At 70.1% G+C, this 115,343-nt stretch carries 95 protein-coding genes and 2 pseudogenes (2 of these 97 cut by a window edge); 46 read left to right on the top strand and 51 right to left on the bottom strand.

What is annotated here, in order from left to right; translation table 11 throughout:
- The 7 genes in view from ACIBO2_RS03715 to ACIBO2_RS03745 are tightly spaced (at most 28 nt apart) and all read left to right on the top strand, a layout consistent with a single transcriptional unit that may run on beyond the window.
- Positions 1–6,717 carry the 3' portion of an SDR family NAD(P)-dependent oxidoreductase gene (locus ACIBO2_RS03715; RefSeq protein ID WP_397295193.1) on the top strand. The gene continues 3,048 nt to the left of window position 1, outside the view, so the window shows 6,717 of its 9,765 coding nt (coding positions 3,049–9,765); the start codon falls outside the window, past its left edge; it ends in the stop codon at positions 6,715–6,717.
- A 28-nt stretch (positions 6,718–6,745) separates the two neighbouring features.
- Positions 6,746–7,591, top strand: coding sequence for a 3-hydroxyacyl-CoA dehydrogenase NAD-binding domain-containing protein (locus ACIBO2_RS03720; protein ID WP_358536529.1), 846 nt, complete (start codon positions 6,746–6,748; stop codon positions 7,589–7,591).
- A gap of 25 nt (positions 7,592–7,616) precedes the next feature.
- Positions 7,617–7,868 carry an acyl carrier protein gene (locus tag ACIBO2_RS03725; RefSeq protein ID WP_358536531.1) on the top strand — a complete coding sequence of 84 codons (252 nt, stop codon included), beginning with the start codon at positions 7,617–7,619 and terminating at the stop codon, positions 7,866–7,868.
- Complete coding sequence (locus ACIBO2_RS03730; RefSeq protein ID WP_358536533.1) at positions 7,865–9,022, top strand: acyl-CoA dehydrogenase family protein; 1,158 nt, start codon at positions 7,865–7,867, stop codon at positions 9,020–9,022. The genes ACIBO2_RS03725 and ACIBO2_RS03730 overlap by 4 nt, the downstream gene beginning before the upstream one ends.
- Entirely contained in the window at positions 9,019–10,077 is a 1,059-nt protein-coding gene (locus ACIBO2_RS03735; protein ID WP_358536535.1) for an HAD-IIIC family phosphatase, read from the top strand. The genes ACIBO2_RS03730 and ACIBO2_RS03735 overlap by 4 nt, the downstream gene beginning before the upstream one ends.
- A 6-nt stretch (positions 10,078–10,083) precedes the next feature.
- On the top strand, positions 10,084–10,869 hold the full coding sequence (locus ACIBO2_RS03740; protein ID WP_358536537.1) for a thioesterase domain-containing protein: 786 nt from the start codon (positions 10,084–10,086) through the stop codon (positions 10,867–10,869).
- Positions 10,866–11,513: a 4'-phosphopantetheinyl transferase superfamily protein gene (locus ACIBO2_RS03745; RefSeq protein ID WP_358536540.1), complete on the top strand. Its 648-nt coding sequence runs from the start codon at positions 10,866–10,868 to the stop codon at positions 11,511–11,513. Before ACIBO2_RS03740 ends, ACIBO2_RS03745 begins: the two co-directional genes overlap by 4 nt.
- Here the strand turns inward: ACIBO2_RS03745 and ACIBO2_RS03750 are convergent.
- The 5 genes from ACIBO2_RS03750 to ACIBO2_RS03770 form a co-directional block, all read right to left on the bottom strand.
- On the bottom strand, positions 11,508–12,668 hold the full coding sequence (locus ACIBO2_RS03750; protein ID WP_397295197.1) for an acyl-CoA dehydrogenase family protein: 1,161 nt from the start codon (positions 12,666–12,668) through the stop codon (positions 11,508–11,510). The two genes, ACIBO2_RS03745 and ACIBO2_RS03750, sit on opposite strands and share 6 nt — an antisense overlap.
- Positions 12,665–16,495 (bottom strand): SDR family NAD(P)-dependent oxidoreductase, encoded by a 3,831-nt coding sequence (locus tag ACIBO2_RS03755; protein ID WP_397295199.1) that lies wholly within the window; start codon positions 16,493–16,495, stop codon positions 12,665–12,667. Before ACIBO2_RS03755 ends, ACIBO2_RS03750 begins: the two co-directional genes overlap by 4 nt.
- The gene (locus ACIBO2_RS03760) at positions 16,492–21,204 is read right to left on the bottom strand and encodes an SDR family NAD(P)-dependent oxidoreductase (RefSeq protein ID WP_397295201.1); all 4,713 of its coding nucleotides are present in this window, start codon (positions 21,202–21,204) and stop codon (positions 16,492–16,494) included. Before ACIBO2_RS03760 ends, ACIBO2_RS03755 begins: the two co-directional genes overlap by 4 nt.
- Positions 21,205–21,288: 84 nt before the next feature.
- Entirely contained in the window at positions 21,289–22,110 is an 822-nt protein-coding gene (locus tag ACIBO2_RS03765) for an ABC transporter permease (protein WP_357942111.1), read from the bottom strand.
- Positions 22,100–22,936: an ABC transporter ATP-binding protein gene (locus tag ACIBO2_RS03770; protein ID WP_358536550.1), complete on the bottom strand. Its 837-nt coding sequence runs from the start codon at positions 22,934–22,936 to the stop codon at positions 22,100–22,102. The genes ACIBO2_RS03765 and ACIBO2_RS03770 overlap by 11 nt, the downstream gene beginning before the upstream one ends.
- Positions 22,937–23,231: 295 nt before the next feature.
- Here ACIBO2_RS03770 and ACIBO2_RS03775 point away from each other — a divergent pair, with 295 nt between their 5' ends.
- From ACIBO2_RS03775 to ACIBO2_RS03800, 6 genes are all read left to right on the top strand, one after another.
- On the top strand, positions 23,232–23,948 hold the full coding sequence (locus tag ACIBO2_RS03775; protein ID WP_358536552.1) for a phosphotransferase: 717 nt from the start codon (positions 23,232–23,234) through the stop codon (positions 23,946–23,948).
- The gene (locus tag ACIBO2_RS03780; protein WP_358536554.1) at positions 23,945–24,424 is read left to right on the top strand and encodes a DUF1707 domain-containing protein; all 480 of its coding nucleotides are present in this window, start codon (positions 23,945–23,947) and stop codon (positions 24,422–24,424) included. The genes ACIBO2_RS03775 and ACIBO2_RS03780 overlap by 4 nt, the downstream gene beginning before the upstream one ends.
- A 63-nt stretch (positions 24,425–24,487) precedes the next feature.
- The gene (locus ACIBO2_RS03785) at positions 24,488–25,984 is read left to right on the top strand and encodes a lanthionine synthetase LanC family protein (protein ID WP_397295205.1); all 1,497 of its coding nucleotides are present in this window, start codon (positions 24,488–24,490) and stop codon (positions 25,982–25,984) included.
- 280 nt (positions 25,985–26,264) lie between these two features.
- Positions 26,265–27,263: a winged helix-turn-helix domain-containing protein gene (locus ACIBO2_RS03790; protein ID WP_358536558.1), complete on the top strand. Its 999-nt coding sequence runs from the start codon at positions 26,265–26,267 to the stop codon at positions 27,261–27,263.
- A gap of 77 nt (positions 27,264–27,340) precedes the next feature.
- Entirely contained in the window at positions 27,341–27,631 is a 291-nt protein-coding gene (locus ACIBO2_RS03795) for a hypothetical protein (RefSeq protein ID WP_397295207.1), read from the top strand.
- Positions 27,628–28,737, top strand: a complete 1,110-nt coding sequence (locus ACIBO2_RS03800; protein ID WP_358536563.1) for a transglycosylase SLT domain-containing protein — start codon at positions 27,628–27,630, stop codon at positions 28,735–28,737. The genes ACIBO2_RS03795 and ACIBO2_RS03800 overlap by 4 nt, the downstream gene beginning before the upstream one ends.
- Here ACIBO2_RS03800 and eccB read toward each other — a convergent pair.
- Positions 28,731–30,128 (bottom strand): type VII secretion protein EccB, encoded by a 1,398-nt coding sequence (eccB, locus tag ACIBO2_RS03805; RefSeq protein WP_358536565.1) that lies wholly within the window; start codon positions 30,126–30,128, stop codon positions 28,731–28,733. The genes ACIBO2_RS03800 and eccB overlap by 7 nt on opposite strands.
- Before the next feature lie 646 nt (positions 30,129–30,774).
- Between eccB and ACIBO2_RS03810 the strand changes: the two genes are divergently transcribed.
- On the top strand, positions 30,775–32,760 hold the full coding sequence (locus ACIBO2_RS03810) for a leucine-rich repeat domain-containing protein (RefSeq protein WP_397295209.1): 1,986 nt from the start codon (positions 30,775–30,777) through the stop codon (positions 32,758–32,760).
- A 104-nt stretch (positions 32,761–32,864) separates the two neighbouring features.
- Here ACIBO2_RS03810 and ACIBO2_RS03815 read toward each other — a convergent pair whose 3' ends face one another.
- Positions 32,865–33,272 carry an ATP-binding protein gene (locus tag ACIBO2_RS03815; protein ID WP_397295211.1) on the bottom strand — a complete coding sequence of 136 codons (408 nt, stop codon included), beginning with the start codon at positions 33,270–33,272 and terminating at the stop codon, positions 32,865–32,867.
- A gap of 243 nt (positions 33,273–33,515) precedes the next feature.
- Between ACIBO2_RS03815 and ACIBO2_RS03820 the strand changes: the two genes are divergently transcribed.
- The 5 genes from ACIBO2_RS03820 to pta all read left to right on the top strand — a co-directional run bounded on the left by ACIBO2_RS03820 (position 33,516) and on the right by pta (position 38,387).
- Positions 33,516–34,355 carry a helix-turn-helix transcriptional regulator gene (locus ACIBO2_RS03820; protein WP_358536573.1) on the top strand — a complete coding sequence of 280 codons (840 nt, stop codon included), beginning with the start codon at positions 33,516–33,518 and terminating at the stop codon, positions 34,353–34,355.
- Positions 34,340–34,555 carry a DUF397 domain-containing protein gene (locus tag ACIBO2_RS03825; RefSeq protein ID WP_358536576.1) on the top strand — a complete coding sequence of 72 codons (216 nt, stop codon included), beginning with the start codon at positions 34,340–34,342 and terminating at the stop codon, positions 34,553–34,555. The genes ACIBO2_RS03820 and ACIBO2_RS03825 overlap by 16 nt, the downstream gene beginning before the upstream one ends.
- Positions 34,556–35,384: 829 nt before the next feature.
- Positions 35,385–35,984 carry a DUF2975 domain-containing protein gene (locus ACIBO2_RS03830; protein WP_358536579.1) on the top strand — a complete coding sequence of 200 codons (600 nt, stop codon included), beginning with the start codon at positions 35,385–35,387 and terminating at the stop codon, positions 35,982–35,984.
- Entirely contained in the window at positions 35,984–36,196 is a 213-nt protein-coding gene (locus ACIBO2_RS03835) for a helix-turn-helix transcriptional regulator (protein ID WP_358536582.1), read from the top strand. The genes ACIBO2_RS03830 and ACIBO2_RS03835 overlap by 1 nt, the downstream gene beginning before the upstream one ends.
- Before the next feature lie 88 nt (positions 36,197–36,284).
- On the top strand, positions 36,285–38,387 hold the full coding sequence (gene pta, locus ACIBO2_RS03840) for a phosphate acetyltransferase (RefSeq protein WP_397295214.1): 2,103 nt from the start codon (positions 36,285–36,287) through the stop codon (positions 38,385–38,387).
- On the opposite strand, the gene ACIBO2_RS03845 is transcribed toward pta, so the two are convergent.
- Entirely contained in the window at positions 38,349–40,178 is a 1,830-nt protein-coding gene (locus tag ACIBO2_RS03845; protein WP_358536588.1) for an ABC transporter ATP-binding protein, read from the bottom strand. The genes pta and ACIBO2_RS03845 overlap by 39 nt on opposite strands.
- Before the next feature lie 237 nt (positions 40,179–40,415).
- On the opposite strand from ACIBO2_RS03845, the gene ACIBO2_RS03850 reads away from it, so the two are divergent.
- Complete coding sequence (locus ACIBO2_RS03850) at positions 40,416–41,012, top strand: RNA ligase family protein (RefSeq protein ID WP_397295216.1); 597 nt, start codon at positions 40,416–40,418, stop codon at positions 41,010–41,012.
- Positions 41,013–41,103: 91 nt separating this feature from the next.
- Here ACIBO2_RS03850 and eccD read toward each other — a convergent pair whose 3' ends face one another.
- Positions 41,104–42,495, bottom strand: a complete 1,392-nt coding sequence (gene eccD / locus ACIBO2_RS03855) for a type VII secretion integral membrane protein EccD (RefSeq protein WP_358536593.1) — start codon at positions 42,493–42,495, stop codon at positions 41,104–41,106.
- 135 nt (positions 42,496–42,630) lie between these two features.
- Here eccD and eccCa point away from each other — a divergent pair, with 135 nt between their 5' ends.
- The 3 genes from eccCa (at position 42,631) to ACIBO2_RS03870 (ending at position 48,415) form a co-directional block, all read left to right on the top strand.
- Complete coding sequence (eccCa, locus tag ACIBO2_RS03860; protein WP_397295219.1) at positions 42,631–46,629, top strand: type VII secretion protein EccCa; 3,999 nt, start codon at positions 42,631–42,633, stop codon at positions 46,627–46,629.
- 95 nt (positions 46,630–46,724) lie between these two features.
- The gene (locus ACIBO2_RS03865) at positions 46,725–46,865 is read left to right on the top strand and encodes a hypothetical protein (protein ID WP_358536598.1); all 141 of its coding nucleotides are present in this window, start codon (positions 46,725–46,727) and stop codon (positions 46,863–46,865) included.
- A 107-nt stretch (positions 46,866–46,972) separates the two neighbouring features.
- Entirely contained in the window at positions 46,973–48,415 is a 1,443-nt protein-coding gene (locus tag ACIBO2_RS03870) for a serine hydrolase domain-containing protein (RefSeq protein WP_358536601.1), read from the top strand.
- A gap of 912 nt (positions 48,416–49,327) precedes the next feature.
- Here ACIBO2_RS03870 and ACIBO2_RS03875 read toward each other — a convergent pair.
- The 7 genes and pseudogenes from ACIBO2_RS03875 to ACIBO2_RS03905 all read right to left on the bottom strand — a co-directional run bounded on the left by ACIBO2_RS03875 (position 49,328) and on the right by ACIBO2_RS03905 (position 53,014).
- Positions 49,328–49,558, bottom strand: a complete 231-nt coding sequence (locus tag ACIBO2_RS03875; RefSeq protein WP_358536604.1) for a hypothetical protein — start codon at positions 49,556–49,558, stop codon at positions 49,328–49,330.
- Between the two features lie 32 nt (positions 49,559–49,590).
- Positions 49,591–50,049, bottom strand: a complete 459-nt coding sequence (locus ACIBO2_RS03880) for an SRPBCC domain-containing protein (RefSeq protein ID WP_358536607.1) — start codon at positions 50,047–50,049, stop codon at positions 49,591–49,593.
- Between the two features lie 166 nt (positions 50,050–50,215).
- The gene (locus tag ACIBO2_RS03885; protein WP_397295222.1) at positions 50,216–50,782 is read right to left on the bottom strand and encodes an SDR family NAD(P)-dependent oxidoreductase; all 567 of its coding nucleotides are present in this window, start codon (positions 50,780–50,782) and stop codon (positions 50,216–50,218) included.
- Positions 50,783–50,791: 9 nt separating this feature from the next.
- Positions 50,792–51,358, bottom strand: a complete 567-nt coding sequence (locus ACIBO2_RS03890) for a carboxymuconolactone decarboxylase family protein (protein ID WP_397295224.1) — start codon at positions 51,356–51,358, stop codon at positions 50,792–50,794.
- Positions 51,355–51,954: a helix-turn-helix domain-containing protein gene (locus ACIBO2_RS03895; RefSeq protein ID WP_358536616.1), complete on the bottom strand. Its 600-nt coding sequence runs from the start codon at positions 51,952–51,954 to the stop codon at positions 51,355–51,357. Before ACIBO2_RS03895 ends, ACIBO2_RS03890 begins: the two co-directional genes overlap by 4 nt.
- Positions 51,955–52,358: 404 nt before the next feature.
- Positions 52,359–52,526 (bottom strand): annotated as a pseudogene (locus tag ACIBO2_RS03900) (ArsR/SmtB family transcription factor); the annotation flags it as partial.
- Positions 52,527–52,531: 5 nt separating this feature from the next.
- On the bottom strand, positions 52,532–53,014 hold the full coding sequence (locus ACIBO2_RS03905; protein WP_397295226.1) for a hypothetical protein: 483 nt from the start codon (positions 53,012–53,014) through the stop codon (positions 52,532–52,534).
- A gap of 141 nt (positions 53,015–53,155) precedes the next feature.
- On the opposite strand from ACIBO2_RS03905, the gene ACIBO2_RS03910 reads away from it, so the two are divergent.
- Complete coding sequence (locus tag ACIBO2_RS03910) at positions 53,156–53,821, top strand: helix-turn-helix domain-containing protein (protein ID WP_358536625.1); 666 nt, start codon at positions 53,156–53,158, stop codon at positions 53,819–53,821.
- A 214-nt stretch (positions 53,822–54,035) separates the two neighbouring features.
- On the opposite strand, the gene ACIBO2_RS03915 is transcribed toward ACIBO2_RS03910, so the two are convergent.
- The 10 genes and pseudogenes from ACIBO2_RS03915 to mycP form a co-directional block, all read right to left on the bottom strand.
- Positions 54,036–54,233 (bottom strand): hypothetical protein, encoded by a 198-nt coding sequence (locus ACIBO2_RS03915; protein WP_358537566.1) that lies wholly within the window; start codon positions 54,231–54,233, stop codon positions 54,036–54,038.
- Positions 54,234–54,405: 172 nt separating this feature from the next.
- A pseudogene (locus ACIBO2_RS03920) lies at positions 54,406–54,824 on the bottom strand (sigma factor-like helix-turn-helix DNA-binding protein); the annotation flags it as partial.
- 74 nt (positions 54,825–54,898) lie between these two features.
- Positions 54,899–55,330, bottom strand: a complete 432-nt coding sequence (locus ACIBO2_RS03925; protein ID WP_358536627.1) for a hypothetical protein — start codon at positions 55,328–55,330, stop codon at positions 54,899–54,901.
- Positions 55,330–56,088, bottom strand: a complete 759-nt coding sequence (locus ACIBO2_RS03930; protein WP_358536629.1) for a hypothetical protein — start codon at positions 56,086–56,088, stop codon at positions 55,330–55,332. The genes ACIBO2_RS03925 and ACIBO2_RS03930 overlap by 1 nt, the downstream gene beginning before the upstream one ends.
- A gap of 94 nt (positions 56,089–56,182) precedes the next feature.
- Complete coding sequence (locus tag ACIBO2_RS03935; protein ID WP_225290145.1) at positions 56,183–56,509, bottom strand: hypothetical protein; 327 nt, start codon at positions 56,507–56,509, stop codon at positions 56,183–56,185.
- 3 nt (positions 56,510–56,512) lie between these two features.
- Positions 56,513–57,838 (bottom strand): hypothetical protein, encoded by a 1,326-nt coding sequence (locus ACIBO2_RS03940; protein WP_358536632.1) that lies wholly within the window; start codon positions 57,836–57,838, stop codon positions 56,513–56,515.
- Between the two features lie 8 nt (positions 57,839–57,846).
- The gene (locus tag ACIBO2_RS03945) at positions 57,847–58,227 is read right to left on the bottom strand and encodes a hypothetical protein (protein WP_358536634.1); all 381 of its coding nucleotides are present in this window, start codon (positions 58,225–58,227) and stop codon (positions 57,847–57,849) included.
- A gap of 8 nt (positions 58,228–58,235) precedes the next feature.
- Positions 58,236–58,535 (bottom strand): WXG100 family type VII secretion target, encoded by a 300-nt coding sequence (locus ACIBO2_RS03950; protein ID WP_357647093.1) that lies wholly within the window; start codon positions 58,533–58,535, stop codon positions 58,236–58,238.
- A 28-nt stretch (positions 58,536–58,563) separates the two neighbouring features.
- Complete coding sequence (locus ACIBO2_RS03955; RefSeq protein WP_357647091.1) at positions 58,564–58,890, bottom strand: WXG100 family type VII secretion target; 327 nt, start codon at positions 58,888–58,890, stop codon at positions 58,564–58,566.
- Between the two features lie 96 nt (positions 58,891–58,986).
- On the bottom strand, positions 58,987–60,123 hold the full coding sequence (mycP, locus tag ACIBO2_RS03960; protein ID WP_397295231.1) for a type VII secretion-associated serine protease mycosin: 1,137 nt from the start codon (positions 60,121–60,123) through the stop codon (positions 58,987–58,989).
- A 135-nt stretch (positions 60,124–60,258) separates the two neighbouring features.
- Here mycP and ACIBO2_RS03965 point away from each other — a divergent pair, with 135 nt between their 5' ends.
- The 3 genes from ACIBO2_RS03965 to ACIBO2_RS03975 all read left to right on the top strand — a co-directional run bounded on the left by ACIBO2_RS03965 (position 60,259) and on the right by ACIBO2_RS03975 (position 63,981).
- The gene (locus ACIBO2_RS03965; protein ID WP_358536642.1) at positions 60,259–60,909 is read left to right on the top strand and encodes a hypothetical protein; all 651 of its coding nucleotides are present in this window, start codon (positions 60,259–60,261) and stop codon (positions 60,907–60,909) included.
- Complete coding sequence (locus tag ACIBO2_RS03970; RefSeq protein WP_397295233.1) at positions 60,906–62,117, top strand: hypothetical protein; 1,212 nt, start codon at positions 60,906–60,908, stop codon at positions 62,115–62,117. Before ACIBO2_RS03965 ends, ACIBO2_RS03970 begins: the two co-directional genes overlap by 4 nt.
- Positions 62,118–62,223: 106 nt before the next feature.
- Entirely contained in the window at positions 62,224–63,981 is a 1,758-nt protein-coding gene (locus ACIBO2_RS03975; RefSeq protein WP_397295235.1) for a serine/threonine protein kinase, read from the top strand.
- A gap of 105 nt (positions 63,982–64,086) precedes the next feature.
- Here the strand turns inward: ACIBO2_RS03975 and ACIBO2_RS03980 are convergent, their stop codons facing one another.
- Positions 64,087–64,989, bottom strand: coding sequence for a hypothetical protein (locus tag ACIBO2_RS03980; RefSeq protein WP_397295237.1), 903 nt, complete (start codon positions 64,987–64,989; stop codon positions 64,087–64,089).
- A gap of 220 nt (positions 64,990–65,209) precedes the next feature.
- Between ACIBO2_RS03980 and ACIBO2_RS03985 the strand changes: the two genes are divergently transcribed.
- Positions 65,210–70,702 carry a VWD domain-containing protein gene (locus tag ACIBO2_RS03985; protein ID WP_397295239.1) on the top strand — a complete coding sequence of 1,831 codons (5,493 nt, stop codon included), beginning with the start codon at positions 65,210–65,212 and terminating at the stop codon, positions 70,700–70,702.
- Between the two features lie 193 nt (positions 70,703–70,895).
- Here ACIBO2_RS03985 and ACIBO2_RS03990 read toward each other — a convergent pair whose 3' ends face one another.
- The 3 genes from ACIBO2_RS03990 to ACIBO2_RS04000 form a co-directional block, all read right to left on the bottom strand.
- Entirely contained in the window at positions 70,896–71,837 is a 942-nt protein-coding gene (locus tag ACIBO2_RS03990; protein WP_397295241.1) for a DUF5996 family protein, read from the bottom strand.
- Between the two features lie 124 nt (positions 71,838–71,961).
- Entirely contained in the window at positions 71,962–73,215 is a 1,254-nt protein-coding gene (gene ilvA, locus ACIBO2_RS03995; RefSeq protein ID WP_358536659.1) for a threonine ammonia-lyase IlvA, read from the bottom strand.
- A gap of 259 nt (positions 73,216–73,474) precedes the next feature.
- On the bottom strand, positions 73,475–74,524 hold the full coding sequence (locus ACIBO2_RS04000) for an aldo/keto reductase (protein ID WP_397295243.1): 1,050 nt from the start codon (positions 74,522–74,524) through the stop codon (positions 73,475–73,477).
- Positions 74,525–74,625: 101 nt separating this feature from the next.
- Between ACIBO2_RS04000 and ACIBO2_RS04005 the strand changes: the two genes are divergently transcribed.
- Positions 74,626–75,210, top strand: coding sequence for a TetR/AcrR family transcriptional regulator (locus ACIBO2_RS04005; RefSeq protein ID WP_358536665.1), 585 nt, complete (start codon positions 74,626–74,628; stop codon positions 75,208–75,210).
- A gap of 317 nt (positions 75,211–75,527) precedes the next feature.
- Here ACIBO2_RS04005 and ACIBO2_RS04010 read toward each other — a convergent pair whose 3' ends face one another.
- Positions 75,528–77,084, bottom strand: a complete 1,557-nt coding sequence (locus ACIBO2_RS04010) for a carboxylesterase/lipase family protein (RefSeq protein WP_397295246.1) — start codon at positions 77,082–77,084, stop codon at positions 75,528–75,530.
- Between ACIBO2_RS04010 and ACIBO2_RS04015 the strand changes: the two genes are divergently transcribed.
- On the top strand, positions 77,083–77,796 hold the full coding sequence (locus tag ACIBO2_RS04015) for a TetR/AcrR family transcriptional regulator (protein WP_358536671.1): 714 nt from the start codon (positions 77,083–77,085) through the stop codon (positions 77,794–77,796). The two genes, ACIBO2_RS04010 and ACIBO2_RS04015, sit on opposite strands and share 2 nt — an antisense overlap.
- 128 nt (positions 77,797–77,924) lie before the next feature.
- Here the strand turns inward: ACIBO2_RS04015 and ACIBO2_RS04020 are convergent, their stop codons facing one another.
- Positions 77,925–79,028, bottom strand: coding sequence for a sensor histidine kinase (locus tag ACIBO2_RS04020; protein WP_397295248.1), 1,104 nt, complete (start codon positions 79,026–79,028; stop codon positions 77,925–77,927).
- A gap of 8 nt (positions 79,029–79,036) precedes the next feature.
- Positions 79,037–79,702, bottom strand: coding sequence for a response regulator transcription factor (locus tag ACIBO2_RS04025; protein WP_358536675.1), 666 nt, complete (start codon positions 79,700–79,702; stop codon positions 79,037–79,039).
- A gap of 232 nt (positions 79,703–79,934) precedes the next feature.
- On the opposite strand from ACIBO2_RS04025, the gene ACIBO2_RS04030 reads away from it, so the two are divergent.
- Positions 79,935–81,026, top strand: a complete 1,092-nt coding sequence (locus ACIBO2_RS04030) for a hypothetical protein (RefSeq protein ID WP_397295250.1) — start codon at positions 79,935–79,937, stop codon at positions 81,024–81,026.
- 316 nt (positions 81,027–81,342) lie between these two features.
- Here ACIBO2_RS04030 and ACIBO2_RS04035 read toward each other — a convergent pair whose 3' ends face one another.
- The 10 genes from ACIBO2_RS04035 to ACIBO2_RS04080 form a co-directional block, all read right to left on the bottom strand.
- Positions 81,343–83,772 (bottom strand): transglutaminaseTgpA domain-containing protein, encoded by a 2,430-nt coding sequence (locus tag ACIBO2_RS04035; RefSeq protein ID WP_397295252.1) that lies wholly within the window; start codon positions 83,770–83,772, stop codon positions 81,343–81,345.
- A gap of 68 nt (positions 83,773–83,840) precedes the next feature.
- The gene (locus ACIBO2_RS04040) at positions 83,841–84,962 is read right to left on the bottom strand and encodes a DUF58 domain-containing protein (RefSeq protein ID WP_397295254.1); all 1,122 of its coding nucleotides are present in this window, start codon (positions 84,960–84,962) and stop codon (positions 83,841–83,843) included.
- Complete coding sequence (locus tag ACIBO2_RS04045) at positions 84,959–87,088, bottom strand: hypothetical protein (protein WP_358536683.1); 2,130 nt, start codon at positions 87,086–87,088, stop codon at positions 84,959–84,961. The genes ACIBO2_RS04040 and ACIBO2_RS04045 overlap by 4 nt, the downstream gene beginning before the upstream one ends.
- Positions 87,089–87,225: 137 nt before the next feature.
- Complete coding sequence (locus ACIBO2_RS04050; protein WP_358536685.1) at positions 87,226–87,648, bottom strand: YbaB/EbfC family nucleoid-associated protein; 423 nt, start codon at positions 87,646–87,648, stop codon at positions 87,226–87,228.
- A gap of 120 nt (positions 87,649–87,768) precedes the next feature.
- Positions 87,769–88,575 (bottom strand): alpha/beta hydrolase, encoded by an 807-nt coding sequence (locus ACIBO2_RS04055; protein ID WP_358536687.1) that lies wholly within the window; start codon positions 88,573–88,575, stop codon positions 87,769–87,771.
- A 32-nt stretch (positions 88,576–88,607) separates the two neighbouring features.
- Positions 88,608–89,405, bottom strand: a complete 798-nt coding sequence (locus tag ACIBO2_RS04060) for an aminotransferase class IV (protein WP_358536689.1) — start codon at positions 89,403–89,405, stop codon at positions 88,608–88,610.
- A 13-nt stretch (positions 89,406–89,418) separates the two neighbouring features.
- Positions 89,419–89,862 (bottom strand): MarR family transcriptional regulator, encoded by a 444-nt coding sequence (locus ACIBO2_RS04065; protein ID WP_358177505.1) that lies wholly within the window; start codon positions 89,860–89,862, stop codon positions 89,419–89,421.
- 145 nt (positions 89,863–90,007) lie between these two features.
- Entirely contained in the window at positions 90,008–91,546 is a 1,539-nt protein-coding gene (locus ACIBO2_RS04070) for a hypothetical protein (protein ID WP_397295258.1), read from the bottom strand.
- Positions 91,547–91,580: 34 nt separating this feature from the next.
- A complete protein-coding gene (locus tag ACIBO2_RS04075; RefSeq protein ID WP_358536694.1) occupies positions 91,581–92,414 on the bottom strand; it encodes a carbohydrate ABC transporter permease in 834 nt (277 codons plus the stop codon).
- Positions 92,411–93,298: a sugar ABC transporter permease gene (locus ACIBO2_RS04080; RefSeq protein WP_358536696.1), complete on the bottom strand. Its 888-nt coding sequence runs from the start codon at positions 93,296–93,298 to the stop codon at positions 92,411–92,413. The genes ACIBO2_RS04075 and ACIBO2_RS04080 overlap by 4 nt, the downstream gene beginning before the upstream one ends.
- Positions 93,299–93,491: 193 nt before the next feature.
- On the opposite strand from ACIBO2_RS04080, the gene ACIBO2_RS04085 reads away from it, so the two are divergent.
- The 6 genes from ACIBO2_RS04085 to ACIBO2_RS04110 all read left to right on the top strand — a co-directional run bounded on the left by ACIBO2_RS04085 (position 93,492) and on the right by ACIBO2_RS04110 (position 100,336).
- On the top strand, positions 93,492–94,781 hold the full coding sequence (locus ACIBO2_RS04085; protein ID WP_358536698.1) for a sugar ABC transporter substrate-binding protein: 1,290 nt from the start codon (positions 93,492–93,494) through the stop codon (positions 94,779–94,781).
- Complete coding sequence (locus ACIBO2_RS04090) at positions 94,765–95,763, top strand: Gfo/Idh/MocA family protein (protein WP_397295261.1); 999 nt, start codon at positions 94,765–94,767, stop codon at positions 95,761–95,763. The genes ACIBO2_RS04085 and ACIBO2_RS04090 overlap by 17 nt, the downstream gene beginning before the upstream one ends.
- Positions 95,763–97,415 carry a heparinase II/III family protein gene (locus tag ACIBO2_RS04095; protein WP_397295263.1) on the top strand — a complete coding sequence of 551 codons (1,653 nt, stop codon included), beginning with the start codon at positions 95,763–95,765 and terminating at the stop codon, positions 97,413–97,415. The genes ACIBO2_RS04090 and ACIBO2_RS04095 overlap by 1 nt, the downstream gene beginning before the upstream one ends.
- On the top strand, positions 97,399–98,136 hold the full coding sequence (locus tag ACIBO2_RS04100) for an amidohydrolase family protein (protein ID WP_358536704.1): 738 nt from the start codon (positions 97,399–97,401) through the stop codon (positions 98,134–98,136). Before ACIBO2_RS04095 ends, ACIBO2_RS04100 begins: the two co-directional genes overlap by 17 nt.
- Positions 98,137–98,204: 68 nt before the next feature.
- Entirely contained in the window at positions 98,205–99,011 is an 807-nt protein-coding gene (locus ACIBO2_RS04105; protein WP_358536706.1) for an amidohydrolase family protein, read from the top strand.
- Entirely contained in the window at positions 98,990–100,336 is a 1,347-nt protein-coding gene (locus ACIBO2_RS04110; protein WP_358536708.1) for a transcriptional regulator, read from the top strand. Before ACIBO2_RS04105 ends, ACIBO2_RS04110 begins: the two co-directional genes overlap by 22 nt.
- A 47-nt stretch (positions 100,337–100,383) precedes the next feature.
- On the opposite strand, the gene ACIBO2_RS04115 is transcribed toward ACIBO2_RS04110, so the two are convergent.
- Genes ACIBO2_RS04115 through ACIBO2_RS04135 form a run of 5 tightly spaced genes read right to left on the bottom strand, consistent with a single transcriptional unit; the run spans position 100,384 to position 105,158 of the window.
- A complete protein-coding gene (locus tag ACIBO2_RS04115; protein WP_397295266.1) occupies positions 100,384–101,124 on the bottom strand; it encodes a sugar isomerase domain-containing protein in 741 nt (246 codons plus the stop codon).
- Positions 101,121–102,353: a hypothetical protein gene (locus tag ACIBO2_RS04120; protein WP_358536712.1), complete on the bottom strand. Its 1,233-nt coding sequence runs from the start codon at positions 102,351–102,353 to the stop codon at positions 101,121–101,123. The genes ACIBO2_RS04115 and ACIBO2_RS04120 overlap by 4 nt, the downstream gene beginning before the upstream one ends.
- Positions 102,350–103,249, bottom strand: coding sequence for a BadF/BadG/BcrA/BcrD ATPase family protein (locus tag ACIBO2_RS04125; protein ID WP_358536714.1), 900 nt, complete (start codon positions 103,247–103,249; stop codon positions 102,350–102,352). Before ACIBO2_RS04125 ends, ACIBO2_RS04120 begins: the two co-directional genes overlap by 4 nt.
- A 19-nt stretch (positions 103,250–103,268) precedes the next feature.
- Positions 103,269–104,345 carry a helix-turn-helix domain-containing protein gene (locus ACIBO2_RS04130; RefSeq protein WP_397295269.1) on the bottom strand — a complete coding sequence of 359 codons (1,077 nt, stop codon included), beginning with the start codon at positions 104,343–104,345 and terminating at the stop codon, positions 103,269–103,271.
- A gap of 9 nt (positions 104,346–104,354) precedes the next feature.
- On the bottom strand, positions 104,355–105,158 hold the full coding sequence (locus ACIBO2_RS04135) for a fumarylacetoacetate hydrolase family protein (protein WP_358536721.1): 804 nt from the start codon (positions 105,156–105,158) through the stop codon (positions 104,355–104,357).
- 163 nt (positions 105,159–105,321) lie between these two features.
- Between ACIBO2_RS04135 and ACIBO2_RS04140 the strand changes: the two genes are divergently transcribed.
- Positions 105,322–106,623 carry an aspartate aminotransferase family protein gene (locus tag ACIBO2_RS04140; RefSeq protein ID WP_397295271.1) on the top strand — a complete coding sequence of 434 codons (1,302 nt, stop codon included), beginning with the start codon at positions 105,322–105,324 and terminating at the stop codon, positions 106,621–106,623.
- 39 nt (positions 106,624–106,662) lie between these two features.
- Here the strand turns inward: ACIBO2_RS04140 and ACIBO2_RS04145 are convergent, their stop codons facing one another.
- Positions 106,663–107,787, bottom strand: coding sequence for a dienelactone hydrolase family protein (locus ACIBO2_RS04145; RefSeq protein ID WP_358536725.1), 1,125 nt, complete (start codon positions 107,785–107,787; stop codon positions 106,663–106,665).
- A gap of 133 nt (positions 107,788–107,920) precedes the next feature.
- Between ACIBO2_RS04145 and ACIBO2_RS04150 the strand changes: the two genes are divergently transcribed.
- The 6 genes from ACIBO2_RS04150 (at position 107,921) to ACIBO2_RS04175 (ending at position 113,291) form a co-directional block, all read left to right on the top strand.
- Complete coding sequence (locus ACIBO2_RS04150) at positions 107,921–109,099, top strand: sensor histidine kinase (protein WP_397295273.1); 1,179 nt, start codon at positions 107,921–107,923, stop codon at positions 109,097–109,099.
- Positions 109,096–109,740, top strand: coding sequence for a response regulator transcription factor (locus ACIBO2_RS04155; RefSeq protein WP_357942226.1), 645 nt, complete (start codon positions 109,096–109,098; stop codon positions 109,738–109,740). The genes ACIBO2_RS04150 and ACIBO2_RS04155 overlap by 4 nt, the downstream gene beginning before the upstream one ends.
- A gap of 126 nt (positions 109,741–109,866) precedes the next feature.
- A complete protein-coding gene (locus ACIBO2_RS04160; RefSeq protein WP_397295275.1) occupies positions 109,867–110,361 on the top strand; it encodes an SRPBCC domain-containing protein in 495 nt (164 codons plus the stop codon).
- A gap of 118 nt (positions 110,362–110,479) precedes the next feature.
- The gene (locus ACIBO2_RS04165; protein ID WP_397295277.1) at positions 110,480–111,514 is read left to right on the top strand and encodes a hypothetical protein; all 1,035 of its coding nucleotides are present in this window, start codon (positions 110,480–110,482) and stop codon (positions 111,512–111,514) included.
- The gene (locus tag ACIBO2_RS04170) at positions 111,511–112,689 is read left to right on the top strand and encodes a sensor histidine kinase (RefSeq protein ID WP_397295279.1); all 1,179 of its coding nucleotides are present in this window, start codon (positions 111,511–111,513) and stop codon (positions 112,687–112,689) included. The genes ACIBO2_RS04165 and ACIBO2_RS04170 overlap by 4 nt, the downstream gene beginning before the upstream one ends.
- The gene (locus ACIBO2_RS04175; protein ID WP_358536738.1) at positions 112,686–113,291 is read left to right on the top strand and encodes a response regulator transcription factor; all 606 of its coding nucleotides are present in this window, start codon (positions 112,686–112,688) and stop codon (positions 113,289–113,291) included. Before ACIBO2_RS04170 ends, ACIBO2_RS04175 begins: the two co-directional genes overlap by 4 nt.
- 8 nt (positions 113,292–113,299) lie before the next feature.
- On the opposite strand, the gene ACIBO2_RS04180 is transcribed toward ACIBO2_RS04175, so the two are convergent.
- The gene (locus tag ACIBO2_RS04180) at positions 113,300–113,860 is read right to left on the bottom strand and encodes a helix-turn-helix domain-containing protein (RefSeq protein ID WP_358536740.1); all 561 of its coding nucleotides are present in this window, start codon (positions 113,858–113,860) and stop codon (positions 113,300–113,302) included.
- A gap of 72 nt (positions 113,861–113,932) precedes the next feature.
- Here ACIBO2_RS04180 and ACIBO2_RS04185 point away from each other — a divergent pair, with 72 nt between their 5' ends.
- Positions 113,933–114,835, top strand: a complete 903-nt coding sequence (locus ACIBO2_RS04185) for an alpha/beta fold hydrolase (RefSeq protein WP_397295282.1) — start codon at positions 113,933–113,935, stop codon at positions 114,833–114,835.
- A gap of 70 nt (positions 114,836–114,905) precedes the next feature.
- Positions 114,906–115,271 (top strand): nucleotide pyrophosphohydrolase, encoded by a 366-nt coding sequence (locus ACIBO2_RS04190; protein ID WP_397295714.1) that lies wholly within the window; start codon positions 114,906–114,908, stop codon positions 115,269–115,271.
- A gap of 19 nt (positions 115,272–115,290) precedes the next feature.
- Here the strand turns inward: ACIBO2_RS04190 and ACIBO2_RS04195 are convergent, their stop codons facing one another.
- Positions 115,291–115,343, bottom strand: partial view of a TetR/AcrR family transcriptional regulator gene (locus tag ACIBO2_RS04195; protein ID WP_358536744.1) — the end only. Its footprint extends 565 nt past the window's final position; the window shows 53 of its 618 coding nt (coding positions 566–618); its start codon lies beyond the right edge, outside the window; its stop codon occupies positions 115,291–115,293.

Genomic DNA, 115,343 nt, shown 5'->3' on the forward strand with positions numbered 1-115,343 from the left:
GGCGGCTACACGATCGACCCCGAATCGGCGGCCGATCACGCCGCCCTGGCCAGGAGCCTGGCGAGCGAGACCCCGACGGTCCTGCTCGACCTGCGGCTGCTCGACCACGCCGACTCCGGTGGTGACGGGCGCCAGGTGGTGCTCCCGCTCTCCCGAATGCTGGACGCCTGGGGCAGTGAGGGTGGCGACAGCACCAGGATCATCGTGGCCACCCGAGGCGGCCAGGCGGTCCTCGACGGCGAGGGGCAGGACCCCGGCCACGCCGCCGCCGCCACGCTGCCGCTGGTCGCCAACCAGGAGTACCTCAACCTCGACTGCCGCTGCGTGGACGTCGAGGTGGGAACCGACGTCGCCGCGACGGCCCGGGACCTGATGGCCGAGCTCCGCGATCCGTCGACCGACGCTTTGGTGGCTATCCGCGACGGACGCCGCCACACCCGCGACTACATCCCCGCCGACCCGGACGGGACACAGACGGTCGGGCCGACCGCCGTTCCGGACGGAGCGCACACGGTCGGCTCGGAAGCGGCGCAGGCGCCGGGCTCGGTGGTCGGGTCGGGCGGAAACCTGACGGCCGGTCTGGGGGTGCGGCCCGGTGGGACGTACCTGATGACCGGTGGTCTCGGGGACGTCGGGCTGCTGGTGGCCGAGCACCTGGTGCGGGCCGGAGCCGCCCGGCTGATCCTCACCAGCCGCAGCGGCGTGCCCGCCACGGCCGGTGACCCGCGCCACGAGGGCGTCCAGCGGTTGCGAGCGCTCGGGGCCGAGGTGCTGACACCGCAGGCCGACGTGACAGACGCCGACGCGATGCGCGCCCTGCTGGCCGAGGTGCTCGGCGACGCGCCAGCCGAGACGTCAGCCGAGGTGCTCGGCGACACGCGAAGCGGGACGTCAGGTGAGGTGCTGCGGGAGGGCGGGCGGCTCGACGGGGTGATTCATGCCGCCGCCGAGACCGGCCGGGACACGTTCCTGTCGATGCGCGACCTCGACCAGGAAGCCGTCGCGAGACACTTCGGCGCGAAGGTGACAGGCGCGCTGGTCCTGCGTGAAGTGCTCGCCGAGCTTCCCGCCGAGCGGGCGCCCGGCTTCTGCCTGCTGTTCTCCTCGACGTCGTCGCTGCTGGGCGGCATCACCTTCGGCAGCTACGCGGCGGCGAACGCCGCGCTCACGGCGGTCGCCCACGACACCGCCGCCTCGCCAACCCGGTGGGTGGCCGCGAGCTGGGACACGTGGTCGCGGACGCTCGAAGGCATGGAAGGCGGCATCGGCGCCGCGATGGCCGCGCACGCCATGAGCACCGAGGAGGGGCTGGCGGCGTTCGACCGGCTGGTGGCCGACAACCGGCCGAGCCTCGTGGTGGCGGCGGGTGGTCTCGACGACCGGCTGCCCCGGGCGGTGAGCGGACCGGAGCCGGGGGCGGGCGGGACCAGGTTCCCCCGTCCCGAGCTGCCCCAGCCGTACAGCCCGCCGCTGACCGCGACCGAGCGGGCGCTGGCCGAGCTGTGGTCCGACGTGCTCGGGATCGAGCCGGTCGGGACCAGGGACAACTTCTTCGACCTCGGCGGCAACTCGCTCGTCGCGCTGCAGATGCTGGCCCTGGTGAAGAAGCGGTTCGGGATCGCGGTGCCGACGGTGATGCTGTTCGAGGCGCCTACGGTGCACACGCTCGCCGGAATCCTCGACGAGAAGGGCGCCGGCCGTACCGGGAAGACGAGTGCCCGCACCGCGACGGTGGCCAAGCGGGTCGCCCAGAAAGCCGTGGAAGGCACCGCCGGACCTGCCGACCGCTCCGGCATCGGCCCCGGCAGCGACATGGACGACGACCGGCGGATCGCCATCGTCGGCATGGCTGGCCACTTCCCGGGCGCCACCGACGTGGGTGCGTTCTGGAACAACCTGCGCGAAGGCGTCGAGTCCATCAGCTTCTTCTCCGAGGAGGAGCTGCTGGCCGCCGGAGTGGCCCCCGACCTCATCCACGACCCGTCGTACGTCCCCGCCCGCCCCGTGCTCGACGACGTCAGTGGATTCGACGCCGCGTTCTTCGGTCTGAGCCCCCGGATGGCGGCCATCACGGACCCACAGCAGCGGGCGTTCATCGAGGTGTGCTGGGAGGCGCTGGAGCAGGCCGGGTACGCGGTGCCCGACAGCAGGGGCCGGGTCGGCGTGTTCGGCGGCAGCAACATCAGCACGTACCTGCTCCGCATGGGCGAGCACCTCCTGAACGACGAGGAGGAGGTCAGCCACTACGAGATCATCATGGGCAACGACAAGGACGCGCTCACCACGACGGTCTCCTACCTGTTCGACCTGTACGGGCCGAGTGTCGCGGTGCAGACGTTCTGCTCGACCTCGCTGGTCGCGGCGCACCTGGCGGTGCAGAGCCTGCGCAACGGCGAATGCGAGCTGGCACTGGCCGGCGGCGTGTCGATCCGGGTGCCCGACCGGATCGGGCACAAGTTCGGGCCCGGGGGGCAGGAGTCGCCCGACGGTCACGTCCGGACGTTCGACGCCCAGGCTCGGGGCAGCATGTTCGGTGACGGGGCCGCGGTGGTGCTGCTCAAGCGGCTGTCGGACGCGGTACGCGACGGCGACCACATCTGGGCCGTGATCCGCGGCTCGGCGATGAACAACGACGGCGCCCTCAAGGTCGGCTTCACCGCGCCGAGCGTGGTCGGCCAGGCCAGGGTGATCGCCGACGCGATGGCCGACGCCGGGGTGACCGGCGAGGACATCAGCTACATCGAGGCGCACGGCACCGCCACCGAGCTCGGCGACCCGATCGAGCTGGCAGCCCTGACGCGGGCGTTCGGCGACACCGAGCAGACGCAGTACTGCCCGATCGGCTCGGTGAAGACCAACATCGGGCACCTGGACCGCGCCGCGGGCGCGAGCGGACTGATCAAGACCTCGCTCGCGCTGCGCGAACGGGTGATCCCGGCCAGCCTGCACTACACCAGCCCCAACCCGGAGATCGACTTCGAGAACAGCCCCTTCTACGTCAACGCCGAGCTCTCCCCATGGCGGACCCGCGACGGACGGCCGCGCATCGCGGGCATCAACTCGCTCGGCATGGGCGGCACCAACGTGCACATGGTCGTCGAGGAGGCTCCCGTCCGGCCCCCGGCGCCGCCGGTTTCGCCCGAGTCCTCCCGCAGGTACCAGGTGCTGCCCGTGTCCGCGCGCAACGCCACCGCGGCCGACCAGGCGGGCGAGCGCCTTGGGCGGCACCTGGCCGCCTCGCCCGGTATCCGATTGGCGGATGTGGCGTTCACCCTCCAGGTGGGACGCAAGACATTCGAGCATCGGCGCGTCGCGGTCGTGGACAGCCTTGAGTCGGCCGCCGCTGTGCTGGGTGGGGAGTCACTGAACCCCGGAGTGCTGAGTGGGGGGTCGCCGAACCCCGGTGCGCGGTCGGCGACGCCTGGGGTGCTGAGCCGGGTCGACACGGTTCAGGGTCGTCCGGTGGCGTTCCTGTTCGCCGGGGCGGGGGAGCAGTATCCCGGTCTGGTCACCGAGCTGTACCGGCGCGAGCCGGAGTTCCGCGCGGCGCTCGACGAATGCCTGGAGCTCCTGCGCGGACCGCTGGGCGAGGTGGACCTCGCGGACCTGCTCGCGGGCGGCCGCGGCAGCGCACCGGACCTCGCCGCCCTGCTGGGCCGCACGGGCTCGAACAGCTCCGCAAGCTCGAACGGGTCTGCGGGCGCGGGCGCTTCCGTTGGCTCAGGTGGGGACGAGCGGGTCGGCGTGCTGGAGCGTACGGAGATCGTCCAGCCGGCCCTGTTCGCCGTCGAGTACGCCCTGGCGCGCACACTCATGACCTGGGGCGTACAGCCGCGGATCATGCTGGGCTACAGCCTCGGCGAGTACGTCGCCGCCTGCCTGGCCGGAGTCCTGTCACTGCCGGACGCCATCGCGCTGGTGGCGTACCGGGCGAAGCTGATCGACGGTGTGCCGCCCGGCTCGATGGTCGCCGTGTCGCTGCCCGCGAACGAGCTGCGCCGCCGGTTCAGGCTCGATGAGCGGGGGCTGGACCTGGCCGCCGTCAACGGCCCGCAGGTGACGGTCGTTGCCGGTCCGGTCGAGGCGATGGACGGGCTCCTCGCCGACCTGCGGCGGGCCGAGATCCCGTGCCGCCCGCTGCAGACCACCCACGCCTTCCACTCCAGGATGCTGGCCCGGCTGAGTGACGAGCTGACCGCCTGGGTCGAGGAGAACGTCCAGCTCAACCCGCCCGCCCTGCCGTACATCTCGAACGTGACCGGCGGGATCGCCGACGCGGACCTGGTGTGCGACCCGGGCTACTGGGCCCGGCACATGTGCGGGACCGTACGGTTCGCGGACGGGGTCGACGCGCTGCTCGCCGACCCGGAGCTGGCCGTGGTCGAGATCGGCCCGGGACAGTCGCTCGGCGCCCTGGTGCGCGCCGCCGGGTGCCCGCCGCAGCGGTGGCCGCTCATCCTCAACGCGCTGCCGGGCGGCAGCGACAGCCGCCCGGACGACGAGGTGCTCGCGGGCTGCCTGGCCCGGCTGTGGCTGCTCGGCGCCGACCTCGACTGGGCCGCCCACCACGGCAGACACCACAACACCGGGCTCGCCACTGGGTCCGATGCCGGGCTCGCCGCGGGGGCGGCTGATGCGTCCAGTGCCGGGTTGCCGGGGCGGATTCCGCTGCCGACGTACCCCTTCCAGCGCCAGCGCTACTGGATCGACCCACCCGCGACCGGTGCGCGGCGGCAGCCGGTCGGCGCGTTGCCGGCGCTCGACCCGGACAACCTGTTCGAGGCGATCACGAACCTGCCCAGGCTGCCGGAAGACCAGTGGATGTACCTGCCCGTATGGCGACAGACCGCCGCGCCCGCGCCGGGTGAGCAGCCGGGCTCGTGGCTGGTCTACACCCGCGACGGGCTCGCCGACCAGGTCGCCGCCGAGCTGCGGCGGACGGCTGGTGCCACGGTCACGCTGGTACGCCCCGGCGACGCGTACGCCGCCACCGCCGACGGCTACACGGTGCGGCCCGGCAGCGTGGGCGACACGCTCTCGCTGCTGCGCGACCTGCGCGCCGCCGGTCGGCCACTGGAGCGGGTGGTCCACCTCTGGACGCTGGACGCCGCCACCGGCGACACCACCATCCGGTACGGCCTGCACACGCTCGTCGCGCTGGCCAGGGCGGCGGCGGAGTCCGGCACCGACGACTGGTCCCTGGACGTCGCCGTCACCGGCACGCAGCAGGTGCTGGGCGACGACGTGTCCAACCCGGACGGCGCGACGCTGATCGGTCCCTGCCTGGTGATCCCCCTGGAGTACCCGAAGGTCGCCACCCGCCTCATCGACCTGGCAACCAACGGCAGGGGCGGTTCGGTGGCCGGTGGGTTGGTGGCCGAGTTGCGGAGGCCGCAGGCCGACCGGATCGTGGCGCTGCGCAACGGCCGACGCTGGGTGCCCGGCTACGAGACCATGGCGGTCGACCCGGACCTGGAGACGCTCCGCGAAGGCGGTGTCTACCTGATCACGGGCGGGCTCGGCGGCATCGCCCTCGGCCTGGCCGAACGGCTGGCCCGCGACTGCCACGCCAACCTCGTCCTGCTCGCCCGCCGCGGTCTGCCACCCCGCTCGGAGTGGTCCCGCATCCTGGCGGGCGCGGCTGAGGAGGCGACCCGGCGGCGGATCGCCCAAGTGCTCGAGATCGAGAAACTCGGCGGGCGCGTCGAGATCGTCACCGGCGACGTCAGTAAGCCCGCGGACGTCCGCCGGGCCGTGGACACGGCGATCGAGCGGTTCGGTGCCCTCCACGGTGTCCTCCACGCAGCGGGCGTCCCCGGCATGGGGTTGATGCAGTTCAAGCGGTCCGACGAGCTGGACCAGGTGCTCGCCCCGAAGATCGGCGGCACTCTGGCCATCGCCGAGGCGCTGCGCATCGGCCGGCCCGACGAGGTCGAGCTGGACTTCCTGGTGCTGTTCGCCTCCATCACCTCGGCGACCGGCGGCGGGCCGGGGCAGGTGGACTACTGCGCCGCCAACGCCTTCCTCGACGGGTACGCCCACCAGCTCGCCGACACCGGCAGGCGGGTCCTGGCCATCGACTGGGGCGAGTGGACCTGGAACGCCTGGGAGGAGGGTCTGGCCGGGTACGACGGCGCGTTGCAGCAGTTCTTCCGCGACAACCGGGCCCGTGTCGGCATCGACTTCGAGGACGGCTGGCGGGCGCTGCTGCGCGCCCTGGCCAGCGGTGAGCCCCGGGTCGTGGTGTCCACGCAGGACTTCCCGACGGTGGTGCTCGGCAGTTCGCGCTTCAACCTGGAGGCGGTCACCTCGCCCGCTGTGGGTGGCGTGAGCGGTGAGCGGCACCCCCGTCCCGAGTTGGTCACCCCCTACCAGGAGCCGTCGGGGTCGGCCGAGGAGCAGATCGCCGGCATCTGGTGTGATTCGCTCAAGCTCGACCGGGTCGGCGTCCTGGACAACTTCTTCGAGCTCGGCGGCAACTCGCTGCTCGGCGTCAGCATCGTGGCCGCGATGCGCCGGGCGTTCGAGCTGGACGAGCTGCCGCCGCACATCCTCTACGAGGCGCCGACCGTGTCGGCACTCGGCCAGACCATCGAGGCCATGTCCTCGGGCGCGGGCCACGCGCTCGGGACCGGCGCCGACGGCGGCAGCCACGTACGTGCCCAGCTGCGCCGATCGGGACTCGAAGCCTCCGCCGCCCGCAGACGCGGCCGGTGAGACACAACCCAATGAATGGAGCAGAGTCATGACAGTGATCGGCGTAGTGGGCGCCGGTGTGATGGGCGTGGGAGTGGCCCAGAACCTGGCCCAGACCGGCCACGACGTGGTCCTGGTCGACAAGGACGAGCAGATCCTCAAGCAGGCGCTCGCGAACATCGAGCGCAACAGCCGGATGAGTCGCCTGATGGGCGGCCCGGCCCTGGACGCGGACGCGATCCTCGCCAGGATCACCACGGCCATCGGCGCCGACGCCCTGGCCAAGGCGGAGATCGTCATCGAGAACGTGACCGAGAACTGGGACGTCAAGCGGGAGGTCTACGAGGCGCTCGACGCGGCCTGCGGCCCCGACACCGTGTTCGTCGTCAACACCTCGGCCATCCCGATCACCAAGGTGGGCGCCGTGACGGGCCGTCCCGACAAGGTCATCGGCGTACATTTCATGAACCCGGTGCCCGCCAAGCCGGCCGTCGAGCTGATCCCCGGCTTCCACACCACCCCCGACACCATCGAGCGGACCAGGAACCTGCTGGCCGCGATGGGCAAGCGGGCCGTCGACGTCAAGGACTCGTGCGGCTTCATCTCCAACCGGGTGCTCATGCTCACCGTCAACGAGGCCGCCTACCTCGTCCACGAGGGCGTGGCCACGGCCGAGTCCGTCGACGAGGTGTTCCGCAGCTGCTTCGGCCACCCCATGGGGCCGCTGGAGACCGCCGACCTGATCGGCGTCGACACCATCCTCTACAGCGTCGAGGTGCTGTACGAGCACTACGCCGACAGCAAGTACCGGCCGTGCCCGCTGCTCAAGCAGATGACCGACGCCGGTCTGCACGGACGCAAGTCCGGCCGCGGCTTCTTCACCTACGCCAACTAAGTAACCACCGAAAAGGAGCTCAGCTATGTCGAACACCGCTGAGGCGCAGATCCTCGCCTTCGTCCGCAGCCGCTACCCGCAGGCCGAGATCACCGCAGACCAGGACATCTTCTCCCTGGGCTTCGTCAACTCGCTGTTCGCGATGGAGCTGGTGATGTTCGTGGAGAAGACCTTCGAGGTCACCATCCCGAACGAGGAGCTGCGCATCGACAACTTCCGGACCGCCGGCTCGATGGCCGAGCTGGTGGGCCGGCTGTCGGAGGAGCTGGCCGCGTGACGATCGTCACCCAGGCACCGGTCGCGCAAAAGACGCTCCCGGTCACCGACCGGGCCAGCGCCCGCGCGTTCGTGGACACCTTCATCGTTCCGTACGCCGAGGCGTACGACCAGGCCGGCTACATCCCCGAGGAACTGCTGGACCGGATGGCCGAGGCGGGTCTGTGGGCCCCCTTCCTGCCCGAGGAGGTGGGCGGCGCCGGAATGGACCTGGTCACCCTCGGCGAGGTCCACGAGGAGGTGGGCCGCGGCTGCTCGTCGGTACGCAGCCTGCTCACGGTCCACACCATGGTGTCGTGGGCGGTGCAGCGGTGGGGCAGCGCGGCGCAGCGGCAGAAGTGGGCTCCGGCCCTGGCCAAGGGCGCGGTCCTGGGCGCGTTCTGCCTGTCGGAGCCGGGCGCGGGCAGCGACACCTCGGGCATCACCACGACCGCCGTCCAGTCCGGTACGGGCTGGGTGCTCAACGGCGGCAAGAAGTGGATCACCGGCGGCCAGCGGGCGGACCTGTACCTGGTTTTCGCCCGCACCGCGTCGAGCATCGGCGCGTTCCTGGTGCCCAGGGAGAGTCCCGGGGTCGAGGTGCGCCCGATCGACGACATGCTGGGCACCCGCGCGTCGATGCTGGCGGAGGTGACGTTCGACGACGTACGCCTCGACGCCGACGCGCTGCTCGGGCCCAGCGGGTTCACCGCGGGCATGGTGCTCACCGGCACGCTCGACCTCGGCCGCTACAGCGTGGCGGCCGGGTCGGTCGGCATCATCCAGGCGTGCCTGGAGGCGTCGGCGACCTACACCTCGGCCCGCGAGGTCGGCGGCTCGGTGCTGCGGGACCTGCCGCTGATCCAGGCCAAGCTGTCCGACATGGTCACCGACGCGCGGGCGGCCCGGCTGCTGCTGGCGGAGGCGGGGCGGCTCAAGGACGCCGGTGAGGCCTCCACGATCATGGCGACCTGGGTGGCGAAGTACTTCGCGTCCACCGCGGCCGCCAGGCACGCGTCGGAGGCGGTCCAGATCCACGGCGCCAACGGCTGCAGCCCCGACTACCCCGTGGCCCGCTTCTACCGGGACGCCAAGGTCATGGAGATCATCGAGGGCAGCAACGAGATCCAGCGGATCACGATCGCCGGCCAGGCGGACCGGGAGGTGACGTCGTGAGTGTGGCCGTACTCCACGAGAAGCCCAAGCAGGGCCGCATCAAGTGCGTCGTGTGGGACCTCGACAACACGCTGTGGGACGGCGTGCTGCTGGAGGACGAGAACGTCAAGGTACGCCCGGCGGTCGTCGAGCACATCAGGCGGCTGGACCGCATGGGCGTGCTGCACTCGGTGGCCAGCAAGAACGATCACGAGGCGGCGTTCGGCAAGCTGCGCGAGCTCGGCCTCGACGACCTGTTCCTCTACCCGCGGATCAACTGGAACGCCAAGTCCGACTCCATCCGCCAGATCTCCAAGGCGCTCAATCTCGGGCTCGACGCGTTCGCGTTCGTGGACGACCAGGAGTTCGAGCGCGCCGAGGTGGCGCACGAGGTGCCGGAGGTGACCTGCGTCGACGTCGCCGACGTGGACGAGGCGCTGGTACGGCCGGAGTTCACCCCCCGCTTCGTCACCGACGAGTCGGCGCAGCGGCGCGGCATGTACCAGGGGCAGATCGCCAGGGACGAGCTGGAGAGCGAGTTCGTCGGCACCAACGAGGAGTTCCTGGCCGGGCTGAAGATGGCCTTCACCATCGCGCCCGCCCAGCGGGAGGACCTCCAGCGGGCCGAGGAGCTGACGGTACGCACCAACCAGCTCAACTCGACCGGCCGCACCTACTCCTACGAGGAGCTGGACGAGCTGCGCGAGTCTCCGGACCACCTGCTGCTGGTGGCCTCGCTGACCGACCGGTTCGGCAGCTACGGCAAGATCGGGCTCGCGCTGGTGGAGAAGGAGGAGACGGTCTGGCGGCTCCGCATGATGCTGATGTCGTGCCGGGTGATGTCGCGCGGTGTCGGAATGGTCATGCTCAACCACGTCATGCGGCTGGCGAAGGAGGCCGGTGTCTCGGTGCGGGCCGACTTCGTGGAGACGGGACGCAACCGGATGATGCAGGTCACCTACGCGTTCGCGGGCTTCAGGGAGGTGGAGCGGAACGGCGCCCACGTGGTGCTGGAGGCCGATCTGACGAACGTGCAGCCGCCTCCGCCGTACGTGAAGCTAGAGATCCTGGATTGAGGCACGATGACCGTCAATGATGTGACCAGCGAAGACGCGATCCAGCGGTGGCTGCCGTTCAAGGCCCAGACCGGCGCGGCGGACGACGCGCTCGCGCTGTTCTGCCTGCCGCACGCCGGGGGCGGAGCCTCCGCCTATCGGGCGTGGCAGCACCGGTTGCCGGGTGTGGCGGTGCTGCCGGTCCAGCCGGCCGGCCGGGAGAACCGGCTGCGCGAACCTCCGTACGAACGGATGGCCCCGTTGGTGTCCGACCTGGCCGACGTCATCCTGGCCGAGGTGAGCGGAGGTCGCCGGTACGCCGTCTATGGACACAGCCTGGGCGCGCTGGTCTCCTTCGAACTGCTGAGGGAGATCCGCCGCCGGGGCGGCCCTGAGCCGGTGCACCTGTTCGTCTCCGGCTGCGTCGCCCCGCACCGGTCGTTCGACGACGGGCCGCCGGTGCGCGGCATGAGCAGCGCCGAGCTGGTGGAGCTGCTGCGCAAGCTCGGCGGGACCCCTGACTGGCTGCTGAACGACCCGTCCGTGCTGGAGATGATCCTGCCCGCCATGCAGGCCGACTTCAGCGTCAAGGAGACCTACGCGTACTACCCCGAGCCCCCGCTGAACGTCCCGATCACCGCGCTGCCGAGCACCGACGACCCGCGGGCCGGCCGGGAGCTGGTGGCCGCGTGGCGGGAGCAGACGACCGGGCGGTTCGACCTGCACACCTACGTCGGCGGGCACTTCGCCGTCTTCGAGCAGGCGAAGCTGACCTACAAGCACGTCTCGGAGGCGCTGCGCGCGTGGGTATGACGCAGCCCAGGGTGTGGAAGATCCACCTCGACCGGCCGTTGGCGCCGGGCGGGTGGCGGTCGCTCTCCGACGCCGAGCGCGAGCGGGCCCGACGGCTCGGCTCGGCCCGGGAGCGGCACCGGTTCATGGTCGCGCACGCCGCGCTCCGCGCCATCCTCGGCGAGGTCTGCGGCGTGCGCGCCGCGCGTCTGGCCTTCGGCACGGAGGAGAGTGGTCGCCCGTACGTAACTCGGTCCCACGGCCGGGGAGCGCCCGATTTCAACCTGTCCCACTCCGAGGAGTGGGCCCTGGTGGCGGTGGCGCCGCCGGGCTCCAGGGTCGGCGTGGATGTCGAGTGGATCCGCGAGGACCTCGACTGCCTGGCGATGGCGGGCAGCATGTACCAGCCGGAGGAGGTCGACCGGCTGCGCGAGGCGGGCCCTTCCGGCCTCCGTACCGGATATTTCCGCCTCTGGACGGCCAAGGAGGCGTACGTCAAAGCCGTCGGGGTGGGCCTGGCCGGGCTCCGCAATGTCCTGGTACGCGAAGAGAGCACGACCCATGGGGCCGTGCTCTCGCCGCCCGGCGCCGCCCTGCCTGTCCGCTGGCTGGACGTCGCGCCGGGTTACGCCGCGGCGGTCGTCACCGCCGGGGCCGCCTCATGACCGCTTAGAGACAGGCACCACGTACCGGCTGAACACCAGGTCGCGCAGTACGTCGTCACCGCCCTCGACGATCGACACATAGCGCACGTCCCGCAGCAGTTTCCCGATGACCGAGTCGTGCGTGTAACCGAGCCCGCCGAACATCTCCGAGGCCGTGGACGCGATCTGCCACCCGGTCTGCCCGCAGAACATCTTCGCGGTGAGCGCCGACTTGAGCGTCCCGACACGCAGGAACTCCTCGCCGGCGTCCGGCCGGGCCGCGACCGCGTCGTACGCGCGAGCCGCCGCCAGGCACTGGTTCGCCATCACGTCGATCTGCATCTCGAACTGGCCCAGCCGGCCGGCGAACACCGCGTTGTTGGCCAGCGGCGAGCCCTTCACCGACTTGGACTTGCCGTACTCCATGCACACGTCGCGCACCCGGCGGGCGATGCCGAGCGCGGTCGTGGCGATGAGGATGCGGCTGGCGTTCAGGCCGACCTCCAGCAGCCGCAGGCCGTTGCCGCGCAGTACGTTGGCCGCGGGCACTCGGCAGTCGGTGAGCGAGACCTGGTAGGTCGCCGACGAGCGCAGCCCGATGACGTCCCACCGCTTGTCCACCCGGATGCCGGGCGTGTCGCGCGGCACCAGGACCGCGAGGTAGCCCGCCGGGTCGTCCTGGGCTCGCGCGATCACCACGATGAACTGCGCGAAGTCGGTGTTGGTGGAGAACGCCTTCTGGCCGTTGAGCACGATCTCGTCGCCGTCGCGGGTCGCCGTGGTGGAGATCCGGGCCAGCTCGCTGCCCGCCGCGTGCTCGCTGCCGAGCGTCGCGCAGAACCCGTTCTCCGCCGCCATACGGCCCAGGTGGCGCTCCCGGAGCTCGGCGGAGCCGTACCACTGGACCATGCTCGTCGTGAGCACCGGGATGAACAGCGTGAACGCCACGCCCGCGTCGGCGTAGGCCAGCTCGGAGACGATGCGGACGCTCTCCTCCAGGCCCAGCCCGAGCCCGCCCGCCTCCTTGGGCAGCCACCAGTTCGCCAGGCCGGTGTCGGCGAAGCGCTTGTAGAGCGGCATCGGCGCCTCGGCCAGCGAGTCCAGGTAGGCGTCCTTGTCGAGCAGCTCGCGCCGGGCGAAGCTCTGGATCTTGCGGAGATACTCGGGCTGCTTCACGCGTCCTCCCTTGAATCGAGCAGAGCGGCGAGCTGGCGGACCGTCGGGCACTCCAGCAGCCCGGTGACCGGCACCGAGGCGTTCAGGGCCTTGCGGATCCGGGTGGTCAGCTCGATCGCGAGCAGCGAGTGGCCGCCGAGCTCGAAGAAGTTGTCCGTGGCGCCGATCGGGTCGATGCCCAGCACCCTCGACCAGATGCCGGACAGCGTGGTCTCGGTGCCCTCGTTCGGCTCGACGTACGGGGTGCTCAGGTCCGGGCGCGGGTGGCGCTCGCGGTCGTCGTCGAGATCGTCGTCGCCGGCGTCATGGATGTCACCGGTGACCCACTGCGCGATGCGCGCCTCCAGCGAGCCGGTCGAGATGACCAGGTGCCCGACGCGGTCGGCGGCCGACAGCGCCCGCTCGAACACGTCCACGCCCTCCGCGGGCGTCATCGCGTAGTCGATCACCGCGCCGCTGTGGCCTTCGAGCCGGTCGGGGTCGATGTTCCAGGTGTCCCAGTCGACGGTGACCCACCGGCCGCCGCCCAGCCGGGCCACGCGGATGTAGGCGTCGAGTGCCGCGTTCGCCGACGCGTACGGCGCCAGCGTCATCCCGCCGAGCACCGCCGCGATCGACGACAGCGTGACGCGCCGGTCGCGGGCCTGCTCTCCCAGTACGGCCTCCAGCACGTGGAAGCCCTTGACCTTGGCGGCCAGGTGGGCGTCGCACTGGTCGCGGTCCATGAGGTGGGCGAAGTTGAAGTAGCCGCCGTCCTGGACGCCCGCGCCGTGCACGGCCACGTCGATGCCGCCGAAGCGCTCGACCGCCGCCTCGACGACCGCCCGCATCCCGGCCTCGTCGGCCACGTCGGCCGACAGGGCGAGCACGGTGGCGCCGCGCTCCTCCAGGTCGCGGATGTTGCGGATGTGCCGTGCCGTACGCTCCCCGCCCTGCGGCACGGAGGCCAGGAAGGCGTCCCACTCCGCGCGGGGCGGCAGCGGGGCGCGGGCGGTGAGCACCAGGCGGCAGCCGTACCGGGCGGCCAGGTGGCGGGAGAGCACGAGGCCGACGTCGCCGAGACCGCCGGTGATCAGCACGGTGTCGCCGTCGCGGAACGGCCGCTCCTCCGGGCCGGGCTCGTCGATGGGGTACTGCTCGTACTGCCGCAGCCACGTCTCGCCCGAGCGCACCGCGACCGGCCCCTCGTGCGGGGCGACGGAGGCGGCCAGGATCTGTGTGGCCAGCTGCTCAGGATCGATGTCGGAGCCGACGTCGATGTGGCGGCAGCGCAGGCGCGGGTTCTCCTGCTGCAGGCTCGGCGCCAGCGCGGCGAGCGTCGCGTGCTCGGGGTGGCGCAGGTCCGAGCCGACCACGCCCACCGCTCCCGACGTCAGCAGGACCAACTCGGCGCGCGGCGCGGAGCCGGTGTTGTCGACGAGCTCGCGGGCCAGCGCGAGCGCGGAGTAGAAGCCGCGGCTCTGCTCGGCGTCGAAGTGGGCGACCGGGTCCGGCCCCGCCTCGGCGGCGGACAGGCTGAAGGCGTGAATGATCGAGCGCGGATTGACCACGAGCGAGTAGAGCACCTCGGCCATGTCGTCCGCCTTGTCGGGGCGGATCGTGAAATGTCCGGCGTCATCCTCGTCGAACCGGTCGCCCCGGCGCACCGCGGTCACCTCGGCGCCCGCCTCGGTCAGCCGCTCGACCAGGGCCTCGCCCCGGTCGTCGTCGGTGAAGACCAGCCAGGGACCGGCCAGCCTGAGCTGCTCGTCCAGGCCGTTGAGGGTCAGGGGCCGCTGCCGCCACGTCGGCAGGTGCGTCCACTTCGAGCGGTCGAACGTCTTGCCGGTGCTCGGGGGCGCGGCCATCATGCTCGGATTGGCCTTGACCCAGAACCGGCGCTTCTGCCAGGGGTAGGTGGGCAGCTCGACCCGCAGGCCCGCGCCCTGGTGCAGGACCGCCCAGTCGATGGCGCTACCGGCCTGCCACAGCCTGCCCAGAGTGGCCAGCAGCCACTCGGCGGCGCTCTCGTCGCCGGCGGGGGTCACCACGATCTCCTCGACTCCGGATGTGTCGGAGGTCGCGTCGTGGAGCAGGCGCACACCGAGCGCGGTGAGCGCCTCGGCGAGCGCCGCGACCGCGTCCTCGGGGGAGGCGCCGATGGTACCGGCAACGCCAGCGGTGCCGGGGCGGGTCAGCCGGTCGGCCGCCGCCCGCAGGTCCGCCCACCAGGCGGCCGGTACGTCGCCGCCCGGCGTGACCAGCCGGACCTTGGGGTTGCGGCGCTGCGTCTTGGCGTCGATCCAGCGCGCCGGATCGCCCAGCGCCGCGACCGCGTCCTCCCGGTCCCGGACCACGATCGCCCGCCGCGTCGCGAAGCCGCCGCGCGACACCTGGAGCGTGTACGCCACATCCGCCAGATCGTCGGCCAGGTCACCGGAGAGGTGCTCCCGCAGCAGACCGGTGAGGTCGGACAGCGCCTGGCCGTCGGCGGCCGAGAACGTCAGCAGGTGCGGTCCCGGCCGGGCCGGCCGCGCCGGCCGTACCGGCGCCTGCTCCAGCACCACGTGCGCGTTGGTGCCGCCGAGCCCGAACGAGCTGACCCCGGCCCGCCGCGGATGCGGACCGGCGGGCCAGGCCCGGTGCTCGGTGAGCACCGTGAACCGGTCCCGCGCCGTCGCCAGCGCCGGGTTGGGCGTCTCGTAGTGCGGGGTGCCCGGCAGCAGCTCGTGCTTGAGGGTGAGAGCGGCGCGCATCAGCCCGGTGACACCGGAGGCGCGGTCGAGGTGACCGATGCTGGGCTTGAGCGAGCCCAGCACGCACGGCGTCTCGCGGGGCTGGGCGAACACCCGGTTCATCGCGGCCAGCTCGATCGAGTCGCCCAGCATGGTGCCGGTCGCGTGGCACTCGACGTAGCCGACGGTGTCGGGCTTGACCCCGGCCACGCCCAGCGCCGACTCGATGACCTCGGCCTGCCCGTCGACGCCGGGCGCGGTGTAGCCGGCGCGGGTCCGGCCGTCGTTGTTGGCCGCCGAGCCGAGGATGACCGCGTGAATGACGTCGCCGTCCTTGAGCGCGTCGGACATGCGCTTGAGCGCGACCGTGCCGACGCCGCTGCCCATGACCGTGCCGCCCGCCTCGGCGTCGAAGCTGCGCACCCGGCCGTCGGGCGACATGATGCCGCCCTGCTCGTACAGGTAACCGGCGGGCTGGGGGAGCGGGGTGAACGCGCCGCCCGCCAGCGCGATGTCGCACTCGTACGTCAGCAGGCTCTGGCAGGCCAGGTGCACCGACACCAGCGAGGTGGAGCAGAAGGTCTGCACGGTGACGGCCGGGCCGCGCAGCCCGAGCTTGTAGGAGACGGTCGAGGCCAGCGAGTCGCGCTCGTTGCCGGTGGCCATGAGCAGCGCGCCGCCCGGCTGACCGGCGAGGTGCTGGATGTTCTGGACGATGTAGTCGGGGAAGCCGCAGCCGGCGAAGACGGCGACCTGTCCCGGCGTGTCGGTCGGGCAGTAGCCCGCGCTCTCCAGCGCCTCCCACGAGCATTCGAGGAAGAGCTTGTGCTGGGGGTCCATCGTCTCGGCCTCGCGCGGGTTGATCCCGAAGACCGTGGCGTCGAACTGGTCGAGGCCGTCGATCGGGCCGCCGACGCGGACGTAGCGCGGGTCGGCCACCTTGCCCGGCTCGACGCCGGACTCGGCCAGCTCCTCGTCGGTGATCTCGCGCAGCCCCTTGATCCCGGCCAGGACATTGCGCCACAGCTCGCCGACGCTGCTCGCGCCCGGAAAGCGACCGGACATCCCGATCAGGGCGACCGCCGAGTCGTAGTCCGTCTCAGTGTCCGTCATGATGCCGCCTTCCCACGGAGCATGTTGCGTCGCTGTTCGATGCGGGACCGCCGCTGGTCAAGGGCCCCGAGGGTCTGCTGGTCCTGCTCGCCCCCCGAGGTCGCGGCTTCGGCGAGCGAGGCCACCGTGGGCGACTGGTAGAGGATGTGCGGGGGCAGGTAGGACAGTTCGAGGGCCTTGCGGACCTCGGCGATGATCTCCATGCCGAGCAGCGAGTTGCCGCCGAGCTCGAAGAAGTTGTCGTGGATGCCGACCTGCTCCAGGCCGAGCGCCTCGGCCCAGACCGCGGTGATGGCCTCCTCAGCTGGTGACTGCGGCTCGACGTAGGCGGTCGACAGCTCGGGCCGCGGGTGGCGGCCGAAGGCGTCGCGGATCTTCTTCACCGTGGCCTGATGGCTCTCGATCGACGAGCGGCGGCTCATCGCGACCAGCGGGGCGAAGTCCTGCGTCGAGGTGATCACGTGGGCCTCGCCGCTGGCCAGCACCCGCAGCAGCGTCTCGTAGCCCTGGTCGAAGGTGATGCCGAAGTTCTCCCGGTACCAGGTGAAGTAGTGCTTGGAGCCCTCGTCGTAGTTCTCCAGGCCGTCGGTCCAACCGTTCCAGGTCCACTCGCACCAGTCGATCGCCGTCACGGTCACGCCGGGCAGCGGGTCGCTCAGCGCGTACGCGTCGAGGAAGGCGTTGGCCGCGCAGTAGTCGACCTGGCCCGCGCCGCCGCCGGTCGCCGACGTGGTGGAGGAGAACAACGCCACGAAATCCACCGGCACATCGCGAAGCGCCTCGCCGATGGCCAGCGTGCCCGCCACCTTCGGCGCCAGCGTGCGCTGGATGTCGGCGGCCGTCTTGAACTGCATCAGGCCGACGGCCGGCACCCCGGCGCAGTGCAGCACGCCGTTGAGCTCGCCGAACGTCTCGATCGCCGCGCCGACCGCCCGCCGTACGTCATCGGGCTGGGAGACGTCACCGGCGACCGTGATGACCTGGATGCCCGCGGCCTCCAGCCGCCGCAGCCCCTCGATCCGCCGGCGTACCTCGTCGGCGGTGCGCTCCGAAGCCAGGATGGGGCCCCACTGGTCCTTGGGCGGCACGGGGGTGCGGCCCATCAGGACGAGGCGGGCCTGGTAGTGCTCGGCGAGCCGTTCGGCCATGGCCAGGCCGATGCCGCCGAGGCCGCCGGTCACGAGGTATGTGCCGCCCCGGCGTACCTGGGCCTTGGGGGCGTCCTGGTCGATGCACGACGCGTCGAGCACCTCGTACTCCGGGACCCAGCGCCGACCACTGCGCAGCCCCACGACCTGGTCGGCGGGCTCGGCACGCAGCTCGGTCAGGAGGTCGCGCGGTGACGACGCCGTGTCGATGTCGATCAGGCGGGTGCGCACGCGCGGATACTCGACCGGGATCAGGCGGGTCGGGCCGAGCAGGGTGCCGCGTTCCGGGATGACCCGGTCGCCGGGGAGCACCCGCTGGCCGCCGATGGTGACGATGTCGAGCGACCACCGCGTGATGCCCATGTCGCCCGCGGCCCGCGCGAGCGCGACCAGGCTGTGCAGGCCGCGCCGCAGGCACTCGTCGGTCGAGTCGGGGTTCTCCTCGGCGGTCCACAGGTGCACCACGCGCTCGGGCTCGAAGTCCCGCTCGGCCAGGGCCCGCAGCGCGCTGACGGCGTCCTCCGGCGAGCCGGGCCGGACCACCAGGCCGTCGGGCCCGGCGGCGAACCGCTCACCGGGACAGACCAGCACCACCTGGTGCCCCGCCGCCTCCAGGTGCGCGCGCAGCGCGGCGGCCAGCGTGTCGGCCCGGCCCGCGTCGGTGTAGACCAGCCAGCGGGCCGCCTCCTCCTCGCGTGCCGGGCGCGGCGCGGTCTGCCGCCAGGTCGGCACGTTGATCCAGCGCTCGTCGGGCAGCCGGGGCAGGGCGTTCAGGATGCTGGTGGGGTCGCTGTCGTCGATCGCGGGCGCGCCGGTGCTCGCCGCGGTCTGGTCGATCTCCAGCCAGTAGTCCTGGTGCTCGAAGGGGTAGGTCGGCAGCGGGATCCGGCCGGGCGTCCAGCCGGTGTGCAGCGCCGCCCAGTCGACGGAGACGCCGGCCAGCCAGAGCTTGCCGACGGCCGTGGCGGTGGCGGCGTGGGTGTCGAGGCGGTCGTTCGCGGCGGGCAGCGTGGTGACGATCAGCGGCCACTGGGCGCGGTCGCACTCCGGGTGGCCGCGGGTGAGCGCGCCGAGCGACTGGCCGGGGCCGATCTCCACCAGGGCGAGGTCGCCGGTGCCGAGCACGTGCGCGAGCCCGGCGCCGAACTCCACGGTCTCGCACATGTGCCGGGACCAGTAGCCGGGGTCGGTGACGACGTCCGCGGTGGCCAGGCGGCCGGTGACGTTGCTGACGTACGGGATGACCGGGGGGTGCAGGGTGACGTTGTCGCTGATCCAGGCGGTCAGCTCGGCGGCCACCGGCTCCAGCATCCGGGAGTGGAAGGCGTGCGTGGTGTCCAGGCGGCGGCAGCCGATCTTCGCCTCCAGCAGCAGCGCGCCGGCCGCCTCGACCGCCGCGACGGGTCCGGCGAGGACCAGCTGCGAGCCGGTGCGCACCGCCACGTCCAGGTCGCGGGTCAGCAGGTCGCCGAGTACCGCGCGCAGCCGCCGCTCGTCGGCGGCCACCGCGAGCATGGCGCCCTCGGGCTGCGAGGTGATCAGCTTGGCCCGGTAGGCGACCAGCCGCAGCGCGTCGGGGAGCGAGAGGACGCCGGACAGGCAGGCGGCCACGTACTCGCCGAGGCTGTAGCCGACCATGATCTCGGGGGCGATGCCCCAGCGGATGAGCTGGCGGGCCAGCGCGTACTCCGCCACGAAGACGGCGGGCTGGATCAGGTGCGCCTCGACCGTGGAGGGGGTCGCCGCGTCGCCGGTCCGGCCCAGGAGCCGGGCCAGGTCGCCGCCCGTGTCCTGGCGCTCGGCGGCCACGAAGACGTCGGACAGCTGCGCGGCCTCGGTGAGCCCGAGGACGGTCAGGCACTCGTCGACGTCGTCGCGGAAGGCGGGCTCGTCGGCGTAGAGGTCGGCCACCATGCCGGGGTACTGCTCGCCGACCCCGGCGATCAGGAAGCCGACCCGGCGGCCCACGGTCGCGTCGTTACGGCCCAGCCGCCCGGCCGGGTCGGCCAGCAGAGTGGCGGCGCGGCCGGTCGAGTCGGCCACGACGACCCTGCGGTGGTTGAAGACCTTGCGGCCGACCTGCAGCGTGTAGGCGACGTCGCCCAGTTCGAGGTCGGAGTCGATGTCCAGCCGGTCGGCGAGCCGGACGCAGGCGTTCTCGGCGGCCGACTCGGAGCGGGCCGACAGCGGCAGCACCTGCCAGCGGCGGGCCCGCTCGGGGCGTCCCTCGGGCCGCGGGGCCTCGGTGACGATGGCGTGCGCGTTCGTGCCGCCCATGCCGAGCGAGCTGATGCCCGCGATCCGGGGCCGGTCGTCGTCACGCGGCCACGGCGTGACCTCGGAGGTGACGCGGAACGGGCTGCTGTCGAAGTCGATCTCCCGGTTCGGGGAGGTGTAGTGCAGGGTGCCCGGGATGAGCTCGTTGCGCAGGGATTGGACGACCTTGATGAGCCCGGTGACGCCCGAGGCCCGGTCGAGGTGGCCGACGTTCGGCTTGATGGAGCCGAGCAGGCAGTATTGCTTGTCCTTGGTGGGGCCAAAAGCGCTGGTCAGGGCGGCGACCTCCATCGGGTCGCCCACCTCGGTCGCGGTGCCGTGCGCCTCGACGTACGAGATCTCCGACGGGTCGACCCCGGCCCGCTCGATCGCCCTGCTGACGCACCTGCGCTGCCCGTCGATGCTGGGCGCGAGGTAGCTGAACTTGAGCGCGCCGTCGTTGTTGATCGCGGAGGCACGGATGACGGCGAGCACGGTGTCGCGGTCGGCGATCGCGCGGTCGAGGCGCTTGAGCGCGACCACGGCGGCCCCGTCGCCGAACATGCTGCCCTTGCCCTCGGCGTCGAACGTGCGCACGTGGCCGTCGGGCGACTCCTGACCGCCCTCCTCCCACAGGTACCCGACCCGGTCGGGGATGCGTACGGACACGCCGCCGGCCAGCGCGATCTCGCAGTCGCCCCGGCGCAGCGCGTCGCTCGCCAGGTGCACGGCGACAAGAGAGGTCGAGCAGAACGTCTGCACGGCCACACTCGGGCCCGAGAGGTTCAGGCGGAAGGAGACGTTCGTGGTGAGCGCGTCCTTGTCGTTGCCGATCATCAGGGCGGACGGGTCGATGCCCATCTCGAACGCCCTCAGCCGGGTCAGCAGGTAGCCGCTGATGTTGGTGCCCGCGAACACGCCCACGCTGCCCCGCGCGTCGGGCGAGCCGTAACCGGCGGCTTCGAGGACCTCCCAAGCCACCTCAAGGAAGATCCGCTGCTGCGGATCGGCCAAGGTCGCCTCACGCGGGTTGTAACCAAAGAATCCGGCGTCGAATCCCCGGATGTTCTCGAGAATCGGCCGGCTTCTCACATAGTTCGGCTGCTGGAAGGTCGCCGGACTGACCCCCGCGTCGATCAGCTCCTCGTCGGAGAATCGGGTGAACGATTCCACGCCGGTGCTGATGTTGCGCCAGAACGTCTCGACGTTGTCCGCCCCGGGGAATCGGCCGGCCATGCCGATGATCGCGATATTCGACTCGTCCGCCGAGTGTTTCGAGTCGCCGGGTGAATGCTGCTGATCCATCAACATGCCTCAATTCCGTACATGTCACTGAATTACTGATAGAAAGGCGAGCGACCCGCGGCCCCCTGACCGCGGGTCGGCACTTCAGAGCAGGTGCCCGCGCCCCCATCCGCGCGTGAGCCTGCGGACGGCGAACGTGCCGGCGACGAGGCCGATCGCCAGCAGCACCCCGGCCGGTGCCAGGGTGCCGGCCGCGTCTCCGCGGACCGCGGCCTGCATCATCGTCAGGGCCCAGTAGCCGGGCGAGATGTGCGCGGCGACCTGGGCCCACTCGGGCATGATGCTCAGCGGCACGAGGGCGCCGCCCAGCGAGCTGAGCGTCAGCGCGCCGACATCGGAGATCACGCTGAGCTCCCCGTGACTGCGGACGATCGTGGCGAGTGCCGCGCCGATCGACAGCAGCGCGAAGGCCCAGATCGCGATCGCGAAGACCACGTACTGCGGGGCCCTCGGGATCGGCAGCCCGATGACGAGGCAGCCGTACACCAGCAGGATCGACTGCTGCACGACCATCACCACGAAGATCGGGATGGTCTTGCCGAGCAGCAGCTCGGTCGCCGGGGCGCGGCTGGCCCGCAGCCGGTCCCAGGTACGCCAGGTGCGCTCGACGAGGATCGCGTTGCCCGCGATGGAGATCGCGAACACCGAGAACATCACCATCAGCCCGGTCGCCACCTGCGTGGCGCCGCCTTCGACGGCCCGGACGTACAGCGGCTTGAGCACCAGCATGAGCACCATCGGCATGGCGACGTAGCTGATCATCTGCCCTGGGTCGCGCAGCCGGATGAGCGTGTTGTGCTTGGCCAGCGCGCCGATGCGGTACGCGGCGCCGCGCAGGTTCTCGACCAGGCCCGCGGGCGGCGGGGGTTCGATCCGCTGCTGGGTGTGGGGGGTGTCAAGGAGCATTGCTGACCGCCAGGGATCTGTAGAGGTCGTCGAGGGAGGGGTTGCGCACGTCGACGGTGCTGATCGGGCGGTCGGCACGGCTGAGCAGGTCGATCAGGGTGTTGGCCGGGTGGGCCGTCGAGACCGTGATCTCCTCTTCGTTGTCGAAGGTGAGCTGCACCTCGCCGGGCAGGCCGTCGACCAGCTCCTCGTGGGTGCCCCTGGCGATGACCCGGCCGTCCCTGACGACCGCGATCGTGGCCTGGAGCTCGGTGAGCTCGGGCAGGTAGTGGGTGGTGTAGACGACGGCGGCGCCCTCGCCCGCGCGCTGCTTGACCACGTCGAGCATCGCCTGCCTGGTCTCCAGGTCGGCGCCGGCCGTCGGCTCGTCGAGCAGCAGCAGCGCCGGCCGGTGGATGAGCGCGGTGGCCGCCTGGGTCCTGCGCTGCTGGCCGCCGGACAGGACCGCCGCGTGCCGGTCGATGAAGTCGCTCAGCCGCAGGGCGGCCACGATGTCGTCGATGGCGGTGGTGAGCGCCTGGCCACGCAGCCCGGCCAGCTTGCCGAACAGCTCCAGGTGCTCCCTGACGCTGACGGACGGGTAGAGCGCGATGTGCTGCGGTGCGACTCCGACCTGGCCTTTGACGGCGGACGGTGGCTTACCGTCGATGGTGACGTGGCCGCCGTCCGGTCGGGTCAGGTACGACACGATCTCCACGAAGGTCGTCTTGCCCGCGCCGTTGTGCCCCACGAGCCCGACGATCTCGCCCGCGGCCACGCTCAGGCTGAACTCGTCGAGGGCTCTGACCGGGCCATAACACTTGACAAGATCGATTGCCTCCAGCAATGTGTCACCTCCTCCAGTATTCACACCGAATGCGACGTCTACCCTTTGTCGGAAATTAATCGGTTGAATACGATTAACTGGGTGTTGCTGGCTACGATAGCGGGAGCCGGCCCAAGTGGCCGATGGCAGGAAGTGGCAGGAAAGAGTAGGCCACTGACCCTCTGCGGGATTTTGCCGCCATAACTGGTAAGTCCGCACTACAGGCCCGCTGTCATCAAATGACGGTAATTTGCTGCCAGCGCACCCGCTATCGCACAACTAGAATGACTCACCTTTACCGCATAATCTGACCACCATGCGTGTGGGAACGTTGCTCGCGGCAGGGCAGGACTGCGACGTGTACGAGGCCGGGACCGGCAAGGTGATCCGGCGGGCCCGCGACGGCCGCAGCCTCGAACGCGAGGCGTCGGTCATGCGGCACGCCCGCAGGCAGGGCTTTCCGGCGCCCGAGGTCTTCGACGCCGACGGGTCCGACATCCTCATGGAGCGGGTCGTGGGCGTCAGCGTGTCACGCGATGCCACCCGGCGGCCGTGGCGGGCGCCCGCGTACGGGCGCCTCCTGATGGAGTTGCTCCAGCGGCTGGCCACCGTACGCGCGCCCGGCTGGCTGCCCGCCGCCGAGGGAGCGCCCGGCAACAACCTGCTCCACCTGGACCTGCACCCCGGCAACGTGCTCGTCACCGGCGACGGCCCCCGGGTCATCGACTGGGCGAACGCCGGCCGTGGCGCGCCGGCCGCCGATGTGGCGTGCACCTGGCTGATCATCGCCGCCGCCCCCGTGTCCGGGCCGGTCCGGCGGGCCGGGCGCCTCCTCATGGCGAAGGCGTTCGCCGACGTCGTCGACCGCCCGGCCGTGCTGCCCTACCTGACCGCGATGGCCGAGCGCCGCCGCGACGACGACAACACCCACGACGCCGAGCGGGCCGCCATCGACCGCCTGCTCGCCCGCGAGACCGCGACATCCTCCCCACGGCTCACGCCGAAAGACTCCACGCTCAAGGAGAACCGATGAACGAGCGGCGAAAGATCCGGGCGTCGGACGGCGATCGCGAGGTGGTCGCCGAACGGCTCAGCTCCGCGCTGGCCGAGGGCCGCCTGAGCATGCAGGAGTACGACGACCGGCTGGGCCGGGCCTTCCAGGCGGTGACGTACGGCGAACTGGCGGATCTCCTGGGCGACCTGCCCCGCGCGAAGGCGAAACCGCAGCCCGCGCCGCGTGGGGCGGCGGTCTCGGCCGGACTGCTGGCGACGCTGCCGAGATGGCTCAGGATCCTCTGGGCGATCTGGGCCGTGAAGGTGTCGATCAATGTCGTGGTCTGGGTCATGCTCAGCGTGTCCGACGCGTCCCTGGTGTACTTCTGGCCTATGTGGATCATCGGGCCGCCGGGCGCCGCGCTGGTCGGGCTGTCGGTCGCGACCACCATGATGCGCCGTGGCCGCGTCCCGGTGGAAGCCACCGCGACGCCCTCGCCCCTCGACGGCGGCTGACTGCCCGGAAAGCGGTGACGCCAACCCTTAATTTCCTACCAAATGTGTGGGATAATGGTCGGCATGAGCTTGGATCGGACGCGCTCATCGAGCGAGCGTGCTGAGACACCGCTGACCGCCGCCATCATGGCCGGCCGCTGGATTCGCTCGGCGGCCGTCGACGACGAGCGCGGCCGGCACTGGCGGGCCAACCCCGACCCTCGGGGCAGGTCGGCCCTCGCCGCCGAACCGGCCTCGCTCTACGCGGGGGCGGCGGGCATCGTGCTGTTCTTCCTGGAGCTGGCCGCGGCGACAGGGCATGAGGCGTACCTCGACGAGGCCCGCGCGGGCGCCCGCTACCTCTCCGGGACCTGGGCGAACCAGACCAGCCTGTCGCTCTATCACGGTCTGTCCGGCACGGTGGTCGCACTCGCCGAGGCCGGCTGGGTGCTGGGGGACGGGGAGTTCGAGGCGGCCGCCGTGGCCGCCGCCGACCGGATCGTCCGCTCCGCCCGCCCGCTCGACGGCGGCCCCGGCTGGTCGCGCGATCCCGCGCAGAGCGGCGACGGCGGCGTGGTGCTCGGCCTGCTGCACGCGTCCTCGATGCTCGGCATGCCCGCCTACCAGGACCTGGCCGTCGAGGCGGGCGCCCGCATCGCCCGCCTGGCCGTGCCCGGCCACCTGTTCGGCCACTCCACCGGCCTGCCCGACGGGCGGACCTGGCCCGGCGATGGGACCCTGTCCGACGCGCAGACCTGGCCCGGCGATGGGACCCTGTCCGACGGGCAGACCTGGCCCGGTGACTGCTCCGACCTGCCGGGAAAGGCCCGCGACGCGGCCGGTGGCCGGGCCGATCTGCCGGTGGACGCCGTCACCCCGGGTTTCCTGTCCGGCACGGCGGGCACGGCGTTCCTGCTCGCCCGCCTGTACGGCGTCACCGGCGACCCGCTCTTCCTCGACGCGGCCCGCAGAGGCGCCGGCTTCGTCCAGATGGTCAGCGTCGTGGCCGGGAGGTGCGCCGCCGTGCCGCACCACGTCCCGCAGGGCCGGGGGCTGCACTACCTGGGCTTCTGCTCGGGCTCGGCCGGGGTGGCACGGCTGTTCTACGAGCTGTACCGGGTCACGGGCGAGGCCGACGACCTGGCCTGGTGCGAGCGGCTGGCGCACGGCATCGTCGAGAGCGGCGTCCCCCACCGCCGTACCCCGGGCTTCTGGAACGTCTCCTGCCAGTGCTGCGGCACGGCAGGGCTGTTGGAGCTGTTCGTGGGGTTGTGGGCGGCGACGGGGCGCAAGTCGTACCTGGACTTCGCGAGTGTGCTCGCCGAGCACCTGATCGGCCGCGCGGTCGACCACGACGGGCGGGGGCTGCGCTGGTACCAGGCATATCGGCGGCTGCGTCCCGGTGAGGTGTCGGCGGACACGGGCTACATGATCGGCGCGGCGGGCATCGGCGCCGCGCTCCTGCACCTGGACGCGGCCCTCCAGGGCGACCAGGCCCGGCGGGTGATCCTGCTGCCGGACAACCCGTTCCCCTCGATCCCCGTGCCCGCGCACCGTCTGAGCCGTCCCGGCGCGGAATAGGAAGCCGACGCATGGTGCTGTAAGTGACTTGTAAGTCAGATGTGAGCGTTGAGGCCTACGTTCCTTTTGCCACAACACAGGCGGGAACATCCTGAACGGAGCGCATCCAATGCGACTGACGGCCAAGAGCGTCCGCATCACCTGAGCATGAGGGTGACCACATAGCCGGTGGGGGCCGGAAGGTGCAGGTCCGGCCCCCACCTCATGCGGCATGTACGGATCTTTTCAGCTTATTTGAAGCATCCATCCAGATACGTCAGCTTTGCCTACAGTACGACCCGTGGGGGCTCCGGTAATCAGAACGAACGTGTGGAGCGAGCTACGAGTGACCTCCGCTCCTCAGCTGTCCGTGTCGATCTCTCCGAACCTGACCGCTCTCGCCATGATCGCCGACGCGCTGGCCGGCCGCCGGCGCGGACTGCCCGAGCTGTGGCGGCGCGCGGTCCAATCGAGGGTGAGCCCGCTGGGACGCGAGGCGGTCCTTCCGCTCGCCGCTCCCGGCTACTCCGTCGTGCCCGACAGCGTCGCGCCGATCACCCCCATGGACGACATGTCCGTGTCGGCCCAGGTGAGCGCGCTGAGCGACATTCCACCCGAGTCCTTGATCAAGGACCTGGAGCAGGCGTTCGGCGACGGATCGCTGCCGACGCACTGGAGGGCCGCCGCCGAACGGCCCGGCCGCTGGCTGCGCGGGTACGCCACCGCGCTCAACGACGTCTGGCACACCACCGAGCCGCTGTGGCAGCGGGCGCGGCCCCTGCTCGACCGGGAGATCGAGCGCGTCGGCATCACCTCCGTCCGCGGCGGGCCCGAGCTGCTGCTGGGCGCACTGAACGACCGCATCCGGTACGGCGAGCGCGGCCTGCTGATCGCCGACATCGAGGCCAGCACGTACGAGCTGGGCAACCGCCGGATCATCCTGGTGCCGATGCTGGCGGGCAAGGACGCCGTGATCGTCAGCCTGGACCATCCCGACGCGGTGTGGATCGCCTACCCGGTCCCCGGCGCCGAGTCGCTGTGGCGCCGGCCCGTCGCGCCCGCCGTGGACGAGCTGTCCGCCCTGGTCGGCCCGGTGCGCGCCGAGCTGCTCTGCCAGCTGGACCAGCCCATGACGATGAGCATGCTGGCCGCCAACGTCAAGATCGCGCCCAGCGGGATCACCTATCACTGCGACCGGCTGCACGCCGCGCGGCTGATCAGCAGGGAGCGGCGGGGACGCGAGGTCTGGATCGCCCGCACCGACCGGGCGGAGGAACTGCTGTCGCTCTTCCGCCGCTGAGAGGGCTGAGCTTGAGACCCTGAGACGGCTGCGCTTGCGACGCCGAGAGGGCTGAGTTCCGACCGAGGAGATCTACTGTGGTCCTGAAATATCACCGTGAAGCGCTCGACGGGTGCGGAACGGCGGCGAAGAACGCCTCCGGCGCCTACGCCGAGGTCGCCGCGTCCGTGTCCGGCGCGGCGATCGACCGGGCCGCCTTCGGCCGGCTCGACAACTCCGGAGCGCTGGCGGCGGCGGTGAGCGAGCTGACCGCGGCCGCCGGGACCACCGCGCGGACGCTCGGCGGGCATCTCCAAGCGGTGGAGCAGGCGCTGGACGCCGTGGACCGGACGTTCACGGGTGCCGACGGGGCCGCGGTGCGCCGGTGAGCGCCATCGACGACGTGCGAGGCGTCCCCGGCGGCGCCGAGCTGGCCACGCTGGCCGCGACGCTGGTGGGCGACCCCGGCGCCGTGGGCCGCGTCGTCGGCGTGTGGCAGGCGGCGGCCGACACCGGCCGGGGCCAGACCGCCGCGGTCAGGTCGGCCGTCGGCGATCTGGACGCCGCCTGGCAGGGGGCGAGCGCCGACGCGTTCGTCACGTACATGGACCGGGCCGGAAAGGTCGGCGACACGCTGCAGAGCGTGCTGTCGCAGTGCGCCACGCACCTGGCCAGTGCCGCCGAGGCCCTGCGGACGGCCGAGTCCCAGGCGAACGGGATCTGCCAGAACTACGCCGCCGCCGTACGCGACTTCCAGGCCAGGAACCCGCAGGCCACACAGGACCAGATCCTGCAGGGCGTGCAGGGGCTGGCCGGCGAGGCCCGCAAGCAGCTGGCGGAGCAGCGGACGACCGCGAACACCGCTCTGGGCACGGCCGCGGCCGGCATCCGGGGCCTGCTCGGTGGCCTGGGCAGATCCACCGAGAACTGGCCGGAGCCGGACACGGAGCCCTTCGCCCCAGGTCCGGGGAAGGCCCTGGACTGGACCCCGTCGCGGCAACAGAACAGCACGACCCTCGCTGAGGCGAGCGGGACGAACGGGACCAGCGGGACGAAGGGCCAATCGCCGAGCCTGCCCGGTTTTGGTGGGTATGGGCCGAGCGGTCCGCCCCCGGCCGGCGGCGGACCGGCCCCGCAGGGACAGGTGGCCGACTGGATCACGCAGGCCGTCAACGTCCTCAAGGCGCAGGGCTACCCGGTCGAGAAGATGAACGCCAACGACATCTGGACCATCATCCGGCACGAGTCGGGCGGCAACCCCAACGCGATCAACAACTGGGACTCCAACGCCGCCAAGGGCACGCCGTCCAAGGGGCTCATGCAGACGATCGACCCCACGTTCAACCGGTGGAAGCTGCCGGGGCACGAGAACATCTACAACCCGGTCGACAACATCATCGCCGGGGTCCGCTACGCCATCGAGCGCTATGGCTCGGTCTCCAACGTGCCCGGCGTCGTCGGCACGAAGACCGGCAGCGCTTACCGGGGTTACTGAGCCGTTGAGGCAGTGGAGACGGGCTTGGCGGCGCGTGCCGGGTCGAGCACCGGCCCCTCGGGGATGAGCTGCAGCACGTTGGCGGGCACCGGGGTGGCGCGCTTGGCGTCGTACCCCAGTTTGCCCAGCACGTCCGCGTTCGGCACGGCGTAGCGCCGCCCCTCGTCCGTCACCAGGTAGTACGACTGCACCGCGTCGAGCTGGCCGTCACCGGGCAGGACGCCGGCGACGATCGCCCGGCCCGGCGGCAGCCGTACGAGATCCGTGGCGTCGCCGTGCGGCGCGGGCAGCGTGCCGCCCGACATGAGCCGGGCGCGGGCCGAGCCCTTGTCGGCGTCGGCGTAGACCGCGCAGAGCGGGCTCGCCGGGTCGTAGGCCGTCATCTTCGGCATCGACGCGGGCAGGCCGTCGGCCGGGAGCTTGGTGCGGGAGCGCGGGGCGGCGTTGGCCGTCGCCGCGTCGATCTTGACCTCGGCGGTCGTGCCGCCGCTGTAGGCCGCCGGGTCGCTCAGCAGGAGCGTCGCCTGCGTACGCGTGACGGGCGCCAAGCCGTCGGCCAGCTGCACGTACCAGCGCGGCTCGCCCCCGGCGACGGCCGTGGCCCGGAAGACCTGCCCCACGGCGGCCTTCTCGCCACCGGGCCCGGTCACCGGCCGCCCCCGCCCCTCGATCGCGGGCGCGGCCAGGTCGGGCCCTTCCGGAAGCGCGTTCAACCAGGCCACGGGCACGGCCGCCGGGTCGGTGCCGCTCAGCCCGCGCGCGATCCCGGCGGGCACACGCATCCGCGCGCCACGCCAGATCGCCCAGGTCTGCCCGCCGACGTCCACGAGCATCGCGCTGTCCTCGGCGAGCGGCCGGTCGCCCGCCTGCCGCCCGGCGATCAGCGTCACGTACGGCTTGCGCCCCGTATCGCTCTCGCGCTCCTGAACGCAGACCGACCAGGGACCGGAGGCGAGCCGATCGGCGCCCGGCAGCGAGTCGGGCGCTCCCGGGATGCCGACCGGTGTGCCGCGCTCGTACGAGCTCAGCGCCTCCCTGGCGACCACCCGCTCGGTGATCTGCGGCGAGTCGAGCACGAGCCGGGCCGAGGCGTAGTTGGCCACCGGGATCAGCCTGCGCTGGGGCTGGCTGTAGACGTAGCGGGCCCCGGTCTCGCGTTCGATGATCAGTGTCCCCGGGTCCCGCAGCGCCTTGGTGCCGCTCGGCCGGAGCAGCCCGACGACCGCGAACCCGACACCCAGCAACACGGCGACCATCGCGCCGGCCAGGAAGCCGATGTTCTGGCGGCGCAGCGGCCACTCGGGCTGGTTCGGCTGGGCCCGCATCAGCGCCAGGCCGATGCGCTGGACCGTGAGCCGGTACGCCTGGTAGAGGTCGCGCTGGCTGTGCACGCCCACCTCCCCGGAATTCGCCCGGCCCAATTTATCCAGATAAGAGCGGGCAGAGCGCGATACTTCAACAGTTCTGTAATGGACATGCGCGCCGCGCACCCTCGGCCGCCACCAGGCGTTTGTGGTCGTCGGCGCGGGCCGCCTGCTCGACGTCGCTCGGTTCGACGTCGCTTGGTTCGACTCGACATCGCTCGGTTCGACATCGTGCAGGCGATCGTGCGTCGGCGCATCCTGACGCTGCCCGCCCCTGCCAGAGCACCCACTCTGGCAGGCCCCCTGGCAGCAACACCCGCATCGGCTCATGGAACCGGCACCCCTGACATGACCGTCGGAGCGCCATCACACCCGAAACCAAACCAAACACTCTGCTGGTACTTCAGACGAAGCCAGAAAGCCCGTGAATCGTCGAGCCCAGGGGCTTTGCGAAACCGCGGTGGCGCAGCGGAACACCGACCGCTGAACACCGACCGCTGAACACCGACCGCTGAACACCGACCGCTGAACACCGACCGCGGTCCTGTGGCGGAGGCGGTTCTTATGCGCTCGATGGACGATCGCGCGGTATTGTCTGTCGATCATCGGCCCATGGCCGCTTTATCGGAAGCATGGAACTTGATGGCAAGACATCGAAATGAGGTGGGCTGGAGTGCCTTCAGAGGTTGACGGGCGGATTGCCGCAGCGCTGGATAGCGGCGCTACTGAATTGGACCTTTCTGGCTTCGGTCTTGATACCTTGCCTGAGGCGCTGGGCGACCTCACCGGGCTTACCAAGCTCAACCTGAAAGGTAATCGGTTCACCGAATTTCCCGAATGGCTGCGTAGTTTGACCAATCTCACTGTGCTCAAGCTACGCGACAACAGGATCACCCGCGTCCCCGAGTGGCTGAACGACCTGCCCAACCTCACAGTCCTCGACCTGGCCTTCAACAACATCGCTGTTCTGCCCGACACGTTGGGCGACCTCACCAACCTCGCCGAGCTCAACCTGTGGCGCAACAGGCTTGTCGCCGTGCCGGACACATTCGGCAGGCTGACCAATCTCACCACACTCAACCTGGGCGGCAATCCGATCAAGGTGTTGCCGGACACGTTGGGCAACCTGACTAACCTCAGCCAGCTCGACTTAAGCCTCACTCGGTTGATTCAGCTGCCGGATGCGTTGGGCAATCTCACCAACCTCACGACTTTGTACCTGGCCTATAACCAGATCACCGACCTGCCCGGCACGTTCGGCAACCTCGCCAATCTTACCAAGCTGTACTTGGGCGGCAATCGGACCACCGCACTACCGGATACGTTGCGCAACCTCACCGAACTCGACCTGCAAGACAACGAGCTCACTACCTTGCCGGTCGGTTTGTCCAGGCTTACCAATCTCACCAAGCTCAACCTTTCCGGCAATCGGCTCACCGAGCTGCCGGATACGTTGCGCAACCTCACCGAACTCGACCTTAAGCGCAACAACCTCTCCGTCTTGCCGGGCGGGTTGTCCCGGCTCACCGATCTCACCAAGCTCAATCTTTTCGGAAATCGGCTAAGTGCCCTGCCCGAATGGCTGGGCAATCTGACCAACCTTACCGAGCTAGGGCTGAACAACAATCAGCTGGAGATGTTGCCTGATTCGTTCGGTGGGCTCATCAACCTCACCGAGCTTGAGCTGTCGCACAACAAACTCACTGCCTTGCCGGATACATTCGGGCGGCTCGCCAACCTCACCCAAGTTGAGCTGTCGCACAACAAACTGACGATCCTGCCGAATACGTTCGGCGGGCTCACCAGCCTCACCACGCTCAAGCTGGACGGCAATCGGCTTGCCACGGTGCCTGGCTCGTTCGGCGACCTCACCAGCCTCACCGAGCTTGAGCTGTCGCACAACAAACTCACTGTCTTGCCGGATACATTCGGCCGGCTCACCAACCTCAGCACACTCAACTTGTATGGCAATCAGCTCGGCACGGTGCCCGATTCGTTCGGCGACCTCCTCAACCTCACCGAGCTTGAGCTGTCGCACAACAAGCTCACCATCCTGCCGGATACGTTCGGCGGACTCGCCGGCCTCACCACGCTCAAGCTGGACGGCAATCAGCTTGCCACGGTGCCTGGCTCGTTCGGCGACCTCCTCAACCTCACCAGCCTTAAGTTGCCGCACAACAACCTCACCGCACTACCTGACACATTGGGCAACCTCACCAACCTTGTCGCGCTCAACGTAGCGGCCAACGAGCTCGCCGTATTGCCCGACGCCATCGGCAACCTCACCAATCTCATGACGCTCAACGTGGCGGCCAACGAGCTCACCACGGTGCCCGACAGCATCGGCAACCTCACCAAGCTCGCCGGCCTCAGGCTGGGCAGCAATCGGCTCGCCATGGTGCCTGACACGCTGGGCAACCTCACCGCCCTCATCGAGCTCGACCTGAGCGATAACGATCTCACCGAGCTACCTGAACGGCTGAGCGGCCTCACGGCCCTCGACGGACTTGACCTGAGCGACAACGAGATCACTGTCCTGCCCGAGTGGCTGGATCATCTCACCGTCACAGAGCTTCGTGTGGACGGCAACCCGCTCATCACACGGCCCGACTGGCTGATCGACGATGAGGACTGGGACGACGACGAGGATCAGGACTAGTACAGCCGCACCTCAGTCGCGGTCGGGCGGTGCTGAACCGGGATCCGTGGGAGGCGTGCTCCCCACGGCAGGCAGAGGCACCGTCTTGCCGACCGTGGGGATGTCTAGCGTCGGGGCACCAGAGCCCAAACGACCCGCTCGTTCCGGGTGTTGTAGTAGTGACCCCACGAGCCGTCGGTGATCTCGTGCACTATGCGCAGCCCACGGCCGAACTCGATCGCCGCGTCCTCATCCTCGGGGCCGGGGTCGTTCACGGGCTGTCGAAGCCGAGGGAAGGTATTGGCGTGCCCAGGATCGACCACGACCAGGCGGATGAAGCCTTTCTCCGGCTCTAGCCTCATGCGCACCCACCGCGCCGCAGGCATGGTCCCGAGACCGTACCTGATGGCGTTGGTGACCAACTCCGTGGCGAGCGTCTGAAGGTCGTACGCCCGGGGGTGGTCCGCTCCCACCCACGACGCGATGGTGTCGCGCGCTCTGGCGGGGATCACGCGGGGATCCAGATCCTTCATCTCGAAGGTATGGCATTGGGTGGGGGAGTGAAGCGCCGCATTCATGATTATTCACCGACTTTGTCCGTGTCGTGCTCGCCTCTGGATTTCTTCAGCCTGTGTCACCACAGGTGGAGGGCGTGGTGAACCGCTAGCCAGAATGGCATCGGAGCGATATTTTTCTCAGTGGTCGGCAAAGTCTGTAGCGACACAGTTTCCGGGCTGCGGAGTTTCGCCGCAGTGGCACGCAAGGAGGAATGTGGCGTGGGAATCGAGGTAAACCTAGACCCCGAAACAAGCCCAGACGCGCGATATGGCTATGAATTGCGTAAACGGCGCAAAGAGGCGGGATTGACGTTGGCTCAGCTGGGGGCCCGGGTCGCTCTCACAGGTCAGCAGATCGGCAACATCGAACGGGCCGACCGCCGGATGGATGAGAACAGGGCACGCCGGTGCGAGGAAGCCATGGGGCTCCCGCCAGGTGATCTCGTGCAGCACCTTCCCCGTAGGTCTCGCAGCAACGTGACCTTTCGCAACTTCCTGCCGTGGCTGGACAGGGAGAAGCGGGCCACGGAACTGTGCGCCTATGAAGGGTTGATCGTTCCTGGCCTGCTCCAAACTCGGGAGTACGCGGAAGCTGTCTGCCGAGGTAAGCCCGGTACAACCCCTGAGCAAGTGAAAGAAGCCGTAGAGGCGCGGATGCAGCGACAAGCCATTTTGCGCCGGGACAACCCTCCGTTCCTATATGCCGTTCTCGACCAGTGCGCACTGCTACGCCCGGTAGGAAGCGAGGAAATCACCCGGGATCAGCTTCAACATCTCCTCATGATGGGTAGAAGTCCGAACATAGTGATTCAGATCGTCCCCCTACGCGCTATGTCTACGCGTGGCCTGGTGGCAGGGTTCGTGATCGCTCGGACGGCTGGAGATGGCGACGAAGCCGTCTTCATCGACACCCCTGATGGGGGCCGCATGGTGGACCGGCTCGAGTCTGTGGAGATGCTGAAGGCTTGGTTTCAGACGATCAGGGCGGATGCGCTGTCCCAGGCAGACTCGATGGCGCTGATCGAAGAGAGGTTGAAACAAGAATGGATCTGGCGCTGAGCGAAGAACTCAGGAACGCGGTGTGGCGAAAGAGTCCCCTCTCGGACGCTCAGGGGAACTGCGTACAGGTGGCTCCCCTGTCGGCCGGACGCGTCGCGGTGAGGGACAGCAAGGACCCCGATGGGCCTGCTCTGGTGTTCACCGATCCAGAGTGGAAGGCGTTCGCCGGTGGGGTGAAAGAGGGAGTGTTCGACTTCTAGACATCGGTGGAGGGGGTCTGGCCTTTTGGTCAGGCTGCCTGCCAGGTCTGGAGAAATGCCGAGTTGGCGGATCTGCTTGGCGAGCGATACGCGCGAATGACTCCTGTCCGATCCTTCGAGGCCGGACAGGAGTCATTCGCGGTCGGTCAGTACCAGCGCTGCCAGGCGTTGGGGTTGCTGACGTTGCAGCTCCACAGGCCCACGGGGCTGCCGTTGCCGTGCCAACTGCTGCCGTAGCCGTCGAGGCAGACGGCGTCAGCGGTGTGCTCGGATGAGAGCCAGAGGTCGGAGCCGCCACCGCCACAGCAGGGTCGCGCCGCCGTTGCACGCCCAGAAGCCGACAGGGGAGTTGTTCTGCCCCGAGGCGGGGCTCGTGATAAGCGCGATCGAGCGCCGCCTTGCTTCCTCCTTGGGAAAGAGAGCCTCTTCCAGCTCTTGGGGCGACGGTCCGTCTGCGGGTCGAAGCTACTCACGAGTACTGTCGTCGACCTGTCGGAAAGCTTTCGTGATTCCGTGAGGGGGTTCGAGCATCCAAGCGGAAAGTCCCGTTAGCAGAATCAAAAGGTGACAGGCGGGCCAGGGGTGCCCGCTGTCCGGCCTGGCCGTGATCACACCGGAACCCGATCTTGATCACTCAGGGTGGAGCCCGAAACGGCCGCGCCCTGTATCGATCATGGATGTCCTGCGCCATCGAAACCTTGCGTTGTGGCGTGGAGTTCGAGCGGTCACCGTGCTGTCGGGTCGCGGGCTTGGCGCTGATCGCGCCGCGTGGGACGCCTCGCGGCCCTAGACATAACGAGTTTCGTTATTTACGATTATCGTTATGTCCATGAAGTGGCTCAACCGACTCGAAATCCTGCTGACCTTCGCCCTGATCATCGCCTGCCTGGGTGCTCTGGGCCTGCTCGCCATGACGGCGGGAATGGCCTTCTTCGGCACGCCCAACGGCGGGGGCATCCCGCTGCGCGTGTACGACCTGCCGATCGAGGGCCTGGCGGCGGGCGACGCCACGATCGGCAACGTGGCCGCCGAAGTGATGGTCAGGCCGCAGGGGCCCGCGCCGCTTGCCGGCCTGCTCTACCTGCTGATGTGGGCGCCCGGCGCGGCGACGGGACTGCTCGCGGTGTTCACGCTGGTCCGCGCACTGCGCAGAGCGAGATCCGGCGACCGGGCGCTGTTCTCCGCCGACACGGCACGGCTGCTGCGCAGGTTCGGCTGCATCCTGATCGTCGGCTCCCTCGTGTCGGCCGTCATCGGTACGGTCGCGGAGGTCATGCTCTCCTCCATGCTGCTGACAGAGAGCTATCCGTTCTATGGTCCTTCGGCCGTGCAGTTGGTCGCCATCTTTGGGGGATTCGTCGCGCTGGGCGTGTCAGAGATCGTACGCCGGGGCGTCGCCCTGCTCGAAGAGGTCGAGGCCACCATCTGATGGGCGAGCCCGCCATCACGGTCCGCCTCAACGAACTGCTCCAGGAACGGGGCATGACGCTCACCGAACTGTCGCACCGCGTGGAGATCACCGTGGTCAACCTGTCGATTCTGAAGAACGGACACGCCAAGGCGATCCGCTTCTCGACACTCATGCGCCTGTGCGACGCGCTCGACTGCCAGCCGGGAGACCTGCTCCGCTACGACCATTGATAGCTGCCCGGGCGGCTTGCCGTAGGAGCGCGGCCGTTGCCGACAGCCCGCTGCCGAGATCGAGAAGGAGCCAACAGACAATGTGAACATGACACGTGCGGTGTACGTCGCGGCGGGCGAGGCGGGAAGCAACAAGGGTGTGGTCGCCCTGGGCATGGTGGAGCTGCTGTCCCGGCAGGTGGGGACCGTGGGCGTGTTCCGTCCAGTGGTGCGGGCAGGCCGTGAGGACAACCTGATCAACACCATCCGGAGCAGGTTCCAGCTCAGCCTGCCCTACGAGACGTACGCCGGTGTCACCTACGACGAGGTGCACGCCGACGCCGAGCGGGCGGCCGGTGACATCGTGGCTCGTTACCGTGCGCTCGCGGGGCGATGCGGCGCGGTGGTCGTGGTCGGGACCGATTACACCGATGTGGGCGCGCCGACCGAGTTCGAGTTCAACGCCCGGCTTGCCGCGGACCTGGGAACGCCCGTGCTGAACGTGGTGAGCGGGAGAGCCAGGACGGTCTCGGAGATCGGTGCCGCGGTCGAGCTGTCGTCCCGGCAATTGGCGCAGCACCACGCCCAGGAACTGGCGGTCGTGGTCACCCGGGCCGCTGCCGAGCGCATCGCGATCGACCACCCCACGCCGGTGTTCGTACTGCCCGAGACTCCCTCCCTGCGCGCGCCCACCGTCGCCGACCTGCTGGCTGCCTGCGACGGCAGGTTTTTCCTCGGCGAGCGCGACGGGCTGGGCCGGGAGGCGAGCGCGTTGATGGTGGGCGCGATGTCACTGCCCGGCATCCTGGACCGCTACACCGAGGGCGCCGCGGTGATCATCCCGTCCGATCGGGCCGCCGCGCTACTCCCAGGGCTGATCGCGGCACACGCGGCACCGGGCTTCCCCGCCCTCTCGGCGGTGATCATGACGGGTGGCACGGATCTGCCCGCCCCGGTGGACCGGCTGCTGCGCAGCATGGCCATTCCCCTGCCGGTCATCGCCACCGACCATGACACCTTCGACACCGCGACCCGCCTGTCGGCCGTGGAGGGCCAGTTCACACCAGAAGCCGGCGGGAAGATCGACACAGCGCTGCGGCTGTTCGCCGAGCACGTCGACGGCCGGCTGCTGCTCGATCGGCTGGCCATCGCCAAGACCGACGTCGTCACGCCGTTGATGTTCGAGTATGAGCTGCTGGATCGGGCACGGACCCGGCGGCGGCACATCGTGCTGCCAGAGGGCGAGGAGCCGCGCATCCTGCGCGCGGCCGACGTCCTGCTGCGCCGTGGCGTGGCCGAGCTCACTCTGCTCGGCGACGAGGAGCGGATCAGGGTGCAAGCCGCCCAGCTCGGCCTGGATCTGGACGAGGCCAGGGTGCTCAGCCCGTTCGACGCGCGGCTGCGCGAGCGGTTCGCCCGCGAGTACGCGAGAGTCCGGGCGCACCGGGGAATGACCACCGAGCTGGCCCGCGACACCGTCACCGACGTGTCCTACTTCGGCACGCTGATGGTCCACACCGGCATGGCCGACGGTATGGTCTCGGGTGCGGCGCACACCACCGCGCACACCATCAGGCCGGCGTTCGAGATCCTGCGCCTGGGGCTGGTCTCCAGCGTGTTCTTCATGTGCCTGGCCGACCGGGTGCTGGTCTACGGCGACTGCGCGGTCAACCCCGATCCGAGTGCCGAGCAGCTCGCCGACATCGCGATCTCCTCGGCTCGCACCGCCGCCCTGTTCGGTGTCGACCCTAAGATCGCCATGCTGTCGTACTCGACGGGTGCCTCGGGTGCCGGCGCCGATGTCGACAAGGTCCGCACCGCCACCGAGCTGGTCCGCGAGCGCCGTCCCGACGTGATGGTGGAGGGGCCGATCCAGTACGACGCCGCGGTCGACCCCTCGGTGGCGCGGACCAAGATGCCCGGCAGCCAGGTGGCCGGCCACGCCACTGTCTTCGTGGTGCCCGACCTCAACACCGGCAACAACCTTTACAAGGCCGTCCAGCGCAGTGCCGGCGCCGTCGCGGTGGGACCGGTGCTGCAAGGACTGCGCAAGCCCGTCAACGACCTGTCTCGCGGTGCCACCGTCGCCGACATCGTCACCACCGTGGCCATCACCGCCGCTCAGGTACGCGACGACGAATCAACCGCCGACCACGAGGACGCGGACGGCCCTTCATCGGTGGAGCGCGTCCGGGGTGTCGTCCTCCACTAGGAAGCCGCCGGACTGGTGACGCCAGAGCCGGGCGTAGGAGCCGTCGGACTCGAGCAGCTCGCCGTGGGTGCCCTGCTCCACGATCTCGCCCTGGTTCAGCACGACGAGCCGGTCCATGCGGACGACGGTGCTCAGGCGGTGCGCGACCACGAGCGCGGTGCGATCCTGCATCAGCTCCCACAACGCTTCCTGGACGAGGATCTCGCTTTCCGAGTCGAGGGCGCTGGTCGCCTCGTCCAGCAGCAGGATCGGGGCGTCGCGCAGAATGGCGCGGGCGAGGGCGACCCGTTGCCGCTGGCCGCCGGACAGCTTGACGCCACGCTCGCCGACCAGCGTGTCGAATCCCTTCGGCAACGACTCGACGAACTCCGTGACGTGCGCCGCCCGCGCGGCCCGCATGATCTCCGCGTCGGTGGCGCCCGGCCGGGCGAAGGCGATGTTGTCGCGCACCGACCGGTGGAACATGGCCGGCTCCTGGGGCACGTACGCGATGAGGCTGCGCAGATCGGCCTGCCGCAGGCGGGCGATGTCCTGGCCACCGATCAGGATCCGGCCACCGTCGACGTCCATGAGGCGCAGCAACAGCCGGGTGAGCGTGGTCTTGCCGCCGCCGGACTGGCCGACCAGTCCGATCTTGGTGCCACTGGGGATGTCCAGGTCCAGACGCTCGAACAGGGACGAGCCGCCGGCGTGCGCGAACGTCACCCGGTCGAAGCGGACGCTCGCGTCCGCCCGGCGCAGCGGCTGCGGGTCGGCCGGATCGACCACACTCGACGGTACGAGCAGCAGCTCGGTGAACTGGGCGGCTTCGGTGAGCACGCTCTCGATGCGCCGATATACCTGGTTGAACTCGAACATGACGCTGATCGTGTTGGAGTAATAGGTGAACGTCACCACGACGGCCTCCACGCCCAGACCGCCCCGGAGCGCGACGGCGAGCAGCAGGCCGAGGGCGCTGGTGAGGATCGAGATGGGGGCGACCACGGTGTCCACGCGCAGGTTGCCGTAGTCCCAGGAACGCAGCGACAGTTTCCGCAGCTCGGCGACCCTGACGCGATGCTCGGCGGCCTCGCGGTCCTCGGCGGCGAACGCGCGTACGGTGTCCATGTTCGACAGGACGTCGGCGACGTGGCCCGAGACCCGCACCTTGGCGGCCTCACGCTCGTCGACCAGCGCCTGGCGGCGGCGGATGAGCGGCGCGACGAGGCAGCCCGTGACGACGATGAGGCCCAGCAGAACGAAGACCAGCAGCGGGTGATAAGTCCACAGCACCACCGAGGCGAAGGCGATCGGCACAACCTTGGCCATGATGGAGAAGGTCAGCGTGTCGACGAAGTCCTCGAACCGGGAGGAGAACCCCAGCACCCGTTTGGTCAGCGACCCGGCGAAGTTGTTGTGGAAGAACGCGGTGTCCTTGGTCAGCAACTCGTCCATGCCCACCACGCCGAGGTGCTCGATGCCGCGGGCGTCCGTACGATTCAGGAAATGCAGCCCGATCCGCCACAGCACCTCACCGGCCAGCAGCAACCCGGCGAAACCGAGCACGTACGGCAGGAGCGCGCCGACGGAGCCGTCGCCACCCGCGGACAGCCGCCCCACAATGCCGGCCACCGCCAGCGGCGCCAGGTAGAACAGGCAGATGTTCCCGAACGCGGGCATCGTCAGCGCGGGCGCCGCGACGCGCCACTGGCGCACCAGCTCACCGCAGTAGTGACGCAGCGCGAGCAGGACCGCCGACTTTCGTCCGGATGAAACGCCTTCGGAGCCCTGAAGCGATCCGAGCACAGCCATCCGCCCCTCCCGAACCCCGACAACCGCCCGTGACCATGCTGCCGCAGGGCGTACGCGGAGGCGACTGATTTTCCGGCCACCTGGATCGGTCTCACCCCCTCGCATCCGGCCCGACCCCGCTGGCCGTCAGGCCGCGCCCGCCGAATCCAGGCGGGCTTTCCGGGGCGAAAAACAGTTTCGGGAACGTCGTGTGGACACTGAGACTTCTGCCATGCGTTGTCGTTGGGCGGAACGGTCGTGCGCATCTATGGAGAGTTGTACGGCGGCCACTATCCACATGCCGACGTTGACCCGGTGCCCGGGGTAAGCGCGGTGCAGACCGGGGTTTGGTACAGCCCGAGCCTGCGGTTCGCGCTCTTCGACGTGCTCCGGCACGACCGTCCGGACGACGCCGGCCTCTTGCTGCCCTATGCCGACGTGGCAGCCGTGGCGGCAGCTGCCGGGCTCGATGTCGTGCCCCTGATCGGCAGGGGTCCCAGACACGAGCTCGACGCCCTGCCACTGCGGTTCCCCACTCGAATGCCACACCTGCACGGCCTGCCGGACATTCCGGGCAACTTCGCGGAAGGAATCGTCATGCGTCCTGACATCTCCGCGACGGCGGAACAGCGCCCGATCATCAAGATGAAGATGGTGAACAAACCGCGGCTGGACAGCGCGCGGTCCAAGACAGGACCCGCGTCCTTTAGTGAGTTCGTGGACGAGGTCGTGCTCGACGTCATGGTCGATCTCACCGACGCCTTTCCCGCCGCCATGGCCGCCCTCGGCGATGGCGAAGAAGACGAACTCCACACGCACCTGCGAGAGGCCGTCCAAGAGTTGCGCCACGAGTAAGAACAGGCGCACCGGGCAGCGGCAAGCCCACAGGTGCTTGGTCTCGATGGTGACGAGACTGGAATCCGGGCCTGTGAATAGGCATTGCGCTTCAGCTGACCAGCCCGCGGATCGTCTCGTACACATCCAGTACGGCCAGCGCCAGCGGCAGCAGGGCGATCATCAGCACGATGTCGAGGATGTCGGCCAGCCGCCCCCAGAACGGAGTGGGCCGCGACGCCGAGAGCCAGAGCGCCACCCCGGCCACCAGCAGCGCGAGCATCACCAGCCCGGGCACCACCCCGAACAGCACCACCTCGCGGGCCGACCCCACCGCCACGGCCAGGATCGGCAGGCCGGAGCCGAGCAGGGCCGAGGTCAGCAGCCACAGCCGCTGGGCCCGGCCTTCGAAGACGCGGGCGCGTAGCAGCAGGGCGGCCGAGAGCGACAGGCTCATCGCGATCGCCGGCCAGGTGCCCGCCACCGCTAGGAGGATCTGGGCGCCGAGCGTGAGGAGCGACACCCCGCCGAGCAGGCCCGTGCAGAAGGCGTCCGCGACGACCGTCCGGTCGATCACCATCCGGCCGTCCAGGTCGCCGCCCTCGCGGCGCAGTTCGTCGGCGGTCGTCGGCAGGGCGGGCAGCGGCAGTCCGGCCAGCCGGAACGACACCGACGGCACCACCGTCGTCATGCCCACGGCCAGTGTGGCCAGCAGCGCGGCCACCCCGGCCGCCGGTACGGCGAGGACCATGACCGCCAGTGCGCCGAGCAGGCCGCAGAACGCGGCGAAGGCCACCCCGAGGAACGTCGGCAGCCCCTGGGCGACGGCGAACCCGATGGCCGTGGCCAGCATCAGCGTGACCCCGAACGCCGCCAGCAGGTGCGGCGCGCCCAGCCCGGTCAGGCCGGTCGGGGAATCGGGTCCGAGCAGCCCGGCGACGAACCCGTACGGCAGGGCCGCGTACCCGATCGCCGCCCCCGCGCCCGCGTCGCCCAGGGCCCGCGACAGCGCCGCCGCGGCCAGCAGCAGCACCAGCGCGATCCCCGCCGCGACCATGGCGGTGGGCGTCCAGGGCGGGCCGGTCAGCAGCAGGGCGGCGGCGCCCGCGCCCAGCGCCACCGCGGCGGTCCGCAGCCCGTACGACCTGGTGACGGTGGGCTGCCACCGGCTGGTGCGTTCGAGTACGCCGGTCGCGACGGCGTCGGCCACGTCGTCGAAGACGGTCTCGGGCAGTTCGTGCCCCCGGGGCCGCAGGTGCAGCAGCTCCCCGTCGTGCACGGCCAGGTCCGACAGCGTGACGTTCACGTCGAACGGCTGGCCGCCCACGCGCTGGAGCACCCAGCCGCCGTGGGCCAGCCCGGCCTCCGCCAGCCCTTCGCCCGCGATGCGCAGCAGTGTCGGCAGCATGCTCGCCAGCGGCATGTCCGAGGGCAGGCCGAGATCGAGGGATCCCCGAGGGGTGACGATCGTGACCCGGCACAGGTCGGTTCCGGTGGCGCTCACTTGGAGGAGTGTATGGACTGGGCCCCCGCCGCGCCGCCGTAAATATGTCGAGAAAATTTGAAATGTCGCTGAATACGTGGTCTGACGGGCTTTTATGAGGGTTGTTCGGTGGCGTGTTCGGTGAGGTGCGGTGCGGTGAGCGGCAACACATGGGTGGTGCGTCGGCCCGACCGGCGCAGGCCGCCGGAGCAGCCGAGCGGTGAGGTGCTGCTGGAGCCGCCACCCGAGATCCCCGAGACGGTCACGGGCGGTGGCCTGACCCAGATACTGACGTACCTGCCGATGATCGCCGGGGCGGGCGCGATGGCGCTCATGTTCACCGGCGGCGGCACGGGCAACCCGATCATGATGGTCTCCAGCGGCCTGTTCGCCGTCTCGATGGTGGGCATGACGATGGGCCAGATGCTCAGGAACACCGGCGAGCGCAAGAACCGCATCAACGGCCAGCGCCGCGACTACTACCGCTACCTGGAGCAGGTGCGCAAGCGCGTACGCAAGGCCGCCGAGCAGCAGCGCAAGGCCATGACCTGGAACCATCCCGACCCCGTCACGCTGTGGTCACTGGTCATGACCTCGCGGCTGTGGGAGCGGCGCCCCCGCGACGACGACTTCGGCCAGCTGCGGATCGCCACCTCCGCGCAGCGCCTCGCGCTGCCGCTCATCCCGCCGGAGAGCAGGCCGATCGAGGACCTCGACCCGATGTCCGCCGGGGCGCTGCGCCGCTTCGTCCGTACCCACGCCACGGTCCCCGGCCTGCCGGTCGCGCTGGCGCTGCACTCCTTCGCCCGGATCACGCTCGCGGGCGAGCCCGAGGCCGTCCGCGGCCTGGTCCGCGCCGCGCTGGCCCAGGCGGTGGCCCTGCACTCGCCCGAGGACCTGCGGGTCTCGGTGTGCACCGGGCCCGAGCACGCGGCCGAGTGGGAGTGGGTCAAGTGGCTGCCGCACGCCTTCCATCCTGAGGAGGAGGACGGCGCGGGCCCGGTCAGGCTGGTCACCAGGGATCTCGGGGAGCTCGACGACCTGCTCGGGTTCGAGCTGAAGGACCGGCCGAGGTTCAGCAGGGGCCTGTCGCAGGACGTACTGCCGTACCACCTGGTGATCCTGGACGGTGGCCGGGTGCCCGCGGGCAGTCAGCTCGGCACCGACGCCATCGAGGGCGTGACCGTGATCGACCTCAGCGGGTCGGCGGGACAGGCGCCCGCGCAGCTCTCGCTGAATCTCGACGTCACGGCCGACGAGGTGGTCCGGGTCGTCGAGGACGACATGGGCAAGCAGGTCCGAACCGTGCTCGGCCGGCCCGACGTGCTGGGCCTGCCCGCGTTCGCTGCGCTGGCCAGGCAGCTCGCGCCCATGCGGGCCGGCGCGGCCGGCGGGGCCGAGGAGGAAGGCGACGCGTTCGCCACCATCACCACGCTCACCGACCTGCTCCGCATCGGCGACGCCCGCCGGATCTCGGCCGCCGTGACCTGGCAGGCCCGACCGGTCAGGAACCGGCTGCGGGTGCCGCTCGGCCTCGGCGCCGACGGCCGGCCCGTCGAGCTGGACATCAAGGAGGCCGCGCAGGGCGGCATGGGCCCGCACGGGCTCGTGGTCGGCGCCACCGGCTCCGGCAAGAGCGAACTGCTGCGTACGCTGGTGCTCGCGCTGGCGATCACCCACTCCTCCGAGGTACTGAACTTCGTCCTGGTCGACTTCAAGGGCGGCGCGACGTTCCTGGGCCTGGACACGCTGCCGCACGTCTCGGCCGTCATCACCAACCTGGAGGACGAGCTCCCGCTGGTCGACCGCATGCACGACGCGCTGCACGGCGAGCTGGTACGCCGCCAGGAGCTGCTGCGCTCGGCCGGCAACTACGCCTCGGTACGCGACTACGAGCAGGCCCGCGAGCAGGGCGCCCGGCTGAGCCCGCTGCCGACGCTGTTCATCGTGCTGGACGAGTTCAGCGAGCTGCTGTCGGCCAAGCCGGAGTTCATCGAGCTGTTCGTGATGATCGGCCGGCTCGGCCGCTCGCTCGGCGTGCACCTGCTGCTGGCCTCCCAGCGGCTGGAGTCGGGGCGGCTGCGCGGGCTGGACACGCACCTGTCGTACCGGATCGGGCTGCGGACGTTCTCGGCGGCCGAGAGCCGGGCGGTGCTGGGCGTCGCCGACGCGTACTCGCTGCCGCCCGAGCCGGGCAACGCGTACTTGATGTTCGAGACGACCGGGATGACCAGGTTCAAGGCCGCCTACGTGTCCGGTCCCTACCAGGTGGCGCAGCGGGAGAACCGCGCGGTCGCCGCCCGTCCCGGCCACCAGGGCAAGATCGTCTGGTACGGCACGGAGCGAGTGCCGCTGCCGCCGCCGCCCGCCGTCGAGCCCGAGCCCGCCGCCGAGGACCGGGAGCAGCAGGACAGCCTGCTCAACATCGTGGTCGACCGCCTGAACGGGCAGGGACCCGCCGCCCACCGGATCTGGCTGCCTCCGCTCAAGGAGCCGGCCCCGCTCGACCGGCTACTGCCGCCGCTCCAGGCGACCGCGTCGCACGGGCTCACCGCCGCCGGCACCGGCCAGAACCGCCCCGGCCGGCTGCACGCCGTGGTGGGCATCGTGGACAGTCCGTTCGACCAGCGGCGCGACCCGTACTGGCTGGACCTGTCGGGCGCGGCGGGCAACGCCGCGATCATCGGATCGCCGCAGACGGGCAAGAGCACCCTGCTGCGTACGCTGATCGCCGCGCTCGCGATCACCCACACGCCCAAGGAGGTGCAGTTCTACTGCCTCGACTTCGGCGGCGGCACGCTGTCGGCGCTGGCCGGGCTGCCGCACGTCGGCGGCGTGGCGACCAGGCTGGACACCAACCGGGTCCGGCGCACGGTGGCGGAGATGACCGCCCTGCTGGCGCGCAGGGAGCGGCTGTTCGTGGAGCGGGGCATCGACTCGATCGCCACCTATCGCCGGCTCGTGGCCGCGGGGGAGTACGAGGGCGACGGCTGGGGTGACGTCTTCCTCGTCGTGGACGGCTGGGCCACGATGCGCCAGGAGTTCGAGTCGCTGGAGGCGCCGCTGAGCGAGTTGGTCTCCCGGGGGCTCGGCTTCGGCATCCACGTCGTCGGCACCGCCAACAAGTGGTCGGAGTTCCGGTCCAATGTACGCGACATGTTCTCCACCAGGCTGGAGCTCAGGCTGGGCGACTCCTTCGAGTCGGAGATCGACCGGAAGGCCGCCGCCAACGTACCCGAGGGCGCGCCGGGCCGCGGCCTGACCCGCGAGGCGCTGCACTTCCTCGCCGCGCTGCCCCGCGTGGACGGCAAGGCCACCGTGGACGACCTGGCCGAAGGGGTCGCCGCGCTGGTGGCGGACGCGGCGAACGCCTGGCACGAGCCACCGGCGCCACCCGTACGGCTGCTGCCCGACCGGTTCCCCGTACACACGCTGCCCGGACCGGACGAGAGCGGCCCGCGCATCCCGATCGGCATCGACGAGGCCGCCCTGGCGCCCGTCTCGCTCGACTTCGACGCCGACGCGCACTTCGTCGTCTTCGGCGACACCGAAAGCGGCAAGACCAACCTGCTGCGCGTCGTCGCCGAGGGCATCGTCGACAGGTTCACGCCGCTGGAGGCGCGGATCGTCATCATCGACTACCGGCGCTCACTGCTCGACACGGCCGACAACGAGCACCGGATCGGGTACGCCGCCTCCAGCACCGCCGCGGCCACCGTGCTCAAGGGCATCCACGAGGTCATGCAGACCCGGCTGCCGCCGCCCGACCTCACCTCCGAGCAGCTGCGGACCAGGAGCTGGTGGACCGGCCAGGACCTGTACGTGATCGTGGACGACTACGACCTGGTGGCCACGTCCGCCAATCCGCTGGCCGTGCTCGGGGACCTGCTGCCGCAGGCCCGCGACATCGGGCTGCACCTGATCCTGGGACGGGCCATGGGCGGGGCGGGGCGCAGCCTGCTCGACCCGGTCGTGCGGCGGTTGAAGGAGATGAACACCCCGGCTGTGCTGCTGTCGGGGCCTCGGGATGAGGGGGCGCTGTTCGGCAACGTGCGGCCGCAGCAGCTTCCGCCTGGGCGGGGGTTCTATGTGGACCGGCGTTCGGGGGCGCGGCTCATTCAGACGGCGTATCTGACGCCACCGGAAGCGGGCTAGAAAGATCACTGTCTTCTGGGGGATGCCGGCTCGACGATCTGCCCGCTGCCGTATCCGTCGTCGCCGCGACGGCGACGGCCGCGCCCACATCCCCTGTGACCAGCCACAACGCCTTCGCAGCTCGGGTGGCCGGGCCTGGCTTGGGTGAGGCCGTGGCCTCCCGCAGGATCGGCGCGCCCGCCGAGGCCCCGGGCCCGATCCTGGACAACGCCCAGCAGATGCTCTCCTGGCGGTGATCGTGCGCTGACACGCTCGTTACCCGTCCAGGCAATCCACATGTGGTGCCAGTCGTCGCGTAGGAAATTCCGTGGAATCGGGCAGATCGCCTTGTTACGGTGCCCGCATGCGTTCTCAGCCGGCCTTGCTACCGCGCTCGACACCGGCGGCTTCGGGGGTCTCGTCCCGCTCGATCGTCGCGTTGCTGGACCGGCTCGAAGCACAATCCATCGAGCTCCATTCCATCATGGTCGTACGCCACGGTCACGTCGTGGCCGAAGGCTGGTGGGCGCCGTACTCGGCCGGGCGCCCGCATCTGCTCTATTCGCTGACCAAGTCGTTCACCGCGATCGCGGTGGGGCTGGCGATCGCCGACGGGCTGCTCTCGCTGGACGACCGGGTGGTGGACGTGTTGCCGGACCACGTTCCGGCCGACATCTCCGAGCAGGGACGCCGCATCACCGTGCACCACCTGCTGTCCATGACGGCCGGGCACAGCACGGACAGCCTCGCCGCAGCCTGGCAGCTGGAACCCGACGACCTGGTGAAGGGCTTCCTGCGCGTACCGTTCTCCGAGCCTGAGGGAGCCCGGCACACCTACGACAACGCGACCACTTTCGTCCTGGCCCGGATGGTGGAACGGGTCACCGGCCGCGGCCTGCCGGAGCTGCTCGACGACCGCCTGTTCCAGCCGATGGGCGTCGACCACGCCGAATGGGATCGGGTGGCGAGCGGTGCCGCCTTCGGATTCCACGGGCTGCACCTCACGACCGAGGCCGTCGCCGCTTTCGGCGAGTTGCTGCTGCGCGGAGGCGTCTGGGGCGACCGCCGGCTCGTCCCGCGCGAATGGGTGGAGCTCGCGACCAGACGGCACATCGAGACGCACATCGAGACCCGGCAACTCGATGACGACTCGCCCAACCCCGACTTTCTTCGCGGGTACGGCTACCAGTTCTGGATGTCGCGTCACGGCTATCACGGCGACGGCGCCTTCGGCCAGCAATGCGTGGTCGTCCCGTCCCACGATCTCGTGGTCGTCGTGACCGCCGCCGTGGAGCAGGTAGACGCACTGCCCGGCGTCTTTTGGGACTGCCTGTTGCCCGGCCTGGATGACGGGGGAAGCGCCCGGGACGACGAGATCCTCGCCGATCGGCTGCGGCGGCTGTCACTCGCGCAGGTGCCGGGTTCGGCTGCCCCCTCCCGTTCGGGTGCGGCGAGGATCGACGCCTCCGCCGAGGATTCGGCCCTGCCCGACGGCACCACGGTGGCCGTGGAGCCGGTGGAGGGCGGATGGCACCTGCGGCTCGGGTCGTCCCTCAAAGTCGCCGTCGGGCACGGCGAATGGCGGGAAAGCTCGCCGCTCGGCCGCCCGGTCGTCGCCGCCGGCGCCTGGCAGGGCGACACGTTCGTCGCCGACCTCTACGTCATCACCACCCCGCACCGGGTCCGGCTGGTGCTCGACGCCGACGCGGCGACAGCGGTGGCGACGTGGAGCACCGTGCCCCTGACCAGCCCCAGCCTGGAGTTGCATCTGCGGTCGCCGCTGATGACCCGGCCCGACGTCGCGTAGGTGATGGTGACGGGCGTCAAACGCCGGCGGTGTGCCCCACTGTCACCAGCTTCTCTGCGTCCTGGGCGAACCCCTGTACGGCCAGGACCTACTCGTACAGCTCCGCGAACCCGTCCAGGGGGCGCTGGGTGTCGGCGATTATGCGGTCGATGGCCGCGACTCAGACGGCCATGACGCGGGTGGCCGCGCCGGCCCTGGACAGCGGTGTTGGCCGTGTCGAACGCCTTCGTACTCGGGGTATTCACGAGTGTGCGTGACCTGGGCGAACCAGGGACCCAGAAGATCGCTTCCCGTATGGCAAGTGCTCCGACCGTGCCGGGGCGGATAGGCCCAGCCCGGACGCTCAGGCGGTGCCGAACTGTGTCACCTGCCATCAGTATGTTGTCTGGATGACGCCCTCCCGGACCACACCACCCCGGCCCGTCGACATCGCCGCGGTGTTCCCAGAGCTGGCCGCCTACCGTCGTACGGCGACGCGCCTGCATCCACGGCCAGGAGACCCGGGGCCTGGGGACAGTTCGGTGGGCGGGCCGCTGCTGTGGCCGGCAGATGAGTCCTGGCCGACCTGTGAGACGTTTCACAAAGGGGAGGTGGCGACCGAAGGCGTCCGGCTGAGGCGCCGCATCCTCGCGCAGGCTTGGGGTCGTACCAGACGGGGTGAGAGCCTGGTGCTGAGCGAGCAGGAACAAGCCGATCTGGAAGGCGCTGGGAGAGCCCGTACGGCGGGAGCTGGCGGCCCGTCGAGGAGCCGGCTACCCCACCGGCGAGTTCGAGTCCTTGGCTGAGCCGAACATGCCCACGGCGATCGTCATCGGCCGCGGCTACGCGCTTTATGTGTTTACCTGTCCGGACTCGTTCGACCATTCGCTGCGCTTCACCATGCAATGAGCCGCCCACCGCACTCTCCGGCGGTCACTTAGCGTCCGTCGCAGGCTGATGCCGGCGCTCATTCCCGCTACGGCCGGGGGAGGCTGCGGGTGCCGCAAGGTGCGGAAGGGCCTCCAGCCATCGGTTTAGACCGTCCACGACCTCGGCGGTGTCATTGGTGCCCATCTTCCATCGCAGCGCGGTCCCTCCTTGCTGCTGGAAGGCTGCGCAGTTGCCCCCTCTGCCGTCGATGAGCAGCGTGTCGTCGAAGGTCATGCCTTGACGGGAGAGGTAAGCCGACCGCTCGGTCAGGCGTTGAGCGGTGAGCCGGTCTCCAGCAGAGTCTTCATGCCGCTCAGCACGCGCATCCAGCCTGGGCCGGCGACACGGGCAGCGGTCTTGGGGGCGTGTTCGAGGTTGTCGTGCACCACGGTGAGCAGGCAGGTGCCGTCGTCGGCGGGTTCGATCTGCCAGCTCACCCGGCTGGCCGGCTCGTCGGCCAGGTCGGGGTTGTACAAGCCGCGGTAGCTCACGACGAGCCGATGCGGCGGCTCGGCGTCCAGCACGGTCTCATCGCCCCACAGCTGCGTGCGGTCCGGGGAGTGATAGCGGAACAGGGAGCCGATCTCGGCGGTGGTTTCGACCAGGGCGCCGAACAGATATCCAGCGCTGTAGTCGGGTTGGGTGATCGCGTCCCAGATGCGCTGCCGGGGTGCCCGGATGAAGATGTGGTAGGTCTGCGTGGCTGGTGCGGCCGTCATGGTCATGAGTGGGGACTCCTGCCGGGGTTTCGGGATGGTGTGCGCCGGGTCAGGCCGATGCGCCCGCCGCGGGCATGCGAGAAGGGCGAGTGGGCCCATGGGGATGCCCCGGGCGGTCAGCAGACGCGGGATGCACCCGCTCTGGAGCATCCGCCGTGGAAGCGGATGGTGGTCATGTCCGGGTGCCGGCCGGGTTGCGGGTGGCGAGGTTGCGGGCTGCCTGGCCGAGCATGCGGCCGTTCATGCGGACGGCCTGGGCGCGCGGCAGCAGCCGGGTCATCATGCGCATTCCGCGTCCGGGGATGTGCAGAGTGCGGCCCTTGAGGAAGGCGGTCATGAACTCGGCGACGGCCTTGTCCGCCGGTTGCGGACGGATGGGCAGGGCCGAGCGGTCGAGGCCGAAGGTGTCGATGATCGGGGTGTCGACGTTGCCGGGCAGCAGAACGCTGACGTTGATCTTGTCGGGGGCGAGTTCGTGGTGCAGGGCCTCGCCGAGGTTGAGCACATAAGCCTTGGCGGCGCTCTCGTGCGCCATGTTGGGCAGTCCCTGCAGCGCGCCGAGGGCGGAGACCAGCACGATGCCGCCGTGGCCGCGGGCGACCATGCGCGGTGCCAAGGCGTGTACCAACTCCAGGTGGGTGACGGCGTTGAGGGCCAGCCGGGCGTGTAAGTCGGTGAGCGGCTGGTCCAGCAGCCGGCGCCACCCGTGGGTTGGCCAGGGGCGACGCCAGGTCGGCATGGGGAGAGGTCAGACTGCCGTTTGCTCGCGGGTCCACTCCTGGTCTTGCCAGGCCGGATCCAGTGGGGTGTGGGCGATGTGGTTGGTGTAGTTCGACAGGGTCTTCATGCCGACGCCGAGCACGACGTCTAGCACGTGGCGGCGGGTGTGCCGGGCGGCCAGGAACGCCTCGATCTCGGCCTCCTCCACCCAGCCGCGCTGCACCACCACCGCACGGGTCAGGCGGCGGACCGCCTCCAGTGCCTCGTCGGCGAGCGGCCGCCCCGCGCGCAGCGCCTCGACCACCTCGGCCGGCACCCGGGCACGCAGCGCCAGGGTGGAGTGCGCGGCCACGCAGTACTCACAACCGTTCTCCACACTGGCCGTGATCAACACCACCTGCTTGGCCGCCGCCGGCAGCGACGACTTGCCGAACTGCTCGGCCAGCGCGTTGTAGCCGGCCAGCAGTTCCGGTGACTCGGCCATCACCCCGTTCAGCGTGGTCACGAAGCCCATCCGCTTCTTGGCCGCCTCCAGCATGGGGCGGGCGGCCTCGGGGGCGTCGCTTTCGTCGTAGGTGCGAAAACCGCTCATCATCTCTCCTTGGTAGTGGTGAAACCGTCAAGTACGGCGTGCACGCCCGCCAGCAGGACGCCCGCCTCGGCGCCGGCTCGCGAGCGCAGGTTGACCGCGTACGCCTGCAGGGTCAGCGCTTCCGCGGCAGCCCCCACATCCACGCCATCCCGGAGCTGGCCCTTCGTACGCGCGACTTCCAGCGCGGCGCGCATCGCCGCCCGCAGCGCGTCGTGGTGGCGGTCCAAAATCTCCCGGATCTCCGGCAGGCCACCGCTCGCGGTGGCGTGAGTGTTGGTGACCAGGCATCCCCAGCGGGCGTGCTCGCCCGAACACCGCGCCGCCACCAGCCGCTCGAAGAACGCGGCGATGGCCGGCACGCCGCGATCGTCGGCGGCCAGAGCGTCGAACACCGGCCGCGACTGCCGCTCCAGATAGCGGCCCAGCGCGGCGGCCTGCAGCTGCGCTTTGCCACCAAAGGTCGCGTACAGGCTGGAGCGGCTGAGCCCGGTCGCCTGGACGACGTCGGCGATGCCGGTGACCTCGGTCCCGCGCTGCCAGAACAGGCGTACGACCTGGTCCAGCGTCATGTCGGGATCGAAGTGCTTGATGTCGGGCATCTCACCATCTCCTATCTTGGAACGACTATTCCAAGATAGGAGATGGCGACGTCGAGGGCAACCTTCTTCCCAGGATCCTGTTAGCGAGCTCGATCGCCGCGGCGCGCCGTGCGCACCGCCAGCGCCGCCAGGGCGAGCAGGATGAGCACGGCCGCGATCCACCCCGGACCGAGCCCACCCACCCAACCGGCGATGGTGGCCTGCACGGCGGTCGCCGCACCCACGATCGGGTCGTCGGCATCGGCGCCCGCGAAGACGCGTAGCTCGTACCAGCCGTAATACAGGACGTACAGGCCGGCGAGGGTGAGCAGGGCGCCACTGGCCCTGGACACATGCGGCAGCAGCCGCCGCAGCCGGGCCACGACGGCGGCGCGGGCGAGGGCCACCGCCAGAGACAGGGCGGCGGCGACGAAGCAGCGGGTGCCTTCCTGGCGGGTCCGGGTGATGCCGGCGTCGCGCAGCACGCGTAGATGGTGGCTGAGCGTCGACTTGGCCACGGGGGCGCGAAGCTCGCCTCAGCCCCGCTCACGGCCGTCGGCCAGCACCGCGCCCAGCCCGTCCGGGTCGTACATTCCGATCAGCGGCCCGTCGGCTCGGGACTCGGATCCGCGACCAGAACGAACGGCCCTACGGGGGGCTGATGACGGAGAGCATGCGGGCCAGCTTCCATGGCCGAGGGCCCCAAGCGGCGAGCTTTCCACCCAGAAGCGGTTGGTGCGATGTCGTCGAACTCGCCGGCAAGCGTGGCGATACGATCCGCGAGCACCGAGGGGGCCCGTTCGCCGTCCTCGGCCAGCATCTTCGCGTTGACCTCAGCCATACCGGCCGTCGTCACCATGGCGTCCGGGACCGGGCGTGCGGCGACGGCGTCAGTGTCGAAGCGGAAAACATGAGCCAGGTGAGCGGCGACATCGCCCACCGTCCACGCGCCGACCGATATGGCGTGCGGGTCCGGGACGCTCCGCACCAGTGCGACCAGGCGGGGAACAACCTCCCGCAACGCCACACGAGCCCGCGCCATGGTGTCGGGTGCACCGCCATACGCCGCGGTCGGGACCATGTCAGCACCTCCCTGGATATCAGAGCCGGAGTCTCGCCTGGAGTAGAGGCCCGTCATCGACCTCCTGCGTCAGCCATGACCACACCCACCGGCGATGTGCTGGATATTGTCAGGCGCACTTGAGAATGTAAAGTGATCGCCATGAGTCGGAGCTACGGCCAGTACTGCGGTCTCGCCCGGGCGCTCGATGTCGTGGGCGACCGGTGGAATCTGCTCATCGTCCGCCAGCTCCTCATCGCTCCCGCCCGCTACCGCGAGCTGCTCGATGGGCTGCCCGGCGTGGCCACGAACCTGCTCACCGACCGTCTGCGCGACCTTCAGGCCGCCGGCGTGGTCGAGCGGCGGCCGGCCGAGGAGGCCGGCGCCATCGTGTACGTACTCACCCCCTGGGGCACCGAGCTGCGGGAGTCGATCAACAGCCTCATCCGCTGGTCCACGCCGCTCATGGCGCGCGGGCCGGGCGGCGACCGCTTCCACACCGACTGGCTCATCGTCGGCCTCCGCGCCTTGCTCACCGGCAAGGCGGCCGCACACCAGACGTCGAGGGTGGGGATCGCGGTCGACGGCCGACTGCTCCAGGTGCGGGCGACGGGCTCAGGCATCGAGGTGACCCTGCACGATGGTGGCGATCTCGATGCCGTCGTGCACGCTGACGCCTCGATCGTTCTCGGGCTGGCCGCGGGCGTGCTCACCCTTGACGATGCCCGTGGGCTTATCGACGTCGAAGGCGATGAAGCTGCCGTGCGACTCCTTTTCGAGCAAGGCGGCCGCAATGCGGCGGAAAGGGATCGCGGGCCAGTGTCATAGCGGGTCAGGTGGGGGCGTGTCATGGCCGCCCAGCATCAACGGTGCAGGTCACGAATGAAGATGTACACAGTTTGGGTCCCGTGGACGATTCCTACGGTCACCCCTTCCGGCCCTGCGCACCGTCTCGGACATATACGTGATAGTGGCCGTGCGCTGACCAGGACAACCCCTCACCGGGGCGGTGCGCGACTCCGGCACGTTATCTGGTACATCGCTACAGCCGTCCTACGGCGGCCGACATGAGCGCCGCCCCGAAGATCGCCGCACTGCGCGGCGGACACGTCACCCTCGCCGCAGCCGCCAACGCCGAGATCGGCGCCGCGCTCGCCGAGCTGTGGGGCGCGAGCGCGCCGGCGACCTGGAACCGCAACCGCGCCGCCGTCACCTCCTGGCTCGCCTGGTGCCAGACCAAGAAACACTGGGCCGCACCGTCGGTCCCGGCCAACGCCGAACAACCATCGCGCCGGCCAACTCCTGGATCTCGGACAGGTGTGTGCCGGCGTCGGGGACCCGTGGTCCCACGGTGTCCTCCATGGTGCTTGGGAAATGTTGTCGCCCCTATGAGCCCTCGCGTGCCGGCGATGTGACAGGCGGCTGAGGAATCTGTCGAAGTCGCCGGCCCGTGAGGCCGCGTAGAAGGCGTCGACCACCTGCCGCTGCCGCACCAGATCGGGGTCGGGCGATGGGATCGCGGCGTCGTTCACCCGGCGCCGCGCCCGGCTGGCCAGCTGCCGCGCGGCGTACGGCCCACGATCCCGGCGATCTCGTCGAACGGCAGCTCGAACATGTCGTGCAGCACGAACGCCAACCGCTCGGCCGGACTGAGCCGGTCGAGCACCACGAGTAGGGCCGGCCCCACCGAGTCGGCCGGCAACGCCTCCTGCTCGGGGTCGAGGTCGCTGCTCAGGATCACGACCGGCTCGGGCAGGTGCGTCTCCTCCCGCCGCTGCCGCCGGGAACGCAGCGTGTGCAGGCAATCCCGAGCCACAACCGTGGTCAGCCATGTCAAGGCTCAAAGACATGAACCCGCGAAGGCGTCGAATGTGACAGGAGACCGGACCAGGAACATCGACGGGTCTAGGAGCCGTCCACCCGTCGCTGGATTCGGGTGAGTTCGGTCATCGCGTTCTCCATGGCCCGGTCGTAGGTGTCCTGGGCGTTCTGCAGGCGCAGTTCGGCTGGGTTGCCCTCTTCAGTGAGGTCCGGCGGGGCCGCTCCCCAGCGCTCGGTCATGAGCGCGTTCGATTTCTCCTGCAGGTCGGCCAGTGACGCGCCGATCAGTTCCAGGATCGTGGTGGCGAGCTTGTCCGAGCCCCAGCGGAGTGCGCGCGGGTTGATGTCCAGCGCGGTGACACCCTGGGTGGAGCACTCCACGGTCACCAGCTTCTCCGCGTCCTGGGCGAACCCCTGTACGGCCAGGACCTGCTCGTACAGCTCCGCGAACCCGTCCAAGGGGCGCTGGGTGTCGGCGATCATGCGATCGATGGCCGCTTCGTCGAAAGCCGGCATCACACTTCCTTCGTCGGATTCGGCTGGTTGCCTTGCGTCGGGTTCGGCTGGTTGCGCTGGTTCGGGTTCGGTTGGTTGCCCTTCGGGAGGGCCGTCTCGCTTAGGTCGTCGGCCACGGCGGAATTGGCGACCATCCCGCCGCCTATCGCCGTCGCGCCGCCGAGGATCAGCTTCTTGACGGGCGATACCTTGGTGAACCGGCCGGCGATCTTGCCGGCCAGGCTCTCCGAGCCCCTGAGGAACGTCTGCAGCTTCAAGGCGCCCTGACCGGCCTGCTGGTCGGCCCGGCGGCCGAACATCGTCGCCGCCACCTCTGCGGCGGGCCGGATATAAGGGTTGATCCGCCCGAGCTGGTAGATCGTCCCCGCCAGGAGGATGGCGGCGCCCACGTCGAACATCAGGTTCCCGGCGAAGTCGAGAGCGTCGGCCGAGGTGCGCATGGAGTCCGCCGTGGCCTGCGGCAGGTCGGCCTTGTCGGCGACCTCGTCGCTGTGCGTGTCGACCGTCTGCTGGAACAGCTCGGCGCTCGTCGCCATCCAGTGCACGTCCTTGACGGACTCCTGGACCAGCTGGGGGTGCTCGCGTAGTCCCGCCGACAGCTCCTCCCATTGTTGCGCGGCCTGGCGCAGCTCGGGGGTGTCGGCGGCGGTGAGGGCGATGATCATCGCCGCGTACTTCGCGCGGCCGCCGCCCAGCAGTGCCGAGCCCAGCTGGGCCATGCCCGCGCCGGCGATGACGGACTGCGGTTGTGTTGGCATGTGTCCTCGCTCTCAGACTTGCTCTCGGACAGCGGCTCTTGGACTGCGGCTTTCGGACAGCGGCTTTCGGACAGCGGCTCTCGGACCGTGGCTCTCAGACGGCCGTGACGCGGGTGGCCGCGCCGTCGCCCTGGACGGCGGTGTTGGCCGTGTCGAACGCCTTCGACTCCATCTCGGCCAGTTCGTGCCTGGTCGCCGACACGTACTGGTGAGCAGCCAGCTTGACCTGGTCGAGCGCGTCCGCCAGCGACGAGCCGAAGAAGCCGAACAGGCCGTACGCGCCGGAGTGCACGTTGAGCCCCGCGACGACGCGGGTCATGTCGTTGAGGCGCTGCATGGGCTTGCCGGCGATGTTGCGGCCGACCTCACGGACGGAGTCGGCGTTCATCTCCATGCGTTTGAGGTCGCTGTCGGATGTCATGGGTCAGTCCACCACCGGTTGGCCGGGATCGTACGCGGGACGGAACAGGCCCGGCTCATCAGGGGGCGGCGGGGCCGTCCGGTGCGCGACCGGCGCACCCTCGTACCCGGCCGGGCCGCCGCCCATCGGCATGAACGGCATGCCACCGGTACCGGCGGCCGCCCCTGTGGGGCCGCCGGACGATGTGGGATTCGTAGCGGGCCATGTCCCGTCCACGACCGGCACGACGCCGGGCCGTACGGACGGGCCGGTCTCGCGCGGGAGGCCGCCGAGCGGGCTGCGGGCCTGGTCGGCGATGGGGCTCTCGTCCAGGACGTCAAGGGCGGAGCGCATGGGGCCGGACCGGTACGGGTCGCCGGTCCGCTCGGAGTCGGTCCGCGGGTTGTCGGTACGCGTGGGGCCGGTACGCGTGGGGCCGGTACGCGTGGGGCCGGTACGCGTGGGGTCGTTCCGTGCGGTGTCGGGCCGGGTGCCGGTCAGGGAGCGTGTCGGCTCGGACGTGGTCGGCTGGGTCCCGGTCGTCGGCGGATACCCGGTGAGCTGGGCCACGGAGGGCGTTCCGCCGGTTGACGTGATCAGCCCGGGGACCTGGCCCGGCGTCGTCCCGAGGATCGGGGGAGCGGCGGTTCCAGGGACCGCCGAGGCGAGCGGCCCGGTCTGCGGCGCAGCCGAGATAGGTGACCTCGCCGGATCCACACTGGCCAGCCGGGCGACCGGGCGCGTGGACTCCAAGTCGATCCCGCCACCGGTCGGCGTGCTGTCGCGCACGACCGGCGTAGGCAGGTACGGCGCGCTGGAGGCCAGGTCGGCGTCCCACGGCAGCCGCTCGGGCAGGATCTCGTGCGCGTCTCTCAAGCGGCCGTTCAGATCCGAGAGGAAGCGCCGGGCGTCGGCGTCCGGGTCGTTGCTCAGTTCCCGGGAGATGTACGAGCCGGTGTCCACCGTGGCGTACTGCTCCTGGGTGGCCGGCTCGAACTGCTCCTTCGCCGTGGCCAGCTCACGGCTGGCCTGCTGGACGGATGACGGGATGTCGCCGATCTGGCTCCGCAGCGTGCCGAGATACGACTGCACCCGCGCCATCCGCCCGAGCATGGCCCGCGCCGACTCGCCGCCCCAGTTTCCATCGGCGACGAGACGTGAGGCGTATTGGGACAACTCCTTGATCGTCTGGTCAAGGAGCGTGCCGGCCGATTGGTAGGCGTCCGCGACACCGCCGAACTCCTCGGGCCGCGTGCTCATGATCAACCGCCGGATCGAGTCGCGCCCGCCGTAGCTCTCGGGCGCGCCGGCCGGCAGCGCGCCCTCCTTGATCGGCTTCGGTTCTCCCACGCGCGCCTCTATCCGGTAGATCCGGCAGATCCGGTACGGCGAGCGGTCTCGCCGGCCCGCTGGTCGGCGTCCCTGACGGTGTTCGCGGTGGCGACCAGGTCCTCGACGACTCTGCTGACCAGCTCGGTCACGAACCCCATCGTGTCCACCGTGGCCATGCGCGCCCGTTGCATGGTCTCGGCGTACCCGCGTGCCACATCCCAGTCCCCGACGGCCGTGAACGACAGGTCGGGCACCCGGTGCCCGGCCGACTCCAGCCGGGGCAGCAGATCCCTCGACATCGCCCCGGCGACGTCCAGCAGCGCGTCCGGCCGGCACATCGCCTGGTCACCGGCCGCCGCCGGGTCGATGACCAGCTCGGCGGGTATCCCGTGGTCGCCTTCAGCCATCGTTCGGCTCAGGTGCCCCAGCGCCGGACGTTCGCCTGCTCGGCGTCGCGCATGATCTCGGTCGCGTCGTGCAGGGCCGGGCCGAAGCGCTGCATGGTGTCACCCATCGTCACCACGGCCTCGTTCCACTGGCGCTTGGCCTCCAGGTAGACGCCCTTCGCGGAGCCGTCCCAGGTCTCCAGGATCTTCAGGTCGTTCTCGAGGTCTGTCAGCTCGCCGACGAGGTTGGCGTACGCCCGGCCGAGCTCGGCCGCGATCTCTTCCATCTCGTCGAAATCGGCGAGGATGATGTCTCCGCCACCGGTCATTGAGATCCTTCCCTGACGTCGATCCCGCTCATTTGACGGCACCGCCGTTGAGCGCGGCCATGAGGTTCTTCGTGACGGCCTGGGTGGAGGTGCTGGCCTCCTCGTACTCGATCCCCGAGCCCTTGAGGTTCTCGGCGATCTGGTGGAGGGCGTCGATGACCTTCTTGAACTGCGGGTTCCATTCGTTGAGAACCTGCGTGTAGACGGTCGCCGACTCGCCCTTCCACGAGCCGCCGAGCTGCTCGGGGATCTGGAGCAGTCTGTTGTGGATCTGCGTGATGTGCTCGTGCGCGGTCAGCGCGCGAGCGGCCGCGTCGTGCTGACTGCCCTGCTGATAAGTGGTCGGCTGCGCCACGGTTCACCTCCCGGTATCGAACATGGGACAACGCGAGCACCATAAGCCGGTGCGCGGGAGGGCCGATCTGACTTCAACATTCCTGGAAATGTTGGATCACCCGGCGCGCCAGGCCCGCCGCCTGGCCTTGGGGAGCATGATCGCCACGAAGATCACCAGCCCGGTCACCGCGACCGTGCCTCCCGCGATGCCCACGGCCAGCCCGCGCGTACGCGAGTCTGGGGCGACGGCCTTGGCCACGACGACCGGCACCCCGCCGCCCGCCTTCTCCACCGAGTCGGGCAGCACGGCGGTGACGGCGAGCAGCGGGTTGACCAGGCCCGCGCCGGTCCCGGTGGCGCCGCCGCCCTCGGCCGTCAACTCCACCCGGCGCTTGACCTGCCACAGGTCGAGCTCTGGATGCCTGGCCCTGACCAGCGCCACGACCCCCGACACGTACGGCGCGGCGAAGCTGGTGCCGTCGAGGTCCGTACGGTAGCCGCCGCCCGTCCACGTACTGGTGATCCCGGAGCCGGGGGCGGTGACGGAGACCCTGGTGGTGCCGTTGGAGAACGCCGACTTCGTGCCGTCGGGGGAGGCCGCGCCCACCGCGATCACGCCGGGGTAGTCGGCCGGGTAGGAGGGCGTCACCTCGCCGTCCTCACGCTTCACGTTGCCGGCCGCCGCGACGATCACCGCGTCCATGCTCTGCGCGTACGCGACGGCCGACTTGAGCTCCGGCTGGTCGTGCGCCTCCACGGACACGTTGATGACCTTCGCGCCGAGCTCGGCGGCCCGCCTGATGCCCCGGGCCAGCAGCGACACCTCGCCGTCCGGCGTCTCGGTCTGCTTGATCGACAGGATCCGCGCGCCCGGCGCGACACCGAGGAACGGTACGCCGCGCGAGGTGAGGTCGCGGCCGGCGATGATGCCCGCCACGGCCGTACCGTGGCCCACGCAGTCGCGCTGGTCCGTACCCGTCAGGTCCTCGGAGGTCGTGACCGCCCCGGCGAGCTGCGGGTGCCGCGCGTCCACGCCGCTGTCGACCACTGCGACGGTCACGCCCTCGCCCCGGGTCAGCCGCCACACCCGCTGGAAGCGCAGCCGCTCCTGCGGCCAGGGCTTGCCGCTGACGTCCTGTACCCCGGCTTCGGGGGTGCACGGCGGAGCGGCGGCTTTCGCCCCCGCAGCGGTGAAGGGCGTGACGGCGAGCACCAGGGCGAGGGCGGCCGTGCCGCTCCAGGACATGGGCATGGGATGGGATTTTGCACCATTTATCGGTGCTTGCAGGGAAAGCTGGCTTCCGTTCAAAATATTTTGAAGTGACGCCCTGGTGCGGCCCGCGCGGGATACAGAGGACATGCAGACCGACGTGCGGGGGAGAGGTTCATGCCGAAACCTGATGAAGGCGGCACCAAGGACGGGCACTCCATGCCCGGTGTCGGCACCCCGAGTGACGAGCGCGAACCGCAGAACAACGGCGAGGCCGGATACGCGAACTCCACGGAGGACTACTACGCCGACTACCTCGCCAGGCCCGCGACGGACCCGAACGTCCACGACGAGAACATCGAGTGGCACCGCGTCGGCGACTACCCGTCCCAGGCGCCTCCCGGCGCGCCGTCGGCCCAAGAGCGTGACGCCTTGCTCGCCCCGAATCGCGTGGACCCAGGCACGGTGAAGAAGGAGATGTTCATCAAGATCGCCGACTTCGTGGACCCGGAGACCGGCAAGCCGCGTCCCGACTCGCCCGTGGAGAAGCTCCGCGCCGACCTGGACCGGCTCCGGGGAATGGGTGACCTGCCGAGCCTGGAGGCCCTCGCCACCCGCGCCACGCTGACCGATCGCCACCTGGGCACCTGGCAGGCGGCCGCGGATCTGCGGGCCACCACCGACAAGGCGCAGCAGAACATACAGCGCGCCGTCACCCAGCTCTGCTCGGTCTACGAGGCCATCGTGGAGACGCTCGACCAGACCGTGAAGACGGCCATGGACGCCGACACCACCGTGGCGGACAACTTGCGCAAGGCCGCCACATGAGCGGCTACACCCTCTACCAGCTCAGAGAGGCCAACCGCCCGCTGGTCGACGACATCGCCGCGGTCGGGGGCGGCGACAGCGATTCCAGCGAGGGCATCGTCGACCTCATCCTCAACCACACCGACCCCGGCAGGGTGGTGGAGGCCGGCGACAGCTATGTGACCATCGCCGACTCGCTCGCGACATCGATCAAGAACCTGCACGACGAGGCCCAGCGCCTCGCCGGATCCATGGGCGGGGAGACCCTGGAGGGCATCTTCAAGAAGATCGACGAGCTCCAGAAGGACATGGCCGCGGTCAACTACGGCGCCCAGACCGTCGGGCGCCCGCTCGTCTGGTACGGCCAGCAGGTGCTGCCGTTCTTTCGCGACAACGTCCCCCAAGTCGGCGACGTGGGCCTGGATGACGACATAGGCGACACCTTCGGCAGCGATGGCAACGCCCACGCGCTGGCCCGCCACCATCTGAAGCAGCTCAACAGGTTCATGGGAGACGTCTACGACCACATCTCCCCCGAGATGGAGCAGCGCGCGGCCCCTCCCCAGGGCGGTGGCGTCAACCCCGGCCCGATGCCGGGACTCGGCGGCACGGGCAACGGCCGGCTGGGTGGCGGGGTCCCGGATCCGTACACGGGCCTCGGCAGCCCGTACTCCAGCCTGTCCGGCCTGACCGACCCCACGTCGTCCGGTGTCGGGGACCCGTCCGGCCTGACCGACCCGAACCAGCGCCCGACCGATCCCAGCACGAACCTCCCGGACCCCAACGGCGCCCAGAACCCGAACCTCCCCGGCCTCGACCAGGCTGGTGTGAAGACCCCCGACCTGCGGAGTCCCCAGACCCCGGACCTGAAGAATCCCGGCGATCTCAAGACCCCGAGCCTGCCCGACACCAAGGCGAACCTGGCCGGCTTCCCGGACACCATGTCGCCCGACCTGGCCCACAGAGTGAACACGGGCGTACCCTCCACCGGCCCGCTCGCCCCCTCGGGGACCGGCACCGCCACGACGGCCGCGCAGGGCGCGGGCGGCCTGACGGCCGGCGGGGCCGCGCGGGGCGGGACCGGCGGTATGCCGATGGGCATGTACCCGCCGGGTATGGGGGGTGGCGGCCAAGGCCAGGAGCAGGACCGCGAGCGGACCCGGTTCCCGATGATCGAGGACGAGGCGTTCGAGACCGACGACCTGGGCGGTCCCGCAGTGATCGCATGACGGCGACGTGTCGGTTCCGGGAAGCGGTGATGTTCCGGGAAGCGGTGATGTTCCGGGAAGTGGTGATGGAGAGGGCTGGCGGCTGCCGGCCCCGGGAAGTGAACGCGTGACGGTGACGGAGAAGGTCCGTGGTTACCGGCTCCAGGAGCGGGCCGGGCAGGACGGGCCGTGGAGCGCGTACCTCGCGACGGCCGACCGCGACGGCGCCTCGGTGCTGCTGCGGTCGCTGGCCTGCCGCCGCGTGGACAAGCGCCGGCTCAAGCCGCTGCTGCGCGGCTTTCGCTTCCCCGACGCACTCGCGGCCCATCCGAACGTGATCCCGGTACTCGACATCGGCACCACCGCCGACGGCCGCCCGTACCTGGTGACCGGGCTGCACGGAGGCTGCACGCTGGCCGAACGGCCCGGCCGGACCCTGCCCGCGCCGCCGGGCGAGGCGCTGCGCGTCGCGCGCGCGGTGGCCGCCGCGCTCGCGGCCACGCACGGGGCGGGCGGCGTGCACGGCGACGTACGGCCGGAGAACGTGGTTCTGCCCGAGCACGGCGAGCCCAGACTGACCGGGTTCGGCATGAGCGGGCTGATGTCACTGGCCGAGCTGCCCGATGGGACGTCTGTGTCCGTCCACAGCCCGCCCGAGCTGCTCGAAGGCCGCTCGGCCAGTCCGGCGTCGGACGTCTACTCGCTCGGGTCGATGCTTTACGAACTGCTCGCCGGGCGGCCCGCGTTCGCCCTGGACGGGCCGGACACCTCGGCCCGGTTCGTCTTCGGCGTGCTGAGCGAGGAGCCGCCGCCTCTGGCGTCCCCCGGACTGCCGCCCGACCTCGTGTCCGCCGTCAACCAGGCGATGGCCAAGTCCCCCGACTCCCGCCCTACGGCCGCCGACCTCGCCACCCGGTTCGCCCACACAGTCCCACCGGCCCTCGACCAGTCGGCCCCACCCACTGCCCACCAAGCGGCCCCATCCACGTACAAACTGGTCGCTCCGAGCTCCCGCCTGACGCCATCGCAGACCGGACCCGGCTCGCCGTCGATGCCGTCGTTCCCCTCGGTGCCACCAGTGGCGGCGGTGCCGTCGTCGGCGGTGGCCGCTGAGACGTCGGTGCCGCGCGCTCTCGTCTGGACCGTCGACCCCGACCGCTCGGCGTCGCTTCCCCGACCACCCCGTCCGCTCTACCCGTCCTCCCACCAGCCGGGTACAGCGCAGCCGCAGGCGCCGGCCGAGCCGAGGCGCAGGAGCAAGAAGGTCCCCCTGTTCATCGCCGGTACCTCCGGCCTGGCCGTACTGATCGGCGCGGCCAGCGTCGCCGCCGCCATGAACGACCGCCCGTCGACCCCACCGCGGATCACCCTGGAGCCCCAGTCCGCCACAACCGGAGGCGCCGACGCAGGTGGCACCGACCCCACAACGACCGCCAAACGACCCGCCTCGACCGCCACGACACCGCCACCCAGCGCCCTACCCTCCACCGGCCCCTCCATCGCCCGTCCCGCCAAGACCCTGGACGCGGCGGCGATGAACGCGCAGCGGCCCAAGGACCTGAGGCTGGTGACCGACAACGGCACGACCGTGACGCTGTCCTGGAAACAGCAGCGCAAGAGCGACTTCCCCATGGTGCTCCAGCAGTCTCCCGGTGATCGCGTGCTGTCGATGGGGAGCGGCAGCACCACGTTCACGGTCGGCGGCCTGGACGCGGCCACGGGCTACTGCTTCAAGGTCGGCACGGTGGTCAGACTCGGCCGGCCGTCCTCCGTCGCGTGGTCCCCGTCCCTGTGCATCCGCGGCGCGGTGGAAACCGACCCAGGCGGCCGGGACGAGCAGGTCCAGCCGCCCATCGTCCTCCCACTGGCCACTCCACCCACCTGAAAGCGGCGGCCTGGAGCGCGTCGAGCTGGGTGTCCAGGCACTGGCGGACGGTGGAGGCGCGGGCGTACCCGATGCGTTCTGGAGCCGAAGTGGCGGTAAGTCGGGTCACCTTACGGCGGACGGGACGATGTCGATGGCCTCGATCGATACGGCGGGGCGGAAGGTCAGGAAGGGACGCTCGTCGCTGTCGTTCAAGTCGGTCGTGACGACCCGCTCTGGCGAAGATCCCGGACGCACGACCCGGCCACCTGCGATGGCGAGGTAGCCGCTGAAGTTGCGCCTGGTGAAGCGGCGCTCGCTTCCGGTCTGGACGTCGATCGCGATGAGGGGGCTCTCGTCGTCGGGCTCCGGGTAGACGATGAGTTCCCGGTCGGACGTCCAGACCGAGTGCGCCCCGGGTAGGGCGACCCGATCCTCGTGGACGCCGATCACCTTGCCGGAAAGGTCGAGGACGATGGTGGTGATGACGTCGTCCAGCGTCAGATAGGTGGCGGCGAGGAGTCGCCCGTCCGGGGACCAGCTGATGGCGTCTTCCTGCCAGTAGCCCTCGGCCGACCAGAGCGGCTGCCGGGCGCCGGTGGCGGTCTCGATCAGCACGATGCCCGCGATCTCGTCGCCCACGCCGGGGATTCCGGGGCCGTTCGACAGGTCGGCCAGGACGGCGAGCCGGCTGCCGTCCGGTGAGAGCGCCGCCCGTACGAAACCGTCCGAGACGAACTCCTGCCGTGCTCCGGTGGCGAGCGCGTGCAGCACCACCCGCATGGGTTCGGCGCCGTCGTCCTGCCGCGCCAGGAACACCAGCCGAGTCCCGTCGGACGACAGCGACACCGTATTGCGGGAGAGGTGGGCCGGGAGCCCCGGGACGGTCACGAACTCGTCGCTGTCGGCGTCCAGCACGAGCACGGCGTCCCGATCGAGGCCATGGGCCGCGACGACCATCCGAGCCGTCCGCACCGGCCGTGCAGCCGGCGCGTCGAATGCGATCTCCCACGACCGGTGGACGACCACGGTACCTCCCAAGAGCGGATCCGAGCCGCAGCATAGTCAACGATCACGGAACGTGGTGATTCCAGATCTGCCGCAAGCCGATCTTCATGGTGTACGTTCCCGCTGCGATCTTTATGTCCCATTTATCCGAGGTGAATGCGTGCGGCGTCTCTGCGTAATCATGGTGGGCGTGCTCGTGGCGTCATTGTTAGGACCCGTCCACGACATATTAACGGCCAGAATGGCGGCAGCGGCAGCGGCGGCGGTGACCGCAGCCGCCGCCCCCTGCCCCCCGAACAGTGACGACTGGTCGAACGCCGGCAGAGGTGACAAACGCTGCGTGTTCAACAGCATGTACGCCACCCGCCGCCGCATCAACAGCTCCTGCCTGACCGCCCGTCCCGCGCTCGGCACCTACATCTACCAGCAGCCCAACGAGTGCAGCGCCGGCGGCGGCATCGAGGCCATCGGGCAGGCGCGCGCCATCAAGTACCTGAACGACCACCTCGGCGTCCCGCCGCCCGCACAGCCCGGCGCGGTCATCAACCCGAACGTTCAGTGGGAGACGTACCTCAACAACGGCCGCGATCGGCCCGACATCGTCTACTACGACCGGGTCGGCACCAGCTTCGCCGAGGTGGTCGAGGCCAAGGTCAAGGGCAACCCGGACTATGAGGGCTGGGGACGCCAGGTCGGCCGGTACGTCGCGGCGATCGCCGCCAACGGCGTCAACGGCGTCCGCGCCGGGTCGGTCCTCGACCGCTGGGGCGGGTACGAGGACTGGTTCCAGGTCTACGGCAAGGGAAAGACGTGCCCGCTCGCCGGTGGCGGCCAGGGATTCCAGCTGTCCACCTACAGGGCCACCTCGCCGGCCTCCGGCCTCCTGGACATCCGGGAGGTGAAGAAGGAGCGCAAGTGCGAGAGACAGAAGGACCCGGCGGATCCCAACAGTCCGCCCGCCAAGATCCCGGTCGTGGACGAGGACGACGACGACTTCAAGTGGGAGCCCCCGGACTACCTTCTGCCGCTGATCAGGGGCATCCGGACCGTCGGTCCGACCACGCTCGCCGAGGACATCGGCGCCTATGGCAGCGTCGAACTCGCCGCGGCCGAGCTGACCGCTGAGATCGAGCTGTTCCTCGCCAGCCAGGCGGGCAGGGCGTTCCTGCTCGAGGCCGGCTTCGCCACGATCGAGATGGCGCTGGCGATCGGCGCGGTGGCGCTGATCGGCCTCATCCTGTGGTGGTATTTCACCCACCACGGCAGTCTGGTGAAGGGCGAACCGCACTTCACCACCCCGGACAACCTGGGCTACGACCTGCAGTCCGTCGGCGAGTTCATCCTCGCCCAGTCCGACAAGTGGAACCTGGAGATCCAGGGCCGGCTCAGCCCCGCCAGCGGCGGCAGGGACGTTTCGGTGATGTTCGACGCCGCGATGGAGGCCGGCGACCACCTGGTCGAGTTCCACGAGGACGACCTGTACATCGACAACCAGAAGCGCACGCTCGAGCCCGGCAAGCTCCTCCACCTGGGCAAGAACGCGTTCATCCTGCGCAAGGACGACAAGTGGGCCGTCATGTTCGACGGCGTGGCCGGCCCTGCCCTGTCCTGGAGGAGGGGCGCCGCCAGCCTCTACATGCCGCCGACCCCCGACAGCGACCTCGTGGGCCTGCTCGGCAACGCCGACGGCAACCCGAAGAACGACCTGCGTCTGCGGGACGGCACCCAGCTGCCCGCCAACGCCTCGCCGACCGTGCTGCACAGCAGCTTCGCCGACTCCTGGCGGATCGACGACAACGAGTCGCTGTTCACCTACGGTCCGGGCCAGAGCACCGCGACCTTCACGAACAAGCAGTTCCCGGCCAAGATCGTCTCGATCGCCGACCTGACGCCCGAGCAGGTCCAGCTGGCGACCACTCAGTGTGAGGCGAACGGCGTCCCGGCGGGCCTCCAGTTCAACGACTGCATCCTGGACATCGCACTCACGGCGGACACTTCGTTCGCGAAGGCCGCCGCCGAGCAGACGAAAGCCATCCTCGACCCGACGGCGCAGGCCGTCAACGAGGACGGGGACCTGGCGATCGACTTCCAGGGGGCGCTCAGCTCGAACGTGCGGCCGTCGCGGGTGTCGACCGATCCGGCGGTGAGCACGTTCGCCGGGCCGTTCAGCGGGACGGATTCGTACCGGTTCTACGCGCAGTCGCTACCGTCTCACAAGAGCGGGACGCTGAGCTTCGACCTGCTGGCCGTCGGCGACTGGGCATCCGACTCCGACACCGAGACGGTCCAGGTCGAGACCGACCGCGGCACCCCGTACACGATCACGCCGAACACGCTGACGCCCGTCGCGACCGGGAAACTGGCGACCGGCCTGCCGTGGGCCAAGTACCGGATCACGATGCCGGTCACCCACAACAAGAGCCAGATCGAGTTCAAGACCACGGCCACCGGGGTGGCGGGCATCTCGAACCAGGCGTTCGGAATCGACAACGTCAACCTCGACCTGGACGTCACGCCACCACAGACGTTCACGGTGTCGCTGCCGTTCACGGCCTCGGACGGCGTCCCGGCCGCGGGAGCGGGCAACCTGGAGACCGAGGTCGCGCGCGACGAGTACCAGTTCACGCTGGGCCAGCCTGGTTCGATCTTCGTTGACGCGCAGGAGTGCCCGGGGCTCTGGCTCAACTGGGAGCTGTTCAACGCCGCGGGCGCGAGCGTCGCCACCAACTCTCTGTGCGGTGACAAGCGCCTCGACAGCCTCGCGGCGGGCGCGTACCGGCTACGCGTCTCACCGCACGAGGACGAGTTCGGCGCTTACAAGCTCAGTGTGAGCACGATCGCGCCCGACGTCGTCAAGACCGCGGCGATCGGCGGGCCGAAGGTATCGCTGGCGACCACCCAGCCGGGCCAGTACGGCACCTGGACGTTCGCCGGAACAGCCGGCCAGAAGGTCTCCTTCGAGTTCACCGACGGCACCCTGAGTTCGAGCATCGACGCCACCGTGCGGGTGAAGCGACCTGACGGGGCCGTCCTGGCGTCGCAGAGCTGCGGCAAGACCTGCTTCATCGACACCGAGACCCTGCCTGTCACCGGCACCTACTCGGTGGTGTGGGATCCGAAGGACGCCAAGACCGGCTCGCTCGCGCTGCAACTGTTCGAGGTGACCGACCTCACCGGGACGGTCGCGCTCGGAGCGCCCTCCACACTGACGACCACGGTTCCCGGACAGGACGCGTACTGGTCGTTCGCCGGCAAGGCCGGGCAGCGGATCGCGTTCGGGGTCAGCGGGCTGACCAGCTCCGCCTACGCCTCGGTCCGCAAACCGGACGGAACGCCGCTGTACGGCTCCACCTACTGCTCGACGGCCTGCGCCTTCAACACCGTCACGCTTCCCGCGGACGGCACCTACACGATCGTCGTCGATCCGACCGTCGCGCGGCCGGGGCCGATGACGGCAGGGGTGATCGCGGGCGACGTCACCGGCTCCCTGACCGTCGGCGGGGCACCGGTCGAGCTGACCACCGCCGGGCCGGGGCAGAACGCCACCTGGTCGTTCGCCGGGACGGCCGGTCAGCGCATCGCGTTCGCCCTGACGGGCGGGACGTGGGACAACAACGGGTACGCGCGCGCCTCGGTGCGCAACCCGGATGGAACGGACCTGTTCAAGCCGACCTACTGCAAGGCGTCGTGCACGTTCGACACGGTCACGCTGCCGGTGACCGGGACCTACACGGTGGTCGCCGACCCGTACGGGGCGGCCGTGGGCTCGATCTCCGCGCAGGTCGTCGCGGGCGACGTCACCGGCTCCCTGACCGTCGGCGGGGCACCGGTCAAGCTGACCACCACCGGGCCGGGGCAGAAAGCCACCTGGTCGTTCGCCGGGACGGCCGGTCAGCGCATCGCGTTCGTCCTGACGGGCGGGACGTGGGACAACAACGGGTACGCCCGAGCGTCGGTGCGCTATCCCGACGGAACGGACCTGTTCAAGCCGGCCTACTGCCAGCCGTCGTGCGCGTTCGACACCTCCACACTGCCGGAGACCGGAACGTACACGGTGGTCGCCGACCCGTACGGGGCGGCCGTGGGCTCGATCTCCGCGCAGGTCGTCGCGGGCGACGTCACCGGGACGCTCACGCCGGGCGGCGCCGCGGTCAAGCTGACCACCACCGAGCCGGGGCAGAACCCGACCTGGTCGTTGGCCGGAAAGTCCGGGCAGCGGGTCTCGATCACGATCTCGGGCGGAACGTTCAGCAGCGCGCAGGCGTCGGTGCTCGGACCGGACGGCTCGGTCTTCCTGCCGAAGAAGTCCTGCTCCGCCTCCTGTTTCTTCGATGCGACCGTACTGCCGGCGGACGGCACCTACCAGGTGGTGGTCGACCCGGCCGGCATCTACACCGGCTCGGCCTCCGCCCAGGTGAACCTCGTGGCGCAGGACGTGGCGGCGCAGGTCACCGTCGGCGGGCCGGCGTCCACGCTGACGACCACGATCGCCGGACAGCACGGTGTGTGGACGTTCGCCGGGACCGAGGGCCAGCAGGTGTCGTTCAACTTCACCGGTTCGACGTTCACCTCCAGCTCGGACATCAAGGTCAAGGTCAAGAAGCCGGATGGAACCGACCTGGTCGCCGACACCCGCTGCGGCGTCAACTGCCTGCTCGAGCCGACCGTGCTGCCGATGACCGGTACTTACACGGTCGAGCTCAACCCGCAGAACGCCAAGACGGGTTCGCTGGCCCTGCAGCTCTACACGGTGACTCACCTGAGCGGCAGCGTCATCGTCGGAGGCGCCGCGTCCAGCATCACGACGACGACGCCGGGCCAGAACGGAACCTGGTCCTTCTCCGGCACCTCGGGCCAGCTCGTCTCGTTCAACTTCACAGAAGCGAGTTTCGCCGGTGCGACCGGTGCTCGGGTGTCGGTGAAGAAGCCTGACGGCTCCGTGCTGGTGGCGGCCACTTACTGCGGTCGCAACTGCTTCCTGGAACCGATTGCTCTTCCGGTGGCGGGTACCTACAGGGTGGAATTCGACCCGCAGGATGGGAATGTCGGGAAGCTGACCGCGCAGCTCTACACGGTGACTCACCTGACCGGCAGCGTCACGGTCGGAGGCGCCGCGTCCAGCCTCACGACGACGGCGCCGGGCCAGAACGGAACCTGGTCCCTCTCCGGCACCTCGGGCCAGACCGTCTCGTTCAACTTCACTGATGCCAACTTCGCCAACAGCACCGGCGCCCAGGTGACGGTGAAGAAGCCTGACGGCTCCGTGCTGGTGGCGGCCACCTACTGTGGCCGTAACTGTTTCCTCGACCCGGTGGCTCTGCCGGCCACAGGCACCTACACCGTCGAATTCAACCCGCGAGACGAACAGGTCGGCAAGCTGACGCTGAGGACCTACCCGGTCGCCGACCTCTCTCCGGTGAGCATCACCATCGGTGGCGCCACCTCGACCCTGACCACCATGACCCCGGGCCAGAACGGAACCTGGACCTTCAACGGCACCGCCAACCAGAAGGTGACCTTCACCTTCACCAACTCCAGTTTCGGCAGCTCCGTCGACGCGCAGGTATCGGTGAAGAAGCCCGACGGCACCGCATTGGGCTCCACCGCCTATTGCGGCCGCAACTGCACCATCTCCGCGACGACTCTGCCCGCCACGGGCACCTACACCATCCTTTTCGACCCCAAGGCCGAAAAGACCGGCGCTTTGACCGTCAAACTCGCGCTGGCGAGCTAGATCAGAGCTAGATCGGCACGCCGCCACGGCGGCGTGGGCTCGGTGGCTTTCACCACCGAACCCACGCCGCCGTGGCGTTTACGGGTGTTGGGATATGTTCGGGTCGAGCCGAGATACGGGTAAGAACCGGCGGTTGGGCGGCATCAGTTCCCCTGAATACTCCGCACCCGATGCCCGCCCAGTGCGCGGTCCATCACGTTCCAGCACTCAGCACCGGATCGGTGACTCCACCGGGGCAGGCGAGCCGGGCGATGTCCCATCCGGCGCGCCGGGCTCCGGCCTGGTAAGCGCTGTCGTAGAAGGCGAGGACGGCGGCGCGCGGATCGGCCTCGGCCAGGGCGTCGTTGTGGCGCAGCACGGCCAGATGGCCACCTCGCTGCTCGATCCACCGTGCGGCCGCGGGCTCCAGGGGTTCGTTGTCCAGGCCCTTGGGCTCGGGAGCGGTGTAGGAGTAGAAGGCCGGGTCCGGGAAGGCGTCGTCGCCGAACCAGAAGCCGGAGCTGATCACCTCCCGCGAGTACGCTTCCCGCGACACCGGGTCGGCCCCGGGCGGCTGGTCGATCGTGCGGTCGGAGAAGCGGGTGCAGGCGATGTCGAAGGTGTGCCAGAAGTGGTGCACCGGGCTGATCTTGCCCGAGAAGCCCGCGGCGAACTCCTCCAGCAGGAGGTTCACCTGGCTGAGGACCTGCCAGTAGCGGGTGACCTCGGCCGGAACGTAGTGCGTGTGCTCGGTGTCGTCGGCGAACGGCCGGTCGGAGTCGGGCAGGTCGAACGGCCGCGGCACGGCGATGTCCACCCGCACGTCCAGGGCCGTCAGCGCCCGCATGGTGTGCTGGTAGAAGGACGCCACCGACTGGCCGGGGAGCGCGAACGACACCGCCCGGCCGTCCACCGTGGTGAGGAGCAGCTGGTGGCCGACGAAGTCGAAGTCGATCGTGAAGATCGGGTTGCCGTCGGCCTGTCCCATCGGACGGGTGGTGATCCCTCGCCCGGTGACATGGAACGGCGCGTTCCACCAGTGGTTGCGCCGGACCGTCGAACCGAGCCGGATCTTGCCCACTACCTGGCAGAACCGGTGCAGCGTCGCCTTGGTGTCCCGCCACTCGGCCGACGGTAGGGCGGTGTACAACTCCATGACGCCATCGTTCCCACACGGTCGCGGCGCTACTCACGCGACGCCAGGAGCCCGGCTTGGCCGCCAGGGGTCCAGGCGTTCAGAGAAGAGGCGTTCAGAGAAGAGGCGTTCAGAGAAGAGGCGTTCAGAGAAGAAAGGTGAATAGCGGCGAGCCAGGCGGGACGCGCTCCACCGTGAGCGGGCTGGCCTTCATACGGAACAGGAGACTGTCGAGATCACTGGCCCGCTCAAGCTCGATGCCGACGAGCGCCGGGCCGGTCTCGCGGTTGTTCTTCTTGACGTACTCGAAGGCGATGATGTCCTCGCCCTCGCCCAGCACCTCGTCCAGGAAGTGCCGCAGGGCGCCGGGGCGCTGCGGGAAGGTCACCAGGAAGTAGTGCCGCAGCCCGATGTGTACGAGAGAGCGCTCCAACACCTCGCCGTACCGGCTGACGTCGTTGTTGCCGCCCGACACCACGCAGACCAGCGGCCCTCCGGAGGAGGAGTACGGCAGTAGCTCACGGGCCGCCGCTCCGGCGAGGGCTCCGGCGGGCTCGGCGATGATGCCGTCGGTCTGGTACAGATCCAGCATCTCGGTGCACACCGCACCCTCATCGACCGCGACGACCTCATCCACCAAGTCCTTGATCAGGGGGAACGTGGCCTCTCCCACTCTTCCGACGGCGGCGCCGTCCACGAAGGTGTCCAGCTCGGGCAGGGCGAGGGGCCCGCCGTGGTCGAGGGCGGCGCGCATGCTGGCCGCTCCGGCGGGTTCGGCGCCGATGATGCGGGTGGCGGGTGAGTGCTCGCGGAGCCAGACGGCGATGCCGCTGATCAGACCGCCGCCACCGACCGGTACGACCACGGTGTGCGGTGCCTCCCCGGCCTGCGCCAGGATCTCCAGGCCGACGGTGCCCTGCCCGGCCATCGTCCTGATGTCGTCGAACGGATGCACGTACATCGCGCCGGTGCGCTCGCTGTCGGCGTGCGCGGCGGTGCTCGCCTCGTCGTAGGTGCCGCCGCCGACCACGACCTCCACCCGGTCACCGCCGAGCGCCGCGATGCGCTCGCGCTTCTGCCGCGGTGTGGTGGACGGTACGTACACGCGCCCGCTGATCCCGAGCCGCGCGCAGGCGAACGCGACTCCCTGCCCATGGTTGCCCGCGCTCGCGCAGACCACACCACGTCGCCGCTCTTCATCCGTGAGCGAGGCGATCAGGTTGAACGCTCCGCGCACCTTGTAGGAGCGGCAGACCTGCGCGTCCTCGCGCTTGAGCAGCACCTGACCGCCGAGCAGGTCGGACAGCCGCTGATTCGGCTCCAGCGCGGTGCGACGCACGACCGGCCGCAACCGTTCGGCCGCCTTGCTGATCATCGCGGTGGTGAGACGGTCGGTCATGCACACTCCAGGCACAGCGGTTGATCAAGGGATGTTAGCAAGGCGTCGCGTGGTGAGTGACGACGACAGCCGAACAGCGGGTCGCTGGGAACGGTGCCCGTCGCCAGGCGAGCACACTGGTCACAACGATCCCAACAGGTCATGCGATTCCCGCAGCGCCCGTCTCCCTCAGCCGGACGGCTACCGACCAGCGACATTCTTGCGACGCTTGCTCAGTTCGCCAGCTAGCGGACTGCCGCGCCGGAGCGAACGATCAAGCTCACCGCAGCGCCATTCCCGGGACACGAGCGCGGATCGCATCCATGGCCGCCTCGTCCGAGACGCCCTGCCAGTCGTACCGGGGTGTGTAGGGTGCGGTGAGGGCGCGTACGTCCTCATCGGTGAGCTCGACGTCCAACGACGCGATCGCGTCGTCGATCTGCTTGATCGACCCGGCACCGACCAGCGGAGCGGTGACGACCGGCTGGCGATGCAGCCAGGCCAGGGCGATGGACGCGCGGCTCACGCCGTGGGCGGCAGCGACCTGGCCGACCGCATCAATGATGGCGTGGTTCGAGGCTTCCTGCTCGGGCGAGTAGAGCATGTCGGCGTAGGCACCATCGGTTTCGGAGCGGGCAGTGGAGTTCGCCTCATCCCAGCCACGGGCCAGACGGCCCCGCGCGAGTGGGCTCCAGATGATGGTGCCGACGCCCTCGTCCAGGCACAGCGGGATCATTTCGCGTTCCTCCTCGCGGGCGAGCAGGTTGTAGTGGTCCTGCACGGACACGAACCGGGCCCAGCCGTTCTGCTTCTGCAGGTGCAGGGCCTTCGCGAACTCCCACGCGAACATCGACGACGCGCCCAGGTAGCGCACCTTGCCGACTCTGACCAGATCGCTGAGCGTTTCGAGGGTCTCCTCCAGCGGCGTCGCGTGGTCGTTGCGGTGCACCTGGTAAAGGTCGATGTAGTCGGTGCCCAACCGTCGCAGGCTGTGGTCGACCTCGGTCATGATCGCCTTGCGGGACAGGCCCTTCCCGTTCGGCCCGGGGCGCATGGGATGACGCAGCTTGGTCGCGATCACTACATCGTCGCGGTTCGCGAAGTCGCGCAGTGCGCGGCCGAGGATCTCCTCGCTGGACCCGTTGGAGTACATGTTGGCGGTGTCGAAGAAGTTGATGCCCGCGTCGAGAGCGTGCTTGATCAGCGGGCGCGCATCCTCCTCGCCGAGGGACCAGACGGGGTGACCGCGGTCGGGCTCGCCGTAGGTCATCGCACCGATCGCGATGGGCGAAACGTCCAGGCCGGTGGTGCCGAGCTTCACATAACGCATGGGCGTCTCCTGTAAGCCTTGAACTTGCGGACGATTCTCCGCAAGTTCTCACCAAACTAGCGGAGGATTGTCCGCAAGTCCATCGGAGGCACCATAGGGTGATGACCGACCAGACGCCGAGCACCTACGGCACGCAGCGCAAGGCCGCCGCGCGTAACCGTGTGGCGATCATCGAGGCCGCCCATGAACTGTTCGGGGACAACCCGCTCGTGCCGCTGAGCGAGGTCGCCAAGCGTGCCGGCGTCGGCGCCGGCACGCTCTACCGGCACTTCCCCACCCGGGAGGATCTGCTCCTGGCGGCCTACCAGCACGACATCGAACGCCTGACCACCACCGCCGACGAGGCGCTGGCGCGCCATCCATCGGCGAAGGACGCGTTCATCGAGTGGTTCGAGACTCTGTCGGCCTACATCCGCATCAAGCACGGCCTCGGTGACGCGTTGCACAGCGCCGCGGCCCAGGACGTGATCAGCGCTTCGTGGGCGCCGACCACCGCGGCGGTGGCCAAGCTCGTCGAGGCCTGCGTGGCCGAGGGCACCATCGCTCCCGGGCACGACCCCGCCGACATCATCATGCTTATGAGCTTTCTGTGGCGCGTCGCGAACAACGACGACGGCGTGGCCCAAGGACGGCGCCTGATCGCCGCTGTCTTTTCGGGGCTGAAAGAGGCACCCCAGCCGATCTGAGCACAGCCGAGTTGAGCGCACCGCTCGCCGCAGCGACTACAACGGCGAAACCTGCTCACGCGACTCCACCGAGGCAAGGACTCCGCCTGTGACGAGAAGGGGACATGTGCAGATGCCGAGCGGCATGGCATGTGGCTCCATATCGCTGACGGAGGCGCCTGTGAAGAACCTGAAGATCAGAACCGCGATGGCGGCAGCACGATGATGAGGACAGCCAGCCCCACCTTGGGGAGATGGCGGGTCCGGTCCGGCTGTCGAATCGGGATCATCGGGGAGCGGACCCAGACGATCGGTCTCGGTGCTCGGCCGCGAGGTGTTCATGAGTTGTCTTTGCTACCGGACGAGTGTTGAGCAGACGGAAGCAAGAGGCCGCGTTCGCTGTAGGCGGGGTCGTTCGCCGCGGTGACGAACGTGTCGAAGCGCATGGTGCAGCGGCGAAGCTCGGTGTAGGCCTCCCATGCCGGGACGCCCGGGGTGTTCGGATTTCCGGTGCGGACAAAGGCTGCCACGGCCCGCCGGAAGGTGTGGCCGGTCGGTTCGACGCCGGCGGGGTCGACATCGCGGAACATGGGAGAGGCCGACCAGGCTGGAAGATTGTCAAACAGCATGGGAATGTCCACGGTGTGGCAGGCACCGAGGGCCGATCTCCAGTCCACCTGGTAGACGAAGCCAGGATGACCGTGACGAGCGCGCGCCTCGGCGACCTGGAGCGCCGGTAGCCTGACCAGGCGATCGGTGGTGATGTCGGCCAGGACTTGAGACGCGGACGCGCCCGGCCGCCGGGCCGCGTAGTGGTCGTAGACGACCTGTGGGGCCGCGTCGGGCGTCAGGCGTTCCACAAGCTGCAGGACGGCATCGCGGGTAATGGCCGCGGACGCGGGGTCGATGGCCAGGAACGGGTTCATCTCCTCGGCGGTGGCGCCGATCAGGACGTCGATGCCAGGGGCGACGCCGGCGGCGACGGCGGGCAGAACAGGCCCGGGCAGCCCTGGGGCGCCGGCAATCGGATGCATCGGCGGGGCCGGGGCGCCGATGCGTCGCCGGCCGCTGTCGGCGACGAGTCGCTGGTAACCGATGATCAGCTCTTCGGCCGGAAGGTCTCGCAAACGGTGGGCTGTCGTGATGCTCAGGCCCAGGAGACGCAGGTAGTCCTCGCCGGCCTGTTCGGCTTCGTGCGGGGATGGCATCGCGATGCCGAGGGGGCCGCTTTGGGCGAAGATCCGATGGAAGAGGCCTGTGGCTGAGGGGGAGCTCAGGAGCGCCACGGCGGTCACCGCGCCTCCGGACTGACCGGCCACGGTGACGCGGTCGGGGTCGCCGCCGAAGTCGGCGATGTTCTCCCGCACCCAGCGCAGCGCCGAGATCGCATCCAGAAACCCCATGTTGCCTTCGGCGATACCTGGGACACGCAGGAAGCCCAACGGACCGAGCCGGTAGTTCGGCGTGACGACGACGATGTCCTCGGCGGCGGCCAGGTTGCGGCCGTGGTAGCCGGGCCAGGCGCTGGCGCCGCTGAGCCAGCCGGAGCCGTGGATCCATACCAGGACGGCCCGGGGCCGGCCGGTGACGCCGGGGGTCCAGATGTTCAAGGTGAGGCAGTTGTCCTCGGCCTGGGCCAGCGTTGGCGAGCCGGTGAGCAGTTGCATCGCATCCGCGGGTCTGGCGGGGTTGGCGGGTGGCTGCGGAGCGGCAGGGCCGAAGGTGGTCGCCGGACGGATGCCTTGCCACCGGGCATGCGGCTGCGGAGCAGCGAAACGAAGGTCGCCTATGGGGGCGGCCGCGAAGGGCACGCCGAGGAAGGACGCGACGCGCCCGTCCCAGCTTCCCTGAACAGCGCCCGGCTTGGTGGTGACCACGGGGTGGGGATCGTTCATGACCATCCTTGCGAAGGAACGTTCGTTCGCATCACTTCAGCACATCTCGGGCGCGGTTGACAAGAATGAACGTTCATTCCATCCTCGAGGGGTGCCCGTCTCACACAGTCCAGCCGCCGACACGCGCCGTCAGCATGTCCTGGCAGCCGCGCGCCGCTGCTTCCTCGCCAACGGCTTCCACGCGACCTCTATGCAGGACATCTTGCGCGAAGCGCAGATGTCGCCCGGCAACCTCTATCGGTACTTCCCCGGCAAGGACGCCATCGTGCTCGCGATCGTGGAGGCCACCTTGGCTGAGGTCACCGGCGCGTTCGAAAATACGCTCCTTGACGAGCCACCCCCTTTGCTGGAGGCGCTCACCGAGATCCTGCGTGCGATCGAACGGCTGGACGACCACGAGGGCACGCCACGGCTCGCGATCCAGATCTGGGGGGAGGCCCTACGAAATCCGGCGATGGCCTCGCTCTTCGCCGAGGCCATCGCCCCCGTCAGGCAATGGTTCGTCCAGCTCGTCGAAGCCCACCGGCATCGCGGCCTCACCTCCGGCCAAGTGGCACCGGAGCACCTGGCCAATGTCTTGCTTGGCGCCATCCACGGGTTCATCGTCCAAAGAGCACTGCTCAAGCTCGATGCAGCCAGCTACGCCGAGGGGCTGCGAGGCCTACTCGCGGTCCCGGCCAGCCCGCAAAACGATGCAAGCGGAACGTCTTGACCTGCGGATCCCCACCGACCACGGCTCATCGCCTTGAGAGGCGCCGAGCGTTGTGGTGGACGTCGACGCCCTGCGCAGCGGGGTCGTCCCCCCGGCCGTGAGGGGCAGGAGGCGTCGGCCGGGTGGAATCAGTCGAACAGTATTGTCACGTCCAAGCCGCCCTCGGTGCGTGGGTGGGCCGTCAGCTGCGCGCCGTGTGCTTCGGCGACGGCCTGCACGATGACCAGGCCTAGCCCGTGGCCGTCGGCGGTGTGGGTTCGTTGGGTACCGAGTCGCTGGAACGGTTGGAAAAGCCGTCGTAGATCCTGCGATCGGATGGTTGGGCCGGTGTTGCCGACTGATAGGCGGGCGCAACCATCCGTGAGTTCGGTGGCGATGGTGACGTGTCCGTCAGGAACGTTGTGGCGGAGCGCGTTGTCGACCAGGTTGCCGATCATGCTTGCGATCAGGTCAGGGTCACCGCTGATCGGTGCCGGGTCCAACGATGCCTGGACCGTGATGGTTCGCCGGGTGGCCTCCGCACGGCGCGACAGCATCACCCCCTTGGTGACATCAGCCAGGTCGACTACTTCCCACTGCTCGATGCCCTTCTGCCCTTTCGCCAGCGTGAGCAGGGCGTCGATCAAACGTTCCTGTCGTTCTCCGAGACCGAGAGCTTCCTCGCACGCGGCTCGCAGGCTGGCCTCGCTCGCCTCGGGGTCGGCGAGCGCGACCTGTAGGACGGCACGCTGACCGGCCAGCGGGGTGCGCAGTTCATGCGAGGCGTTGGCCACGAAGTGGCGCTGCGCCGCGAACGAGGAGTCCAGCCGCTCGAACAAGTCGTCGAGGGTGCGCCCCAGCTTGGTCAGCTCGTCGTCCGGGCCGTGCAGGCCGAGCCGCCGGTTGAGGTTGGTGGCTGAGATCTCCTGGGCGGTCATGGTCATGGCGCGCAGCGGGCGGAGGAAGCGCCCGGCCAAACACCACGCGGTCAGCACGGTGAGGACCACGACGATGATCGCGGTGATCGCGAGCGCGGCATCGATCTGCTGGGTGGCCGTGTCGGGCGGAGGGACAGTGCCCCCGGCCCGAACGCGGATCTGGTCTCTCCCGAAGAGGAAGCCGGCCAACAGCAGCATCGGGACGACGACGGCCAGAACCAGGCCGGCGTACAGCGTCGTGAGCTGCGCGCGCAGGGACGGCCGGCGCAGATGGTGCCGGGCGCGGCCGGCATGGCCGACCACCGTGGGGTTCAATGCGGGATTCATCGCGGGCCTGCGATCCGGTAGCCGCCCTCACGAACGGTGTCGATCACCGGTGGTTCGCCGAGTTTGGCCCGCAACCGGCGCACCGTTGTCTTGACGGTCGTGGTGAACGGGTCAGCGGCCTCGTCCCAGACCCGTTCCAGCAACTCCTCCGTGGACATGACCCGGTCACCGGCAGCGAGCAGGCATTCCAGCAGGGCGAACTCCTTCGGGGTGAGCTCCAAGCGCCGTCCGCCACGAAAGGCCACCCGCCGGCTCGGGTCCAGCATCAGATCGTCCGCCTTGAGGATCGGAGGCACGGCGGGCGTCGAGCGGCGCCCCAGCGCGCGTACGCGGGCCACGAGTTCGGTGAAGTCGAACGGTTTGGGCAGGTAGTCGTCGGCGCCCAAACTCAGGCCCTCGACCCTGTCTCGCACGGTGCCTGCGGCGGTGAGCATCAGCACCCGCGACCCGGCGCCACTGGCGGCGATGTCACGGCACACGTCGTCGCCGGGTGTGCCGGGCAGGTCGCGGTCGAGCACCACCACGTCGTATCGGGTGCCGGCCAGGTGGGCCAGGGCGTCGTCGCCGTCGAGAACGACGTCCACCGCCATGCCCTCGCGGCGCAACCCCGTCCCGATCGTCCTCGCCAGAACCTCGAAGTCTTCGACGACCAGAACTCGCACGACCGTCCTCCTTCTCACCCGGTGGTGGTCCCGTCCCGTCCACCGCGTTCGGTAGGCGCGACGGCACTGCTCACGATGCCAGGGAGCCGGTGTCGGCTGGGTGTCAGCGGCTGACACCGGGCCGACACCGGCCGTGCCGTACAACCATCTCGGAAAGGCGTCGACGACGGGCACGACCCGTGAGCACGGTGTCCGTCCCACGAGCGAGATTCCCATGCGGAAAGGACCAGACGTGAGAGATCCACGGTTGACGCGGCGTAGGTTCCTCGCCGTCACTGGTGCCAGTACGGCAGCCGGCGGACTGCTGACGACCAGCTCGATGGGCAGCGCCGGCGGGCAGCTGACGACCAGCTCGATGGGCAGGGCCGACGCGGCCACACGGGACCTCACCCAGGCGGTGCTCGCGGCCTTCGAGCGCCACCGGCTCGTGGCGATCGGTGAGTCACACGGCCAGCAGGAACACGGTGACGCGCAGCAGATGCTGCTTGTAGATCCGCGGTTGCCGCAGGTGGTCGACGACATCGTCGTCGAGTTCGGCAACGCGCTGTACCAGCCGATCGTTGACCGGTTCGTCGCCGGTGCGGCTGTCGAGGACCAAGTATTGCGGCAGGTCTGGCGGAACACCACGCAGTCGCCCGGAGCCACCGGCGACCAGCCGATCCGTGAACAGTTCTTCCGGACGGTCCGCGCCGTCAACTGGACGCTGCCTGCGGAGCGGAGGATCCGGGTGCTGCTCGGGGATCCGCCGATCGACTGGTCCCACATCACCGCCCAAGACCAAGTGGATGTCTTTCTCGCCCAACGTGACGCCCACATGGCGTCAGTGGTGAAATGGGAAGTGCTCGCCAAGAAACGCCGGGCACTGATCTGCTACGGCAGCGGGCACGTGATGCACTCGCCGGAGCCAGGACAGAACGCCGACCACGCAGTCCCGCTGATCGAGGAACAGACCGGCCAGCACGTCTACGTGATCGTGGCCGGTAGCCATCCCCGCCTAGTGACCTGTCCACGGCGCACCGTGATCCCGTGCTCAGGCAGCTGGCTGGAATCCACCGACGCGGGACAGTTCATGGACGCACCGCGGCTGTGCGGCTTCCCCTTGGGGAGGCTGGCCGACGCCGTGCTGTACCTGGGGCAACTGACGGACCTGACGCAGCCGCTGTGGAACCCCGCGATCTTCCTCGACCCGGTGTACTGGGCGGAACTCCACAGGCGCAACGCGATCAACGGCAACCTCATCGACCTCGAACAGTATCGGCAGCAGCAGCCGATCACTTTGCCCGCGTCACCTCCCGTGAGCTGCGCCGCCAACCGCGGTCACTGACAACGAAAAGCACGGATTTACCCCAGGGCGCTCGCCCGGAAGACCCTTGAGCGGAAGACGACAAGCCTTCAGCGACCACGAGACTTGCTGTGTCGGTCTGCTGTACATGCTGTTCCCGCACTTGAGGGGCCTGGTCCTTGACCAGGTGGAGGATTTGGGTGACCGCCTCAGGATCGCGGCCCGTACGGGCTCGGAGTTGGTGGCCTGCCGCGGCTGTGGGACACCGTCGGCTCGGGTGCATGATCGGTATCGGCGTCGTCTGCAGGACTTGGCCTGCGGTGGGAGACCGGTTCATGAGCTGGCTGACCCGCTCCGCTCAGCGGAGCAGCGAGCCGGGGGCCAGGCGGTGGGCGAGGCGGCGCGGTAGCGCGACTTTCCGTCTGACCAGCAGTTCGACGCTCGCGTAGTGCCGCCAGGCCGTGTCCGCCGCCGTCTGGTCCACGGGGGCGTCGCCGAACCGGGTGAGGTTCGCCAGGTCCGCCAGCCCGGTCAGCGGTTCGTTCGCGTCGGCGCCCAATGCCGTCACCCCGAGCGTGGCCACCTCGCGAGCGGTCAGGACGCGCGATGAGGCCGGGACTCCGGCGGCGCGCAGTCGTAGCACCGTCTGTCGCCACGCGCCCGCCACTCGCGCTCGCGGATCGCCCGTCCGGTGGCGTCGGCGGCGGCGCAAGGGCGGCAATACGGTCACGGCCAGCAGGTACCCGCCCAGCAGGCCTCCGGCTACCGCGCCCGCGATCGGCAGCCAGGTGGTTGCCGTCCCGTGGCCGGTCTGACGGGGTGACGGCTGTGGTGTGGGTCGGTGGGACGGCGGGGTGGCGGCGGGGTCGGCGTGTTCGCCGCTGATCTCCTGTTCGACCTCCTGCCGCTGCTTGGACACGCCTTCGGCGACGTCGCCGCTCTCGCCCGCGTGGCTGCGCGCCGGGGTCGGATAGAAGGGCACCCAGCCGATCCCCTTGAACTCCACCTCCGCCCAGGCGAGTACGTCACCCGCCAGCACCTGCCGTACGCCGCCGCCCTCCGCCTTGCCCGGACCGAAGCCGATGACCACCCGGCTGGGCAGGCCGAGCGAGCGGGCGAGCAGCGCGTACGACGCCGCGAACTGCTCGGTCGTGCCCTTCTTCGCCTCCGTGAGGAAGAACTGGATGCTGCGATAGCTGTGCCCCGGCGGGGAGTTGACATCGTAGTCGGCGTGTTTGCGCAGGTAGGAGGCCAGCCGTACGGCCTGCTGCATCGGGCTGGTGGCACCGGCCGTGGCTTTGCGCGCGATGGTGGCGAGGCGGGCTCGTTGTGGGGGAGTACGGCCGTCGGGGCCGTTGGGCAGTGCCAGGGCGGCCTGGTCGGCGGCGGGGACCGCCTCGCGTAGTTCTGCGGCGGAGTAGCGGCGGATGCCGGAGATCACCCGGTACGTGATGCCCTCGCGAGCGGTGACGGTGGCAGCACTCGCCAGCATCCCGGTCGCCGGATCCGCCATCAGGCCGGTCGTGGAGTCGGTTGCCGGTCTGGTGCTGTTCACGGAGTTGGTGGTGGCCGTGTCGCTGTTCGTGGGGTCGGTTGTGGATGCGGTATCGGTCGCCTGGTCGGCTGTTCGTGCGGTACCCGTTGACTGGTCGGCTGTTCGTGCGGTGAAGCTCACCTGCTGCGGGCGGTCCGCCGCGGGCAGCCAGGGTCCGGCCAGCTTCTGCAGGGTGAACTGCTGCTCGACGACGTCGAGGGAGCCTGCGGACCCCTCACCAGGGACTCGGCCGCCCGTCGGCAGGTATCCGGCGCTGGAGGTCCACGTGACGCCGTCGAAGCGGTCCAGTACGGCCAGCCGCCAGTTCGCCTCGGTCGTTGACCTGACGGTGAAGAGCTGGCGGTAGGGGTTCTGGAGCCAGGCCGACACCTGGTCGAGCGGGCTCACCCCGGCGAGCGGGCGCGACGGCGGCTGGGACACCAACCGCCGCACGTCGTACGGCTCGGCGGCGAACGGCAGCACCGGTCCGGCCGCGACGGCGATCAGCACGAGGCCGGTCAGCAGCGGCACGCCCGCCACGAACGTCCTGGCTGCTCGGGCGGCCCGGACCAGGGCGAGGGCTAGGGCCAGCCCGACGAGGACGGCCGGTGTCGGCAGTTGAGAACCGGGACCGGACACGCCCAGCACGACGGCGGCGGCCAGCACCGGGACGGCCGGGGCCGCAGGCAGCACCACCGCCCTTGTCCGCAGGGCCAACTCGGCCCCGGCCACCGCCGCCGCCCAGACCAGGAAGTGCGCCAGCACGATCGTCCTGCCGTCCCCCTCGGCCGGCAGAATGGTCGTGAGCAGCGCCTTTGCCGAGTCGCGCACGCCGAGCAGCGCGGCCCGCGCACTGGCCGGACTCGGCAGGAACCCGGCCAGAGCCTGCGCCCTGAACAGGGTCGCCGACACCGCGACCAGCCAGGCAAGGAGATTCACGGCCAGGGATGCCCACAACGGCAGGATCCTGGCCAGCGCGTACGACACCGCGCCCGGCACGATCGCCGCCACAGCCACCACGGGGATCAGCGCGCCCAGCGTGAACACCCCGTCGAACGCCAGCCCGGCCGTACCCGCCAGCAGGATCACGATGACGATCGACGCCACGCGCCGCCACTCGGGCACGAGCGGCAGCGGCGCGGCCTCGGCGGCGGCCCCAGGCCGCACACCTGGCGGCTCGTCCCGCAGCCCCAACGAGCCCCGCAGCCTCAACAACCCCCGCAGTCCCACCGCGGGCCGGACGTCCGATCGCATGGGCCGCACGTCCGGCGTGGGCGGGGCGACCGGTGAGGACGAGGCGACCGGCCGACCCGGTGGGGTGGTCAGCGAGGCCATGCCGCCGCCAGTTCGGCCAGTTCGCCGATCTCGATGACCGTCACACCGGGCACCATCGGCGGCCGGTCGCCGGAGGAGGCTCCGACCCAGACACAGACCACCTGGTCAAAGCGCCGCCGCACCGAGGCGACGCTCGACAGGGCGGTCCGTGCCCCGGTGACCAGGATCAATGCCCCACCCGAGCCCGCGCGGCGTACCGCGTCCACCGGCGTCTCCGCGTCGGCCGTCCGCTCGACCAGGGCCAGCCGGTCCAGCACCTCCTCGGCCTCCTCGGCGCCGCCCTTGGCGGACAGCAGCTCGCCGGCGCCGGTCAGCAGCCGCACCGGGAAGCGGCGGCGGCTCGCCGACCAGGCGACCGACGCGGCCGCGTCCACCGCCAGCTCGAACTCGTCGTCGTCGCTGTAGGAGTCGGTGCGGGTGTCGAGGATCGTGGTCGTGTACGGCAGGCTGACGTCCTCGAGCTCCTTGACCATGAGGGTCCCGGTACGCGCCGTGGACCGCCAGTGGATGTGCCGCAGGTCGTCGCCGATCACGTAGTCGCGGACGCCGTTGAAGGTGATCGTGCCGCTCGGCGAGCGGGAGGCGGAGCCGTCGAGGTGGCGCTGCCGGCCGGAGTTCAGCGGCTCCAGCGGCACCGTGCGCGGCCGGACCAGCAGCAGGTCCGCCTGGCCGTACGAGGTCGTGCGCCGGGCCAGGCCGAACGGGTCGGCCCGGTCGAGCCACAGCGGGCCCACCGGGGTCTCGCCGCGCCTGCGGGTGGGCAGCCGGTACGACACGGTTCCGGTGGAGTTCCTGGCCAGGGGCGGTACGCCGACCACGATCGCGGTGTCCCGGCAGGTGTCGTGGGCTTCGAGGGCGTCGCGACGCCAGCGGCCTCTGTTCGTGACGCGCAGCATCGCGATGGCGGCCTCGCCCCTGGCGACCTTGACGGGTGTGACCTCGCGGCGTACCTCCAGGCGTGGCCGGCGCAGCGTCCACAGCAGACCGGCACCGACGGCGGCGATCCCGCCGGCCGACAGCGCGCCCGCCTGCTGGTAGCCGAGCGGTGCCGCCACGGCGTACAGCAGCACGGAGGCGGCCAGAGTGCCCCAGCCCGCTCTGGTGATCATTCGCACTCCCAGAGGGGGGCGGCGGGGAATCCCCCCTTCGGGGTGTCCATCAGCACGTCGTTCAGCCAGCCGCTGCCCGCGCTGGACTCCACCTTGTTCCAGACGTCGCTGCTCATGCCGGTGTCGGTGTCGGTGTAGCCCGCGCCCTTGGTCTGGCAGATCACGGTCATGGTGATGTACACGCCCTGGGGGATGCGGCCGGCCTCCGCCCCCGCCGAGGGGCCGGACCGGATCAGGGTGTCCCTGTTGTCGTTGTGCGCGTTGCGGAACTGCGCCGACGGCGGCTGCAGCCCGGCCTTGGCCTCGGCGCGCTCCTGGCCCTCGCCGGCGCCGTTCTTGGCGCGCAGGGTCCAGGTGTAGTCCTGGCCGTTCTTCAGGCCGGTCACCTCCGCGCTGGTCCCGTCGAGTGTGCCCGGGTGCTGGCCGGGGCCTTCGAGTACGTAGCTGACGCCGCCGTCCTTGGCGTTGTCGGGGGCCGACCAGGTGAGGTCGGCGCCGTGGTTCTTGCCCTTGGCCTCGAAGCTCGCCGGTCTGCCCGGGGCGACGCAGGGGCGTACCGGGATGGTGGGGTCGGAGACGGACTCGCCGCCGTCGTACTGGGCCGCGACGCGGAAGGTGTACTCCTGGTCGCAGCGGCCTCCGGTGACCCGGAACTGGAAGGGGCCGTCGGAGCGCACGCGGTCCGGGGTCACGTTCGCGCTGTCCGGGGCGCCCTTGAGCGTGTAGCCGGTGGCCTTGCCCTGGCTCGACGGGGTGAACACGATCTCCATCCAGCCGGGTCCCGAGTTCGCTGTCACAGTGCCCGGCGGTCCGGGGGTCTGCGTCGGTGTGGGGGTGGGTGTCGGGGTTGGGGTAGGCGTCGGGGTGCTGGTCGGGGGCGGGCTGGGGGTCTCCGAGCGCTTCGTCGTGGTGGGTTTCGGGGTACGCGTGACCGTCACCGTCGGCCGTGCCGTGGGCTGGGTGGTCTGCCGGGTCGGGACGGTGGTCGGGAGCGCCATGGTGGGCGTGCTGGTGGGTACGGGCAGCGGAGTCGGGGTGTCCTTCTGACCGAGCGCCTCGTCGTACTTGCCGACCCGGTGCGCCCGGCCGTCCTGCTCGACGACCAGCGCGGTCTCGCTGAACTGGTCGTTGACCCAGAGCAGGCCGTCCTTGACGAACACCTCCAGCGGCCCCGCCTTACCGGTGATCACCTTCTCCGCGTCGAACCTCTTGGCCACCGTGTCGTACACGATGAGCCGCCCGGTGCTCTCATCTGCGATGTAGACGCGGCGGCCGAGAGCCTGCGGCGCCCCGAGCTTGCCGCCCTTCACCGACACGGTGCTGAGCGCGCCGCTCGCGGTGTCCACGAGCACCAGCGCGCCCTGCTTGGGCGCGAGCATCGGGACGATCGTGGCCTCGGCGACGGCGGGCATCAGCATGCCGCCGCGCCCGGCCTCGGTCACCGTGCTTGGCAGGCTCACCGTGAGCCGCGTACCGGTCGAGCCGATGACCATCGCCGACGCGGCGGCGGAGTTGGTGACCAGCGGTACGCCGTCCGCCATGGTCAGCGTGAGCGGGTCACCCGGCTCGCCCACGGTCACGGCCTTGCCCTGCTGGGCGCCGTTGATCTGGACCAGCGTGCCCTCTTCCGGAACCGGCACCCAGAGGGTTCCGTTCTTGTCGATGCCCGCCTGGCCGAGCGGGCCCTTGAGCGTGATCGCGGCGCCGATCGTGTCCACGGTCAGGGGGTTCACCTGCTGGACGGTGCCCGCCTTCGGGTCGATCGCGTACGCTTTGCCCGCACCCATGACCAGCTGTACCCCGCCGGCGCCCAGGCTCTTGGTCTGGGCGACTTCGAGCTGGGTGGGGTCGATGCGGCTGACCTGGCCGGTCGACTCGTCGACGACCAGCACGCTGTTGCCGTCCTGGACCACCTTGAGCTCGTCGCCCTTCGCGGCGGCCAGATCCACGCGGCCGTCGAGCTGGCCGGACAGGCCGTTGGCGTGGACGACCTCACCGTTGAGCGCGCTGGCGAGCCACGCGCCGATGTCGGCGAGCTTGGGCCGGGCGCTGGACACACCCGTACCCAGGAAGAACCCGATGCCCGTGAGCGCGGCGACGACCGCGAGCGCGACGAGGCCCGCCATTCTCCGCCGTGCCGCCTTCTGCCACCGAATGGCCACCAAATTCACATCCCGCGACATTTGCGCACATGCATACCCGCCGACACCCTAGAGCGGCGTGATCGGCTGGGGGCACTCTTCAAACAACCTCGAAGTGTCGGTCAGGTCGTGCCCCGGCGCCGCTCGTCGATGGCCCGCATGCGCTCGTCCATCGACGATTCGAAGGACTCGAGGACCTGGCTGAACCGGTCGTCGAGCTCCCGCTGGGTCGGTATCGACTCGCCGAGTGTGTCGGCCATGACCTCCCTGGCCTTCCTGTCGGCTTCGTCCTGCGCCTGCTGGGCGGCCCGCAGCAGCTCCTCGGCGAGCTTCTGGCTGTCCAGGCGCATCGCGCGCGGGGCGATGACCAGCTCGACGAGCCGCCCGTTGGCGCCGGCGGCCACCCGCACCTGCCCGTCCGCGCCGGTGCCCTGGCCGACGACCACGTCGACCTCCTTGCGGACCTCTTCGACGCGAAGCAGCATCTGCTCCGCCTGGGCGGTGATCCGTTCGAGGTCTTCGGGGCGGAATTCCGCAGCGTCCATGCGGGGATGATCGCCGACACTTCACCTGCGGCGGCGATATTTCGGGAAAAGTGGAAGCGACGGCAGGTGCCGGAGGCCCGGCTTCGCGAAAGAGCTACGCGAGGATCTCGCGCAGCCGCGTTACGCGAGGAGTTCGCGGAGTGAGGCCGCGTACGCCCTGGGGTGCGAGGTGTTGCCGTTGTGCCCACCCGGGAAGTGCACGAGGTCGGTGCCGAGCAGCCGCGCCAACTCCTCGGCGCATCGATAGTCGAAGACCGTGTGCGGCGTGGCGCGACCGGCGACGGGCACGATCGGGGTGCCCTTCAGCGTGGCCGGGTCCAGCCGGTCGGCGATGATCGCCGTCCAGTCGTGCTCCACGAAATAGCCGAAGTTGGCGATCCGCTGCTCGGTCATCGGCTGTGGGGTCAGGTCCGGCTCGATGTCCTTGGCGGCGAGGTCGATGCCGAGTGTCCTGCTGATCTCCTTGAGCAGGGCGGGCAGGCCGTCGCGCTGGTAGATCTCCTGCCCCTCGGCCAGTTCCCGCCGGTGGCCGAGGCCCTCGTCAGGGGGGAGCACCCACGGCGCCACGGGCTCGTGCGCGATCAGCCTGCTCAGCCGGCCGCTCGCCACTAGATGCAGCCCGATGGTGGCGCCGAAGCTCATGCCCAGCATCGTCACCGGCTCGCCGGTCAGGTGGTCGAGCAGGCGCAGTACGTCGTCGGCGTGCTCCTCGACGGTCGCGCCCCGGGCCGGGTCGTCCAGGGTGCTGCGCGAGAGGCCGCGCCGGTCGTACGTGATCACCGTGTGGTCGGCGACGAGCCGGTCCACGAGGTCGACGCTGCGTCCGGCGTCACCCTCGCCGCTCTGCGAGATCAGCAGGACGGGGCCGGTGCCCCGTACCTCGAAGTAGAGGTGCGCGCCGGCCACCCGCAACATGCCAGTTTTCATGGCACTCACACTAATGCATCAAGAAAGATGTATCAAGAATGATGGATTTCTTCCCAGGGCATGCCCTCGAAGTAGCCGATCAGCCGGCCCATCGCCGCCTCGTCCACCTTCAGCGTCAGATCGTCGACCTGCCCCACGGCCACGACGCCGTGCGAGTTCGTCAGGAACACCGTCTCGAAGTCCGGCAGATCCGCCACCCGCAACACCCGGCTCTCGTACGGCACGCCCGCCTGAGTCAGCCCCGCCTCCATGAGCTGCATCGTGATGCCGTGCAGCATGGGCGCGTCCGGCCAGATCACCCGGGTGCCGTCGAAACAGCCCAGATTGGTGATCGAACCTTCGGAGATCACCCCGTCGTCCGCGGTGAGCAGGGCCTCGTCGAAGCCCGCGGCCTGCACCTTTCGCCCCAGGTAGCCCTGGGGGAAGCCGCCCAGGTGCTTGACGTGCGGGAGAAAGCGCTGGTAGCGGACCGATTTGAGGCTGCGCGGGGTGGTGGCGACCTCGACGGGAGGCTTGGCGGTCACCAGTACGTGCAGGCGGGCGACCTCGCACACGTAGACCCGTACGGACGCGTCGGGCGCGGCCGCCGGCCGCTGGTCCAGGCCCAGGGCCGACCTGATGGAGTCGACCACGAGCCCACGGTCGAGCGGGCGGCCGAACAGCTCCTCGGTGGCCCGGTCGAGCCGGTCGAGGTGGCGGTCGAGGCCGCGTACCCGGCCCTGTCTGACCTGCATCGCGGTGAAGTGCCCGTATCTCGCCGAGACGGCCAGCGTCACCTCCGGCGCCTCGGCGAGCCTGCCGTCGATCACGGTGCGTTCTATGTCGATCAACTCCCTCGTACGGCTAACGGCTGAGCGTCCTGGGGATGAGGCGCCGGGCCAGCTCCTCCAGCATCTCGACCGTCTCGGCGATGTCGTGCCGATCGTCGGTGTCGAGGGCCGCGGCCACGGCGTCATCCACCGGCGCGGCACGTACCTCCGACAACCGCGCCGAAACCTGCGGCGACTCCCTGATCAGGGAGCGCCGCCGGTCGCGGGGGTCGGTCATGGTCTCCAGGGCGCCCACGGTCTTGAGCCGCGCGACGGCGGCGGAGACGGCGCTCTGCGGCAGGCCGGTGCGGGCCGCCACCTCGCCTACGGAGGTGTCGGGGTGCTCCCGGATGTCGCTCACCACGATGAGGACGGTCCGGACGCTGGTGGAGTGCTCGCCGATGCCCTCGGTGGGCATGGCCTCCTCGCCGATCTTCATCAGCGTCCGCCCGAGCAGGAACAACTCGACCCCGTTCACCTCAGGCACGATACAGCTGAACGGGGGCGGGCTGGATCTACGGTGCTCACGAGGTCCCAGGTGACGGTCCGTTGTGGCTGGTGTCCTTTAGGAGGGATGCCCCCCTCGGGGGAGCGGAGGAACGGAGGCCGGCGGGTGTTCGTGGTCAGCGGCATCCTCGGGCGTACCAGTTGAGATAGGCGACGCAGAGCAGCGTAGAGCCCATGGGGGCCTCGACGGCGTGATCCACGTACACCGCCTGCGCGTGCGGGAACAGGGCGCTGTCCCCCCGGGCCACCGGCATGAAGCGGGGCGCCTGGAGATACTGGCCGGCCGGGGCCAGGCCGCCGCCACCGTCCACCAAGACGAAGGTGGTGGCGACGCCGTTGTCCGTGGTCGCCAGGTTCTTGGTGTACGTGCGGGCGAAGCGACCCAGGTCCCGGTCCTGGAAGCCGAGGCCCCAGCGGTGGGCGACGGCGGCGAACTCGACGTCGATCCCGCCGTGGCTCAGGTCCTCCATCTGCTGCGCGCCCTTGGGAGGCGTGCCGTACGACGGGGTCCACTCGGAGATGTTCTCGGCCTTGGTATAGCCGCTGTAGAGCTTGCCGAAGGTCGGCCAGTACGGCCAGACGTAGGCGTCGTCGGCGTCGGTACGCAGGTCGCCGGCGAAGCCGCGGGCCAGGCGGCGGGTGCGGTCGCGGAAGGTGGGATCCCCGGTGGCGGCGGCCAGTTCGGCGTAGGTCTGGCCCAGGCCGAGGCTCTGGTTGTGGGGCTGCTCGACGCCGTCGTACGGGACGGGCATGCCCTTGAGCCAGATGAAGTAGCCGAGCCCGGAGTCGGTCCGTACCCACTCGGGGTCGTGCACCGCCGCCGCGGCCTTGACCGCGGTGAGGTATTCGGCGGCCTTGCTCCGGTAGCGGGCGTTGGCGCGCAGGCGCGGGTTCTGGTGGACGAGCCGGACGAACGAGGCGAGCGGATAGGTGATCATGCCGGTGTGCACGGTGAAGATCGCCGGTGCGGCGGCCGGCTTGGCCGTGCCCAGCACGGGCATCGCGCTTCCCGACGGGGACGGGCGCAGGTCCTTGGCCGTGACCATGTTCGGCGACGGGTAGGCGTCGAAGATCCGCCGCACCGCGTAGTCGGGGCTGGTCGGGTCCATCGACAGCTCGGCGAAGGTGGACGTCCGGTTCTTCTTGGGGTTGGCCACCTCTAGGGTGAACCGGCCCTCGACGCTGCCCGCCCGTACGGTGGCCACCGCGTCGTTCACGTTGGTCAGGGCCGTGCGCACCTCGAGCAGCGGCTGCCCGGCCGCGTCCAGGAGGCTAACGCCGCCCGCCGTGTAGCTGAGGTTGCGCCAGGCGGGCAGCGACAGACCTCGGTAGTCGGTGACGCCGCGCTCGGAGTCGCGCTGGGCGAGCACCAGGTCGGCGTTGTGGATGAGCCGGTCCAGGTAGTAGGTGTCGCGGTAGGCCTCGTACATCCTGATGTAGGCGGCGAGCACGTACGACGCGCCCCAGCCCAGGCCGCCGACCTCGTTGGTGTCGGTCGGCTGGCCGACGGCGCCGCTCTCGTGGAAGGTCTTGTCGAACAGGTCGAACGTCTCGCGGGAGGTGTAGTCGTGGCCCGCCGCGCGTGCCGTGCCCGGCATCGCGCTCAGGGCTCCTACGGCCAGCGCGCCCAGCGTCAACTGCCTGCGTGTCAACATCGGTGGAAAACCTCCGGGGGGGTGGTGCGCGGTGTCAGCCTTTTACCGCACCGCTCATGCCTTCGAGTACGTGACGTTGCATGATCATGAAGAAGACGACGACCGGCACGATCGAGATCACGGTGCCGGCCGCGAGGCTGCGGACGTCGGTGCCGGTGATGCCGGCGAGGTAGGCGATCCCCAGCGCGATGGGGTAGAGCGCGGAGTCCTTCAGGACGACCATCGGCCAGATGAAACTGTTCCAGACCGAGATGAAGCCGAAGACGCCGAGGATGGCCAGGGTGGGACGGGCGGCGGGGAGCATGACGTGCCAGAAGATGCGCAGCTCGTGGCAGCCGTCGGTCCTGGCGGCGTCCACCACCTCGCGGGGCACCCCGGCGAACGTCTGCCGTAACAGGAAGATCCCGAAGGCCGAGAGCAGCCCCGGCAGGATCACCCCCAGGTAGCTGTCGGCCATCCCGATCTGGGAGACCACCAGGAACCTGGGCAGCAGCATGACCTCGCCGGGCATGAACATGGTGGCCAGGATCGCGAAGAAGATCACGCTCCGGCCGCGGAAATTCATCAGCGCCAGCGGGTAGGCGCACAGCGCCGACACGAGGATGTAGGCCGGCACCATCACGACGACCAGGAGCGTCGAGTTGAGCAGGTAGCGCGGGAACGGGATGGCCGTCCACGCCTCCTTGGCCCAGGTGAGCACCGGCGGGCGGGGGATGATGTCGGGCGGGAAGGAGAAGACGGCCTGGCCGGACGGCTTCAGCGCCGCCGACAGCAGGATCAGGAACGGGCCGACGAACACCAGGGCGATCGCGCTGAGCAGGACGTACATGCCTGCCCGGCGCATCCACCAGCCGAGTCTGGGGGTCAATGCCCGACCTGCTTTCCCCTGGTGAGCCGGTAGTTGAGGAGGGCCATGACGATCAGCAGGGCCCACAGGACGAGCCCGACGGCGCTGGCGTAGCCCATGTCGTACTTCTCGAACGCCTCGGACCAGATGTAGTAGCCGAGCATGAGCGTGGCGTCCTGCGGCCCGCCCTTGGTCATGACGAAGACGGTGGTGAAGGCCTGCATCGCGTCCAGCATGGTCATCGTGATGGTGACCGCGATGTAGGGCATCATGAGCGGCACGGTGATGCTCCGCATCCGGCGCCAGGCGCTCGCGCCGTCCACCCTGGCGGCCTCGTACAGATTCGCCGGGATCGTCTGGAGGCCCGCGAGGTAGATCATCATGTAGACGCCCATGCTCTTCCAGCCCTCCACGAGGATCAGCGCCGGTAGCGCCCAGGCGGGGTCGAGCAGGTACTGGATCGGCTCGTCGAGGACGCCGAAGCCGGTGAGCAGCCAGTTGAGCACGCCCTGCTGGTGGAAGACGTAGTTCCAGGCCACCGCCACCGCGACCATCGAGGTCACGACCGGCAGGTAGTAGAGCATCCGGAACGTCCTGATGCCCGGCAGCTTCTGGTTGACCAGGACGGCCAGCGGCAGCGGGAGCACGACGAGCAGGGGGAACAGCCCGATAAGAAACACCAGCGAGTTACGCAGGGCCGTCCAGAATCGGGCGTCGCCGATGATCTTGACGAAGTTGTCCACCCCGGTGAAGACGGGCGGGGTCACCCCGTCGTAGTCGGTGAACGAGAGTTGCAGCGCGGTGATCGCCGGCCAAGCGAAGAAGACACCGAACAGCACCAGGGCCGGGATCGGGAAGAGGTACGGCGTGTACCAGCGCTGCCCTGGGATCCGGCTGGTGGTCATCGGCGTCACATCCCTTGGATTGCCAATAGTGCCGACCTAAGAATCGATAAGGGCTGGCCAGAATTTGGCCGCAGCTTATAGACGGTCCATCGAGAGCGTCAAGGTGCCCGGTCTTGACGGTCCGCGCCTCGGACTGGCATGGTGCCGAAAGAACGTATTAAGGACGGCCATATTCTGGCGGAGGTACGCGGTGATGAAGAGAAGTGCCTTAGCGACAGGCGTGCTCGCGCTGGCCCTCGTGACGTCCGGCTGCGTCGCCGGCACGTCGGGCGGCTCCGCCGCGGTGGCCGACGACCAGCCCTTCGAGGGCGAGGTCGAGTTCTGGACGATCAACCTCAAGAAGAACTACAGCGCCTACATCGACGGGCTGATCGCCCAGTACCAGAAGGACCACCCCAAGGTCCGGATCAACTGGGTCGACGTGCCGGGCCAGGACATCGCGACCAAGATGCTCGCGGCGGTCGCCAGCGGTGACGTCCCGGACGCGGTCAACCTCGCCTCCACCGACATCGGCAGGTTCGTCCCGTCGCTGAGCCCGCTCGACGACGCGTTCAAGCCCGCCGACCTCGCCGACTTCCAGCCCAACCTGGTCGAGCCGCTGCGCGTGTCGGGCAAGCTGTACGCCGTGCCCTGGTACAACGGCGGCACCCCGGTGGGCATCTACCGCAAGTCCGTCGTCGCCAAGGCCGGCTTCGACGGCACGACCCCGCCGAAGACGTACGACGAGGCGCTCGCCCTGGCCGACAAGGTCTACGAGAAGACCAAGGTCTACGGCACCAACGACATCCCCGGCATCAACACCGCCAGCGTGCTGCGCTACTACGGCGTCGAGCTGCTGTCGGCCGACAAGAAGAAGGCCGCGTTCAACACCCCGGAGGTCGCGGCGCTCCTCGACCGGTTCAAGCAGAGCTACGACAAGCACGGCATCGCGCCAGGAGCCGTCTCCAAGGACGTACGCAACTTCCCGCAGAGCCTGGACAACGGGCAGCTCGCCCTGTCCGCGAGCACGTTCGCGGCGACGCTGCTCAACATCCAGAAGAACGCCCCGGACGTCTACAAGGACCTGCTCATCACCGAGCCCGTCCAGACGAAGACCGGCGGTTACCTGCTCCTGGCCCAGCAGACCTTCGCCATCCCGAAGGCGTCCAAGCACCAGCGGGCCGCGGCCGAGTTCATCAAGTTCTTCACCAACGGGGCCAACCAGCTCGCCTTCTGCAAGCTCGTGCCCATCTATCCCTCGACGATCTCCTCGACGAAGGACGCCTTCTTCGCCGGCGGTGGCGGTGACGACCCCATGGACCTGGCCCGCCAAGTGATCGTCAAGGGGCTGCCGAAGCTCGAGTACACCCCGCTCGGCACGCCCAAGGACACCGAGCTGGGCGAGTCGCTGGCCGAAGAGGTCAGGGCCTTCCTCCAGGGCTCCAAGAGCGCCAAGGAGGCGCTCGACGCCGCCGAGAAGGAATGGAATGACGCGCTTGCCTAAGCTCAGAATCGGGATCGTCGGAGCGGGGATCATGGGCCGGGGCCACGCCGAGGTCCTGTCCGCCCATCCCGAGGTCGAGATCACGGCGGTCGCCCGGCGGGCCCTGGAACACGCCCAGGACGCGACCGTCTACCCCGGCTACCGGGAGCTGCTCGCCTCGGGCACGGTGGACGCCGTGTCGATCACCACGCCCGACCACCTGCACGCGGACGTCATGGTGGCCGCCGCGGAGGCGGGTGTGCACATCCTGGTCGAGAAGCCGTTCACGACGACCGTCGAGGACGCCGACCGCTCCGTCGCCGCGATCCGGCGGGCGGGCGTGACCGCGATGTGCCTGTTCAACCACCGCTGGGTGCCCGCGTACGCGCAGGCCAAGCTGCAGATGGAGCTGATCGGCGAGCCGGTCGTGGGCTACGCCCGCAAGGACGACACGATTTACGTGCCCACCGAGATGATCGGCTGGGCGGATGAGACGACCTGCGCCTGGTTCCTGTCCAGCCATGACATCGACCTGCTCACCTGGCTGTACGACGACCAGGTGGCCGAGGTCTACGCCACCGCCCGCCACGGCAAGTTGCGCGGCCTGGGCATCGACACCCCCGACGCGATGCAGATCCAGGCCCGCTTCTCCCGAGGCGCGGTCGCCACCTTCGAGTCGGCCTGGATCTACCCCAACACCTTCCCGACCATGGTGGACAGCTACGTCACCGTGGTCGGCGAGTCGGGCGTCATCCAGCTCGACCGGCAGAAGGAGAACATCCAGCTCGCCACCGAGAAGTCCTACACCTACCCGCGGAACATGCTCCAGCGGGTGGTCCACGGCGTACCGGCCGGCGCCTACCGCGACGCGATCCACCACTTCGTCGACTGCGCCCGCACCGGCGCGGAGCCGCTGATCAGCGTGGAGAGCTCGCGGCACGTGACCGCCGTACTCGCCGCCGCGCACGAGTCCGCCCGCACGGGATCGCCGGTGAGGCTCTGATGCCTTCCGAAAAAGCGCCTGTTGAGAAGGCGCCGCACGTCGATCCCGTGCGGATGCAGCACATCACCGACGAGGCGCTGCTCGAAGCACTCGGGGCGCCAAGCGTCGCCGCAGCCAGGCCCTGGCGCCGGCCGCGGCCGGTACCGGCGGCCCTCGGCTCGGCGGGCGCGGGCGATCTGCACGGGATCGAGGTCGACTTCCTGGACAAGGGTCACGGCCGTTCCCAGCTGTACGGCTTCCACTACCTGAGGTGGATGACCCCGCTGATCACGGCCTACGCCGAGACCGGCGACCCGCGCCACGCCGCCGAGTGGGACCGGTTGTTCCGCCAGTGGTACGCCTCGCGTGACCTGGTCCAGGGCGACTGGCCGGGCCTCGACGTGGTCTGGTACTCCCTCGGGGTCCGCGCCCGCGCCATGTACGTCACCGAGGCGCTGGCCGTCTTCGCCGACGAGCCCGCGCTGAGCGACGACTGCTGGCTGGAGATGATGAAGACGGTGCTCGGCGGCGCCCGGTGGTCCGCCGAGGAACACGACGCCTTCCGGCACGGCAACTGGCAGTTCGTCACCGCCTGCGAGCTGCTCCACACCGCCAGGGTGTTCGCCGATCTGCCCGAGGCGGCGCTCTGGGCCGAGATCGCCATGGCGCGGGTCCTGGAGCACCTGGAGCAGGACGTACGCGCCGACGGCGGGCATCACGAGCGATCTCCCGGCTACCACGACATGTGCCTGGGGAGCGTCGACAGGGCCGCGGCGGTCGAGCCGGAGCTGTCCCGGCATCCCCGCTATCTGGCCATGCGGCACTGGCTGGAGGTCCTGGCGACGCCGGGCGGCTGGGTGCCGCATCTGCAGGACAGCGGTGTGGTCTGGCCCGAGCTCGGCCGGCCGGTCGAGGAGTCGTACAACCTGGAAGCCAGCGGGTACGCGACCTTCCGGGCGGGCGGCTTCCACACCGTGGTCAACTACGGGCCTTACGTGGGGCACGAACTGGAGCCGCACAGCCACCACGCGGCGCTCGACTTCGTGCTGTCCGGGTGGGGCGTGCCGCTGGCCTGGGAGGCGGGCGGGCCGCCGTCCTACGATGACCCTCTTTACTACGACTGGTACCAGGCGACCAGGGCGCACAACACGCTGCTAGTCCCCGGCGAGGAGTACACCGAGGACCGCCGGGCGGCCTGCGACGTCTTCTCGGTCTCGCCCGAGGCGGACGTCTTCGCCGGGCACCACCACGGCTACGGCAAACGGCACGACCGCCGGATCGTCTTCGTCAAGGGCGAGTCGCCGTACTGGGTGATCACCGACCGGATCGACACGGAGGCGATCTGGCAGCTGCACGGCCTGTCGCCGTGGGTGGAGCGCGACGGCGGGTACGCCGGCACACGCGGGCCGGGCATCCTCGTGGTGCCGCTGGAACCGCCGGACGAGGTCCTGTACGGCAGCGGTCCCGCCCGGATCCCGGACCCCGCCACCAGAACCGCGGCGTACGGCGAGATCCACTCGCTCGGCCTGCGCCGCCATGACGGCCGATTCACCGTCGGGATCTTCCCCTACCGCGACGAACTCCCCAAAGTCCCACTCCCCAAAGTCCCACTCCCCAAAGTCCCTCTCCCCAAAGTCCCCGAAGATTGGATGGTTCATGCTGATCGACGCTGACGCGATGCTCGGCCGCTACCCGCGCAGGGATGTCGGCACGGGCTCGATCACGGAGGCGATGGCCAGGATGGACCGGTTCGGCATCGCCGAGGCCATGGTCAGCCACACCCTGTCGTGGCTGCACGATCCGGCGACGGGCAACAGGGAGCTGCTCGACCTGGTCGCGGACGAGCCCCGGCTGCATCCGTGCTGGGTGATGCTCCCCGACACCTGCGGGGAGACGGGCACGGCCGCCGAGTTCGTGGCCGCCGCGCTGGACGGCGGCGTACGCGCCGTCCGCGCCTATCCCGCCGATCACGGCTACGACCTGGCCGGGCGGGACGCCGCCACGATGCTCGGCGCCATCGCCGAGGCCGGGCTGCCGCTGCTCGTGGACGCGCCGCAACTCGGCTGGCCCGCCCTGGAGTCGGTCGCCGCCAGGCATCCCGGCCTGCCCGTCGTCGTCGGCGGGCTCGGTTACCGCCTGCTCAGGCAGGCCGCCGGGGTGCTCGCCCGTACGGACAACGTCTACATCGGGCTGGCCAACCTCTCCTCGCACTGCGGGCTGGAATGGCTGGTCGACCGGTACGGGGCGGGCCGCGTGGTCTTCGGCACCGGGGCGCCGCTCAGGGATCCGGCGGAGGCGGTCACCCGGCTGATGTGGGCCGAACTGGACGACGACGCCGTGGCCACGATCGGCTCCGGCACCCTGCACGGACTGCTGCCGCTGGCCGCCCGGTGAACGCGCCCATGCCCGGTGCCGGCGGCTCGGCGTCCGCTGTCGGTGGCTCGGTGAACGCTGGTGGCTCGGTGAACGCGCTCACGTCCGCGCTGTGGGAGCGGCGTCCGCAGACCAGCGTGCGGATCGTCGACGCGCACGCCCACGTCGGCCCGTACAGCCTCTTCTTCATCCCCGACGCGGGATCCGACGGCATGGTCAGGGTGATGGACAGGTGCGGGGTGTCGCACGCGGTCATCTCCAGCCACCTGGCCATCCAGCTGGACGCCGCGGCGGGGAACGCGGCGACGGCCGAGGTGGTCGGCCGCGCGCCGGACCGCTTCACCGGCTACCTCACCGTGAACCCCTGGCAGGACCCCGCCGGAGAGCTGGAGATGTGGGGTGCCGACCACCGGTTCGGCGGCATCAAGCTCCACCCCGACCTGCACGACTATCCGCTCACCGGTGGCCGATACGCCCCGGTGTGGGAGTTCGCGCAGCGCACGGGCTGCCCGGTGCTCACGCACACCTATGACGGCTCGCCGTACAACGACCTGCCCATGGTGGACGAGGTCGCGGCCCGTTACCCCGACGTGGTGATACTCGCCGGGCACGCCGGCGCCACGCCGAATGGGTTCGACGCGGCGATAGAGGTGGCACAGCGACGTTCTGGCGTCGTGCTCGAGGTGTGCGGGTCCTTCAACAGCGGCTCCGACATAGCCAGAATGGTGAGAGAGGTGGGAGCGGGCCGGGTGGTCTACGGGTCCGACTTCCCGTTCATTGATCTACGGATGTCGCTGGGACGGGTAATCTTCAGTGGCCTCACTGAGGAGGACCGAGCCGCCGTGCTCGGCGGCACGATGACCCGCCTGCTTCAGTGGAGATCCGGACGGGAGTGATCAAGATCATGGATCGGCTGCGTTCCGAGACGCGGTCCAGGGTGGCGATCGGGATCGTGGGGCCGAACGATCTCGTCCAGCAGATCATGATGATCGGGGCCGAGCTGCCCGCCGCCGCCGACTGGCGGCTGGTCGGCGCGTCACATGCGGAGGAGCACGAGACCTACGAGAAGTTCTCGAAGATCTCCGACAGCATCGACGTGGTGCTGTTCACCGGGCCGCTCCAGCACGACCTGGCCAGGCAGACGGGCGAGCTGCCCGTTCCGGCGACGTTCGTACCGATGAGCGGGGCCAGCCTGTACGCGAGCCTGCTGCGCGGCGTGCTCACCCACGGCCTCGACCCGGCTCGGGTCAGCATCGACTCGCTGCTCGCGGCCGACGTCGAAGAGGCCTACGGGGAGATCGGCGTCAGTACGGCGGAGGTCCACCTGTCGGAGTACGACCAGCCGGAGTCGGCCCGCGGCTTCATCGAATTCCACGAACGGCTCTACCGGCAGGGCGCCACCACCGCGGCGCTGACCACGATCAGGAGCGTGGCCACCAAGCTGACCGCAGCCGGGGTGCCGGTGCTGCGCATGCTGCCCACGTCCCACACGCTGCGCGTCGCGCTCAACACCGCCGCCCTGCTCGGCACGGGCAGCCGGCTGGAGGACGCGCAGATCGCCATCGTGGTGGTCGAGCTGGCCGCCTCGGCCAGGCCCAGCTATTCGGGGCCGGGCAACTACTGGCAGCAGGAGCTCAAGCTGTCGCTGCACCAGGCATTGCTGGCCGACGCCCGGCTGATGGGCGCGACCGTGGTGCCGCGCGACGAGAACAGCTACGTGGTGACCACCACGCTCGGCGCGCTGCGCCAGGCGACCGAGGGGTTCAGGGTGGCGCCGTTCATGGACCGGATCCTCGCGGACATCGGCGTCGCGGCCGAGGTCGGCATCGGCCTCGGCGGCACCGCCCGCGACGCCGACGCCAACGCGCTGGTCGCGGTGGAGAAGGCACGCAACGCCGGCGCCGCGGCGGCGTACCTGGTCAGCGGGGACGGCACCGCGCTCTCGCTGCCGGTACGCCGGCGCCGCCAGCCCGAGACCGGTCCGGTGGCCACCACCAAGGCGGCCAAGCTGCTGGACCGGCTGGTCGAAGGGCTCGGCGACGGCCCCGACGCGATGGTGGTCGACGCCGAGATCGTGGCCGACGTGCTGGCCATCGCGCCGCGCAGCGCCCGCCGGGTGCTGCAGAGTCTGGCGGAGGAGGGGCTGGCCTGGCCGATGCCACCCGTCAAGGGCACACAGGCCGGGCGGCCCCGCCAGCCGTACCGGCTCGTCAAGGCTTAGGCGTACGCGGGCCTGTCGCTCAGCTGTACGTGTGGGCCTGTCGTCGCTCAGGCGTCGCCGAGGCGGACGCGGGAGCCGTACCCCTCCAGCAGCCTGTCGTTGTACGCGTCACCGCCGGGTGTGTTGGCGGACCTGAAGACGGGCGGGGCTTGCCCGGCAGCCAGGAAACGGCCGGCCACCTCGGCGACCAGGAGCTGGGCGATCAGCACGCCGGTGAGGTTCGAGACCGGGCAGATGGCGCCGCCGTCGGGCAGGGGCAGGGCCGCGTCTCCGTACGGGGCGCCGTTGTCGATGACCACGTCGGCCAGGTCGGCCAGCCGCTCGTCCACGGAGAGCTCGGCGGTGTGGGCGCGTGAGGTGATGGCGATGACGCGGTGCCCACGCGTCCTGGCCAGGCGGGCCATCTCCACGATGGACGCGTTGCCACCGGAGTTCGAGATGATCACGAAGACGTCCTCCGGCCTGATGTCGGCCAGCTCCCAGATGCGCAGCGCGAGACCCGGCTCACGCTCGATCTTCGGGTCGAGGATGTCCCGCGGCGAGGCGTCACCGTAGTAGGCGACGTCGCGGATGCCGAGCTGATTGGCCGCCACCAGGCCACCGGCCCGGCCCACGAGCTCGAGCGCGACCGACCTCGAATGACCAGTGCCGAAGGCCTGCAGCACTCCGCCCGCCCGCAGCGCCGCGAAGATCAGACCACCGGCCTCTTCGATCACGGACCGCTCCGCGTCGAGCACCCGGTTTACTGCGTTTCGTGCGGTTTCGGCGTACGCGTTCTGGTCGATCAAGATTCCTCCAGGAGGTGTCGTGCGGTCTCGGCGAGCAACTCGGCGCTGCCCGGGGCCACCGGGCTGGCCAGCACCTCATACTCGGTCCGCTGGTAGGCGTCGATCGTGGGCAGGTAGCCGGGATAGCCATTGACGTAGCCCAGGACCACCACCGGCTCCCGGTGATCTGGGGCGCGCAGGCTCTCGGCGACGGCGAGGAACGGCTCGCCGGGCAGCCCGACCATGGCGAGCCCGCCGAGACGAGCGGCGTGCACGGTCACACCGATCGGGGCTGGAAGAGCGCTGGGCGCGGCCACGCCCTCCGGCCCGCTGCGTGCCCGTACGCCTTCCAGCCTGCTGCGGGCCAGGCGGGTGGCGACCGGGTCGCCTGCGGCCAGCGCCGCCTCGTAGTCGGCGGTGAGCGCCGCTGGGTCGGCCGCCACGGAGGCGGGCTGGAGCGTCAGGCGCCGCTCGGCCGAGGAGATCCGCGAATCCGCCGACCAGCCCTGGGCTGCCGGCCCGGCGAGCAGCTCGGTGCAGCGATCCGCGACGGCCGCGCCGAGCCGGTCGAGCTCGGCCGTGTCCTGGCCCCGCCGGGTGTGCCGGGTGCTGATGTCGCCGGCCGCGCCGGTGGCGACCACGACCCACACGTCCTCGCCGAGCGTTTCCCGCAGGCTCCGGCGTACGGCCCCCACCAGGTCAGCGCTGGTCAGACGGTTCGCCGCAGGCAGCACGGTGGGGTGGACGGGCAGCACCACCAGGACTCCGGCGAGCCCATCTGCTCGGATGGCGACCAGGTCGAGCGGCACCACTGCCTCCGCCGACGGCCTGCTCCGGTCGGCGCCGACGCCGCGTAGCTCGCCGTGGTGCACCGTGCCCGCGCACGGCCGCTCGCCGTCGATCGCCTGGCGTACGGCGGCCTGGGTCGCCTCGGCGATCCGGTCGAGCCACGGCTGCGGCGTCGGCCCGCCGCCCGGCACGCAGCCGGTCTCGGGCCCAGCATGCGTATGGCTGGCGGCGAGCCACAGCTCGCAGCCCGCCAACTGCCTGGCTCGCCGGGCCAGATCCTCGTTGACGCAGATGGCGTCGGCGGTGGCCAGCGCGAAGCGGCGCTCTCCATCGAACCAGGTGACCGCGCTGACCTCCAGCGGGTCGAGCCGACCGGTGGACGGCCCGGGGCGGTCGAGGTAGCCGCCCATCGGAGTGCCGTCCGGCACGGTGAACTCGACTCTGCCGTATCCCACTCTCATCGCCGTACCGTCCTGATCATCGTGTTGTAGCGGCCGGGGTCATCGGCGGCGGCCAGCAGGGCGGCGCCCGCCAGACTGTCACCCGTGGGGGGCCACAGGCGGGCCTGGGGCAGCCGCCGCGCCAGCTCGGCCTCGAACCCGGCACGCAGCACGGGGTCGCGTAACAGGCGGCCGGTCCACGCGACGGGCACCGTGGCACCTGCCGGGAAACAGCGGGCGGCGGCGGCCACCGTGCTCGCCAGCTCGCGGCCCGCCTCCTCGACGATGGCACGGGCCGTAGGGTCTTCGGTCAGCTCCAGGACGTGTACGGCGAAGCGCGCGACCCGCGCCACCGCGTCCGGAGCCAGGTAGAGCTTCGCGGGGAGCTCGGCGAGATCGCCGAAGACGGCGCGGGCGCTCGCGGTGAGCGGGCCCGACGCGGACCGGCCGTCGAACCCTCGGTAGGCCGCGTCGAGCCCGCGCCGACCGATCCAGAACCCGCTGCCCGCGTCGCCGTAGAGGTAGCCCCAGCCATCCACCTGCCGGATCTCGCCACCCACGCCCGCGCCCGGACCCATACCGAGGGCGATGGCGCCGGTGCCCGCGGCCAGCACCACACCCGGCCCGCCGGAGAACGCGCCCGCGTGCGAGGTGACCACGTCGGTGGTGATCAGCACGCGCCGGGCCATCGTGAGGAGGCGGGCGGCCAGCTTGTCCGGATCGTCCAGGATCGTGGTCAACCCCAGGCAGATCGTGTCGACCTCACCCCAGCCCGCCCCGATCCGGTCGAGGACGGCCTCGACCGGTGAGCCTTCCGCGTAAGACAGGCCAGGGACCTCCCGAACCTCCCGGATCCGTCCGGCCACCGCCAGGCCCAGCCGCAGCCCCGTCTGGCCGCCGTCGATCGCCACATCCATCTTGGGCCTCACTCCCTGGTCACGGTCCGGACTGGAATCTGTTCCGGCGATACTCCGTCGGAGAGCAGCCGATGTGCCGCCGGAACGCGGCGCGCAGCGCCTTCGTACTCGGATAGCCGGTGTGCGCGGCGATCACGTCGATGGGCAGGACGGAGGTGGACAGCAGCCTGCGCGCGTGCCGCAGCCGTAGCCCGGTCAGGTGGCGCAGGAACGTCGTCCGCCGCTCCCCGGCGAACAGGTGCGAGATGTAGAACGGGCTCGCGCTCACCGCCCCGGCCACCGTCGCCAGGCGCAGGGCGGGGTCGGTGTAGTGCTCGGCCATGTACGCCTCGGCCAGCGCCAGCACATCCCGGCGGGACGGCGGCGGCATCAGCCGGCCCAGGGTCTCCCGCAGCCAGATGTGCAGGTACGAGCGTTCGTGGATGTCGCCGACCATGAGGATGTCCTCGATCGGCAGCCGGGCGCAGGCCTCCACCCAGTCCGTCGACCCGTCGGCCAGTCTGGCCCGGTTGGCCACGTCCGCCACGAAGAGCAGCTCGCCGATGAGCCAGTTGCGCAGCGTTCGCGGGTCGACGTCACGCTCGCTCGCGCATCTGTCCACCCACCTGGCCAATAACCCGGCCGCGCCGTTGCGATCGCCGGCCCGTACCGTCCTGGCGAGTTCCTGCTCGATCCGGACCGGAGGCGTCAGGGCGGCCGTACCGTGCGGGGGAGGGGGGATCACCCGGTCGCCGCCCAGGACGAGCTTGTAGTCGTTGACCCGCCTGGCGTCCTGTTCCGCCGCTCCGGAGGCCAGGCTCGGCGCGCCCAGGCTGACCGTGGCGGTCCACACCGTCTCGCGGACCATCCGGGCGCGTACCTCCTCGGCCAGTTCGGCCGCGTCGGACATCAGCGCGTCCGGATCGTCGCCGGTCAGCAGGACCAGCCACTCCTCCGGAGGTTGCGGACGGCACATCGCTCCCGGGCGCCCGTTCGCGGCGGCCCGTACCACCTGGTCGGCATGCCCGAGTTGGCGGCGTGCCCACGGCCGCCCTCGGGCCTGCTCGGCAGCCATGAAGTCATCGAGATCCACGAGCGCGGCCACGGCATAGGTCATGGCTCTACTTTAGGCGGACCGAAATTGGACCGTATTCACGAGAGTGCCGACTCCGGCCACCGTCGCCCGCATGGTGTCACCGTCCTTGAGCGGGGCGATGCCGGCTATGGTGCCGGTCGCGATCAGGTCGCCCGGCAGCAGCGTCATGCCGTCGGACAGGTCGGCGATCAGCCGGGGCAGGCCGAATACCATCTGCCCGGTGTTGGCCCGCTGCCTGATCTCGCCTCCCACCTCCAGTGTCAGCTCCAGTTTGTGCGGATCGGGCACCTCGTCCACCGTGGCCAGGTACGGACCCACCGGCGCGAAGGTGTCGAACCCCTTCGACTGGTCCCATGGCACGTTCCGGGAGATATTGGCCAGCTGCAGATCGCGGGCCGTCATGTCGTTGATCACGGTGTAGCCGGCGACCGCCTCCTGCCAGCGCTCCGCCGGTAGGTCCCGGGTCACCTTGCCGATGACGACCGCCAGCTCCACCTCGTGTTCCAGGTGACGGGTACGCGCCGGGGCGACCACCGGCTGGTTGTGTCCGGTGAGCGCGGACGGCGGCTTGAAGAACAGCACCGGCTCCGGCGGCACCTCCATGCCGCTCTCCTGCGCGTGGGCGAGGTAGTTCAGGGCCAGACAGCAGATCTTCGTACAGGTGGCCACCGGCGGCTCGAAGAGCACCGCCGATTCGTCGAGTGTCGGGCCCGAGGACCAGCGCCGGTCCACTTCTTCGGTGAGCTGCTCAAGCCCGAGAGAGTCCAGCAGGACCACGGGGTCGTCGCCCAGGCCGGAGAGGCTGAGCAGTTCGCCGCCGGCGCGCCGGGCCACCAGCTCGACCGGACTGGATGGAGCCCGTCGAATACGTCCGAGAAACATGCCTGCAAGCCCACCAAGCGCCCGCGACCTCCACAAGCACCGAAATTTGCACTCTCGACCCTCTTCTTGCCCTCTTTCTTGTCGCCGGGCGATATGTCGCCGTTTGATGATTCCCATGACCCGGAATCTGGACGTCAGCCGCGACCTGTACGCCACCGCCCAGCGCTTCATCGCGGGCGGCGTCTCCAGCGATGCCCGCCGTACGGCCGGTGTCCCCCTCTACGTCGACCGAGCGGCCGGCGCGCGGATCTGGGACGTGGACGGCAACGTCTATCTCGACTACGTACTCGGCCAGGGCCCCGCGCTGCTCGGCCACTGCCCGGCCCCGGTGGCGGAGGCGGTCGCCGCGCAGGTCACTCGTGGCATCGTCTACTCGGCCCAGCACGCGGCCGAGGTCCGGGTGGCCGAGCGAGTGTGCGCCATGGTGCCCTCGGCCGAGCGGGTCCGCTTCAACACCGTCGGCTCGGAGGCGGTGCACGCCGCCCTGAGGCTGGCCCGTGGTTACACCGAGAGGTCCAAGATCCTCAAGTTCGAGGGCCACTACCACGGTTGGCTGGACCCCGTCCTGTACAGCGTGCACCCCGCCGTCGACCTGGCGGGTCCCGCCGCCGCGCCGGTCGCCGTGCCGGGTACGGCGGGTCAGCAGCACGGCCACTCCGACGACCTGATCATCTGCCCGTGGAACGACCTCGACGCCCTCACCCGCCTGATGGACCAGCACGCCGGCCAGATCGCCGCCGTCATCACCGAGCCGGTGCTCTGCAACACCGGGGCCATCGAACCCGACCCCGGCTATCTGCGGGCGGTACGCGAGCTCTGCGACCGCCACGGCACCCTGCTGATCTTCGACGAGATCATCACCGGCTTCCGGCTCGCCCCCGGCGGCGCCCAGGAGTATCTCGGCATCACCCCCGACCTCTCGATCTTCGGCAAGGCCATGGCCGGAGGCATGCCGGTCTCCGCGCTGGCCGGCAAGGCGGCCGTCATGGACCACATCTCAGCCGGAAAGGTCGCGCACGCGGGCACGTTCAACTCCCAACCCGTTGGCATCGCGGCGGCCGAGGCGACGCTCCGCATCCTGGACGAGCGGCGCGAGGAGGTCTACGGCACCCTGTTCGCACGCGGCGAAGCGCTGATGGAGGGCCTCAGGGCGGCCGCGGACAAGGAGGGGGTGCCGATGCTCGTGGCCGGGCCGGGGCCGGTCTTCCAGACGTACTTCACCGACGCCCGTGCCGTACGCGACTACCGGGACTTCGCCGCCACCGACCGGGCCATGATGGCCCGGCTGCACGCGGCGCTGCTCGAACGCGGAGTCAACATGGTGCCGCGTGGCCTGTGGTTCATGTCCACGGAACACACGGAGGCGGACATCGCCGCCACCGTCGACGCCTTCACCGACGCCCTCGGGGCTCTCTGAGGCCCCGCCCTCGGCGACGATCTCGGGATTCTGTGAGCCTCAGCGCCGCGAGGCGGTCTCAGGCCAGAACGTCACTTCGGGGAAGTCCTTCGACGGCTTGTCCAGCAGCGGCTCCCGCTGCCGGCGCAGGTGCCGGTCGAGGAAGGCGCCGACGTACGCCCGGGTGATCGACACGGCGCGCGCACCGTCCAGCGCCGGTGCGGGCAGGCCCACCTGCGGCCTGATCACCGCGTAGTCGGTGAACGAGGCGTGGTCCGTGTCCGCGACCGACAGCCAGCGCTTCCACCCGTTCACCTTCGGCCACCAGTTGACCCACGACACGTCACCGGCTGGCGTGTGGTTCTCCTTGGTGCCCATCATGAGGAGCGGCCCGCGTACCGTACCCGTGGGCTGCTTCGGGTTGTAGCTCCCGTCGAGGTTCACCCCGGCGCGCACCCGCTTGTCGGCGGCCATGAGCTGCGGGGCTGCGTTGCCGCCCGCCGAGAAGCCGACCACGCCGATCCGCGACCTGTCGACCAGCCGTCCCCAGCCGGTCTTCGCGGTGAGCCGGTCGAGCACGAACGACAGGTCGATCACCCGGCTCTTCGCGATCGCCGCCCCTCTCTCCTCGGTGTTCTCACCCGCGCACGCGGCGCAGGTCGTGGTCCGCCCGTCGGGGAACGTGGTGGCCACCGACTCATAGGTGTGCTCGACGGCCGCGACCAGGTACCCCTTGCTGGCCAGGTCCTCCGCCAGCGAGGTCATCGTCGCGCGGGGAAAGCTGAAACCCGGCGACACGAGCACGAGCGGCAGGCTGCGGGTGAGCGGCTTCGCGTCGACTGTGGCGTACGTCCGGGTCTTGGCGAGCGTGTCGGCGGGGACGTTCGGATAAGGCTTGACGATCAGCGCCGACTCCTGCGGCGTCACGTAGGGAGCCGCCCGCGTGCCCGCCTTAGCGGCCGGGTACCACAGGGAGACCATGAGCTGCCGCGCCCCGTCCTGCGGCACCCACGGATCGGGACGATCGGTGTCGACCAGATGCAGGGAGGCCAGCCCCACGGGGTACTTCCCGGTGGGCGCGGGCAACGAGGTGCCCGCGGTCTCGGCTTCTGCCTGTGCTTGTGCCTGTACGGTCGGCGTCGCCAGCAGGGCCACGCCCAGGGCCACGATCAGGTGTCGTTTCATGCGGCCCAGCCTGGGCCCGTACCCACCGGCCCGGCTTGCCCGGGAAGTCGACCGGCACCCCCTCCTTTCGTAGTGGTCCCGATCGACGATCGGCTCGGGCGGCGGCCCCGCGTCGCGCCATAGGCTGGCGAACATGCAGGTGAGCAGACGGATCGAGGGCGGCTTGCCGGTGTTGCTCGGGCCGGCCGTGTTCGTGGTGTCCGCGGTGCCGTTCGATCAGACCGACGGCCTGACGTCGCCGGTGTTCGTCACGACGGCGGCCGCCGCGGGCGTGGCGGCCTGGTGGGCGCGGCGGTCTTGGTGGCCGCTCGCCGTGCTCGGTGCCGTCTTCTACGTGTGGCTGGTGATGTGGCCGCCGCTGATGGTCGCCTCCTACTACGCCGGTACGACCCTGCGCGGGGCTCGCGGCATCGCGAGCTACCTGGGCGGCACCGCCGCGGCGCTCGGCGCGGCCGTCGTCGTCGGCGACCTGATCGGCGGACGCCGGGAGATGGTCACGGCGACCCCCGCCAACGTGGCGCTGATGGCCATGGCCCTGGTGGGACTGCCGTTCGTGTTCGGGCTCTGGACCCGGGCCCGGCGCGACGTGCTGGCCGCCGCCAGAGAGCGGGCCGACCGGCTCGAACGCGAGCAGGTGATGCGGGCCGAGCAGGCCAGGGCCCAGGAACGGGCGCGCATCGCCAGGGAGATGCACGACGTGGTCGCGCACCGGGTCTCGCTGATGGTGCTGCACGCGGGGGCCCTGGAGGTGCGGGCCGCCGACGAGCCCACGGCCCGTACGGCGTCCATGATCGGCGACATCGGCCGGGAGGCGCTCGCCAACCTGCGCGAGCTGCTCGGCGTACTGCGCTCGAACCAGCAGCCCGCCGAGCTCAGCCCGCAGCCCACGCTGGCCGACCTCGACCGGCTCCTCGACCAGTCGCGCGCACTGGGCATCTCGGTGCGCAGGCACGACCATGGCCGGCCGCGCGCACTCGGCTCGACGGTGGAGCGGACCGCCTACCGGGTGGTTCAGGAGGCACTCACCAACGTGCACAAACACGCCCGCGACGCCCACACCGACGTACACGTGCGCTTCCTGAACGACACACTCCAGGTGGAGATCCTGAACCGAGGCACCGCCGACGGGCCGGGCGCGGAGCGGTCACTACCGGATGAGTCGGGTGCGAGGCAGGCGCTGCCCGGGGCGGGGTGGGGGCTGGCGGGGTTGCGTGAGCGTGTCGAGCTCCTCGGGGGATCGCTGGCGGCGGGCCCCAGACAAGAGGGCGGCTACCGCGTCACCGCCGACATCCCCGTGCGGGCCGCGGCATGATCCGGGTGCTGGTCGTGGACGACGAGGCCCTGGTCAGGTCCGGGTTGCGGATGATCCTGGAGACGGCCGACGACATCGTGGTGGTGGGCGAGGCCAGGGACGGCGAGGAGGCCGTCGGGGCGGCGGCCCGGCTCAGGCCGCACGTGGTGCTCATGGACGTACGGATGCCCGGCACCGACGGCCTGACCGCCGCCGCCCGCGTGCTGGCCGCCCCGGACCCGCCCAAGATCGTCATGCTGACCACGTTCGACCTGGACGAGTACGTCCACGAGGCGCTGCGGCTCGGCGCGGTCGGCTTCCTGCTCAAGGACACGCCCCCGAGAGACCTGACCGCCGCCGTCCGTACGGTGGCCGCCGGCCAGGCCATGCTCTCCCCGTCGGTCACCAGGCGGCTGATCGACGCGTTCGTGGACCGTGCGCCCTCGCGGTCGGACTCGGCCCGCAGGCAGCTCGCCGCGCTCACCGGCCGCGAGGAGGACGTGATCAGAGCCCTCGCCCGCGGCCTGTCGAACGCCGAGATCGGCCGCGACCTGCGCCTGTCGGAGGCGACGGTCAAGGCGCACGTGAGCCGGGTACTGGCCAAACTCGGCCTGACCAACCGCGTCCAGGCCGCCATCCTCGTCCACGACGCCGACCTCTGAACTTGTCTTTCAGTCCTTGCGCGTCAACGCAAAATACACGGGGCGCTAAGTGACATCTGCATCTGTTTGTCCTGGCCGACGGGGGTGCAGGGTTGGGTTCATCACCCACTTGCCAGGGAGCAGACCATGACATTGGCCAACGAGAGCGTGCGTATCACGCGCACCTACCCGACCACCCCCGAGCACGTCTGGCGGCTGTGGACCACCCCCGAGGGCATCGCCTCCTGGTGGTCGCCGGACGGCTTCACCGTCGAGGTCGGCAAGCTCGACCTGCGGCCCGGCGGCGACCTCAGCTATACGATGACCGCCACGGCGCCGGAGCAGATCGCGTTCATGGAGAGCCACGGGATGCCGCTGAGCACCGAATCCCGCAAGAAGTTCGTCGAGGTGTCGGAGCCGGGCAGGCTCTCCTACACCTCGCTCGCCGACTTCATCCCCGGCGTGGACCCGTACGACTTCCTCACCGTGGTCGAGCTCGAGACTGTCGAGGGCGGCGTCCGCGTCACGATGACGGCGGACGCGATGCACGACGAGGAGTGGACCCAGCGGCTGGCCGCCGGCCGCGCCAACGAGCTCGACAACCTCGGCCGTGTGATCGACGCCGACGAGGCAGGCGCGTAGGCGTGGCCAAGCCATGACCCTCCTCCTCTCCCCGGCCAGGCCGCCGCTGGTGGCCGCCACCCGGCCGAGCCACCTACCCTGGTCAGCCGGGACACGTGGACGGGGGGTGGTTCGGCTGGTGGAGTTCTGGCGATCCGACCGCGTCGTCCGGCTGGCTCCGGTCGGCGCGGTCACCTGCAGCGGCCTGCTGCCCGTGCTGCAGGTCGCGCTGTCGTTCAGCTATCTGGGCAACGACGCCCGCACCGGATTGTGGAGCCTCGCGGCGACCGCGGTGTACCTGCCTCTGCACCTGCGCCACGTCTGGTACGCGGCACGCGCCATCCGGCCCCCGGCCGGCCACTGGTCATTCGCGGTGATGGCCGTCATCATCCTCGCCGTCACTCCACTGGCCGGGAACATGTGGCCGCGCACCTACGCGAGCCTCGCCGTGTCGGCCGTCCTGGTCCTTCCCGGCCCGTGGTCATTCGTCGCGTACCTGTCGCTGGTGATCGCGGGGGCGCCCGCCGCCCTGCTGCTGGGCCTGCCATGGAACGCCGCGCCGTGGCTCACTCTCTCGGAGCTCTGCGGCAGCGGGGCCGTACTCCTGCTCGTCTGGCTCTCCGCCGCCCTCGTCCGCCTGCGGTCGGCCAGGGAGGTGCTCGCCCAGCGGGCGGTCGCACAGGAGCGGCGCCGCATCGACGACGACCTCCGCCGTACGCTCGGCACCGCCCTGGAGTCCCTCGCGGCCCGCGGCGCACATGCCGCAGACCTGCTGACGACCCCGCTCGACAAGCGGGCTGAGCTGGAGGCGAAGCTGGCCGGGCTCGCCGACGACTCCCGGCGTACGCTCGCCGAGGCCAGGCAGCGGGTACGCGGCTACCGCCGGCCGTCCCTCCGAGCCGAACTCGACACGGCCGCCACCCTGCTCGCCGCGGCCGGTATCGAGACCCGCCTGCAGCTGCCCCGCACGGGCATCCCCGACACGATCGCACCGCGGCCCCGGGCGGCCCTGCGCGCGACGGTCACCGGCCTGCTGCGCACCGACGGCGTGAGCACCTGCACGATCACGGCAACCGTCCTGACCGACGGAGTACGCCTGGAGGTGCGCGCCGACGACACCATCGAAACCATCGACGTGCGTCCCCACATCCACACGTCCGAGGCCCGCCCATGACCCCGCCGACCGTGCCGCGGTGGGTCGTGCGCCACCCCCTCTGGCCGCTGATCGCCCTGCACGTCCTGCTGGCCGTACAGGTCCCCGTCTACACGACCCTCGGCATGGACGGCCCACCCGGCAACCCGGTCGGCGCCACCGTCGCCTGCGCCCTGGCCCTCTGCCTGAGCCTGCGACACAGCCTGGCCACCTCCAGAGGCGAACGCCCGGCGGGCTGGCCCTGGACCCTGGCGGCGCTCGCCATCCTCGCCAACGTCCCCCTGTGGTGGTTCGGCTCGAACTGGCAGGCCTTCACCACCTTCGCCCTCGCCTCGATCGTGATGCTGCTGCGCGGCCGTCTGATGCTGTTCGCGGTGATCGCGCAGCTCCTGCACAACCCGGCGAAGGAGGTGATCGCCATGCTGCGCGACGACGCCCACACCATCCCCCAGGCACTTCTCCTGGGCGCGTATGCCCTGTTCAGCCTCATCCTGTACGCCGGCACGCTGGTCGGCGGCGCCCGCCTGGTCCGGCTGCTGAACGAGCTGGAGGCCACCCGCACCGAGCTGGCCGCCACCGCCGTCGGCGAGGAACGCGTCCGCGTCTCCCGCGACCTGCACGACCTGCTCGGCCAGAGCCTGTCGGCCATCTCTCTCAAAGGCGACCTGGCCCTCCGCCTGCTCGCGAAGGACACCGCCGCCGCCCGCGCCGAGGTCGAGAGCCTGACCGGCGTTGCCAGGGACGCGCTGCGGGATGTACGCGCGATCACCCGCGACGAGCACTCCGTATCGCTGCGCACCGAGATCGACGGCGCCGCGGCCCTGCTCGGCGCCGCCGGCGTCGACACCCGCCTGGACGTGGCCGACCTGCCGCCCCTGTCCGGCCCCGCCCAGAACGCCCTGGCCTGGGCGATCCGCGAAGGCACCACCAACCTGCTACGTCACAGTGACGCCCGCACCTGTGCCATCACCCTCACCCACCACCAGGGCACGGTACGACTGGAGATCGTCAACGACGGCGCCCAGCCTCCTTCCGGGGCAGCCGACCTGACCCGCACCCCATCCCCCCTCGCCCCGTCCGGCACCGGGCTCTCCGGATTGGCCGAGCGGACCCGCGCCGCCTCCGGCACGTGGCTCACCACCGCCCACGACGGCCTGTTCCGGCTGTCGGTAGAAGTCCCCGAGGAGGTCGCGTGATCCGCGTGCTGATCGCCGAGGACATGCACATGATCCGCTCAGCCCTGGTCGCCCTGCTGTCCCTGGAGGACGACATGGAGGTCGTCGCCGAGATCGAACGCGGCGACGAGGTCCTCGCCACCGCCCTCCGCGTCCACCCCGACGTGGCGGTCCTCGACATCGACATGCCCGGCCTGGACGGCCTGTCCGCCGCCGAACAACTGTCCGCCCGGCTCCCCGCCTGCCGCACCCTAGTACTCACCGGCCTCAGCCAGCCCGGCAACCTCCTGCGCGCTCTGAAGGTCCACGTCAGGGGCTTCATCGTCAAGGACGCCCCCGCCCACGCCCTCACCGACGGCATCCGCCGCATAGCCCGCGGCGAACGCGTCATCGACCCCGAACTCGTCGCCGCCGCCCTGGAAACCGGCAGCACTCCGCTCACCCCTCGCGAGACCGAGGTCCTGCGCGCCGCCGCCACCGGCATCCGCGTCGCCCAGATCGCCACCGATCTCTCGCTGTCGCAGGCCACCGTACGCAACTACCTGTCGAACGCGATCAACAAGGTCGGCGCCCGCAACCGCATCGACGCCATCCGCATCTCCCGCGACGCCGGCTGGCTCTGAGCCCCGTCCTACTCACCTTGAGGTTGGTGACTTTCCGGCTGTGGATCCTCGGTCGGAAAGAAGATCGTGCTCAGCAGGTGGTGGCTGCGGTCCGGTGCGGGTTGGTTCCGCAGCCGGGGCATGATGACGCCGACCATGTCGCTGATCATCTCGGTGCGTTCGTCCTGGTTGAGCCAGAGCGGGAACTGGCGGTAGGACACCGAGTCCGCCGTCGGGTCGGCGTTCTCTCGGTCGAGATAGGCGTTGAACTCCGCGAGCAGGGCCGCCATGGCCGCGGCGAAGCCGTGCCGGTGGTCTTCCAAGGACATCGACGCGGCCGCGTCCTGATCGATCACCGCTCGCGTTCGGCGTAGCCGGTAGTGGCGTTCGACGGCGCCGTGCACCCGCTGCTCGCCCTCCACCTCCAGCACTCCCGCCTCGGCCAGCAGGCCCACGTGCCGGTACACCGTGGTCTTGGGGACGTCGGGCAGGCGAGCGCACAGGTCGGACGTGGTGCGGGTCAGTCCGCCGGACATGGCGTGCACGATGCGCAGCCGAACCGGGTGCAGGAGCAAGTCAAGCGTGTCCATCTGGCTACGATCCCATATCTGGTACTGTTCCCAAACTTGGGAAAGCAACTCATTGCCAGGAGGGGTTCAGCGATGAAGGATCAACCGACGCTTCCATTGGGGCGGTTCTACGAGGTGGGAGGGCGGCGGTTGCCGCTGCATCGATCGGGCGACGGGAGTCCGGCGGTGGTATTCCTGCCTGGAGCCGGATCGTCCGGCATGGACTTCCTGAACGTCCAGGAGTGGGCCGCCGAGCTCACCACGAGCGTGCTCTACGACCGTGCCGGAACGGGGTGGAGCGACCGGGCCGAGCTGCCGCGCACCTCCACCGAGGTCACCGACGAGCTGCGCGAGCTGCTGCGGGTCGCCGGGGTGCCCGCGCCGTACCTGCTGGTCGGCCATTCCCTCGGCGGCCTGTACGCCCGCCACTACGCGCAGCGCTTCCCCGGCGAGGTGTCGGGCCTGGTCCTGGTCGAACCCGAACACGAGGACTACGACGCGTACATGCCCCCGAAGCTGGTCGAGACCTGGGCCGAATGGGACCCCGATCAGGCGGTTCCCGACGAGCTGCCCGATGAGGTCATTCAGTTCTACCGCGGCCTGTTCACGCAGGTGCTGGCCGACTGGCCGGCGGCCACCCGCGAGCTGCTCGTCGAACGCCATGTCAGCCCGGAATGGATAGGGATCGGCGCCCAGGAGGCGGCGAACCGCTACCAGCTCCACGACGAGGTACGCGGGGCGGGGCGGCTGCCCGACGTGCCGCTGATCGTGCTCACCGCCACGGGTATCGACGCCTTCAAGGAAGCGGTGTCCCAGGGCACTCCCGAATCGCTGCTGCGCGAGGAGATCGACGGCAAGCGGCGACTGTATGACGCGCTGGCCGCCTCGGTTTCGCGCGGGGAGAACCGCCTGGTCGACGATGTCGGCCACGCCTCCATCATCTTCCGCCGGCCCGATGCCGTCTTCCAGGCGATCCACGACCTCCTCAACAGGTGACCACGACCTCCATGGCCCCCTCGGCAGGTGACGGCGGGCGCCGCGCGGCCCGCTAAGGTCGTCAGGCGTGATGAACGAGTTGGAGCCACTCGCCGAACGGCAGCGGGAGTTCGCGCGTGCGCGAGACTGGGAGCAGTTCCACACGCCGAAGAACCTCGCCATGGCACTGGCGGGGGAGGCGGGGGAGTTGCTGGCGGAGTTCCAATGGCTCACCCCCGACGAGTCGGCCGACCTCGACCCCGAGGCGCTCGCCCGGGTCCGCTCGGAGCTCGCCGACGTGACGCTCTATCTGGTACGGCTGGCGGACGTGCTCGGCGTCGACCTGGTGGCGGCCGCCAACGCCAAGCTCGACGAGGGCGAACAACGCTATGACGCCGACCTCTACCGCGGCTCCGCCAGAAAAGCCCCACCCCTCAACCGGCCACCCAGCGCGTGAGCCGGTAACGCGCCTGTCCTCAACTGGCCTCCTCGCGAGAGCCGGCCTCCTCGCGAGTGAGCGCCGATGCCG

The organism is Nonomuraea sp. NPDC050022, from assembly GCF_044460705.1.
In the GTDB taxonomy this organism is placed as follows: domain Bacteria; phylum Actinomycetota; class Actinomycetes; order Streptosporangiales; family Streptosporangiaceae; genus Nonomuraea.

Bases quoted from the DNA above. Each gene is read 5' to 3' on its own strand.
- ACIBO2_RS03720 (WP_358536529.1), top strand. From the start codon at position 6,746: ATGACAGTGATCGGCGTAGTGGGCGCCGGTGTGATGGGCGTGGGAGTG.
- ACIBO2_RS03725 (WP_358536531.1), top strand. From the start codon at position 7,617: ATGTCGAACACCGCTGAGGCGCAGATCCTCGCCTTCGTCCGCAGCCGC.
- ACIBO2_RS03740 (WP_358536537.1), top strand. From the start codon at position 10,084: ATGACCGTCAATGATGTGACCAGCGAAGACGCGATCCAGCGGTGGCTG.
- ACIBO2_RS03745 (WP_358536540.1), top strand. From the start codon at position 10,866: ATGACGCAGCCCAGGGTGTGGAAGATCCACCTCGACCGGCCGTTGGCG.
- ACIBO2_RS03755 (WP_397295199.1), bottom strand. From the start codon at position 16,495: ATGACGGACACTGAGACGGACTACGACTCGGCGGTCGCCCTGATCGGG.
- ACIBO2_RS03760 (WP_397295201.1), bottom strand. From the start codon at position 21,204: ATGGATCAGCAGCATTCACCCGGCGACTCGAAACACTCGGCGGACGAG.
- ACIBO2_RS03765 (WP_357942111.1), bottom strand. From the start codon at position 22,110: ATGCTCCTTGACACCCCCCACACCCAGCAGCGGATCGAACCCCCGCCG.
- ACIBO2_RS03775 (WP_358536552.1), top strand. From the start codon at position 23,232: ATGCGTGTGGGAACGTTGCTCGCGGCAGGGCAGGACTGCGACGTGTAC.
- ACIBO2_RS03780 (WP_358536554.1), top strand. From the start codon at position 23,945: ATGAACGAGCGGCGAAAGATCCGGGCGTCGGACGGCGATCGCGAGGTG.
- ACIBO2_RS03785 (WP_397295205.1), top strand. From the start codon at position 24,488: ATGAGCTTGGATCGGACGCGCTCATCGAGCGAGCGTGCTGAGACACCG.
- ACIBO2_RS03815 (WP_397295211.1), bottom strand. From the start codon at position 33,272: ATGAAGGATCTGGATCCCCGCGTGATCCCCGCCAGAGCGCGCGACACC.
- ACIBO2_RS03825 (WP_358536576.1), top strand. From the start codon at position 34,340: ATGGATCTGGCGCTGAGCGAAGAACTCAGGAACGCGGTGTGGCGAAAG.
- ACIBO2_RS03830 (WP_358536579.1), top strand. From the start codon at position 35,385: ATGAAGTGGCTCAACCGACTCGAAATCCTGCTGACCTTCGCCCTGATC.
- ACIBO2_RS03835 (WP_358536582.1), top strand. From the start codon at position 35,984: ATGGGCGAGCCCGCCATCACGGTCCGCCTCAACGAACTGCTCCAGGAA.
- pta (WP_397295214.1), top strand. From the start codon at position 36,285: ATGACACGTGCGGTGTACGTCGCGGCGGGCGAGGCGGGAAGCAACAAG.
- ACIBO2_RS03845 (WP_358536588.1), bottom strand. From the start codon at position 40,178: ATGGCTGTGCTCGGATCGCTTCAGGGCTCCGAAGGCGTTTCATCCGGA.
- ACIBO2_RS03870 (WP_358536601.1), top strand. From the start codon at position 46,973: ATGCGTTCTCAGCCGGCCTTGCTACCGCGCTCGACACCGGCGGCTTCG.
- ACIBO2_RS03875 (WP_358536604.1), bottom strand. From the start codon at position 49,558: ATGACCTTCGACGACACGCTGCTCATCGACGGCAGAGGGGGCAACTGC.
- ACIBO2_RS03880 (WP_358536607.1), bottom strand. From the start codon at position 50,049: ATGACCATGACGGCCGCACCAGCCACGCAGACCTACCACATCTTCATC.
- ACIBO2_RS03885 (WP_397295222.1), bottom strand. From the start codon at position 50,782: ATGCCGACCTGGCGTCGCCCCTGGCCAACCCACGGGTGGCGCCGGCTG.
- ACIBO2_RS03890 (WP_397295224.1), bottom strand. From the start codon at position 51,358: ATGATGAGCGGTTTTCGCACCTACGACGAAAGCGACGCCCCCGAGGCC.
- ACIBO2_RS03895 (WP_358536616.1), bottom strand. From the start codon at position 51,954: ATGCCCGACATCAAGCACTTCGATCCCGACATGACGCTGGACCAGGTC.
- ACIBO2_RS03905 (WP_397295226.1), bottom strand. From the start codon at position 53,014: ATGGTCCCGACCGCGGCGTATGGCGGTGCACCCGACACCATGGCGCGG.
- ACIBO2_RS03910 (WP_358536625.1), top strand. From the start codon at position 53,156: ATGAGTCGGAGCTACGGCCAGTACTGCGGTCTCGCCCGGGCGCTCGAT.
- ACIBO2_RS03925 (WP_358536627.1), bottom strand. From the start codon at position 55,330: ATGCCGGCTTTCGACGAAGCGGCCATCGATCGCATGATCGCCGACACC.
- ACIBO2_RS03930 (WP_358536629.1), bottom strand. From the start codon at position 56,088: ATGCCAACACAACCGCAGTCCGTCATCGCCGGCGCGGGCATGGCCCAG.
- ACIBO2_RS03935 (WP_225290145.1), bottom strand. From the start codon at position 56,509: ATGACATCCGACAGCGACCTCAAACGCATGGAGATGAACGCCGACTCC.
- ACIBO2_RS03945 (WP_358536634.1), bottom strand. From the start codon at position 58,227: ATGGCTGAAGGCGACCACGGGATACCCGCCGAGCTGGTCATCGACCCG.
- ACIBO2_RS03950 (WP_357647093.1), bottom strand. From the start codon at position 58,535: ATGACCGGTGGCGGAGACATCATCCTCGCCGATTTCGACGAGATGGAA.
- mycP (WP_397295231.1), bottom strand. From the start codon at position 60,123: ATGCCCATGTCCTGGAGCGGCACGGCCGCCCTCGCCCTGGTGCTCGCC.
- ACIBO2_RS03965 (WP_358536642.1), top strand. From the start codon at position 60,259: ATGCCGAAACCTGATGAAGGCGGCACCAAGGACGGGCACTCCATGCCC.
- ACIBO2_RS03970 (WP_397295233.1), top strand. From the start codon at position 60,906: ATGAGCGGCTACACCCTCTACCAGCTCAGAGAGGCCAACCGCCCGCTG.
- ACIBO2_RS03985 (WP_397295239.1), top strand. From the start codon at position 65,210: ATGGCGGCAGCGGCAGCGGCGGCGGTGACCGCAGCCGCCGCCCCCTGC.
- ACIBO2_RS03990 (WP_397295241.1), bottom strand. From the start codon at position 71,837: ATGGAGTTGTACACCGCCCTACCGTCGGCCGAGTGGCGGGACACCAAG.
- ilvA (WP_358536659.1), bottom strand. From the start codon at position 73,215: ATGACCGACCGTCTCACCACCGCGATGATCAGCAAGGCGGCCGAACGG.
- ACIBO2_RS04000 (WP_397295243.1), bottom strand. From the start codon at position 74,524: ATGCGTTATGTGAAGCTCGGCACCACCGGCCTGGACGTTTCGCCCATC.
- ACIBO2_RS04005 (WP_358536665.1), top strand. From the start codon at position 74,626: ATGACCGACCAGACGCCGAGCACCTACGGCACGCAGCGCAAGGCCGCC.
- ACIBO2_RS04015 (WP_358536671.1), top strand. From the start codon at position 77,083: ATGACCATCCTTGCGAAGGAACGTTCGTTCGCATCACTTCAGCACATC.
- ACIBO2_RS04010 (WP_397295246.1), bottom strand. From the start codon at position 77,084: ATGAACGATCCCCACCCCGTGGTCACCACCAAGCCGGGCGCTGTTCAG.
- ACIBO2_RS04035 (WP_397295252.1), bottom strand. From the start codon at position 83,772: ATGCGATCGGACGTCCGGCCCGCGGTGGGACTGCGGGGGTTGTTGAGG.
- ACIBO2_RS04040 (WP_397295254.1), bottom strand. From the start codon at position 84,962: ATGATCACCAGAGCGGGCTGGGGCACTCTGGCCGCCTCCGTGCTGCTG.
- ACIBO2_RS04045 (WP_358536683.1), bottom strand. From the start codon at position 87,088: ATGGCGGGCCTCGTCGCGCTCGCGGTCGTCGCCGCGCTCACGGGCATC.
- ACIBO2_RS04050 (WP_358536685.1), bottom strand. From the start codon at position 87,648: ATGGACGCTGCGGAATTCCGCCCCGAAGACCTCGAACGGATCACCGCC.
- ACIBO2_RS04055 (WP_358536687.1), bottom strand. From the start codon at position 88,575: ATGAAAACTGGCATGTTGCGGGTGGCCGGCGCGCACCTCTACTTCGAG.
- ACIBO2_RS04070 (WP_397295258.1), bottom strand. From the start codon at position 91,546: ATGTTGACACGCAGGCAGTTGACGCTGGGCGCGCTGGCCGTAGGAGCC.
- ACIBO2_RS04080 (WP_358536696.1), bottom strand. From the start codon at position 93,298: ATGACCACCAGCCGGATCCCAGGGCAGCGCTGGTACACGCCGTACCTC.
- ACIBO2_RS04085 (WP_358536698.1), top strand. From the start codon at position 93,492: ATGAAGAGAAGTGCCTTAGCGACAGGCGTGCTCGCGCTGGCCCTCGTG.
- ACIBO2_RS04090 (WP_397295261.1), top strand. From the start codon at position 94,765: ATGACGCGCTTGCCTAAGCTCAGAATCGGGATCGTCGGAGCGGGGATC.
- ACIBO2_RS04095 (WP_397295263.1), top strand. From the start codon at position 95,763: ATGCCTTCCGAAAAAGCGCCTGTTGAGAAGGCGCCGCACGTCGATCCC.
- ACIBO2_RS04100 (WP_358536704.1), top strand. From the start codon at position 97,399: ATGCTGATCGACGCTGACGCGATGCTCGGCCGCTACCCGCGCAGGGAT.
- ACIBO2_RS04120 (WP_358536712.1), bottom strand. From the start codon at position 102,353: ATGAGAGTGGGATACGGCAGAGTCGAGTTCACCGTGCCGGACGGCACT.
- ACIBO2_RS04125 (WP_358536714.1), bottom strand. From the start codon at position 103,249: ATGGATGTGGCGATCGACGGCGGCCAGACGGGGCTGCGGCTGGGCCTG.
- ACIBO2_RS04130 (WP_397295269.1), bottom strand. From the start codon at position 104,345: ATGACCTATGCCGTGGCCGCGCTCGTGGATCTCGATGACTTCATGGCT.
- ACIBO2_RS04140 (WP_397295271.1), top strand. From the start codon at position 105,322: ATGACCCGGAATCTGGACGTCAGCCGCGACCTGTACGCCACCGCCCAG.
- ACIBO2_RS04145 (WP_358536725.1), bottom strand. From the start codon at position 107,787: ATGAAACGACACCTGATCGTGGCCCTGGGCGTGGCCCTGCTGGCGACG.
- ACIBO2_RS04150 (WP_397295273.1), top strand. From the start codon at position 107,921: ATGCAGGTGAGCAGACGGATCGAGGGCGGCTTGCCGGTGTTGCTCGGG.
- ACIBO2_RS04155 (WP_357942226.1), top strand. From the start codon at position 109,096: ATGATCCGGGTGCTGGTCGTGGACGACGAGGCCCTGGTCAGGTCCGGG.
- ACIBO2_RS04160 (WP_397295275.1), top strand. From the start codon at position 109,867: ATGACATTGGCCAACGAGAGCGTGCGTATCACGCGCACCTACCCGACC.
- ACIBO2_RS04170 (WP_397295279.1), top strand. From the start codon at position 111,511: ATGACCCCGCCGACCGTGCCGCGGTGGGTCGTGCGCCACCCCCTCTGG.
- ACIBO2_RS04180 (WP_358536740.1), bottom strand. From the start codon at position 113,860: ATGGACACGCTTGACTTGCTCCTGCACCCGGTTCGGCTGCGCATCGTG.
- ACIBO2_RS04185 (WP_397295282.1), top strand. From the start codon at position 113,933: ATGAAGGATCAACCGACGCTTCCATTGGGGCGGTTCTACGAGGTGGGA.
- ACIBO2_RS04190 (WP_397295714.1), top strand. From the start codon at position 114,906: ATGAACGAGTTGGAGCCACTCGCCGAACGGCAGCGGGAGTTCGCGCGT.